Annotated in this window: 98 protein-coding genes, 1 tRNA gene and 1 pseudogene (2 of these 100 cut by a window edge); 44 read left to right on the plus strand and 56 right to left on the minus strand. The window is 71.9% G+C overall.

Going from position 1 to position 113,341, the window contains the following annotated elements:
* On the plus strand, positions 1-1,481 hold the 3' portion of the coding sequence (locus ACIBSW_RS02540; protein WP_354727529.1) for a GGDEF domain-containing protein. It extends 25 nt beyond the left edge of the window; 1,481 of the gene's 1,506 nt are visible here — the last part of the coding sequence; the start codon falls outside the window, past its left edge; its stop codon occupies positions 1,479-1,481.
* A gap of 40 nt (positions 1,482-1,521) precedes the next feature.
* Positions 1,522-2,859: a PQQ-binding-like beta-propeller repeat protein gene (locus ACIBSW_RS02545; RefSeq protein WP_354727527.1), complete on the plus strand. Its 1,338-nt coding sequence runs from the start codon at positions 1,522-1,524 to the stop codon at positions 2,857-2,859.
* Here ACIBSW_RS02545 and prfA read toward each other — a convergent pair.
* Together prfA and rpmE are read right to left on the minus strand one after the other, a co-directional pair.
* Positions 2,843-3,934 (minus strand): peptide chain release factor 1, encoded by a 1,092-nt coding sequence (prfA, locus tag ACIBSW_RS02550; protein ID WP_354727526.1) that lies wholly within the window; start codon positions 3,932-3,934, stop codon positions 2,843-2,845. The two genes, ACIBSW_RS02545 and prfA, sit on opposite strands and share 17 nt — an antisense overlap.
* 79 nt (positions 3,935-4,013) lie before the next feature.
* Positions 4,014-4,238, minus strand: coding sequence for a 50S ribosomal protein L31 (rpmE, locus tag ACIBSW_RS02555; RefSeq protein ID WP_188119615.1), 225 nt, complete (start codon positions 4,236-4,238; stop codon positions 4,014-4,016).
* A gap of 230 nt (positions 4,239-4,468) precedes the next feature.
* On the opposite strand from rpmE, the gene ACIBSW_RS02560 reads away from it, so the two are divergent.
* Genes ACIBSW_RS02560 through ACIBSW_RS02570 form a run of 3 tightly spaced genes read left to right on the plus strand, consistent with a single transcriptional unit; the run spans position 4,469 to position 7,064 of the window.
* Positions 4,469-5,539, plus strand: coding sequence for an RNA ligase (locus tag ACIBSW_RS02560; RefSeq protein ID WP_354727524.1), 1,071 nt, complete (start codon positions 4,469-4,471; stop codon positions 5,537-5,539).
* Positions 5,536-6,432: an AAA family ATPase gene (locus tag ACIBSW_RS02565; RefSeq protein WP_354727522.1), complete on the plus strand. Its 897-nt coding sequence runs from the start codon at positions 5,536-5,538 to the stop codon at positions 6,430-6,432. Before ACIBSW_RS02560 ends, ACIBSW_RS02565 begins: the two co-directional genes overlap by 4 nt.
* Positions 6,432-7,064 (plus strand): RNA ligase family protein, encoded by a 633-nt coding sequence (locus tag ACIBSW_RS02570; RefSeq protein ID WP_354727520.1) that lies wholly within the window; start codon positions 6,432-6,434, stop codon positions 7,062-7,064. The genes ACIBSW_RS02565 and ACIBSW_RS02570 overlap by 1 nt, the downstream gene beginning before the upstream one ends.
* A 7-nt stretch (positions 7,065-7,071) precedes the next feature.
* Here the strand turns inward: ACIBSW_RS02570 and ACIBSW_RS02575 are convergent, their stop codons facing one another.
* The 5 genes from ACIBSW_RS02575 to ACIBSW_RS02595 all read right to left on the minus strand — a co-directional run bounded on the left by ACIBSW_RS02575 (position 7,072) and on the right by ACIBSW_RS02595 (position 16,357).
* Entirely contained in the window at positions 7,072-8,253 is a 1,182-nt protein-coding gene (locus tag ACIBSW_RS02575) for a nitric oxide synthase oxygenase (protein ID WP_354727518.1), read from the minus strand.
* Between the two features lie 131 nt (positions 8,254-8,384).
* Positions 8,385-10,418, minus strand: coding sequence for a transcription termination factor Rho (gene rho / locus ACIBSW_RS02580; RefSeq protein ID WP_354727516.1), 2,034 nt, complete (start codon positions 10,416-10,418; stop codon positions 8,385-8,387).
* Between the two features lie 294 nt (positions 10,419-10,712).
* Positions 10,713-11,648 (minus strand): homoserine kinase, encoded by a 936-nt coding sequence (gene thrB / locus ACIBSW_RS02585; protein ID WP_354727514.1) that lies wholly within the window; start codon positions 11,646-11,648, stop codon positions 10,713-10,715.
* 23 nt (positions 11,649-11,671) lie between these two features.
* Positions 11,672-12,958 (minus strand): MFS transporter, encoded by a 1,287-nt coding sequence (locus tag ACIBSW_RS02590; protein ID WP_354727512.1) that lies wholly within the window; start codon positions 12,956-12,958, stop codon positions 11,672-11,674.
* 66 nt (positions 12,959-13,024) lie between these two features.
* Positions 13,025-16,357 carry an efflux RND transporter permease subunit gene (locus ACIBSW_RS02595; protein WP_354725521.1) on the minus strand — a complete coding sequence of 1,111 codons (3,333 nt, stop codon included), beginning with the start codon at positions 16,355-16,357 and terminating at the stop codon, positions 13,025-13,027.
* A gap of 115 nt (positions 16,358-16,472) precedes the next feature.
* Between ACIBSW_RS02595 and ACIBSW_RS02600 the strand changes: the two genes are divergently transcribed.
* A complete protein-coding gene (locus ACIBSW_RS02600) occupies positions 16,473-16,973 on the plus strand; it encodes a MarR family transcriptional regulator (RefSeq protein ID WP_354725523.1) in 501 nt (166 codons plus the stop codon).
* 13 nt (positions 16,974-16,986) lie between these two features.
* Here ACIBSW_RS02600 and thrC read toward each other — a convergent pair whose 3' ends face one another.
* The 5 genes from thrC to argS all read right to left on the minus strand — a co-directional run bounded on the left by thrC (position 16,987) and on the right by argS (position 22,835).
* Positions 16,987-18,036, minus strand: coding sequence for a threonine synthase (thrC, locus tag ACIBSW_RS02605; RefSeq protein WP_354725525.1), 1,050 nt, complete (start codon positions 18,034-18,036; stop codon positions 16,987-16,989).
* Positions 18,037-18,102: 66 nt separating this feature from the next.
* Positions 18,103-18,471, minus strand: coding sequence for a VOC family protein (locus ACIBSW_RS02610; protein WP_354725527.1), 369 nt, complete (start codon positions 18,469-18,471; stop codon positions 18,103-18,105).
* Positions 18,472-18,475: 4 nt separating this feature from the next.
* Positions 18,476-19,786: a homoserine dehydrogenase gene (locus ACIBSW_RS02615; protein WP_354725529.1), complete on the minus strand. Its 1,311-nt coding sequence runs from the start codon at positions 19,784-19,786 to the stop codon at positions 18,476-18,478.
* A complete protein-coding gene (gene lysA / locus ACIBSW_RS02620) occupies positions 19,783-21,168 on the minus strand; it encodes a diaminopimelate decarboxylase (RefSeq protein WP_354725531.1) in 1,386 nt (461 codons plus the stop codon). Before lysA ends, ACIBSW_RS02615 begins: the two co-directional genes overlap by 4 nt.
* Before the next feature lie 2 nt (positions 21,169-21,170).
* Positions 21,171-22,835 (minus strand): arginine--tRNA ligase, encoded by a 1,665-nt coding sequence (gene argS, locus ACIBSW_RS02625; protein WP_354725533.1) that lies wholly within the window; start codon positions 22,833-22,835, stop codon positions 21,171-21,173.
* Between the two features lie 96 nt (positions 22,836-22,931).
* On the opposite strand from argS, the gene ACIBSW_RS02630 reads away from it, so the two are divergent.
* The 6 genes from ACIBSW_RS02630 (at position 22,932) to ACIBSW_RS02655 (ending at position 27,237) form a co-directional block, all read left to right on the plus strand.
* Entirely contained in the window at positions 22,932-23,717 is a 786-nt protein-coding gene (locus ACIBSW_RS02630; RefSeq protein WP_354725535.1) for a DUF3105 domain-containing protein, read from the plus strand.
* Positions 23,717-24,382, plus strand: coding sequence for a DUF305 domain-containing protein (locus tag ACIBSW_RS02635; protein ID WP_354725537.1), 666 nt, complete (start codon positions 23,717-23,719; stop codon positions 24,380-24,382). The genes ACIBSW_RS02630 and ACIBSW_RS02635 overlap by 1 nt, the downstream gene beginning before the upstream one ends.
* A 63-nt stretch (positions 24,383-24,445) precedes the next feature.
* Positions 24,446-24,517, plus strand: a tRNA-Arg gene (locus ACIBSW_RS02640).
* Positions 24,518-24,837: 320 nt separating this feature from the next.
* A complete protein-coding gene (locus tag ACIBSW_RS02645; protein ID WP_354725539.1) occupies positions 24,838-25,134 on the plus strand; it encodes a helix-turn-helix transcriptional regulator in 297 nt (98 codons plus the stop codon).
* Complete coding sequence (locus ACIBSW_RS02650; protein ID WP_354725541.1) at positions 25,131-26,363, plus strand: type II toxin-antitoxin system HipA family toxin; 1,233 nt, start codon at positions 25,131-25,133, stop codon at positions 26,361-26,363. Before ACIBSW_RS02645 ends, ACIBSW_RS02650 begins: the two co-directional genes overlap by 4 nt.
* A gap of 115 nt (positions 26,364-26,478) precedes the next feature.
* Entirely contained in the window at positions 26,479-27,237 is a 759-nt protein-coding gene (locus ACIBSW_RS02655) for a hypothetical protein (RefSeq protein WP_354725543.1), read from the plus strand.
* Between the two features lie 60 nt (positions 27,238-27,297).
* Here the strand turns inward: ACIBSW_RS02655 and ACIBSW_RS02660 are convergent, their stop codons facing one another.
* The 3 genes from ACIBSW_RS02660 to ACIBSW_RS02670 form a co-directional block, all read right to left on the minus strand.
* On the minus strand, positions 27,298-28,383 hold the full coding sequence (locus tag ACIBSW_RS02660; RefSeq protein ID WP_354725545.1) for a DUF3068 domain-containing protein: 1,086 nt from the start codon (positions 28,381-28,383) through the stop codon (positions 27,298-27,300).
* A gap of 126 nt (positions 28,384-28,509) precedes the next feature.
* Positions 28,510-33,501 (minus strand): alpha-(1->3)-arabinofuranosyltransferase family protein, encoded by a 4,992-nt coding sequence (locus ACIBSW_RS02665; protein ID WP_354725547.1) that lies wholly within the window; start codon positions 33,499-33,501, stop codon positions 28,510-28,512.
* Positions 33,498-35,288, minus strand: coding sequence for a substrate-binding domain-containing protein (locus ACIBSW_RS02670; RefSeq protein ID WP_354725549.1), 1,791 nt, complete (start codon positions 35,286-35,288; stop codon positions 33,498-33,500). The genes ACIBSW_RS02665 and ACIBSW_RS02670 overlap by 4 nt, the downstream gene beginning before the upstream one ends.
* Before the next feature lie 106 nt (positions 35,289-35,394).
* On the opposite strand from ACIBSW_RS02670, the gene ACIBSW_RS02675 reads away from it, so the two are divergent.
* A complete protein-coding gene (locus ACIBSW_RS02675; RefSeq protein WP_354725551.1) occupies positions 35,395-36,573 on the plus strand; it encodes a glycosyltransferase family 4 protein in 1,179 nt (392 codons plus the stop codon).
* Between the two features lie 313 nt (positions 36,574-36,886).
* Here ACIBSW_RS02675 and ACIBSW_RS02680 read toward each other — a convergent pair whose 3' ends face one another.
* Genes ACIBSW_RS02680 through ACIBSW_RS02695 form a run of 4 tightly spaced genes read right to left on the minus strand, consistent with a single transcriptional unit; the run spans position 36,887 to position 41,351 of the window.
* Positions 36,887-37,045 carry a hypothetical protein gene (locus ACIBSW_RS02680; RefSeq protein ID WP_354725553.1) on the minus strand — a complete coding sequence of 53 codons (159 nt, stop codon included), beginning with the start codon at positions 37,043-37,045 and terminating at the stop codon, positions 36,887-36,889.
* Positions 37,021-38,751: a hypothetical protein gene (locus ACIBSW_RS02685; RefSeq protein ID WP_354725555.1), complete on the minus strand. Its 1,731-nt coding sequence runs from the start codon at positions 38,749-38,751 to the stop codon at positions 37,021-37,023. The genes ACIBSW_RS02680 and ACIBSW_RS02685 overlap by 25 nt, the downstream gene beginning before the upstream one ends.
* 3 nt (positions 38,752-38,754) lie before the next feature.
* Positions 38,755-40,596, minus strand: a complete 1,842-nt coding sequence (locus ACIBSW_RS02690; protein ID WP_354725557.1) for a hypothetical protein — start codon at positions 40,594-40,596, stop codon at positions 38,755-38,757.
* Positions 40,593-41,351: an FkbM family methyltransferase gene (locus tag ACIBSW_RS02695; protein ID WP_354725559.1), complete on the minus strand. Its 759-nt coding sequence runs from the start codon at positions 41,349-41,351 to the stop codon at positions 40,593-40,595. Before ACIBSW_RS02695 ends, ACIBSW_RS02690 begins: the two co-directional genes overlap by 4 nt.
* Before the next feature lie 117 nt (positions 41,352-41,468).
* On the opposite strand from ACIBSW_RS02695, the gene ACIBSW_RS02700 reads away from it, so the two are divergent.
* Genes ACIBSW_RS02700 through ACIBSW_RS02720 form a run of 5 tightly spaced genes read left to right on the plus strand, consistent with a single transcriptional unit; the run spans position 41,469 to position 46,380 of the window.
* A complete protein-coding gene (locus ACIBSW_RS02700) occupies positions 41,469-42,659 on the plus strand; it encodes a nucleotide sugar dehydrogenase (RefSeq protein ID WP_354725561.1) in 1,191 nt (396 codons plus the stop codon).
* Entirely contained in the window at positions 42,656-43,441 is a 786-nt protein-coding gene (locus ACIBSW_RS02705) for a glycosyltransferase family 2 protein (RefSeq protein WP_354725563.1), read from the plus strand. Before ACIBSW_RS02700 ends, ACIBSW_RS02705 begins: the two co-directional genes overlap by 4 nt.
* The gene (locus ACIBSW_RS02710) at positions 43,438-44,463 is read left to right on the plus strand and encodes an NAD-dependent epimerase/dehydratase family protein (RefSeq protein WP_354725565.1); all 1,026 of its coding nucleotides are present in this window, start codon (positions 43,438-43,440) and stop codon (positions 44,461-44,463) included. Before ACIBSW_RS02705 ends, ACIBSW_RS02710 begins: the two co-directional genes overlap by 4 nt.
* A 7-nt stretch (positions 44,464-44,470) precedes the next feature.
* On the plus strand, positions 44,471-45,673 hold the full coding sequence (locus ACIBSW_RS02715) for a polysaccharide biosynthesis protein (RefSeq protein ID WP_354725567.1): 1,203 nt from the start codon (positions 44,471-44,473) through the stop codon (positions 45,671-45,673).
* 35 nt (positions 45,674-45,708) lie between these two features.
* Positions 45,709-46,380: an enoyl-CoA hydratase-related protein gene (locus ACIBSW_RS02720; RefSeq protein WP_354725569.1), complete on the plus strand. Its 672-nt coding sequence runs from the start codon at positions 45,709-45,711 to the stop codon at positions 46,378-46,380.
* A 45-nt stretch (positions 46,381-46,425) separates the two neighbouring features.
* Here ACIBSW_RS02720 and ACIBSW_RS02725 read toward each other — a convergent pair whose 3' ends face one another.
* The gene (locus ACIBSW_RS02725; RefSeq protein WP_354725571.1) at positions 46,426-49,791 is read right to left on the minus strand and encodes a CARDB domain-containing protein; all 3,366 of its coding nucleotides are present in this window, start codon (positions 49,789-49,791) and stop codon (positions 46,426-46,428) included.
* A gap of 260 nt (positions 49,792-50,051) precedes the next feature.
* Complete coding sequence (locus ACIBSW_RS02730) at positions 50,052-51,494, minus strand: protein kinase domain-containing protein (RefSeq protein ID WP_354725573.1); 1,443 nt, start codon at positions 51,492-51,494, stop codon at positions 50,052-50,054.
* A gap of 273 nt (positions 51,495-51,767) precedes the next feature.
* Here ACIBSW_RS02730 and ACIBSW_RS02735 point away from each other — a divergent pair, with 273 nt between their 5' ends.
* Entirely contained in the window at positions 51,768-53,849 is a 2,082-nt protein-coding gene (locus tag ACIBSW_RS02735; RefSeq protein ID WP_354725575.1) for a CocE/NonD family hydrolase, read from the plus strand.
* Here ACIBSW_RS02735 and ACIBSW_RS02740 read toward each other — a convergent pair.
* The gene (locus ACIBSW_RS02740) at positions 53,815-54,180 is read right to left on the minus strand and encodes a nuclear transport factor 2 family protein (protein ID WP_354725577.1); all 366 of its coding nucleotides are present in this window, start codon (positions 54,178-54,180) and stop codon (positions 53,815-53,817) included. The genes ACIBSW_RS02735 and ACIBSW_RS02740 overlap by 35 nt on opposite strands.
* A 226-nt stretch (positions 54,181-54,406) precedes the next feature.
* Positions 54,407-55,567 carry a serine hydrolase domain-containing protein gene (locus ACIBSW_RS02745; RefSeq protein ID WP_354725579.1) on the minus strand — a complete coding sequence of 387 codons (1,161 nt, stop codon included), beginning with the start codon at positions 55,565-55,567 and terminating at the stop codon, positions 54,407-54,409.
* A gap of 100 nt (positions 55,568-55,667) precedes the next feature.
* On the opposite strand from ACIBSW_RS02745, the gene ACIBSW_RS02750 reads away from it, so the two are divergent.
* The 3 genes from ACIBSW_RS02750 to ACIBSW_RS02760 all read left to right on the plus strand — a co-directional run bounded on the left by ACIBSW_RS02750 (position 55,668) and on the right by ACIBSW_RS02760 (position 57,535).
* Entirely contained in the window at positions 55,668-56,135 is a 468-nt protein-coding gene (locus ACIBSW_RS02750) for a hypothetical protein (RefSeq protein WP_354725581.1), read from the plus strand.
* 297 nt (positions 56,136-56,432) lie between these two features.
* Positions 56,433-56,591, plus strand: a complete 159-nt coding sequence (locus ACIBSW_RS02755) for a hypothetical protein (protein ID WP_354725582.1) — start codon at positions 56,433-56,435, stop codon at positions 56,589-56,591.
* A 125-nt stretch (positions 56,592-56,716) separates the two neighbouring features.
* A complete protein-coding gene (locus tag ACIBSW_RS02760; RefSeq protein ID WP_354725584.1) occupies positions 56,717-57,535 on the plus strand; it encodes a VOC family protein in 819 nt (272 codons plus the stop codon).
* A 20-nt stretch (positions 57,536-57,555) separates the two neighbouring features.
* Here the strand turns inward: ACIBSW_RS02760 and ACIBSW_RS02765 are convergent, their stop codons facing one another.
* On the minus strand, positions 57,556-57,879 hold the full coding sequence (locus tag ACIBSW_RS02765; RefSeq protein WP_354725586.1) for a helix-turn-helix domain-containing protein: 324 nt from the start codon (positions 57,877-57,879) through the stop codon (positions 57,556-57,558).
* 76 nt (positions 57,880-57,955) lie between these two features.
* Between ACIBSW_RS02765 and ACIBSW_RS02770 the strand changes: the two genes are divergently transcribed.
* Positions 57,956-58,858: an alpha/beta hydrolase gene (locus ACIBSW_RS02770; protein WP_354725588.1), complete on the plus strand. Its 903-nt coding sequence runs from the start codon at positions 57,956-57,958 to the stop codon at positions 58,856-58,858.
* Here the strand turns inward: ACIBSW_RS02770 and ACIBSW_RS02775 are convergent.
* Both ACIBSW_RS02775 and ACIBSW_RS02780 read right to left on the minus strand, forming a co-directional pair.
* Entirely contained in the window at positions 58,773-59,237 is a 465-nt protein-coding gene (locus tag ACIBSW_RS02775; protein ID WP_354725590.1) for a VanZ family protein, read from the minus strand. The genes ACIBSW_RS02770 and ACIBSW_RS02775 overlap by 86 nt on opposite strands.
* Before the next feature lie 205 nt (positions 59,238-59,442).
* A complete protein-coding gene (locus ACIBSW_RS02780; RefSeq protein ID WP_184989705.1) occupies positions 59,443-59,799 on the minus strand; it encodes an STAS domain-containing protein in 357 nt (118 codons plus the stop codon).
* A 269-nt stretch (positions 59,800-60,068) separates the two neighbouring features.
* On the opposite strand from ACIBSW_RS02780, the gene ACIBSW_RS02785 reads away from it, so the two are divergent.
* Positions 60,069-61,070, plus strand: a complete 1,002-nt coding sequence (locus tag ACIBSW_RS02785) for an AraC family transcriptional regulator (protein WP_354725592.1) — start codon at positions 60,069-60,071, stop codon at positions 61,068-61,070.
* Positions 61,071-61,072: 2 nt separating this feature from the next.
* On the opposite strand, the gene ACIBSW_RS02790 is transcribed toward ACIBSW_RS02785, so the two are convergent.
* Positions 61,073-61,411, minus strand: coding sequence for a hypothetical protein (locus ACIBSW_RS02790; protein WP_404799200.1), 339 nt, complete (start codon positions 61,409-61,411; stop codon positions 61,073-61,075).
* A gap of 306 nt (positions 61,412-61,717) precedes the next feature.
* On the opposite strand from ACIBSW_RS02790, the pseudogene ACIBSW_RS02795 reads away from it, so the two are divergent.
* Positions 61,718-61,942: pseudogene (locus ACIBSW_RS02795) on the plus strand (hypothetical protein); the annotation flags it as partial.
* A gap of 10 nt (positions 61,943-61,952) precedes the next feature.
* Here ACIBSW_RS02795 and ACIBSW_RS02800 read toward each other — a convergent pair.
* The 4 genes from ACIBSW_RS02800 to ACIBSW_RS02815 form a co-directional block, all read right to left on the minus strand.
* Positions 61,953-62,705: an anti-sigma factor gene (locus ACIBSW_RS02800; protein ID WP_354722703.1), complete on the minus strand. Its 753-nt coding sequence runs from the start codon at positions 62,703-62,705 to the stop codon at positions 61,953-61,955.
* A complete protein-coding gene (gene sigK / locus ACIBSW_RS02805; RefSeq protein WP_354722702.1) occupies positions 62,702-63,310 on the minus strand; it encodes an ECF RNA polymerase sigma factor SigK in 609 nt (202 codons plus the stop codon). Before sigK ends, ACIBSW_RS02800 begins: the two co-directional genes overlap by 4 nt.
* Before the next feature lie 118 nt (positions 63,311-63,428).
* Positions 63,429-63,932, minus strand: a complete 504-nt coding sequence (locus ACIBSW_RS02810) for a hypothetical protein (protein ID WP_354722701.1) — start codon at positions 63,930-63,932, stop codon at positions 63,429-63,431.
* Positions 63,933-64,011: 79 nt separating this feature from the next.
* The gene (locus tag ACIBSW_RS02815; protein WP_354722700.1) at positions 64,012-64,908 is read right to left on the minus strand and encodes a Gfo/Idh/MocA family oxidoreductase; all 897 of its coding nucleotides are present in this window, start codon (positions 64,906-64,908) and stop codon (positions 64,012-64,014) included.
* Positions 64,909-64,986: 78 nt separating this feature from the next.
* Between ACIBSW_RS02815 and ACIBSW_RS02820 the strand changes: the two genes are divergently transcribed.
* Positions 64,987-65,352, plus strand: coding sequence for a hypothetical protein (locus tag ACIBSW_RS02820; RefSeq protein WP_354722699.1), 366 nt, complete (start codon positions 64,987-64,989; stop codon positions 65,350-65,352).
* The gene (locus tag ACIBSW_RS02825) at positions 65,345-65,773 is read left to right on the plus strand and encodes a hypothetical protein (protein WP_354722698.1); all 429 of its coding nucleotides are present in this window, start codon (positions 65,345-65,347) and stop codon (positions 65,771-65,773) included. Before ACIBSW_RS02820 ends, ACIBSW_RS02825 begins: the two co-directional genes overlap by 8 nt.
* On the opposite strand, the gene ACIBSW_RS02830 is transcribed toward ACIBSW_RS02825, so the two are convergent.
* The 6 genes from ACIBSW_RS02830 to ACIBSW_RS02855 form a co-directional block, all read right to left on the minus strand.
* Entirely contained in the window at positions 65,770-67,230 is a 1,461-nt protein-coding gene (locus ACIBSW_RS02830; protein ID WP_354722697.1) for a glutathionylspermidine synthase family protein, read from the minus strand. The genes ACIBSW_RS02825 and ACIBSW_RS02830 overlap by 4 nt on opposite strands.
* Before the next feature lie 2 nt (positions 67,231-67,232).
* Positions 67,233-67,625, minus strand: coding sequence for a hypothetical protein (locus tag ACIBSW_RS02835; RefSeq protein ID WP_354722696.1), 393 nt, complete (start codon positions 67,623-67,625; stop codon positions 67,233-67,235).
* An 84-nt stretch (positions 67,626-67,709) separates the two neighbouring features.
* Positions 67,710-68,468, minus strand: coding sequence for a 3-oxoacyl-ACP reductase FabG (fabG, locus tag ACIBSW_RS02840; protein ID WP_354722695.1), 759 nt, complete (start codon positions 68,466-68,468; stop codon positions 67,710-67,712).
* Between the two features lie 132 nt (positions 68,469-68,600).
* On the minus strand, positions 68,601-70,247 hold the full coding sequence (locus ACIBSW_RS02845; RefSeq protein ID WP_354722694.1) for an alpha-amylase family protein: 1,647 nt from the start codon (positions 70,245-70,247) through the stop codon (positions 68,601-68,603).
* Positions 70,228-71,091 (minus strand): MFS transporter permease, encoded by an 864-nt coding sequence (locus ACIBSW_RS02850; RefSeq protein WP_404799246.1) that lies wholly within the window; start codon positions 71,089-71,091, stop codon positions 70,228-70,230. The genes ACIBSW_RS02845 and ACIBSW_RS02850 overlap by 20 nt, the downstream gene beginning before the upstream one ends.
* Positions 71,092-71,096: 5 nt before the next feature.
* Positions 71,097-71,534 (minus strand): hypothetical protein, encoded by a 438-nt coding sequence (locus tag ACIBSW_RS02855; protein WP_354722692.1) that lies wholly within the window; start codon positions 71,532-71,534, stop codon positions 71,097-71,099.
* A 103-nt stretch (positions 71,535-71,637) separates the two neighbouring features.
* On the opposite strand from ACIBSW_RS02855, the gene ACIBSW_RS02860 reads away from it, so the two are divergent.
* Complete coding sequence (locus tag ACIBSW_RS02860; protein ID WP_354722691.1) at positions 71,638-72,303, plus strand: DedA family protein; 666 nt, start codon at positions 71,638-71,640, stop codon at positions 72,301-72,303.
* A gap of 27 nt (positions 72,304-72,330) precedes the next feature.
* Here ACIBSW_RS02860 and ACIBSW_RS02865 read toward each other — a convergent pair whose 3' ends face one another.
* The 4 genes from ACIBSW_RS02865 to ACIBSW_RS02880 all read right to left on the minus strand — a co-directional run bounded on the left by ACIBSW_RS02865 (position 72,331) and on the right by ACIBSW_RS02880 (position 76,118).
* Entirely contained in the window at positions 72,331-73,521 is a 1,191-nt protein-coding gene (locus ACIBSW_RS02865) for a glycosyl hydrolase family 18 protein (protein WP_354722690.1), read from the minus strand.
* A 32-nt stretch (positions 73,522-73,553) separates the two neighbouring features.
* A complete protein-coding gene (locus tag ACIBSW_RS02870; RefSeq protein WP_354722689.1) occupies positions 73,554-74,819 on the minus strand; it encodes a glycosyl hydrolase family 18 protein in 1,266 nt (421 codons plus the stop codon).
* Positions 74,820-75,082: 263 nt separating this feature from the next.
* Complete coding sequence (locus tag ACIBSW_RS02875) at positions 75,083-75,757, minus strand: membrane protein insertase YidC (RefSeq protein ID WP_354722688.1); 675 nt, start codon at positions 75,755-75,757, stop codon at positions 75,083-75,085.
* Positions 75,758-75,824: 67 nt separating this feature from the next.
* Positions 75,825-76,118 carry a DUF6412 domain-containing protein gene (locus tag ACIBSW_RS02880; protein WP_354722687.1) on the minus strand — a complete coding sequence of 98 codons (294 nt, stop codon included), beginning with the start codon at positions 76,116-76,118 and terminating at the stop codon, positions 75,825-75,827.
* A gap of 68 nt (positions 76,119-76,186) precedes the next feature.
* Here ACIBSW_RS02880 and ACIBSW_RS02885 point away from each other — a divergent pair, with 68 nt between their 5' ends.
* The 3 genes from ACIBSW_RS02885 to ACIBSW_RS02895 all read left to right on the plus strand — a co-directional run bounded on the left by ACIBSW_RS02885 (position 76,187) and on the right by ACIBSW_RS02895 (position 80,385).
* Positions 76,187-77,353: a glutamate--cysteine ligase gene (locus ACIBSW_RS02885; protein ID WP_404799201.1), complete on the plus strand. Its 1,167-nt coding sequence runs from the start codon at positions 76,187-76,189 to the stop codon at positions 77,351-77,353.
* Positions 77,341-78,729, plus strand: coding sequence for an FAD-dependent oxidoreductase (locus ACIBSW_RS02890; protein WP_354722686.1), 1,389 nt, complete (start codon positions 77,341-77,343; stop codon positions 78,727-78,729). The genes ACIBSW_RS02885 and ACIBSW_RS02890 overlap by 13 nt, the downstream gene beginning before the upstream one ends.
* A 132-nt stretch (positions 78,730-78,861) precedes the next feature.
* On the plus strand, positions 78,862-80,385 hold the full coding sequence (locus ACIBSW_RS02895; protein WP_354722685.1) for a polysaccharide deacetylase family protein: 1,524 nt from the start codon (positions 78,862-78,864) through the stop codon (positions 80,383-80,385).
* On the opposite strand, the gene ACIBSW_RS02900 is transcribed toward ACIBSW_RS02895, so the two are convergent.
* A complete protein-coding gene (locus ACIBSW_RS02900; RefSeq protein WP_354722684.1) occupies positions 80,364-81,182 on the minus strand; it encodes a DNA-formamidopyrimidine glycosylase family protein in 819 nt (272 codons plus the stop codon). The genes ACIBSW_RS02895 and ACIBSW_RS02900 overlap by 22 nt on opposite strands.
* A 96-nt stretch (positions 81,183-81,278) precedes the next feature.
* Between ACIBSW_RS02900 and ACIBSW_RS02905 the strand changes: the two genes are divergently transcribed.
* From ACIBSW_RS02905 to rocD, 4 genes are all read left to right on the plus strand, one after another.
* Positions 81,279-81,887 (plus strand): ATP-dependent Clp protease proteolytic subunit, encoded by a 609-nt coding sequence (locus ACIBSW_RS02905; protein WP_184989658.1) that lies wholly within the window; start codon positions 81,279-81,281, stop codon positions 81,885-81,887.
* 121 nt (positions 81,888-82,008) lie between these two features.
* Entirely contained in the window at positions 82,009-82,626 is a 618-nt protein-coding gene (locus ACIBSW_RS02910) for a hypothetical protein (protein WP_354722683.1), read from the plus strand.
* A 198-nt stretch (positions 82,627-82,824) separates the two neighbouring features.
* Positions 82,825-83,631, plus strand: a complete 807-nt coding sequence (ddaH, locus tag ACIBSW_RS02915; protein WP_354722682.1) for a dimethylargininase — start codon at positions 82,825-82,827, stop codon at positions 83,629-83,631.
* Positions 83,628-84,839 (plus strand): ornithine--oxo-acid transaminase, encoded by a 1,212-nt coding sequence (rocD, locus tag ACIBSW_RS02920; protein ID WP_404799202.1) that lies wholly within the window; start codon positions 83,628-83,630, stop codon positions 84,837-84,839. The genes ddaH and rocD overlap by 4 nt, the downstream gene beginning before the upstream one ends.
* A 35-nt stretch (positions 84,840-84,874) precedes the next feature.
* Here the strand turns inward: rocD and ACIBSW_RS02925 are convergent, their stop codons facing one another.
* Both ACIBSW_RS02925 and ACIBSW_RS02930 read right to left on the minus strand, forming a co-directional pair.
* The gene (locus ACIBSW_RS02925) at positions 84,875-86,020 is read right to left on the minus strand and encodes an FHA domain-containing protein (RefSeq protein WP_354722681.1); all 1,146 of its coding nucleotides are present in this window, start codon (positions 86,018-86,020) and stop codon (positions 84,875-84,877) included.
* A 79-nt stretch (positions 86,021-86,099) separates the two neighbouring features.
* The gene (locus tag ACIBSW_RS02930; RefSeq protein ID WP_184989650.1) at positions 86,100-86,393 is read right to left on the minus strand and encodes a 4a-hydroxytetrahydrobiopterin dehydratase; all 294 of its coding nucleotides are present in this window, start codon (positions 86,391-86,393) and stop codon (positions 86,100-86,102) included.
* Between the two features lie 147 nt (positions 86,394-86,540).
* Between ACIBSW_RS02930 and ACIBSW_RS02935 the strand changes: the two genes are divergently transcribed.
* Positions 86,541-87,347, plus strand: coding sequence for a hypothetical protein (locus ACIBSW_RS02935; protein WP_354722680.1), 807 nt, complete (start codon positions 86,541-86,543; stop codon positions 87,345-87,347).
* A gap of 33 nt (positions 87,348-87,380) precedes the next feature.
* Here ACIBSW_RS02935 and ACIBSW_RS02940 read toward each other — a convergent pair whose 3' ends face one another.
* The 11 genes from ACIBSW_RS02940 to ACIBSW_RS02990 form a co-directional block, all read right to left on the minus strand.
* Entirely contained in the window at positions 87,381-88,439 is a 1,059-nt protein-coding gene (locus ACIBSW_RS02940; protein WP_354722711.1) for a 1-acyl-sn-glycerol-3-phosphate acyltransferase, read from the minus strand.
* The gene (locus tag ACIBSW_RS02945) at positions 88,436-89,281 is read right to left on the minus strand and encodes a patatin-like phospholipase family protein (RefSeq protein ID WP_354722679.1); all 846 of its coding nucleotides are present in this window, start codon (positions 89,279-89,281) and stop codon (positions 88,436-88,438) included. The genes ACIBSW_RS02940 and ACIBSW_RS02945 overlap by 4 nt, the downstream gene beginning before the upstream one ends.
* A 75-nt stretch (positions 89,282-89,356) precedes the next feature.
* Positions 89,357-90,745: a glycosyl hydrolase family 18 protein gene (locus ACIBSW_RS02950; RefSeq protein ID WP_354722678.1), complete on the minus strand. Its 1,389-nt coding sequence runs from the start codon at positions 90,743-90,745 to the stop codon at positions 89,357-89,359.
* 81 nt (positions 90,746-90,826) lie between these two features.
* Complete coding sequence (locus tag ACIBSW_RS02955; RefSeq protein WP_354722677.1) at positions 90,827-92,026, minus strand: ABC transporter ATP-binding protein; 1,200 nt, start codon at positions 92,024-92,026, stop codon at positions 90,827-90,829.
* Between the two features lie 45 nt (positions 92,027-92,071).
* Positions 92,072-92,962: a hypothetical protein gene (locus ACIBSW_RS02960; RefSeq protein ID WP_354722676.1), complete on the minus strand. Its 891-nt coding sequence runs from the start codon at positions 92,960-92,962 to the stop codon at positions 92,072-92,074.
* Between the two features lie 264 nt (positions 92,963-93,226).
* On the minus strand, positions 93,227-96,376 hold the full coding sequence (locus ACIBSW_RS02965; protein WP_354722675.1) for a cyclic nucleotide-binding protein: 3,150 nt from the start codon (positions 96,374-96,376) through the stop codon (positions 93,227-93,229).
* A 213-nt stretch (positions 96,377-96,589) separates the two neighbouring features.
* Positions 96,590-98,170 (minus strand): trypsin-like peptidase domain-containing protein, encoded by a 1,581-nt coding sequence (locus tag ACIBSW_RS02970; RefSeq protein WP_354722674.1) that lies wholly within the window; start codon positions 98,168-98,170, stop codon positions 96,590-96,592.
* A gap of 82 nt (positions 98,171-98,252) precedes the next feature.
* Positions 98,253-99,818 carry a HAMP domain-containing sensor histidine kinase gene (locus ACIBSW_RS02975; protein WP_354722673.1) on the minus strand — a complete coding sequence of 522 codons (1,566 nt, stop codon included), beginning with the start codon at positions 99,816-99,818 and terminating at the stop codon, positions 98,253-98,255.
* 10 nt (positions 99,819-99,828) lie between these two features.
* Complete coding sequence (locus ACIBSW_RS02980) at positions 99,829-100,545, minus strand: response regulator transcription factor (protein WP_354722672.1); 717 nt, start codon at positions 100,543-100,545, stop codon at positions 99,829-99,831.
* Between the two features lie 66 nt (positions 100,546-100,611).
* A complete protein-coding gene (locus ACIBSW_RS02985; protein ID WP_354722671.1) occupies positions 100,612-101,388 on the minus strand; it encodes a lysophospholipid acyltransferase family protein in 777 nt (258 codons plus the stop codon).
* Positions 101,385-102,140, minus strand: coding sequence for a GNAT family N-acetyltransferase (locus tag ACIBSW_RS02990; protein WP_404799247.1), 756 nt, complete (start codon positions 102,138-102,140; stop codon positions 101,385-101,387). Before ACIBSW_RS02990 ends, ACIBSW_RS02985 begins: the two co-directional genes overlap by 4 nt.
* A 117-nt stretch (positions 102,141-102,257) precedes the next feature.
* Here ACIBSW_RS02990 and ACIBSW_RS02995 point away from each other — a divergent pair, with 117 nt between their 5' ends.
* From ACIBSW_RS02995 to ACIBSW_RS03030, 8 genes are all read left to right on the plus strand, one after another.
* Positions 102,258-102,920, plus strand: coding sequence for a hypothetical protein (locus ACIBSW_RS02995; RefSeq protein ID WP_354722669.1), 663 nt, complete (start codon positions 102,258-102,260; stop codon positions 102,918-102,920).
* A 33-nt stretch (positions 102,921-102,953) separates the two neighbouring features.
* Positions 102,954-103,871 carry an ABC transporter ATP-binding protein gene (locus ACIBSW_RS03000; RefSeq protein ID WP_354722668.1) on the plus strand — a complete coding sequence of 306 codons (918 nt, stop codon included), beginning with the start codon at positions 102,954-102,956 and terminating at the stop codon, positions 103,869-103,871.
* Positions 103,868-104,698 (plus strand): ABC transporter permease, encoded by an 831-nt coding sequence (locus tag ACIBSW_RS03005; RefSeq protein ID WP_354722667.1) that lies wholly within the window; start codon positions 103,868-103,870, stop codon positions 104,696-104,698. Before ACIBSW_RS03000 ends, ACIBSW_RS03005 begins: the two co-directional genes overlap by 4 nt.
* 166 nt (positions 104,699-104,864) lie before the next feature.
* A complete protein-coding gene (locus tag ACIBSW_RS03010; RefSeq protein ID WP_354722709.1) occupies positions 104,865-108,578 on the plus strand; it encodes a multifunctional oxoglutarate decarboxylase/oxoglutarate dehydrogenase thiamine pyrophosphate-binding subunit/dihydrolipoyllysine-residue succinyltransferase subunit in 3,714 nt (1,237 codons plus the stop codon).
* 68 nt (positions 108,579-108,646) lie between these two features.
* Positions 108,647-108,826: a DUF6104 family protein gene (locus ACIBSW_RS03015; protein WP_354722666.1), complete on the plus strand. Its 180-nt coding sequence runs from the start codon at positions 108,647-108,649 to the stop codon at positions 108,824-108,826.
* Between the two features lie 3 nt (positions 108,827-108,829).
* A complete protein-coding gene (locus ACIBSW_RS03020) occupies positions 108,830-109,552 on the plus strand; it encodes an AAA family ATPase (protein WP_354722665.1) in 723 nt (240 codons plus the stop codon).
* A gap of 70 nt (positions 109,553-109,622) precedes the next feature.
* Positions 109,623-111,689 (plus strand): phosphate acetyltransferase, encoded by a 2,067-nt coding sequence (pta, locus tag ACIBSW_RS03025; RefSeq protein WP_354722664.1) that lies wholly within the window; start codon positions 109,623-109,625, stop codon positions 111,687-111,689.
* Positions 111,686-112,792, plus strand: coding sequence for an acetate kinase (locus ACIBSW_RS03030; RefSeq protein WP_354722663.1), 1,107 nt, complete (start codon positions 111,686-111,688; stop codon positions 112,790-112,792). Before pta ends, ACIBSW_RS03030 begins: the two co-directional genes overlap by 4 nt.
* 486 nt (positions 112,793-113,278) lie before the next feature.
* Here the strand turns inward: ACIBSW_RS03030 and ACIBSW_RS03035 are convergent, their stop codons facing one another.
* Positions 113,279-113,341 carry the final stretch of a hypothetical protein gene (locus tag ACIBSW_RS03035; RefSeq protein ID WP_354722662.1) on the minus strand. It continues 105 nt past the right edge of the window, so 63 of the gene's 168 nt are visible here — the last part of the coding sequence; its start codon lies beyond the right edge, outside the window; the stop codon is at positions 113,279-113,281.

The raw sequence follows: 113,341 nt of genomic DNA on the forward strand, positions 1-113,341 counted from the left end.
ATTCAGTCGACGAACTGGCCAACGCCGGCGAGCTCCAGCAGGGCGGTCGCTCCGCGGATGCGCTGGCGATCCTCGACAAGGTGCTCGCCACCACCGCCGACCCGCTCACCCGGGCGTACGCGCTGGTCCAGCGCTTCGGCGCGCTCATCAACCTGGGCCGGGTCGCCGAGCTCGCCACCGCGATGCAGGCCGCCGGCAACGCCGTCCGGGACACCTCGGACCCCTACCTGCGCGGCCAGATGCACGCCTTCGCCGCCCTCGGCGCCTATCTGCAGGGCGCGCTCGACCGGGGCGTCACCCACCTCGTGCAGGCCTCGCGGGCGCTGGCGGCGGTGGTCGAGGGCGACACCGAGACCGCGTGGGGCTGGCACGACCTGGCCATGGCGTACAGCTATCTCGGTTTCCACGGCCACGCGCTGACCGCGATCGAACAGGCCCGGCAGGTCGGCGCGGCGGCCGGCATGGCGAGCGAGGTCTTCGCCGCGCCGGGCATCCGGCTGCGCAACGCGGTCTCGCTGGACCACCAGGGCGACACCGACGGCTGCCTGCGGGTGCTCCGCGACATCGACGCGGAGCTGACCCGCTACGTCGCCACCGGCGCCGACCTGCGCCTGCGCCCGAGCAGCCGCCCCGTGTACGGCTACGCGCTCGCCCGCCGCGCGGCGCTCGGCGAGTGCACCGACACCGACGTCGCCGCGCTGCTGACCGGCGGCGGCGACAGCGTCCGCTCCCGCGACCTGCGGCATCTCGGGACGGTGTGCCTGGACATCGCGGCGGACCGGCCCGGCGACGCGCTGCGCAAACTCGACGCCGTGCCCGTCTCCCAGGAGATCCTCGGGCCCTCCGAGCCGGCCCGGCTGCGCAGCATCTGCTACGCCTCGGCCGGCGACCACCAGGCCGCGCACATCGCCGACCGGCACGCGTTCCGCCTCGCCGCCCAGCGCATCGACCGGCTCCGGGACGGCTACCTGGACGGGGTCGCCGCCCGCCTGGACGCCCAGGAGACCCAGCGCGACGTGGGCCGCTACGGCGACGAGACGCTCACCGACCCGCTCACCGGCCTGCCCAACCGCCGCCAGCTCGAGCGTTACGTCGCGGCGATGCTGGCCCGCGGCGAGCGCGCGGCGATCGGCGTCTGCGACCTGGTCGGCTTCACCGCGGTGAACGCGCGGCACGGCCGGCACTGCGGCGACCTGGTGCTGCAGCGCATCGCGGGCGTTCTCAACCGGGTCATGCGCCGCGGCGACTTCGTGGCCCGCTTCGCCGGCGACGAGTTCGTGGTGCTGCTGCCCGGCGCGGGCCCGAACCAGGCGGCCGAGGTCTCCCGGCGGATCAGCGCCGCGGCCGCCGGCGAGAACTGGCAGGTGCTGGTGCCCGGCACCCCGATCGGCCTGGCCGCGGGCTGGTCCGAGGTCGGCGCGAACGGGCGCAGCCTCAGCGCCGCCCTGGCGACCGCGGCCTCGAACCGGACCCCGGCCTAGGTCACAGACCCAGGTAGGCCGGAGGACCTACGCTCGCCCCATGACCGTCATCGAGCTGGGGCTCGTCACCGACGGCGGCGACCAGCCGCCGGTCGACCGTCCGCGGCGGCGGCTGCGCCGGTCGGAGCTCCGGCGGGCGCTGGTCGCCGCCGTCGCGGTCCTCTGCGCGGTCACCGTCACCGGCTCGGCGCGGCCCGTATCGCACAGTCCGGTCCGGCTCTGGAGCACCCCGTACCGCGACGGCGCCGAGACGTTCACGGTGGCCGGCGGCGCCGTGTACGTGCTCAGCCAGTCCGGCGCCACCCGGCTCACCGCGTACGACCTGAGCACCGGGGCGGTGCGCTGGTCGAATTCGAGTCTCGGCGACGCCAAGTGGCTCGGCCCGGTCCAGGCGGGTGTCCTGCTGCTGCCGGCCGCGTACTCGACGGCGCTGCTGGACGACCCGGACGGCACGGAGGTCTCCCGCGAGTTCAGCCGGGAGACGGTCGCCGTCGACACCGCCACCGGGCGGCAGCTGTGGCGCGGGACCGGCGAGCTGGCGGTGGCCGCGGGCGGCCGGGCCCTGCTCACGCAGTGGAGCGACGACGGCGGCCGGGTCGACACGTTGCGGGTGGTCCGGCTCGCGGACGGCGGCATGGTCTGGTCCCGGCCCGCCGAAGGCCTGGAGTCGTGGTCGACCGAGGGCCTGTTCCAGGACAGGGCGGACCGCCTGGTCACCGCGTCGGCGAGCGGCGACGTCGAGGTGCGCGACCTCGCCGACGGCTCGCTGGTGGCCGCGGCGACGCTGCCCTGGTCGGCGCCGGACACCCGGAACACGGCGGTGACGGTCGACGGGCACCGCCTCTACGTGGAGCACTCCGGCGGCCGGACGACCGTCACCGCGTACGACACGGAGACCCTGCGGCGGCTGTGGCACATCGAGCCGGACTCACCCGGCGGCTCGTACAGCTGCGGGCCGGTGTTCTGCGTCAACGGCCCGCAGGGCACGGCCGGCTACGACCGCGACACCGGCGAGCTGCGCTGGCGGATACCCGGCTCCGCGAACGCCTTCCCGTTCACCGGCGGGCAGCTGATGGTCGACGACGACCAGAGCGGCGCACGACACCACCTGGTCGACGCGGCGACCGGCCGGCGGCTCGTCGACCTGGGCACGGCCTCGCCGGTCTGGAACTTCCCCATCGCGGTGTCGCCGTACCTGCTGACCCGCACCCGGGAGCCGCTCGGGCTCATGGCGGTCAGCCGCTTCGACGCGCGCTCCGGCCAGGTGCTGCTCATCGGCGCGATGCCGCCGGTCATCGAGTACGGCTGCCAGAACGAGGGCACCCTGCTGGCCTGCGCGACGCAGGACGGCCGGCTGGCGGTCACGGACGTCGGCTGATCTCCGTCTCGCCGGCCAGCCGGGCGGCCCGGTCGGCCTCCGCGAGCGCGTCCAGCACCGCGTCCAGCTCGCCGCCGAGCGCCAGATCCAGGTTGTACGCGGTGTAGCCGATCCGGTGGTCGCTGATCCGGTTCTGCGGGAAGTTGTAGGTGCGGATCCGCTCCGAGCGGTCCACGGTCCGCACCTGCAGCTTGCGCGCGTCGGAGGCGGCCGCGTCGGCCTGCTCCTGCGCGATGGCGAGCAGCCGGGAGCGCAGGATGCGCATTGCCGACTCGCGGTTCTGCAGCTGGCTCTTCTCGTTCTGGCAGCTCACCACGGTGCCGGTCGGCAGGTGGGTGATGCGCACGGCCGAGTCGGTGGTGTTGACGGACTGGCCGCCGGGCCCCGAGGAGCGGAACACGTCGACCCGGATGTCGCCGGGCTCGATGTGCACGTCGACGTCCTCGGCCTCGGGAAGCACCAGCACGCCCGCGGCGCTCGTGTGGATGCGGCCCTGCGACTCGGTCACCGGCACCCGCTGCACGCGGTGCACGCCGCCCTCCCACTTGAGGCGGGACCAGACGCCGTGGCCGCCTTCGGGCACGCCCTTGGTCTTCACCGCGACCGAGACGTCCTTGATGCCGCCCAGGTCGGAGTCCTGCACGTCGATGACCTCGACGACCCAGCCGTGCTTCTCGGCGTAGCGGGTGTACATCCGCAGCAGGTCGCCCGCGAACAGCGCCGACTCCTGCCCGCCCTCGCCCGCCTTGATCTCGACGATCACGTCCTTGGCGTCGTGCGGGTCGCGCGGGATGAGCATCTCGCCGAGCTTCTCCTCCAGCGGAGCCAGCAGGGCGGCGACCGCCTCGACCTCCCCGGCGAAGGACGGGTCCTCGGCGGCGAGCTCCCGGGCGGCGGCCAGGTCGGCGCGAGCCGCCTCGAGCTCGGCGTTGGCGGCGTAGAGCGGCGCCAGCTCGGCGAAGCGCCGCCCGACCCGGCGCACCAGCGCCTGGTCGGAGTGGATGGAGGGGTCCTCCATCTGCTTCTCGAGCTGCGCGTACTCCGCGAGCAACGTCGACAACCGGTCGGTACTCATGCCGCCTCCTTGGTCACCCGGACTGGACACACGAACGGCGCCCGACCCCGGCATTCCGGGGTGGGCGCCGTCGCGGCAGCTACTTCTTCTTGGCGGCGGTGACCTTCGCGTACTTCGCCTGGAACTTGGCGACCCGGCCCGCGGTGTCCAGCACGCGCTGCTTGCCCGTGTAGAACGGGTGGCAGGCGCTGCAGGTCTCGACGCGGATCTCGGCGCCCTTGGCGGTGCTGCGGGTCGTGAACGTGCTACCGCAGGAGCAGACGACCTCGGTGGTGGTGTACTCCGGGTGGATACCGCTCTTCATGATCTCTCGGTCCCTCTCGATGATGTGGTCGCCGGGTCGCCGTCAGCGCCGAACCACCCCGCCAGGGCGGACGACTCGAGCGTGAACCGGAACCATTACTGGCCGATGGACCAGTCTGCCATGTCACCTGCCCCGATCAGAAATCAGGAGGCGTCAGCCGGTCCGTGGTCGATAACGTGAGCGCCCCCCGCCGCATTCCCGCGGCGGGCACTCACGGAGGGAAAGCCGTCATGGCGCTGCTCGCGGACGTCCTCGACCCGGTCGAACTGGCCACCGCGGTCGAAAACGGGCACGTGCGGGTCCAGCGTCACCCGACGCGGCCGTACGTGATCTACAACTACACCGAGGCCTGCCAGTACGCCGGCGCGTGGACGCCGGTCACCCTGACCTGCCGCGGCCTGATCGTGCACGGCGACACCGTCCTCGCCCGGCCCTTCGAGAAGTTCTTCAACCATGACCAGAGCCATGCGCCCCGGTTCCTGGCGGACACGGCGGTGACCGTCACCGACAAGGCCGACGGCTCGCTCGGGATCATTTACCGCGACGGCGCGGACCTGGCGATCGCCACCCGCGGGTCGTTCGCGTCGGACCAGGCGCGGCACGCGACCGAGGTGCTGCGCAGCCGGTACCCGGGCTTCACGCCGCCGGACGGGCTGACCGTGCTGGTCGAGATCGTCTACCCGGAGAACCGGATCGTGCTCGACTACGCCGGGATGGACGACCTGATCCTGCTCGGCGCCGTCGAGATCGCCACCGGCCGCACGTTCGGGCCGGCGGCGGTGCCGAACTGGCCCGGGCCGGTCGTGGACTCCTTCGCGTACGCGACGCTGGCCGAGGCGCTCGCCGCGCCGCCGCGCGAGGGACGCGAGGGGCTCGTCGTGCACTTCGCCGGCACCGACCAGCGAGTGAAGATCAAGTACGCCGAGTACGTACGGCTGCACCGGCTGGTGACGGGACTCTCCGCCCGTACCGTATGGGAGGTCCTCGTCTCCGGCGGCGACCTGGACGCGCTGACGGAACCCCTGCCGGACGAGCTGCACGCGTGGGTGGCGGGCGTCGCCACCGCGCTGACCGACCAGGTCGAGGCGCTCGCCGCGGCCGTCGAGGCGGAGTTCGCGGCGATCGTGGCGGACCTGGCGCCGGGCTGGCAGCGGCGCGAGTTCGCGGCCCGGGCCGTGCGCAGCGAGCACCGCGGCGCGCTCTTCCTGCGACTCGACGACAAGGACTACCGTCCCGGCCTGTGGCAGCTCGTGCGGCCGGCCGCCGACACCCCGACCGGCACCCAGGTGAGTGAGGAATGACCAGACTGCTGATCACGCGTGGCCTGCCCGCCTCGGGCAAGACCACGTTCGCCCGCAAGCTGCAACCGCAGGTCGTCCGGGTCAACCGCGACGACCTGCGGCGGATGCTGCACGGGCGGCCGCTCTTCACCCAGTGGTCGGAGGGCCAGGTCACGCGCGCGCAGCGGGCCGCCGTCGAGGCGCTGCTGCGCGGGCACACCGACGTGATCGTCGACGACACGAACCTGCGGGCCAAGACCGTGCGCGAATGGGCCGAGCTCGCGGCGCGCTTCCACGCGACGTTCGAGGTGCACGACTTCACGGACGTGCCGCTGGAGGAGTGCCTGCGCCGCGACGCCGGCCGCGCCGAGGAGGAGCAGGTCGGCGAGGAGGCCATCCGCCGGATGCACGAGCGGTACCTGGCGGGCAAGCGGACGCCGCTGCCGATCCCGTACGTGGATCCGGGCGGGCCGGCCGCCGTCTACGACCCGGACCCGGAGCTTCCGCCGGTCGTGCTCGTTGACATCGACGGCACCGTCGCGCTGATGAACGGTCGCAGCCCGTACAACTGGGGCCGGGTCGGTCACGACGCGCCGAACCCGGCGGTCATCGCGGCGGTCCGGGCCATGCACTCGGCCGGCCACGCGATCGTCTTCTGCTCGGGCCGCGACGAGGTCTGCCGGGCCGAAACGCAGGCCTGGCTGGACCTTTACGTCGACGTGCCGTACGAAGGACTCTTCATGCGGCCCGAGGGCGACTCGCGCAAGGATGCGATCGTCAAGCGGGAGATCTTCGACCAGGAGATCCGCGACCGCTGGCGGGTCATCGGCGTCTTCGACGACCGCCAGCAGGTGGTGCGCATGTGGCGCGCCCTGGGACTGACCGTGTTCCAGGTGGCAGAGGGAGACTTCTGATGGACGGGCAGGCCGGAAAGTATCCGCGGACTTTCCACCTGCCCGACTCTCCCGGCGCCTCCGGCGACGACCGCACGCAGCCGGACCTGTCCTGGTTGGACGGTGAGCTGGTGGTCACGGAGAAGCTCGACGGCGGCAACCTGACCTTCACCCGCGACGCGATGTACGCCCGCTCCGTCGACTCGGGCACCCACCCGTGGGACCGGGCGGCCAAGGCCCTATGGGCGATGACGGCGTACCGGATCCCGGACGACTGGCGGGTCTGCGGCGAGTCGATGTGGGCGCGGCGCAGCATCGCGTACACGGATCTGCCGGGTGTCTTCATCGTCTTCGGCATCTGGGACGAGACGAACACGCTGCTCGGCTGGGACGACACGGTCGACTGGGCGCAGCGGCTGGAGCTGCCGGTCGTCCCGGTGCTGTATCGCGGCGGCAGCCTCAGCGAGGCGCGGGCCGCGTGGGCCGCCGTGCGCGACCCCGCGTCGTCGGAGGGCTTCGTGGTCCGCAGCGCGGGCCGCATCCCCGCGGCGGAGTTCTCCCATCGGCTGCTGAAGTGGGTCCGCGCGGACCACGTCCAGACCGACGCCGCCTGGCGCCACCGGGACGACTTCCCGCTCAACGAGTTCGCCTAGCACCGGCTCAGCCTGTATACGGGCAGGTTCGGGTGCCGGACTGCGCCAGGGCCTGCGCCTCCGGGTCCAGATAGAAGTTCGGGCGCTGGTCCAGCTCGTCGTAGTAGCGGTGGAAGACCGGCGTCGCACCGCCCGAGATCGGTGGCACGATCCAGCTCCAGTCGGCCGGCACGCGGCGGCCCGCCTTCTCCTCGTTGCTCAGGTGGGTCAGGAAGCGCTGCGACTCGGTGTGATGATCCGCGATCTTCATGCCGGCCTTCTCGTACGAGTACAGCACCGCGCGGTTCAGCTCGATCAGCGCCTGGTCGCGCCAGAGCGTCGACTCGCGGCTGGTGTCCAGGCCCATGCGCGCGGCGACGATCGGCACCATGTCGTACCGGTCCTGGTCGGCGAGGTTGCGGGCGCCGATCTCCGAGCCCATGTACCAGCCGTTGAACGGCGCCAGCGGGTACTGCACGCCGCCGATGGTCAGGCGCAGGTTCGCGATGGCCGGCACCACGTGCCAGCGCAGGCCCAGCTCCGCGAACCAGCCGAACTCCGGGTGGGTGAGCGGCACCTCGAGGATCGCGCGTTCGGGGAGCTCGTAGAGGCGTACGCCCTCCGCCGGCGTCTCGACGGCGAGCGGCAGCACGTCGAAGGCCTCGCCCTTGCCCTGCCAGCCGAAGCCCTGCATCGCGGCGGTGAACTGCTCGTTGCGCGGGTCGCCGACGAAGCTGCCGTCCTCGGTGCGGTAGCCCGCGTACCGGATCAGCTGCTCGTTCCAGACCCGGGCGTACGGCTGCCCGGGCAGGGCCGGCGCGAAGATGCTGATCACCGGGCGGATCGCGCCGGGGCGGTCGCCGCCGCCGGCGACGCGCAGGTGGTGCACCAGCAGCGAGAAGATGTCGTCGGCGGTCCGCGCCCGGCGCCGGTCGAGCACGACCAGGCTGCGCCAGTAGAGCCGGCCGATGCAGCGGCTCGAGTTGCGCCAGGCCATCTTGGCGCCGTGCGCCAGCTCCTCGGTCGTGTGCGCGTAGCCGCCGGTCGCCGCGATCTGCGCGCGCACGATGGCCAGGCGCGGCTCGACGGGCCCGAGCCGGGGGTTCTCGAGGTAGCACTGGCGCAGGAAATCCTCGGCCTCGCCCGGATCGACTGGTGCGATCGGATCCCATCGCTCGCTCGGATGGTCCCGGTACCCAGGAACGATCATCGGGCGTCCTCCCCACGTTGAGCTGAGGTGCCCAGGGAGGTTCGCACAACGCCATATGGACTTAAACGTACTGAATGTGCGACAGGGGCAGCCGTTGTGCGACGGCTGCCCCTTTCGGTCGTTTTCCGGCGTTATTCGCCCGGCGTCGACTTCGCGATCTGCATCAGGAACTCGATGTTCGTCCGGGACTGCTTGAGCCGGTCGAGCAGCAGGTCCAGCGCGGCCGAGGACTCCAGCGAGCTCAGCACCTTGCGCAGTTTGTGGACGATCGCCAGCTCTTCCTTGCCGAGCAGGATCTCCTCCTTGCGGGTGCCGGACGGGTGGATGTCGATGGCCGGGAAGGTCCGCTTGTCGGCGATCTTCCGGTCCAGCTTGAGCTCGGCGTTACCCGTGCCCTTGAACTCCTCGAAGATGACCGTGTCCATCATCGAGCCGGTCTCCACCAGCGCCGTCGCGAGAATGGTCAGCGAGCCGCCGTTCTCGATGTTGCGCGCCGCGCCGAGGAACCGCTTCGGCGGGTAGAGCGCGGTCGAGTCGATACCACCGGACATGATGCGGCCGGAGGCCGGCGCCGCCAGGTTGTAGGACCGGCCGAGCCGGGTCACCGAGTCGAGCAGCACGACCACGTCGTGGCCCAGCTCGACGAGGCGCTTGGCCCGCTCGATCGCCAGCTCGGCGACGGTGGTGTGGTCCTGCGGCGGCCGGTCGAACGTGGCCGCGATGACCTCGCCCTTGACCGAGCGCTGCATGTCGGTGACCTCTTCGGGCCGCTCGTCGACCAGCACGACCATCAGGTGGCACTCGGGGTTGTTGTGGGTGATCGCGTTCGCGATCGCCTGCAGCACCATCGTCTTGCCGGCCTTCGGCGGCGAGACGATCAGGGCACGCTGGCCCTTGCCGAGCGGCATGACCAGGTCGATGACCCGCGTGGTGAGGATGTGCGCCTCGGTCTCGAGACGCAGCCGCTCCTGCGGGTACAGCGGGGTCAGCTTGTAGAACTCGGGCCGCCGACGGGCCTCCTCGGGCTCCATCCCGTTGATGGTGTCGAGGCGGACCAGCGGGTTGTACTTGTCGCGACGCTGGTCGCCGCCGCCCTCGCGGGCAGCGGCCCGCACGGCGCCGGTGACCGCGTCACCGCGGCGCAGCCCGTGCTTCTTGACCTGCGACATCGAGACGTAGACGTCGTTGGGGCCGGAGAGGTAACCCGTGGTGCGGACGAACGCGTAGTTGTCCAGCACGTCGAGGATGCCGGCCACCGGCACGAGGACCTCGTCCTCGTTGACGTGCGGCTCGCGGCCGCCGTCGCGACCGCTTTCGCGGCCGCCGCCCTCGCGGCCGCCACCCTCGCGGCCGCCGCCCTCGCCGCCGTCCCGGTCGCGGCCACGCCGACGGTCGCGGAACCGGCTGCGCCGGCTACGCCGGCCGCCCTCGCCGCTGTCGCCGTCCTCGTCGTCGCTGTCGTTGCGGGGGCCGTTGTCGGTGCGCGCGACGGCCTCGTTGCGCGGGCCGCGGTCGCCACGGTCGTTGCGCTCGCCGCGGTCGTTGCGCTCGCCGCCCTCGGACCGCTGCTGGTTGCGCTGCCGGTCCCGGTTGCGCGACTCGCCACGCTCGGGCCGGTCACCTCGGTCGGCGCGCTCAGCACGCTCGGCGCGCTCGCCCTCGCCGTCGGCCGGGGCGCTGTCGCGGTCGCGGTTCTGGTCACGGCGCGGGCGCCGGCCGGACTCGACCTCGTTCGCGGGCTGCTCGGTGGTCGCCGGGGCCGCGGACTGCGCGGCGGCGGGCTCGGCTACGACGGCCTGAACCACCGGAGCCTGCACCGCCGGGGCCGGGGCCTCGGCGACCGGAGCGGCCGCGACGGGCTCGGTGCGCACCGGCTCGGCCGCCGGGGCGTCGGAGCCGTTCGTGGTGCGCGGACGCGGGGCGCTCTTGGCGGGCGCCGCCGGAGCCGCGCTGTTCTGGCGCTCCGAGATGGCGGTGATGAGCTCGCCCTTGCGCATCCGCGCGGTGCCGGAGATGCCGAGGGACGCGGCAAGGCTCTGCAACTCGGGCAGCAGCATCGCCGACAGCCCCGTGCCGCCGCGGCGACGCTTGGTGACAGCCGCGGTGGTGGCGCCGTCGTCAGCGACGTCAGAAACACCCGACGTCACGTCGGTGGTGTCGCTCAATGGATTCCTTCCGTCGAAAAAACCAAGTCCACCCGGGTCTGCAGCCTGGTGGCCGGGTGCCCTCGGAACCCGCTTCGCAACTGCGGCGCGGGAGTTTGCAGCACGGCAGCTCGACGGTTTCCCGACCCGTCGGACGTTGACGGGTAGGTCTCGGCGAGTGCAGCGATCTGATGATCCGCTGCTCGGCGTGTGTTTTGAAGAGAAGTGAGACCGGCAGAATGCCATGAGTCTCGGGGGTGCGCGCCGAACCGCAATGATCGCTTGCTTCGCGGCTGTGCTAGGTCTTGAGCGTAGTCAACTCTTACGACCTGCGGCAACAGGGCCCCGCTCGGCGTGTTCCACCATACCCCCCTTGGCAAGAGCACCGGCGCTATCCACGCCCAGCGGCTCCGCGCGCCATTGCTCTCCGGGGCTGAAATCTCCGGGTACCGGGGTCAGCGCGAGCACGGTCGGCCCCGCCCCGCTGACAACTGCCGCAACACCGACAGCACGCAGCCCCGCGACCAGCGCCGCCGTGCCGGGCATCCCCTCGGCCCGGTAGCCCTGGTGCAGCCGGTCCTCGGTGGCGGCGAAGAGCAGCGACGGGTCCCGGGTAAGGGCGTGCACCAGCAGCGCGGCCCGGCCCGTGTTGAACGCGGCGTCCGCGTGGGGCACGGCCGCGGGAAGCGCGGCCCGCGCCGTCGCGGTCAGGCCCCGTTCCTGCGGAACGAAGACCGTCGGCCGTACGCCCGAAGCGACGTCCAGCCGCACCGCCCGCGAACCGGACGCCTCGTCCCAGGCGATGGTGAACCCCCCGAGCAGGCACGGCGCGACGTTGTCGGGGTGCCCCTCGAGCCGCGCGGCGATCCGCAGCGCGGCCGCGTCGTCGATCTGCTCGTGCGCCAGGGCCCGGGCCAGTTGTACACCGCCGACGATGGCCGCCGAGGAGGAGCCGAGGCCCCGGGCCTGCGGTATCCGGTTGACGCACTCGACGGCCACGCCCCGCGGGCGGCCACCCAGCTCGTCGAAGGTGGCCAGCATGGCCCGCACGACCAGGTGGGTCTCGTCGCCGGGCAGGTCGCCGGCGCCCTCGCCGGTCACGGAGACCGTGTACGAATCGCCGGTCACCTGGGCGGTCAGGTCGTCGTGCAGCGCGAGCGCGAGGCCCAGCGTGTCGTAGCCCGGACCGAGATTGGCGCTGGTGGCCGGCGTACGCACCCGCACCGGCTCGGAGACGAAGGTCAGGCCCATCGCCACATGCTAGGCGCTGATCATTACCGCTCCCCCGGCCGCCCGTCCACACCCTCGGCGGCCGGCTCGCCCGCCACGACGGCGGCGGGCGCCTCCGCGGGGTCGGCCAGCGAGAGCCCCCGCGTCGCGATTCGCCAGCCGATGGCGTAGACGAGGGTGATCAGGCCGCAGGCGACGAGGATGACGCGCTCGTCGACGCGGTCGACGAAGAGCGCGGCGCCCAGCTGGCTCACCGAGATGGCGAGCGTCGCCAGCATCATGTCGGTGGCGAAGACCCGGCCGCGCAGCCGGTCCGGCACCTCGCCCTGCAACGCGTAGTTGGAGAGCACCCAGTTGGTACCGCCCGCGAAGTGCGCGACGAAGACCAGCGCCAGCACCAGCGGGAACCAGGGCGCGAACGCCACGCCGAGGTAGCCGAGGCCGTACAGGCCCATCGAGAGCGCCAGCCCCGGCAGCAGCCAGGTCCGGTGGCCGAGCACCGGCCGCATGACCAGCGGGCCGACCAGGGCGCCGGCGCCGCGCACGGCGAAGAGCAGGCCGGCGCCGAGCGCGCCGACGCCGTAGAGGCCGGCCAGCAGCGGGAAGACGGTGAGCACGCCGTTGCCGAGTCCCACCGCGGACTTCACGGTGACCAGCGCGCGGATGCGGGGCCGGGCGCCGATGTAGCGCAGCGCCTCGATCAGCGCGTGCCAGGCGCGCGCCGGTACCGCGTCCGGGTCGCGCGGCGCCTGCAACGGCCGGCGGATCAGCGCGGTGAACACCGCCGCGAAGAGCAGGCTGACGGCGGCGGCCGCGAAGCTGACGTACGGGCCGAAGGCGCTGCTGACGATGCCGCCGAGCGACGCGCCGACGATGGTCATCGTGCCCCACGCGGAGCCGGCCACCGAGTTGGCGGCGGCCAGGTCCGCGGGATCGACCACGTTCGGCAGGGCGGCGGAGGCCGCCGGCGAGTAGAACGCCTTGGCCACCGCGACCGCGCCGATGGCGACCAGGGCGAGCGGCGCGGTCGCCGCCGACCGCACGACGAAGAGCAGCAGGGTGGCGAGCAGCGCGGCGATGTTCGACACGATGAGGATCGCGCGCCGGTCGATCCGGTCGGCGATGGTCCCCGTGTACGGCAGCAGCAGCGCGGTGATCCCGGTGTCGGCGGCCAGCACCAGCGCGCCCCACACGCCACTGCCGGTCAGCTCCGGCAGCAGCACGAGCAGCGGCACCATGACGAACCAGTCGGCACCGAAGACGACCAGCTCGGCCGCGAACAGGCGCCGGAAGTCGCGGTTACGAGTAAGGACCGAGAAGGGAGTCGCCACGTACCGGAATCTACCGGCAGCGGCGGCCGGCCCCGATCGGGCCGGCCGCCGCTCGACTTCTCCCGCTCAGGCGGTCGGCGGGTCCGCCGGCCTGCGGGGCATCCTCAGGACCTCGAACTGGTCCGTGTACCCGCGCAGCGCGGCGCTGGGCTGCGCGGCCGGCTCGCCCGCGGGCGCCTCGGGCGCCTCGTGCGCCCCACCGGCGGACGCCGGAACCGGGTCGTCGGACGGCACGACCGCCCCCGCCGGCTCCTGCGCCGCGTGCCGTGGCGCCTCCTGGGCCGCCTCGGCCGTGCCGCCGGACCGGGCCGCCTTCGCCGCACGCCGCCGCTCGCGCCGGCCCCGCGACCTTTCCTTGGTGTTCTCCACCATCGTGTAGAGCGTCGGCACCAGCACCAGCGTGAGCAGCGTCGAGCTCACCAGGCCGCCGATGACCACAATGGCCAGTGGCTGCGAGATGAAGCCGCCCTCGCCGGTCAGCCCGAGCGCCATCGGCAGCAGCGCGAAGATGGTCGCGATCGCCGTCATGAGGATCGGGCGCAGCCGGTGCCGGCCACCCTCGATCACCGACTCCTGCACGCCAAGGCCCGCGCGGCGGTAGTGGTTGATCAGGTCCATCAGCACGATGGCGTTGGTGACCACGATGCCCACCAGCATCAGCACGCCGACCAGCGCGGGCACGCCGAGCGGGGTGCCGGTCGCGAGCAGCAGCGCGATCGCGCCGGTCGCCGCGAACGGGATGGAGACCAGCAGCAGCAGCGGCTGCAGCAGGCTGCGGAACGTCGCGACCATGATGACGAAGACGATCGCGATCGCCGCGAGCACGGCGAGACCGAGGTCCGCGAACGCGTCCGCCTGGTCCTGGCTGACCCCGCCGATCTCGTACGTGCTGCCGGCCGGCAGGCTCAGAGCGTCGAGCCGCGCGGTCAGATCCTTGGTGGTCTGGCCGACGTTCGAGCCCGTCGCGGTGCCGTTGACCGTCGCGCTGCGGTTGCCGTCGATCCGGGTGACCGCCTCGGGGCCCTCGACCTCGTTGACGTCGGCGACCGAGTCGAGGAGGACGACCTGGCCGGTCGGCGTGGTCAGCGGCAGCTTGCGCAGCGCGTCGATGCCGGCCGGCGGCGCGCCGAGGGCGACGACGACGTTTTGGCTGACGCCGTCGGCGTTGATCTCCCCGACCGGCGCCGGGCGGAACGCCGCCGCGACAGTGCGGCCGATCTCGGCCTCGGTCAGACCTGCAGCCGCCGCGGCGGCGCGGTCGACCTTGACGTCCAGGCGGGGGACGCTGGCCGCGAGCGAGCTGCTCACGTCGGTGACGTCCTTCGTGCCGGCCATCGCGTCCTGCACCAGCTTGGTCGCGGACTCGAGGGACTCCTGGTCGGCGGCCTGCACGACGACGGCCAGCGCGCTGCCGTCGAAGCCGGTGCCGCTCTCGCTGCCGATGGTGACCTCGCCGACGTCGGTCATGCCCTCGAACTGCTTACGCAGCTCGTCGGAGACCACGCTCGCGTCGGCGTCCTCCTTCAGCGCCACGTTGAAGCTGGCGCCGCTGGCGCCGCCGGAGCCGACGAACGGGTTGAACTCGCCGCTGCCGACCGTCACCTGGTAGTGCTCGACGGCGTCGTTGGCGACGATCACGGCCTCGACCTTGCGGGCCGCCGTGTCCGTCGTGGCGAGGTCGGTGCCGACCGGCAGGTCCTGCGTGACGACGATGGTGTCCTGGCCGGACTCGTCGAGGAAGTTGGTCTCCAGCTTGCTGGCCAGGCCCATGGTGCCGATGAGCACGACGATGCCGATCGCGACGGTGACCCACCGGGTGGTCTTGCTGCGGATGACCCAGCGGATGATCGGCAGGTAGCCGCGCTGCAGCGGGCTGCGCAGCTCCTTGGCCTCGGCCGCCTGGCGGACCTCGACGGACTCGGAGCCGCCCGCGGCGGGCCGCAGGAACCAGTACGCGAGCACCGGCACGACGGTCAGCGACACGAAGAGCGAGGCGACCAGCGCGACCGTGACCGTGATGGCGAACGGCGCGAAGAGCTGGCCGACGAAGCCGCCGACGAGGGCGATCGGTGCGAACACGGCGACCGTGGTCAGCGTCGAGGCGGTCACCGCGCCGGCGACCTCCTTGACGCCCGACATGATCGCGTGGACCTTCGCCTCGCCGTACTCGAGATGTCGCTTGATGTTCTCCAGCACGACGATGGAGTCGTCGACCACGCGTCCGACCGCGATGGTCAGCGCGCCGAGGGTGAGCAGGTTCAGCGAGTAGTCGCCGAGGTAGAGCGCGATGAGCGCGATCAGCACGGAGAGCGGGATCGAGACGACGGTCACCAGCGTCGAGCGGATCGACAGCAGGAAGACCAGGATCACGATGACGGCCATGAGCAGGCCGAGCATGCCCTCGGTGGTCAGGCTCTCGATCGACTTCTCGACGAACGGTGCCTGGTCGGTGATGACGGTGAGCGTGGCGCCGGAGGCGGCCTCCAGGTCGGCGAGCTGGTCGCGCACCTCGTGGGAGATGTTGACCGGGTTGCCGTCCGGTGCGGCGGTCACCGCGATGCCGAGGCTGTCGACCCCGTCCGTGCGGGTGTACGACGTGGCGGGCGCGAGCTGCTCGGTGACCGTGGCGACGGCGTCCAGCCGGACCGGGCCCTTGGCACCCTTGAGGTAGAGGCCCTTGATCTCGTCGACGGTCTGGATCGGGCTGCCGACCTGGACGCTCAGCGAGCGGGTGCCGTCGGTGACCGCGCCGGCCGGGATCGAGATGCCGTTGCTCTGCAGCAGGGTGGCGATCGAGCGGGGGTCGACGCCGGCGGCGGCCAGCTTCGCCGGGTCGGGCGCGATCAGGATCTGCTGATCCCGGACGCCGGTCACGGCGACGTCGCGGACGCCCTCGATGGCCTTGAGCTCGGGGACGACGGTCTGCTGCAGCCGGTTCGCCAGCGCGGCCTGGTCGTTACGGCCGTCGGAGGCGGCCAGGACGATGGCCGGGATGTCGTCGGTGCCGCCGGCGAAGATGACCGGCTCGACGTCGTTGGGCAGCGTCGGCTGGATCCGGTTGATCGAGGTGGTCAGCTGGTTGACCGCGTCGTCGAGGTCGGTGCCGAACTCGAAGAGGACCTGGACGGTGGTCGAGCCCTCGCTGGTCGTCGACTGGATGGAGTCCAGGCCGTCGGCGCCCTTGATGGCGTCCTCGATCGGCTTGGTCACCTGCTCTTCCATGATCTCCGGGCTCGCGCCGGGCAGCACCACGCCGATGAACGCGCCCGGGAACTCGAGCGAGGGCAGCAGCTGCTGCTTGAGCGACGGCACCGTGTAGATACCGAAGCCGGTGATCACCACCGCGATGAGGGCGACGAGCCCCCGGTTAGCGAGACTGAGCCTGGTCAGAAACGACATCTGCTCCCCCGTGAAAGTTCGGCCAAGGCATATAGTTTGCCCGACGCGAACGAATCAAACGACGCCGGGGTGCGCTGGTTACGCCCGGTCACGCAAGGAATGCACAGGGGGTGCAGTGACCGAAAATGAACGCCTCATCGCGGACATTATGGGCGCGCAGGAACGGCTGCAGCACCTGTTTGCCCACGACCGGTCGGATCCGCTCTTCTCCTCACAGCTGACGATGCCGCAGCTGAAGATCCTGCTGCTGCTCTACCGGATGGGCGACACGTCCGGGCGCGAGCTGGCCGGCCTGCTCGGCGTCAGCCTGGCGACGATGAGCGGCATGGTCGACCGCCTGGTCGCGCACGACCTGGTCGTCCGGGCCGAGGACGCACACGATCGACGGGTACGCCGGATCAGCCTGAGCGGGCACGGCGCGGAGATGATCGGCAAGATCATCACGGCGGGGCTGGAGAAGCAGGCCCGCCTGCTGCGCCGCCTCACCCCCGAGGAGCTGCGCGCGGTGCACGACGGCCTGCACGCAATGGTCCGGGTCGCGGCCGAGGAGGCGGAGGAGGCCGCGGCAGCGGCAGCGGAGGAGGCCGCGGCGGACGAGGCGGCGGCCCCGGCCTGAACTCGGCCCGGGCTCAGGCCAGGTCTAGGGCGCGGGCCGCGGCGAGCACCTCGTTCTGGATGGTGGTGGGCGACGGCGCGGTGCTGATCGCCCACTCCGGGTCCTTGAGGCCGTGGCCGGTCACCGTGCAGACGACCATGCCGCCGGCCGGGATCCGGCCGGCCTCGGCCTGCTGCAGCAGCCCGGCGACGCTCGCGGCGCTGCCCAGCTCGACGAAGACGCCGACCTCGCGAGCGAGCAGCCGGTACGCCGAGAGGATCTCCCGGTCGGTCACCGCCGAGATCAGGCCGCCCGAGGCGTCCCGGGCGTCGAGCGCCTTGGTCCAGCTGGCCGGGTTGCCGATCCGGATCGCCGTGGCGATGGTCGACGGCTCCGGCACCACCTGACCGTTGACGATCGGCGCGGCGCCGGACGCCTGGAAGCCGTACATCTTGGGGAGGATCTTGCTGTTGCCCGCCGCGTGGTCCTCCTGATAACCCATCCAGTACGCGGCGATGTTGCCCGCGTTGCCCACCGGCAGGCAGTGGATGTCGGGTGCGCGGCCGAGCGACTCGACGATCTCGAACGCGGCCGTCTTCTGGCCGTGCAGGCGGAAGATGTTCACCGAGTTGACCAGCGAGACCGGGAAGTCCTGCGACAGCTTCGAGGCGAGCGCGAGGCAGTCGTCGAAGTTGCCGTCGACCTGCAGCAGCTTGGCGCCGTGCACAAGCGCCTGCGCCAGCTTGCCCAGCGCGATCTTGCCCTTCGGCACGAGCACGGCGCAGGTGAGGCCCGCGCGGGCCGCGTAGGCCGCCGCGGACGCGCTGGTGTTGCCGGTCGAGGCGCAGATGATCGCCTTCGACCCCTCCTCGACGGCCTTGGACACGGCCATCGTCATGCCGCGGTCCTTGAAGGAGCCGGTCGGGTTGGCGCCCTCGACCTTGAGGTAGACGTCAGCGCCCGTCCGCTGCGAGAGCACGGGCGCGGGCACGAGCGGCGTGTTGCCCTCGTGCAGCGTGACCACCGGGGTGGCCTCCGAGACCGGGAGCCGGTCGCGGTACGCCTCGATCAATCCCCGCCACATGGTCTTTCCTTCCGCCGACTCGCTCAAGGATGCCTCAGCCCGCCGAATAGCGAGACCAGGCGCCCATTATGCGGGACCGTGGGACACGGCCTCCACGTTGTTGCCGTCCGGGTCCCGGACGAACGCCCCGTAGTAGTCCGGGTGGTACTCGGGATGGACGGCCGGCGCGTGCAGCACCTCGGCGCCGGCCGACACCGCCGCCGCGAAGAACGCGTCGACCGCCGCCCGGTCGGCCGCCCGGAACGCCAGGTGCGACTCCCGGAAGCCCTGCCCCGAGTCGAAGACGCCGATCCAGAAGTCGGGCCGGTCGACGCCGTAGCCCATCGCCACCTCGAAGTCCATCAGCCGGCGCACGCCGAGCGGGGCCAGGACCACGTCGTAGAACGCGGCGCTGACGGCCAGGTCCGCGCACTGAATGCCCACATGATCGAGCATCGGGTCAGACACCGCCCTCGACCCGCAGAACGCTGGCGATCGACCGGACTATGTCGAGCGAACGCAGGTCCTCCACCGTGGCCGCGAGGTTCGCGTCCGGCGCGCCGTGCGTCACGATCACCAGCGTCGCGTCCTCGTCCCGGCCGGACTGCCGGACCGTCGCGATGGACACCTCGTGCTTGGCGAAGACGCCCGCGACGGTGGCGAGCACGCCCTGGCGGTCGGCCACGTCGAGGCTGATGTGGTAGCGGGTCACCGCCTCGCCGATGGGCCGGATCGGCAGGTGCGCGTACGAGGACTCGCTCGGCGCCCGGGTGCCCGAGAGGCGGTTGCGCGCCGCCGCGACGATGTCGCCGAGCACCGCGCTCGCGGTGGGCGTACCCCCGGCTCCCCGGCCGTAGAACATCAGCTGCCCCGCGGCCTCGGCCTCGACGAAGACCGCGTTGAAGGCGTCACCGACGCTGGCCAGGGGGTGGCTGCGCGGGATCATCGCCGGGTGGACCCGCACGCTGACCGACTCGTTGCCGGTCGAGTCCGGCCCGCGCTGCGCGATGCAGAGCAGCTTGATCGTGCAGCCCATCTCCTTGGCGCTGGCCACATCGGCGGCCGTCACGCCCGTCATGCCCTCGCGGAACACGTCCGCGGCGGTGACCCGGGTGTGGAAGGCGAGCGAGGCGAGGATGGCGGCCTTGGCGGCGGCGTCGAAGCCCTCGACGTCGGCGGTCGGGTCGGCCTCGGCGTAGCCGAGCTCGGTCGCCTCGTCGAGCGCCTCGCCGAAGCCGGCCCCGCTGGCGTCCATCGAGGACAGGATGAAGTTGGTCGTGCCGTTCACGATGCCGGTGACTCGGGTGACCCTGTCCCCGTGCAGGGACTCGCGCAGCGGGCGCAGCAGCGGGATGGCACCCGCGACGGCGGCCTCGAAGTAGAGGTCGGCGTTGCCCTCGGCGGCGGCGTCGTGCAGCGTCGCGCCGTCCTCGGCGAGCAGCGCCTTGTTCGCCGTGACGACGCTCTTGCCGGCGCTGAGTGCCTCGATCAGCCAGCTCCGGGCGGGGTCGATGCCGCCCACGACCTCGATCACCACGTCGACGTCGTCGCGCTTGACCAGGCCGAGCGCGTCGGTGGTGAACAGCGCGGGGTCGATGTCACCGCCGCGCTGGCGGCCCGGCCGGCGCACCGCGATGCCGACCAGCTCCAGCGGGGCGCCGATCCGGGCGGTCAGGTCCTCGGCCTGTTCGTGCAGCAGCCGTACGACCTCGGTGCCGACCGTGCCGCAACCGAGCAGAGCCAGCCGAACCGCGGGCTTGTCAGAACTCATCCCACATCCAATGCGAGCAGATCGTCTTCGGTCTCCCGGCGGACGATCACGCGAGACACACCGTCTCGAACCGCGACCACCGGCGGCCGGGGCACATGGTTGTAGTTGCTGGCCATACTCCGGCAGTACGCACCAGTACCGGGTACGGCGAGAAGATCTCCGGGCTGCACGTCAGCGGGCAGGAATTCATCCTTCACGACAACATCCCCGGATTCACAATGCTTTCCCACGACGCGGGCGAGCATCGGGGGCGCGTCGGAGCTCCGGCCGGCCAGCGTCGCGGAGTACGAGGCGTCATAGAGGGCGGTGCGGATGTTGTCGCTCATCCCACCGTCGACACTCACGTACGTCCGGATGCCGTCGACGTCCTTGACCGTGCCGACCCCGTACAGGGTGAAGACGGCCGGGCCGACGACGGCCCGGCCCGGCTCGATCGAGAGCTTGGGCCGGCGCAGGTTCTCGGCCGCACACTCGGCGTCGACGATCTTGTTGATCCGCTTCGCCAGGTCGGCGGCCGGCGACGGGTCGTCCTGTGTCGTGTACGCGATGCCGAAGCCGCCGCCGAGGTCCAGCTCGGCCAGCTCGATGCCCCGGGCGTCGCGGATCTGCGCCTGCAGCGCGAGCACCCGCCGGGTGGCGACCTCGAAGCCGGAGGTGTCGAAGATCTGCGAACCGATGTGCGAGTGCAGGCCGCACAGGTCGAGCACGTCCTCGTCGATCACCCGGATCGCGGCCTCGAACGCGGCGCCGCCGGCCAGCGAGAAGCCGAACTTCTGGTCCTCGTGCGCGGTCGCGATGAACTCGTGCGTGTGCGCCTCGACGCCGACGGTCACCCGGACCAGCACCTTCGGCCGCAGGCCGCGCTCCCGGGCCAGCGCCGTGAGCCGGTCGATCTCCTGGAACGAGTCCAGGATGATCCGGCCGACGCCGGCGTCCAGCGCCCGGGACAGCTCGGAGGTCGACTTGTTGTTGCCGTGGAAGCCCATCCGCTCGGCCGGGAAGCCCGCGGCCAGCGCCACCGCCAGCTCGCCGCCGGTGCACACGTCGAGGAAGAGCCCCTCCTCGTCGACCACCTTCACCACGGCCTTGCAGAGGAACGACTTGCCCGCGTAATAGACGTCCGCGCCGGCGAACGCGGCCGCGAAATCGCGGCAGCGCGCCCGCAGGTCGTCCTCGTCCAGCAGGTACGCGGGGGTGCCGTGCTCGGCGGCCAGGTCGAGGACGCTCACGCCGCCGATCTCCAGGGCCCCGGAGCCGGCCCGCGTCACGGTCCGCGGCCAGAGCTGCGGCACGAGCGCGTTGACGTCCTCGGGGGTACGCAGCCAGGCCGGCCCCCTGTTACCGAGTTCGCCGTGCAGCGCCCCGGCCTCGTGTGCCCGCATGATTACATCCTCTCGGGCGCGGAGACGCCCAGCAGCGCCAAACCGTTCGCGATCACCGTTCGAGTGGCGTCATTCAGCCACAGGCGGGCCCGCATCAGGTCGGTGATCTCTTCGTCGCCCTTCGGCGTGATCCGGCATTTGTCATAGAACCGGTGGTACTCGCCGGCCACGTCCTCGAGGTAGCGGGCCACCCGGTGCGGCTCGCGCAGCTCGGCGGCGCTGGCGACGACCGCCGGGTACTCGCCCAGCGCCTTGAGGAGGTCGTTCTCCTTCTCGTGCACGAGCAGCTCCGGCCGGAAGTCGGCCGGCTCGCCGCGGGTCAGCCCGACCGCGGCCGCCTGCACGGCCACGTTGGCGGTCCGGGCGGCGACATACTGTACGTAGTACACCGGGTTGTCGCTCTTCGCCCGGGTCCACAGGTCGACGTCGATGTCGATCGGCGAATCCGACGAGTAGCGCGCGAGGGCGTACCGGGTGGCGTCCACGCCCAGCGCGTCCACGAAGTCCTCGAGGGTGATGACCGTGCCGGCCCGCTTGCTCATCCGCAGCGGCTCGCCGTCGCGGACCAGGTTCACCAGCTGGCCGATCAGGATCTCGAGGTTGGTGTCCGGGTCGTCGCCGAAGCACGCGGCCATCGCCTTCATCCGGCCGATGTAGCCGTGATGGTCGGCGCCCAGCATGATCACGACCCGGTCGAAGCCGCGCTTGCGCTTGTCCAGGTAGTAGGCGCAGTCCGCGGCGAAGTACGTCCAGTCGCCGTCCGACTTGCGCAGCACCCGGTCCTTGTCGTCGCCGAAGTCGGTGGTCCTCAGCCAGGTGGCGCCGTCGGCCTCGACGACGTGACCCTGGTCGCGCAGCCGGTCCAGGGCCTCCTGCAGCTCGCCGCGGTCGTGCAGGTCCTTCTCGTTGAAGTACGTGTCGAACCGCACGCCGAACTCGTCCAGCGACGCCTTGATCTCGGCGAACATCAACTCGACGCCCCGTACCCGGAAGACCTCGAGCGCCTCGGCCTCGCCCAGCGCGAGCGTGTCGGGCGCCTGGCCGAGCACCGCCGTCGCGATCTCCGCGATGTAAGCGCCGCCATACCCGTCCTCGGGGGCCGCCTCGCCCTTCGCGGCCGCGTAGAGCGAGCGGGCGAAGCGGTCGATCTGCGAACCGGCGTCATTGAAGTAATACTCGGTGCCGACGTCGGCACCGGCCGCGCGCAGCAGCCGCGACAGCGCGTCGCCGACGGCCGCCCACCGCACACCACCGATGTGCACGGGGCCGGTGGGGTTCGCGGAGACGAACTCGAGGTTGATCCGCTGCCCGGCGAGCCGGTCACCACTGCCGTACTCCCGACCCGCCAGCACCACGTCGCGGGCCAGCACGCCGGCCGCGGCCGCGTCCAGGCGGATGTTGAGGAAGCCCGGGCCCGCGATCTCCACCGACTTGATGCCGGAGTGGCTGCTGAGCTCCTCGGCGAGGGCCGCCGCGAGCTCACGCGGCGGGACGCCGGTCTTCTTGGTGAGCTGCATCGCCATCGTCGAGGCGTAATCGCCGTGCTCGGGGTTTCGGGGTCGCTCCACCGTCGTCGTCGCGGGCAACAGCGAGACGTCGAGGCCGCGGGCAACGAATACGGCACGCGCAGCTGTGAGAACGGTGGAAGCGAGGTCTGCGGGAGTCACTGAGCCATGCTATCCGGGTAGACTTTGCCGCCCGGCGGCATACCGGGGCCTGCTCGCGGGCCCGGCCCGACCTTTCCATCGAATTGACGAGGCACGATGAGCATGAGCACCCCGGGTCCCGAGCGGGTCCCGTCCACCGTGAAGGTCGACAAGACGTCGGGCCAGGGCAAACCCCCCGCGCAGAAGACCAGCGGGGCCAAGCCCGGCAACCGCCCGCAGAACAAGGGCGGCGGCAAGGGCCGCAAGCCGGTCACCCCGGTCAAGGTCGCCGGCAGCCGCAACTGGGGCCCGATCGCGCTGGCCGGCGCTGTCGTCCTGCTCGCGGTCGGCATCATCGGGTACGGCGTGTACGCCTCGGTCAAGGGCCCCGAGTCCTGGCAGGACAAGGCCGCCGCGATCAAGGACGTCGTCGACTACCGCGCGCAGAAGAACCCCGCGATCGACGCGCAGGACCACAAGGACGGCCCGCAGACCTACGTGACGAACCCGCCGGTGGGCGGCGTGCACAACGCCAAGTGGCAGAACTGCATGGGTGACGTCTACACCGAGCCGATCGCCAACGAGCACGCCGTACACAGCCTCGAGCACGGTTCCGTCTGGGTCACCTACAAGCAGGGCCTCGCCGCCGACCAGGTTGCCAAGCTGAAGGAGAAGGTCGAAGGCAAGGACTTCATGCTGATGAGTCCGGTCGCCAACCTCGACAAGAACGTCTCCCTGCAGGCCTGGGGCTACCAGCTCAAGCTCGACGACGCCAACGACGAGCGCATCGACGAGTTCATCAAGGCCCTGCGCCTGAACGCCTCGCTCGAGCCCGGCGCACCCTGCTCGGGCGGCAACACGACGACCGGCCCGCTCCAGGCGGCCGCGCCCGCGGGCAACTGATGACGGTCTCGGCCGAATCAAGCGCCTCCGACGCGGCCGACACCCACGACCACGAAACCGCCCCGGCCGGCCGCAGCCGGTTCGGGGCGGCGTGGCTCGCCGTGGTGCTCGCCCTGGGCCTGGTGGCCGGCCTCGCCGTCGGCTTCCTGATCCCCCGCCTGAGCACACCCGGCGACGACTCGGCCGAGGCGGGCTTCCTGCGCGACATGAGCACCCACCACGCCCAGGCCGTGGAGATGTCGATGATCGCCCACGCCGACTCGGACAACTCCTCGGTCATCACCCTCGCCAGCGACATCGCCATGACCCAGCACGGCCAGATCGGCTACATGCAGTCCTGGCTCCGCGAGTGGGACCTGAGCCCGAGCGGCAGCCAGCCGCCGATGGCCTGGATGAAGGACGCCGAGGGCTCGGTGCGCAACGGCCTGATGCCGGGCATGGCAACCCCGGAACAAATGACCACGCTGCGCGCGGCGACCGGCAACGACCTCAACGTCCAGTACCTGACCCTGATGCGCCAGCACCATCTGGGCGGCATTCACATGGCCCAGGAGATCCTGGAAGTGTCGGACGACGAAGACGTGACCTGGCTGGCCGAAACGATGGTCCGCGGCCAGCAGAACGAGATCCACCTGATCGACTCGATGCTGAAGCAACTGCAGTAGGCGGCGCGCCGCGGAACCGATTGGCAAGGTCTCCGCGGCGCCTGCTAGGCTCTTCCTCGCTGAGCCCCCGTAGCTCAGGGGATAGAGCGTCGCCCTCCGGAGGCGAAAGCGCAGGTTCGAATCCTGCCGGGGGCACGAGTCCATGGCCACCATGTGTTCGCTGAGAAGCGCGAACCTGGTGGCCTCGTCATTTCGCCTGGGGGCCCGAGCCCCCAGACCCCCACGGTGTAGTGGTTGGTCTGCGTGAGTCTTCCGCTGGAAGGGGCTTCGCCCCCCATCACCACTACACGTTGTGCAACACGACTACATGTCCTGCACCACCACTGCGTTTCGTGCACCGCCGCTTCGCGTCGTGTGCCGCCGGTGCGTGTCCGGGGTTGTGCGGTAAGGGTCATGATTCTGAGCGTTAAGTCGTATAGTGGTCAGTGTCTTGCCCCGTATTTGAAGGAGTGGCCATGCCTCGTCCCTCTGTGCGGGTTGGCGCCGCGGCCAGGAGTATCGGGGAGCAGTTCACGGCTTGGCGGAAGTTGCAGGGGCTCACCGCGGTCCAGGTTGCCGAGAGGGCGGGGATATCTCGGAACACGCTGCGCCGGGTCGAGACCGGAGATACCGGTGTCGGCCTGCAGGCATTTCTGAGCGTCGCCCGGGCCTTGGGCGTTCTGGATGCCTTGGTGACAGCCACGGATCCCTATGAGACAGACCTCGGTCGCGCACGGGCCGACGAGACGCTGCCGAAACGGGTGCGTCAGTGAGCCGCCTCCGTACTTATGTCGAACTGGGCGGTCGGACCGTCGCCGCTGGGGACGCCCACTTCAACCTTCGGCGAGGCCGGCTGACGGCGACCTTCTCCTACGATCGCGACTTCATCGCGTTGCCCGGTGCGTATGCCATCGATCCTGCCCTCCGTCTTGCAACGGGTTCCTGGCCATTACCTCACGGATTGCCGGGGGCTTTCAGCGACGCTGCGCCCGACCGGTGGGGACGGAATCTGATCGCCAAACGGTTTCGCGCCTCGGCCGTCGCCGAGGGTCGGGCTGCACCGACCCTGGACGACCGGGACTACCTGCTCGGAGTGAGCGATGAGACCCGGCAGGGCGCACTGCGCTTCAAGACCGATGGCGGTGACGAGTTCCAGCACCCGGCGTCGGAGGTACCGCAGCTCATCGCCCTTCCCGCACTGTTACATGCCGCCAACGCTGTCGCCCGCGACAAGCCGGACAACCTGGACGCGATCAAGACGCTCTTGGATGCGGGGACAGGCTCACTGGGTGGGGCACGGCCCAAGGCATCGGTGCGCGACGACGAACGTCTCATGATCGCAAAATTTCCCCACCACGCCGACGGATGGAGCGTCATCGCGTGGGAGAAGACCGCTCTCGACCTGGCGGAGGTTGCGGGGATCTCCGTTCCGGGAAGGCGGTTGGTCGGCATCGACGGTAGCCCCGTGCTCCTGCTCGACCGGTTCGACCGGGAGGGCACACACCGCGTCGGATACATCAGCGCAATGACGCTGCTGGAGGCGCAGGACGGGCAGTCTCGCGACTACACCGAGATCGCCGAGGTGCTGCCCGAGAACAGCTCCGCGGCCGTCGACGACCTCCGTCAGTTGTGGCGACGTATCGCGTTCTCCATAGCCATCCACAACACCGACGACCATCTTCGCAATCATGGATTCCTGCGTCGCGGTTCCGGCTGGAGGCTGGCCCCCGCCTTCGACGTCAACCCCAACCCGGAGCTCGCGGCGCAGCGTGTGACCAGCGTCGGCGGAGCGATCCGACCGGCCGAAGAGGTCAACACACTTCTCGCGTACGCGGAGAACTTCGGCTTGACGGATAGCCAGGCGCGCGCCGTCCTCCGTGAAGTGGCGGAGGCCGCTGAGAACTGGGAGTCGGTCGCTCGCCGCAACGGGATCGCTCAGGGGGAAATAGCTCGGTTCGGGTCGACCTTGAGCCACACCATCGACGCCGTGCGCCTCAACTGATCCCGCCGGATCGACGGTGTGATCGGGGCCACAGGTGGTGGCCTTGAATTCGGTACCTAGGTACAGGCCTACCGTCGGTGGGGTGGACGGAAGCGCCGATGACCTGGAGGGATCGATGGCGATCATGGTTGAGGCGGGCGTGCGGGCGCGGGTCATCGACGGGGCCGAGCGGCTCGGCATCGGCGGGGCCGAGTTGGCCGGGCTGGTCGCGGTGCTTGACACCGGCGACTGTTCGGCGACACAGGCGCGGATGGCGGACGTTGTGGGTGTTCGGCTGGCCGCGGTGGCCGAGCGCAGCGTCGCGTTGACCGAGCAGGCCGCCGCTGTGCAGTCGGCGCACGCCGGGAACCAGGCGGGGACGCCCGCCGAGGTTGTCGATCTACACGCCGGCGCCGTGGCCGGGCTGGCCGAGGTCGCCCGGTTGCAGGCGGCCGCTGCCCGGCTGGCGGAGCCGTCGACGGCGGGCGCCTGCGGCGGGGGCTGCGCGTGCGTGACGGCGGCGTCGGCGCGGACCGCACCGCGGATTCCGGTGGCGCGTGCCGCGTTGCCGCTGCTCGACGACGCCGCGGGTGCGGGTGCGGACCTGGTGTGCACGTTGGACGGTGGGCTGGACGCGATGCGGGGGCGGATCGGTGAGTGGCAGGCGGTGATCGGGCGGGCCGTCGGGCGGGAGGCCGTCGATGGCGGGGTCACGCTGGTCTACGGGCACGACCCGGCCGTGGCGGTGGAGTTGGCCCGGCTCGCGGCGGCCGAGTTCGCCTGCTGTTCCTTCTTCTCCTTCGTCCTGGCCGTCGAACCTGCGGGCATGCGGTTCACCGTGACCGCGCCGGCCGAGGCCGCCACTCTGGTGACCGCCGTGTTCGGCGAGGTCTGAAACGACGAGGACCTCCCGAGCTCAGATGCTCGGGAGGTCCTCGTTACTCAGGTCTGCGCCTTAGTCGGTCTTGCTGCCGGACTTCTCCGGCTCGGCCGTCGGCAGCGCCTCGGTCGGGGCCTCGTCGGCGTCCGCCGGCGCCACGTGGCGTCCGCCCTTGCGCTGCGCGGGCACCTGGGCCGCGGCGGCGGTCTGCCGCCGGCCCCGGACCACCAGAAGGGTGCCCAGGACCAGGAGGATCAGGCCGAGGACCGTGAGGCCGATCGGCACGGTCACGCCGACCAGGTTCAGCTTGTCGCCGTTGCTCTTGGCGGTGTCGGCCGCCTTGGTGACGGTCTCGTTCGTGTAGCTGAACACCGCGTTGAGCAGGGTCACCGACTTGCCGTCCGGGGTCACCAGCTGCTTCTGCTGGCGCTCCTGCACCGAGATGTACTGACCGGTGGTCGGGTCGACCCACACCGTGCGGGTGTTGCTGTACTTGAGCTCGGCGGTCGTCGAACCCGGCAGCAGCTGGCCCAGCAGCACCGCGAGGCGGTCGGCCGGGAGCTCCAGCGTCTCGTCACGGATCTCCTGGGTGAACTGGTAGGTCTCCAGCCCGCCCATCTGCTCGGTCTTCACGAACTGCATCGGCTGGGCCTTGAGGAGGTCGCGGTCGAACATGTCGTACGACTTCTTCTCGGTGCCGAACGGGAACTTGTAGGTCTGGCCCGCGTACTCGACGCTCTGGCGGTCGTTGCCGGTGTCAAGCCACTGCTTGTCCCAGTCCACCGCCGCGCCGGACTTGCGGTCGACGGCCAGCGAGGTGCTGTAAGCGCTGACGACCTCGTTGGTGTCGGTGCGGACGACCTCCTGGCCGACCACCCACACCAGGGCCGTGCCGTCGAGCTTGCCCTCGAGATCGGCGGTCGCCTTCGAGTCCGGCTGCACCCGGATCGTCGAGCGCAGGGTGCCCGTGTTGATCTTCGCGACACCGTTGGTGATCTGTAGGAACTCGGCGTTGGGTGCCTCGGCCACGGACTGCGTTGGCTGCATGTCGTAAGGCAGCTGGGCCACCTGTGGTGCTACGACGAACGCCAGGCCGCCGGCGAAAACCAACGCCAGGACACCGAAGCCGACAAGCAAGGCGCCGACGACGCGGGACCTCATAGTGCCTCCACGAGAAATAACGAGATAAGGGGTTCGGCAGGCGGCTCGCTTACCGGGTGGCGGAATGTTACTACTGGGTACCACGGGGAAGCGAGACCTTAACGGTTTCTTTCTTTGCCTGAGCCGCTAGTGGCTTTCCGTGCGCCGGAGCACAACGGTGAAGTTCCACGTAAGCGACTCCCGGAGGCCCGGAATCCGGGCGATCCAGCACGCCCACCTGGGGTGGTACCGCGGCAGGACATCGATGACCGTAACATCGCCCGCCTTGCGGGCGGCGCGCGCCCAGCGCATAGCCCGCGCCGCGCTGATTGCAAAGAGCGTTTCCTCGAAACGGTTCTTGGGCTCGCGGCCGTTGCGCCGCACAAAGCGCCGCCGGGCACGGTGGCCGCCGAACAGGTGCCATGGCGACGTCTCGTGACCGCCCCACGGCGAGAGCCAAGGCGTGAACGACACGAAGACGATGCCGCCCGGGCGGGTCACCCGCACCATCTCGTCGAGCATGGCCTCCGGCTCGGAGACGTGCTCCAGCACGTTCGACGAGTAGCAGACGTCGACGGAGCCGGACCGGATCGGCAGGGCGGTGCCGCTGCCGCGCACCATGCCCGCCACGGCGGCGCCGTCGGCGGCGAAGTCGCCGACCGCCGGGTCGAGGCCCAGGTACGCCGCGCCGCGGTTCCGGAACTCGGTCGCGAAGTAGCCCGGCCCGCCGCCCACGTCGAGGACGCTGGCGCCGGACAGCTTGGCGTAGGAGCCCAGCTGGCGCGCCGAGTCGGCGGCGAGCAGCGAGTAGAACCGGTCCGGGTCGGTCTGCTCGACGAGGAACGCCTTGAACAGGCCGACGGAACGGCGCAGGGTCGCCCGGTGGGGTTCGATGACCGGCCCGCCGGTCGGCTTGCCCGGCGACGCGGTCCCCTTGGGGCGGCGCGCCGAGGGCGCGACCGTCGCCGCGACCGCGCACAGGGCGGCCAGCATGGAGGTTTGCACCGCCGCACCGTACGCGAACTCCTGGCCGTGGCCCAGTAGCCGACCGGCTACCGCGATCGCGATGCCCGTACCGGCGCACGTGAACACGATGGCGGGTAGCGCGCTCGGCCACAGCTGCCGGACGATCAGGGCGGCGAGCAGCAGCGATGCACCGGCCGCGCCGCCGAGCAGCACCGCCAGCACCATCAGCGGCACCAGCATCCACCAGCCGCCGCCCGGTGCGTTCACGGCACGGGGCATGGGCAGCACGGGCAGCGGCTGTGCGGCCAGGGCCCGGGCCGCCAGCGGCGACTCCGCGAGGGCCTGGGTGAGCGCCTGCCGGCGCCGCCGCACCCGTACCAGGGCCAGCAGTGCGACCAGGAGCACGCAGGCCGCGCCCGCCGCGAGCCCGGCCCGGTACGGCTCGTCGGGCGTGAACCGCAGCGTCACCGCGCCGCCCGCGCCGGCCGGGAGCACGAACGCCTGCTGCCAGCCGTCCACCCGCACGGCGCGCAGCTTCATACCGTCGAGCGTCGCGGTCCAGCCCGCGTTGTGGTTCTCCGGCACCACGAGCAGTGCCTGCGCACCGGCGGCGACGGTGACCCGCCGCGAGGTGGTGTCCCAGCGGTCGACCGTCACCGCCCGGTCGTGCACGGCCGGCGGCCCGGCACCGGCACCGTCGCGGACCAGCGTCGCCGACTCCACGACGAACGCGGCCGAGGGCACGGTGCGCAGCCGGTGCTCGCCGGCCGCCAGCTGCACGGACTCGCTCGCGAAGTCGTCGCACACCTTCACCGGCAGCGCGTGGCCGGCGCGGACGTCCGCGAGCGTGCCGGAGACCGACGTCGGGTAGTCCACGCCGTCGATCCACACGGTCGGCCCGGTGCCGCAGGGTGCGGCGAGCGGCGTGCTGCCGGTCGCCGGCGTGAGCAGCGCGCCGAGCGCGGGCACCTTGACCTCGGCGACCCCGACCGGCGCCGGCCAGCTGTTGCCGCGGGTGTCGGCGACGACCGGCGTGGACGCGACGATCACGATCTCGATCCGGTCGGTGTTCAACGGCGGGAAGGTCACCCAGCCGTCCGGATCCACCGAGGCCCGGCCCGGACCCTCGGGCGTACGCAGGAGCACCTCGGTAGGCCGGGCGGCCGACGGCGCGGCCGGCACGACGAGCCGGAACCGGTCGATCGTGCGCTTCACGCCCCAGTTCAGGCGCAGTGTCGGGTTGGCATCGGTCGGCTCGGCGAGCCAGGCCGTCGCCGGGTCTCCGTCGACCGCCGCGTGCGCGCCGACCGTCACGTCGCCGGTCAGCACGGTCGACGCGGACGCGGTCACCGGCCGGGCCAGCGGCAGCGTGCCGCCGGGCCGCGGCAAGGCGGTCATCCGCAGGTCGTACGCGGCGTCCACCGGCGTCGCGAAGAACCGGTCGATGCCCAGCGGCTCCTCGCCGGCGCGGGCGAGGAACTGGTCGCAGTGGGTGCCGCCCGGCGCCGGGAAGCAGGCGCCGCGCTGCTGGGGTGCGCGGTCGAACGAGTACACCGGGGTGGTGCCGTCGCCGAAGTCGGCCGGCGCGCGCAGCCCGCGCTGTGCGGTGACGCCGGGTATGCCCAGCTCGCGCAGCGCGATGCCGCCGTAGTAGCCCTGGCGCAGGCCGAGCACCGTGATCCGTACGGTCGAGGTGAGGCCGGGCAGCGTCGCGAGCTTGTGCGGTCCGGCGGTGGCCGGCACCGGGCGGTCCACGACGCCCTGGTCGGTGGTCACCCGCACGACGCCGACGGGCGCGGCGACCCGCAGGTCGTCCGCGAAGTCGACGGTCACCTCGGACACCCGCCGCGGCGTGTCCAGCATGACCTCGAGCCACTGCCCGCCGCCGAACTGGTAGGGGTCGGAGCGCCAGGCGGTCGCCGGGTCGCCGTCCAGCGCCGCGAACGGCAGGGCGGACGGGTCGGTCGCGCCGAGCGAATCGGCGAAGCCGGCGCTGCTGGACGCGTCGACGGACCGGATGCCCTGGTACGCGGCGACGGTCTGGTGACCGGCCGCGGCGAACGGCAGCAGGTCGCTGCGCACCCGGCCCAGCCGGGTCTGCTCGTCCGCGGTGAGGGTCTGGCTGACGTTGTCGCGCATCCGGCCGATGTTCAGCTCGCGGCGGCGCAGCCCGTCGGTGACGATCCGCGGCCCCGCCAACTCGGGCGCGCCGAGCGCGCCGTCGGCGTCGCCGGCCAGCACGACCGGCTGCCGGCCGTCGATCAGCTTCTGCTCGAGCACGCCGAGCAGTCCCTCCGGGCCGCCGCTGACCACCGGCACGTCGGCGAGGTTGCTCGCGGACACCACCGGCACCGGGCGGTCGACCTTGAAGATCTCGATCGACGGTACGGACACCGCCGCGTCGACCGGGCTGGGCGCCGCGCCGCCGGCGCCGACCCGCGGGCCGAACTGGGCGGCCGGCACCAGGCCGGGCGAGCCGGCCACCGCGCGGCGCACCACGGCGATCGGCGGTGCGCCGGACGCCGCCCGGTCCAGGTCGTGCCGGACCAGCAGGTACGTGTAGCCGGCCCGGGCGAGGAAGTCGGCGAGGGCCGGCGATCCGCGGCCCTGCGCGAGCACCTGCTCGACGGCGTCCATCACCCGGATGTTGCCCTCGGAGCCGAGCGGGATCTGGTGCCGGGTCGCCCACGGCGCGCCGGCGAGCGGCTGGATCGGTTCGTCGACCGTACGGCCCCAGGTGTGCTGCGCGAAGCCGGATCCCGGCACGACGAGCGTGCGGGCCTGCGGGTCCTTGGCGAGCCACGCGGTCGCCTGGCTCCAGTGGTTCGGCACCTCCGACCAGCCGGGCCCGGGGCGGAGCATGAACAGCCAGGCGGGCGCCGCCGCGGCGATCAGCAGCGCGGCGACCACCGGCGCGGACGGCAGCCGCAGCCACCGCAGCCGAAGCGGACGGCTCGCGGCGTACACGAGGCCGAGCACGACCGGCAGCCGGAGCACCGGCTCGAACTTGTGCACGTTGCGCAGCGGGGCGAGCGGGCCGTCCAGCAGCTCGCGGACGTACGGCGCGACCGGGCTGTCCAGCGTGCCGACGTAGCCCATGGTGAGCAGGGTGAGCCCGGTCAGCGCGCTGAGCACGAGGAACCGCCGCTCGGGCAGCCCGCGCAGCGCCAGGCCGGTCAGGCCGACGGCGGCGACCAGCGCGGTCGCGATCATCAGCCCGGGGTGGTCGACGAGAATCCAGCCGGACGGCCACCACGCCTCGCCCTGGACGATGTAGCCGCCCCACTGGTTGGTGCCCCGGACGGCCTGGAAGAGCGAGACCACCGCGGTGGTCGTCGTCGAGGACTCGATGTAGTCGAGGAACGGCAGGCTGTACTGGCCGAAGAGCAGCAGCGGAACCATCCACCACACGGCGGCCAGCGAGACGCAGACGAACCACCAGGCGGCGAGCTTCGCGAGGTGCCGGTCCCAGCGCCGGGTGATCAGCCACATCCCGGGCAGCACCAGCGCCATCACGACGGCGGCCGCGTTGATGCCGCCCATGCACACCATTGCCAGGGCGGACAGCGCGGCCGCGCGGCGGGGCGAGCCGATCCGGCGCGCGGCGACCAGCGGCAGCAGGACCCAGGGCAGCGCGACGACCGGCAGCATCTCCGAGGAGAGCGGGCCGATCTCGGTGAGCATCCGCGGCGCGAGCGCGTACGCGAGCGCGCCGATCACCCGCCCCGGCTCGGTGCCGATCCGCAGCGCCCGCGCCAGCAGCAGCACCCCGAAGTACGCGGCGCACAGCAGCAGCGCGCACCAGAGTCGCTGGGTGATCCACGGCGGCACGCCGAGCCGGTCACCGGCGGCGAAGAACGGCCCCATCGGGAACAGGTAGCCGTACGCCTGCTGCTGCAGCTCGCCGGAGGTGGCCTGCGGATTCCACAGGTGCAGGGCGCGGGCCATGAAACCGACGGGGTTCTCGGCGAGGTCGAGCTTGGTGTCGAAGGTGATGCGGCCCGGGCGCTGGAGGAAGGAGAGCGCGACGAGCACCAGCGCGCCGGCGACGGCGCCCAGGTGCCGGCGGCCGGAACGGGCCGGCGGGGCGCCCGTCTTCGCCTTCGCTTTGGCCTTCACCTTCGACTTCGCCTTCGCCTTCGACTTCGCGGGAGCGGACGCGGTGGCGGTCATCGGCGGCACTTCGGCGGCAGGCAGCTGAATTCGGCCAGCGCGGTGAAGAAGATCTGCTTGATCCCGGACGGCTTCGCGGTCAGCGCCACCTGCCCGCCGGTGGCGGTGGCGATCTGCCTGAGCTCGTCGGGGTCGATCTCCGGGCCGATGCCGATGAACAGGATCGGCACGGGCCGCTTCCGGTCGACCAGGCCGCCCAGCTGGCGCATGAGCTCGGCGCGGCTGATCCCGCTGGCGTTGTCGTCCTTGCCGTCGGTGAGGACGAGCACCATGTTGATCCGCCCCGGGGTCCAGTTACGAGTCGCGTCACGGTACGCGGCCAGCGTGGTGTCGTACAGGCCCGAAGTGCCGTTCGGCTTGACCTTCATCCGGCCCAGCTCCGCCACGATCTCGGCGCGCCGCGGCCCGATCGGTCCGACCGGCACGACCTCCTGGTAGTCGCGGTCGCCGTCGAGGTCGTTGGAGAACTCCCAGACGCCGAGCTCGGTCGTGCCGAGCAGTAGCTGCGCACCGCCCTGCGCGGCCTTGATCGTCTCGGACAGCCGGGTCTCCGTGGAACCCGGCACCTTCGCGCCCATCGAGCCGGAGGTGTCGAACACGGCCAGCATCCGAGCGCTGATGTGCACGCCGCCCCACGCGTTGAGCAGCGCGAGGGCGTCCGGCTCCCCCGGCAGCCGCCCGGGCTTCAACGCACCGGTGCGGATCCCCGTGCCGGACGGGATGCCGACCGGCGGCCCGCCCTTCGGGGTGCGCAGCCCGTTGCGGGTGAGCGCGGTGGTGCCCTCGGTGGCGAGGAGCGCGCGCAGCAGCGCGGTGGCACCCTCGCGCCCCGGGCCGGTGGTCAGCGTCGCGTACGGGTAGTCGGGGCCGGGCACCCCCGCGGGCGGGTAGACCGCGACCTGGCGGCGACCGCTGACGCCGCCGAGCAGGACCGCCTGCTCGGTGGTGACCACGGCGGCCTCGTCGGCGCCGGGCCCGGTCGGCGCGGGCGGGTTCTCGCCGGTCATCGAGGCGGTGCGCGGCGCGAGCCGGCGCATGGTCGCCGCCGCGCCGGCCGCGGCGTCGTTCGGCTGGGCCGAGCGGGCAAGCGAACGGATGCCGACCAGCGCGCCGAAGCCGATCGGGCTGGTCGCCGGGTCGGGCAGCACGACGGGCAGCGGCGGCTGGGCGGCGGCCACCAGCCCGGTCCAGCCGAGGCTGCGGTTGCGCCACCCCAGCCGGGTCGCGGACCGGCTGTCGAGCGCGAGCACGACCGGGGTACCCGCAACGGAGACCCCGTCGGCGGGCACCTGGAACGCGCCGGCCGCGCGGGCCCGCCGCAGCCAGAGCGTCGATTCCGGCAGCCAGGCGTCGGGCGGCGCGGAGCCGGCGACGGTCGCGCCCGGCTGCGACGGCGATCCCGCCGCCGAGGGTGCGGCCGAGGGAACCTTCGGGGCGGCGGCCTTAGAGGCGGGTGTCGAGGCGGGCGTCCTGGTGGCGGCCGCGCCGACGCCGCCGGGTGCGGTGCGCGCCAGATCGCGCAGCACGTCCGCCGACTCGCGGGCCTCGACCAGGATGTCGAGACACCGTTCCCGCAGCACGAGCCGACGGGCGATCTCCCGGGCCGGCGGGGCGATGCTCGGCGCCGCGGCGACCCGCAGCGTGGTCCGCTCGACGCACGGCGGCACCTGCCGGGTGCGGTCGAGATAGGTGGCGGTACCCCAGCCACCCAGCACGGCGACCAGTGCGACGCTCAGCAGCGCGACCGGCCAGAATTCCGGCCGCGCCAGCACGCCCCGATCGGCCATGCGTTTCTCCTTTGTTTCACCTTCACCGTTGCGGATCACCGCGAGGTTGCCCTAGTGTGACGCGATCGCGAATCGTACTCGCTAGTAGGGTGGGCCGAGTAGACAAATGATGTATGCCGGCGCTGGACACATCCTTTTCCTGAACTGGCGGGACACGACGCATCCTGAAGGCGGCGGTTCTGAGGTTTATCTCGAGTCGGTTGCCGCCGAACTGATCGGCCGTGGCTGCCGGGTAACCGTGCTGTGCCAGGCACACGGCACCGCACCGGCGGAAGAGACTACCCCGGAAGGGGTACGGATCGTAAGGCGTGGCGGGCGGCATACGGTCTACCTCCTCGCCGCCCTGGTCTACCTGGCCGGCGCTCTCGGATTCGGCCCGCTCTCCCGGCGCCGCCTGGGCCGGCCGGACCTCATCGTTGACGTCGGCAACGGCATGCCGTTCCTGAGCCGCCTGTACGCCCGCAAGCCGGTGATCGCGCTGGTGCACCACGTGCACCGGGAGCAGTGGCCGGTGGTGTTCGGCCCCTGGGTCGCGCGGATCGGCTGGTGGATCGAGTCCCGGGTGGCCGTGCGGGTCTACCGCAACTGCCGGTACGTCACGGTCTCCGAGTCCAGCCGAAGCGAGCTCGCCGAGCTCGGCGTCGACCCGCACCGGATCACCGTGGTGCACAACGGAACGCCCGAGGTCACGGGCGCGCCGGCGCCCCGAACGCCGCACCCGAGCCTGGTCGTGCTCGGCCGGCTGGTGCCGCACAAGCGGGTCGAGCTCGCGCTGCGGGCGACCGCGCTGCTGGCCACCGAGCTGCCGACGCTGGAGCTGGTGGTGGCCGGCCACGGCTGGTGGGACGAGCCCCTGCACCGGCTCACGGCCGACCTCGGCATCGAGGACCGGGTCCGCTTCGCCGGGTTCGTGACCGAGCAGGAGAAGCACGAGCTGCTCGGCAGCTCCTGGCTGATGCTGCTGCCCTCGCTCAAGGAGGGCTGGGGGCTGACCATCGTCGAGGCCGGCGCGCGGGGCACGCCCTCGGTCGCGTTCCGGTCCGCGGGCGGGGTCGTCGACGCCATGGCGCACGGCGAGACCGGGATGCTGGTCGAGGACGAGTTCGAGTTCTTCCAGACCGTGCGCTCGCTGGTGCTGGACGCGCCGCGGCGCGCGGCGATGGGCACGGCCGCCGCGACCCACGCGCGGCAGTTCACCTGGGCGATGAGCGGAGCCGCGTTCCACCGGGTGGTGGCCGCAGAGCTCCCCGCGGTGGCACAGCCGCTGACCGACCAGCGCGTCTAGTAATACGAAAAGCCGAATTCTTCAGGCGATTAGGTCGCCCCATTCCGGCCGCCCGGTAATTGATCATCCTGGGAATGGCGCGGCGTGGCCTCACGCAAATGCGGGCGCCACGAGAAAAGGCTGAATTGGGCCGTGCAGTAAATGGAAAAGGCCGCCGCAGGGCTCAACCGCTGATGATCAGCGGGAGCAGCAGTACGAAAAGCCGAATTCTTCAGGCGAGGGGTCACCCGTGCCGGCCGCGGGGCCGTGCACGCGGTAGTTCACCTGGGGGATGACCGTTGCCGCCCAACCCCCAGGTGAACCGCCGTGCCGATCAGCGCGCGCCGTAGATCGTGGACGTCGGATCGATCTTCGACTGCTCGGCTACGTGGTCGGCGGACGGGCTGACCGCCCCGACCGTCGCGACGACGCCGACGACGCCGAGCACGGCGCCGAGTGCGGTTGCGGCTATGAACGTGGCCAGACTGACCATGGCGGCTTCTCCTCGGATTCGTGAGTGCGCGGACGGTACCACGGCTTTCGCCGATTGCGCAGTAGTAAAAGGGCAACGAAGATCACGATTGTTATCGCGATCAGGTGCGCCGTCAAGGCGGGCACGCGCCGGGCCACCGACGCCGTTTCGGCGGCGTCGGCGGACACCGCCGGGTTCTCCCAGAGCCGCAGATTAGGCCCGTCGTAAGCCAGCCTGAGGCCCGCAAGGACGCCCGCCGGGGGCTCGGCCTGGGTACCGCGGCGTACCAGCACCCAGCGGACGCCGAGGGCCGCGGCCGGGCGGCCGGCGGCGAGGTGCTCCGCGGCCCGCGCGGCGCGCGGGCTCTCCCCGTCGACGGTCACCGCGCCGACCCGCAGGGCGTCGTTCATCAGGACCGGCGCGTCCAGGTAGCGGGGCGCCGGGTCGCGCACCACCACGCCGCGGGTCCACGGGTAGGCCTGGTAGCCCTCGAACGGCCACGACAGCACCTCGCCCGGCGCGGCCGCGACCAGCTTGGCCGCCGCGTCCCAGTCCGCCGGGTAGCGCACCGGCCGCAACGCGCCCGCGCCGCCGAAGGCGAGATCCGGCAGCAGCACGATCGGCAGCAGCACGGCACCGGTCAGCAGCACGCCGCCGACCGCCGGCTCGAACCGGCGGGCCAGCCGCTCGGCGAGCAGCTCGGCGCCGAGCGCGAAACCCAGCGCGACCGTCAGCGCGTACGGGATGAGGAACTTCTGGCCGTCGCGCAGCAGGCCGGCGCCCGGGACGTGGCTCACCAGCCACTCCAGGGCGGGCGCGAGCGGCCCGGTGCCCGCGACGGCCAGCAGGAACCCGCCGCCGGCCAGGACCAGGAGCCGGTCGGCTCCGCCGGGCCAGCGCCGGCGCAGCTCGCGCAGCCCGACGACGGCCACCGCGAGCAGCAGCAGCGTGACCAGAGGTACCAGCGGTGAGGATCGGCTGGCGGGCGCGGTCTGGCCGTTCCAGATGCCGCCGGTGCCGGCGAGCGCCGCCCAGGTGCCGGCCCAGTTCTCCGAGCGGGCGGCGAACTGGGCCACGCCCTCCGGGTCGGAGCCGCCGCCGGCGACGCTGGTCGCGGCGGCCACCACCCACGGCGCGTTGAGCCCCGCCACGAGGGCGAGGGCGGCGGCGGTGGCGCGGGACCGCAGCGGCAGCAGCACCGCGACCGTGACCAGCGCCATCAGGCCGCCGGTCGGGGTGACCGCGGCCAGCGCGGCGGCGAGCGTCAGCCGGGGCAGCGCGCCGGGCCGCCCGGCGCGCACGTCGCGCGCCGCACCGACCAGCCACGGCATGGCGGCGTACGCGAGCAGCAGCGCCCACTGCCCCAGAAGCAGCCGCTCGGCGAGGAACGGCGTCCAGGCGAACGCCACCGCGGCGACCACCCGGGTGGCCGTGCGGCCGGTCGGCACCAGCCGGGCGGCGCCGAGCGCGGCCAGGTAGACGACCGCGACCAGCGCGATCCGCTGGAGCAGCCAGCCCGGCACCGCCAGGTTGGCGAGCGACACCAGGGCGTCCAGCGGCACCGCGCGCGGCAGCGAGTCGGCGGGCGCGATCATCTCCCAGTTCAGCGGCTGCCGCGGCACGAACACCATGTCGTAGCGCAGCACGTACCCGGGCAGGGCCAGCGGCGCCAGCACCACCGCGGTGACGGCGGCGGCGACGGCGTGCGGGACCAGCCGGGCGCGCACCGGCTACCCGGCGGCCTGTGGGACCAGCGCGCCGATCTCGATCTCGTCCGTGCAGAGGTTCGCGGCCGGGTCGCGGACGCTGAGCTTCACCTCGTCGCCCTCGACCAGCATGAGCAGGAACATCGCGTTGAGGCCGCGGTGCACGTCGAACGGCACCGCGGGGTGGTTGCCGACCTGGATCGTCGCGGTGGTGTCGCGGTCGCTGAGGTAGCCGACCCGCACCACCTGCCAGTAGTCGATCACCGCCTTGGTCAGCGGGATCGAGACGGTGCGGGCGCCGGTGACCCGGTGGCCGCAGCCCGCCAGCGAGCCGGGGCGGGCGGTCACGCCGTCGACCCAGGCGGGCCGGATGTGGCCGGCCTCGTCGAACACCGACAGCTTGCGGGCCTCGGTGACGAACACCGGCCCCTCGGCGAGCGGGCCGAAGAACCGCGACTGCATGTTCCACGGGTAGGAGAAACCGGGCACCACGCCCTCCGGCACGGGCTGATCCATGAACACCGTGCCCGGCTCGGCCTTGGCCAGGTCGGCCCGCGCGGTGTTCAGGTAGTCGCGCCCGGCCTTGACCTGCCAGTCGGAGGCGAAGTCCCGGCCGCTGTACAGGCTGCTCGCGATGAGCAGCACCAGGCCGACCGCCATGGCGGTGACCAGCTGCGGGTACCGCCGGGCGGGCGCGGCGGCGACCGCCGGCTCGTCGGCGGCGTCCAGCCGGCGCAGCCCGGCCACGGCCACCCCGACGCAGATCGCCGCGACCACCAGCACGTCGGCCAGGTAGCGCGGCACGAGCCCGGCGACGCCGCTCAGCCCGGAGCCCAGCCGGGTGGCGGCGATCAGGCCGGCGGCCAGGGCCGAGAAGAGCGCCAGCAGGGTCCACGCGCGGACCGCGACCCACCGGCGCACCCAGATCGTCAGCAGCACCAGCACCGCGAGGATCCCCCACGAGACCCACCGCGCCGGCTGGGTCGGCGCGGCGAGCGGCGTGCCGTCGGCGGCGTCCAGCCAGGTCCACGGCCCGCCGACCAGCCCCGGCGCGAGCGTCTCGCCGTAGTACTGGCCGAAGAACGTGCCCACCTCGCCCGCGGACGTCGGCGGTCGCAGCGTCGCGGCGCCCGACGACGACATCAGCACGTAGGCGGCGAGGTAGGCGGTGGTGACCCCGGTCAGCACCACCCAGGACGGCCACCAGCGCCGGACGGTGGTGAACACCGCGCGCACCGGCCCGCCCGGCGCGTACAGGCAGAGCGTCACCAGGAAGACCAGCGGCACGACCAGCAGTGCCTTCTCGAAGAAGAGCAGCCCGAACGCGACCGCCAGGCCGAGCCACACCAGGTGCCGGCGCTCGCCGGTACGCAGGTAGCGGACCTGGGCGCCGACCGCGAGGACCATCGCGAGCTGCATGGGCAGCATGTTGATGCCCACCGCCCACCACGCGGTGACCTCGAGGGTCATCGGGTTGAAGAGGAACAGGCTCAGGGGCACGAGCAGCAGCCAGCCGGCCGGCAGCATCAGCCGCAGCAGCCGGTACAGCGCCACGCTCACCGCGAGCTGCCCGAGCAGCATCAGCACGAGGTACGGCCGGTACTCGTAGCCGGTCAGCCGCTCGGTGACAAAGGTGATCAACCGCCCGGCCGGCATGAGGTGGTTGTTGTAGACCGCGAACAGGTGCCCGAGGGTCAGCCCGGACGCGTCGGACTGGGCGATGATCGGGAAGTCGTCGGTGGTGAGGAAGCCACGGTCGGAGATCCAGCCCCGCCAGAGCACGCTCACCGTGATGAGCACCGCCGCGACCGCGTCGACCGGACCGAGCCGGGCGGCACGCGCGGTGGCCGCGGCGTTCGCGGTCACCGGACCGGTTCCGGCCGGAACAGCACCATGTTGACGTACCGCGGCTTGGGCCGGATCACCCGCCGCGCGAAGCTCTGGTCCACCCGGCCGAGCGCGGCGCGCTGGTGCCCGATCAGATCGAAGCCCTCCAGCGGCAGCCACCGGTCGTCCGGCATGACGTACGGCCGGTAGCCCCACCCGGCGAGCAGGTCGAGCACCGGCTGCACCGGCTGGATCCGCTCCTCCAGCTCGACCATCAGCATCGGGAGGTCCCGGCGGATGGTCTGCTCGGCACCGCGCAGCGCCGGCATCTCGTGCCCCTCGACGTCGAGCTTGACGAACCGCACGTCGCGCAGCTCCAGCTCGTCGACGGTCATCCGGGCGACGGTGACCGACGCCCCGGTGCCGTACTCCAGCGACGAGGTGCCGACCCCGGGTCCACCGGACGGCAGGAAAAGTTCGGCCGTTCCGCTGTGATCCGAAGCGACGGCCTGTATTACCCGAACGTCCGGAAATGCGGCCGCCACACAGCCGGCCAGCTCGGCCGTCGGTTCGAACGAGACCACCTGATCGGCGATCCGGCGTAGTCCGCGGGTCCAGGGCCCGTACCAGGCGCCGACGTCGACCGCGGTGCCGCCGCGTGGGGCGTATGAGGCGAGCCGTGCCAATTCAGGCTCGACGCGCGGGTACGCGGTGCGCACTGCGGCGCCAACGGCGCGCGCCGGCAGCGCCGCGGCGAACCGCGAGCTCAGTTCGTTGAACAGGGTGCCGACCATGATGTCGCAGCTTAGCCCCTGGGCTACTTGTGGGTAGACCCGAGGTTTCCTCGCTAGTAGCCTGCACGAGCCGAAGTCCGGCGGGCTGACTTCGCGGCGGGATTGTGGGGAAAAACGATGACCGAGACGGTCGACGTTTGCGTGGTAGGCGGCTGCGGCCGGGTCGGCCTGCCGCTGGGCATCGCGCTGGCCGCGCGCGGCCAGTCGGTGGTGCTCTACGACATCGACGCGGCCGCGGTCGACCGGGTCAACTCCGGGGTCCTGCCGTTCGCCGAGGAGGGCGCGCAGGAGCCGCTCACCGAAGCGGTGGCGGCCGGCCGGCTGCGGGCCACCACCGACCCGGCGGCCGTCGGGCTCGCCGACGCGCTGATCGTGGTCGTCGGCACCCCCGTCGACTCGCACCTCAACCCCGACCTCGGCGCGGTGCCGCGCGCGATCGAACGCTGCGTGGAGCACCTGCGCGACGGCCAGCTGGTGGTGCTGCGGAGCACGGTCTACCCCGGCGTGACCGCGCTGACCGAGAAGCTGCTCTCCGGCAAGGGCCTCGTGGTCGACGTGGCGTTCTGCCCGGAACGGATCGCCGAGGGCCGGGCGATGACCGAGCTGTTCGCGCTGCCGCAGATCATCGCCGCCCGTACGCCGCAGGCGCTGGACCGCGCGGAGGCGCTGTTCCGCAACCTGACCGGGTCGATCGTGCGGCTGGAGCCGGAAGAGGCCGAGCTCGCGAAGCTGTTCACCAACACCTGGCGCTACCTCAAGTTCGCGGCGGCCAACCAGTTCTGGATGATGGCCAACGACTTCGGGCTCGACTTCGCGCGCATCCAGCAGGCCGTCGTGCACGACTACCCGCGCGCCGCCGACCTGCCGATGCCGGGCTTCGCGGCCGGGCCGTGCCTGCTCAAGGACACCATGCAGCTGGCGGCCTTCAACCGGAACAACTTCGTGCTCGGCCACTCCGCGATGCTGATCAACGAGGGCCTGCCGCTCTACCTGGTCTCGCGGCTGGAGGACCGGTTCGACCTCGCCGAGCTCAGCGTCGGCATCCTCGGCATGGCGTTCAAGGGCGGCAGCGACGACACCCGCGACAGCCTGGCGTACAAGCTGAAGAAGATCCTGACGCTCAAGGCGCGCGAGACGCTCTGCACCGACCCGTACGTCACCGACGACCGGCTGGTGCCGCTCGACGACGTGCTCAAGCGGGCCGACCTGCTGGTGATCGCGGCGCCGCACCCCGACTACGCCGTCCTGGACACCGACAAACCGGTGGTCGACATGTGGGGCCTGACCGGACAGGGCGTGAAGGTATGACGCCGCGCGTCTCCGTGGTCATCCCGGTCTACAACGAGGGCGAGGGCGTGGTCCGGCACCTCGAGCGCATCCTGCGCGAGGTGCTGCTGCCCGCCGAGATCCTGATCGTGCACGACACCCCGGAGGACACCACAGTCCCGTACGCGCAGGAGATCGCGCGCCACGACCCGCGGGTCCGCACCGTGCTCAACACCTACGGCCCCGGGCCGGCCAACGCGGTCCGTTTCGGGATCGACGCGGCGCGGGCGCCGGTCGCGGTCGTGACCATGGCCGACGGCTGCGACGACCCGCGGCAGGTCGACGACCTGGCCCGGCTGGTCGACCGGGGCGTGGTGGTCGCGGCGGCGTCGCGCTACATGCCCGGCGGGCAGCAGGTCGGCGGGCCGCGGTTCAAGCGGATGGCGTCGCGCTGGGCCGGGCGCACCCTGTCGCTGTTCGCCCGGGTCGGCACCCGCGACGCGACGAACAGCTTCAAGGCCTACGACACCGAGTTCGTCCGCGAGGTGGGCATCGAGTCGCGGACCGGCTTCGAGATCGGCATCGAGCTGACCGCGAAGGCGACCCGGCTGGGCCGCCCGGTCGCGGAGATCCCGACGATCTGGCTCGACCGGCAGCTCGGCGAGTCCCACTTCGACGTGGGCCGCTTCCTGCCCAGCTATCTACGCTGGTATTTCTTCGCGTTCGGCCGCCGGCTGACCGTGACCGAGCTCGCCGACCGGTGGGCGGACCGCAAGCCCGACGTGATGTCGGCCGAACGCGCGAAAGAGGACTCACCCGCATGACGAAGGTGCTGGTTACCGGCTCGGCCGGCTTCATCGGCGGGTACCTGGTCGAGGAGCTGCTCGGCCGCGGCTACGACGTGGTCGGCCTCGACGACTACTCGAAGTACGGCCCGGTCGTGCACGGATACGACGACCACCCGCGCTACCGGTTCGTCGAGGGCGACGCCCGCGACGCGGCCCTGGTCGCCGAGCTGCTCGCCGACTGCGACCACTTCATCGCGGGCGCCGCGATGATCGGCGGCATCTCCTACTTCCACGCGTACGCCTACGACCTGCTCGCCACCAACGAGCGCATCATGGCGTCGTCCTGCGACGCGGCGATCGCGGCGCACCGCACCGGCAAGCTGCGCAAGGTCACCTACCTGTCGTCCTCGATGGTGTACGAGTCGACGGACCACTGGCCGAGCAAGGAGGGCGACGAGCAGCACATCGCGCCGCCCCGCTCGTCGTACGGCTTCCAGAAGCTCGCCGTGGAGTACTACGCCCGCGCGGCGTGGGAGCAGCACAAGCTGCCGTACACCATCGTGCGGCCGTTCAACTGCGTCGGCGTCGGCGAGGGCCGGGCACTCGGCGAGGTCGAGGTGCTGTCCGGCAACGTCAAGCTGGCGATGTCGCACGTGGTGCCGGACCTGGTGCAGAAGGTGCTCAAGGGCCAGGACCCACTGCACGTCCTCGGCACCGGCGAGCAGGTGCGCCACTACACCTACGGCGGCGACCTGGCGCGCGGCATCGTCGAGGCGATGGAGCAGGACGCGGCGTACAACGAGGACTTCAACCTGTCGACGGCCGAGTCCACGACGGTGCTCGAGCTCGCCGAGCTGATCTGGCGCAAGGTCAAGGGCCCGGACGTGCCGTTCCGGTACACCAGCGACGACCCGTACGAGTACGACGTGGCGATGCGGGTGCCGGACGTGACCAAGGCCCGCGAGGTGCTCGGCTTCACCGCGGAGACCACGCTGGACACCATGCTCGACGAGGTGATCCCGTGGATCGAGCGGGCCGTCGAGCAGGGCCGGCTGTAAGCCCGCGATGACCGTCACGGCCAGGTCCCGGCGGCGCATCGGCGTCGCCGGCATCGCGGTGGCGGTCGCCGGCGCGGTCACCAACGCGCTCGGCTACCTGGTGCCGGTGCTCGGCGCCCGCCAGCTCAGCGCGGGCGATCTCGGCGCGCTCGCGACCGTGCTCGCGATCTCCGCCATCGCGGGCGTGCCCGGCATGGGCCTGCAGATCGCGGTCGCGGTGCACCGGGCGCGCCACCCCGGCGCGGCCGCCGGCCGGATCGGCTGGCTCACCGCCGCCGCGTCCGCGGGCGCGGTCGTGCTGCTGGCGCCGGTCGCCGGGCCGCTGCTCGACCTGCCGCCGACGGTCACGCTCCTGCTCGCGGCGTACACCGGCGGGGCCGTGGTGGCCGGCCGGTGGCTCGGCGAGCTGCAGGGCGACGAGCGGTTCCTGCGCCTCGCGGTGGGCATGGCGGTGCTGGCCGCCGGGCGCTACGGGGGCATGATCGCCGGGCTGCTGTTCGGCTTCGGGCTGACCGGGTCGCTGCTCGTCGGCACCGCGACGGTGCTGCTCATGCTTCCCGTGCTGGCCGCCCTGGCCCGGGTGCCCGGCGCCCGGCCCGACGACCACGGCATCACCGCGAGGCAGGTGTTCACCGCCTGTTCGGCGACGCTCGCGATGCTGGCCGTCTCGTACGCCGACCTCATTCTCGCCCGCGACCTGCTGCCGGCCGCGGAGTCCGGCGCCTATGCGGTCGGGACCGTGCTGACCAAGGGCGCGCTGTGGGCGCCGCAGGTGGTCACCGTGCTGGCGCTGCCCCGGTTCGCGCAGGGCAGCCGCCGGGCGCTCGCGCTCGCGGTCGGCGTGGTCGCCGGCTGTGGCGCGCTGCTGGTCGCCGCGTCCGCGCTGGCCGGCGGGCTGGCGTTCCGGCTGGCCGGCGGGCCCGGCTACGCCGAGCTGGGCCGCTACGCGCCGGTGTTCGCCGCGACCGGCGCCCTGTACGCGATCCTGTTCGTGCTGGTCAACGCGCAGGTGGCCGCCGGAGCCAGGTGGCCGTCGGCGCCGCTGTGGGTGGCGACCGCCGCGCTGGTCGTGGCCGCCGAGTGGCTGGTGCCGCACACCTTCGTCGCGATCATGTGGTGCGCGGCGGGCACCGCGGCCCTCGCGCTGGCCGCGACGGCGTTCCTGACCTTGCGGCCTAAGTTACCGATGAGTAACGTCGCGGTGGTGTGAGCGTCCGCCACGCCACCGCCGACGAGGGAGCAGACGTGCCAACACTCGACCGCCAGAACGACGTATTCGTCCTCGACATCGGGGACGGCGAGAACCGGTTCCATCCCGACTGGATCGCCTCGGTCAACGCGGCGCTGGACGAGGTGGAGAAGGCGGACGGGGCCCGGGCCCTGGTCACCGCCGCGACCGGGAAGTACTTCTCCAACGGCCTCGACCTGGAATGGCTGTTCGCGAACGGCGACAAGTACCACGAGTACGTGGTCAGCGTCCACGAGCTGTTCGCGCGGGTGCTCTCGCTCCCGCTGATCACCGTGGCCGCCCTGCAGGGGCACACGTTCGCGGCCGGCGCGATGCTCTCGCTGGCGCACGACTTCCGGGTGATGCGCACCGACCGGGGCTACTGGTGCCTGCCCGAGGCGGACATCGAGATCCCGTTCTCCCGGGCGATGTCCGCGCTCATCCAGGCCCGGCTCGCACCGCAGACCGCGCACGAGGCGATGACGACCGCCCGCCGCTACACCGGCCCGGAGGCGCTGGCCGCCGCCATCGTCGACCACGCGGTCGAGCAGGACGCGGTGCGCAGCACCGCCGTGGAGATCGCCGAGGCCAACACCGGCAAGGCCGGCGACACGCTCGCCACGATCAAGACCCGGATGTACGCCCCGGCCCTGGAGCTGCTGCGCGACCGGGAGAACCCGCTGGGCTGAGCGCGCCGAGCCCCCGGCGAGTGCCGGGGGCTCCCGCGCCGGCCGTCAGCCGCCGGTGATCGTGAAGCCCGAGCCGGGCTGGATGACGATGTTGCCGTCGGCCGAGTTCGTGATCGTCACGTTGGTCAGCGTCGCGTTTCCGCGGGCGCCGCTCATCGCGAGGATCCCCGCGCCGTTGTTGGACCGGTCGATCCTGACGTTGGTGATGGCGACGTTCGGCATGTTGCCGCCGCCGTTCTTGAACTGGATGCCGTCGTAGGTCGAGTCGGAGATCTCGGTGTCGCGGATCGTGACCCCGGTGATGTCCTTTGTCGACGGGAACAGGGTGATCGCGCCGAACTCCTGGTCCTCGTTCCAGAACGCCCCGCCGGTCCGGTACAGGCCGTTGTTGGCGATCAGCGTCGTCCCCCCGAACGGGAGCGGGCTGTGGTCGGTCGCCAGCATGATGCCCGGGTAGTTCATCGTGTCGTAGACCAGGTTGTTCTCGATCGAGTTGTTGGAGCCGCCGTAGATGGCGATGCCGTTCGCCCGCCACGGCAGCTGCACCGTGTTGTTGACGAAGTGGTTGTTCGACGCGATGTCGACGGCCTGGTCCTTCACGTACGGGTTGGCCCAGACCGCCAGCGAGTCGTCGCCCGTCGTACGGAACGACGAGTTGAACACCCGCGAGTTGCGCGTTCCGTTGCTGAAGTTGATGCCGTCCGCGTACGTGTTGCGGATCCGCATGCCGGAGAAGTCGAGGCCGTCGCCCGGGTTCCAGTAGGCGGGCGTGTCCGAGTAGTCGCGGCCCACCCAGGCGCCGACGTTCACGTGCTCGATCCAGACGTTGCTGATCTTCGTGTTCTTGCCGAACCGGCCGTTGAGGCCGTGGCCGCGGTTCGCCCGGTTCTGCGTGTTGCCGAAGATCGCCAGGTCGGAGATCTGGGTGTTGTCGTCGATGTCGAAGCCGACGTTGCCCTCGTGCGGATGGTTGATGTTGCCGACCACGTTCTGCGGCTGGGTGTTGGTGTACAGCTGCGAGTGCCACATGCCCGCGCCGCGGATCGTGACGTTGCGCAGGCCCTTCTGGTTGTACTGGCCGCGGGCCGGGTCCGGCGAGAGGATCTTCTGCTCCTGGCGCCACTGGCCGGCCGGGATCCAGACGCAGCCGATCACGCCGTTCTGGTTGTCCGTCACGGCCCGCTGAATCGCCGCCGTGTCGTCGTTGCCGTCGTTCGGCACCGCGCCGTACGTCGTGATCGAGGTGCAGCCGGCCGGCTGGCTCGCGGCCGGCGCCACCTGCTCGAGGTCGATGAAGTCGATGATGTGGAACGACGCGTTGTCCGCGGCGTCGCGCTGCAGCTTGAAGCGGGTGCCGGGCGGATACGACTGGGAAAGCAGCGCGTGCGACTCGTCGAACAGCCGCCGGGCGTCGGCCGAGGGCGAGTTCGACAGCGACTCGGTGTCGTCCGTCGTGCCGTACAGCCAGCTGTTGCGCGAGGAGAGCGTCAGCTTCTGTACGAACTGGTCGTTGATGTAGAGGCTGATGCTCGCGTCCTGGCCGCCGCCGCCCGACGCGTCCGGCACGGAGTTGCGGACCACGATCGAGTTCGCCTGGTTCACCGAGGTGAACTCGACGAACTGCCCGGTGCCGTTGAGTCGGACCGACTTGCGTCCCGACGACTCCGTGGCGAAGTTGGTGTGCCCGAACGTGCGCAGGGCGTCGGTCTCCAGGAGCGTGCCCTGGTAGCGCGCCGCCTCCGCCTCGTACTCGACGTACGGCACCGCCGCGCCCCGGCCGACCACGACCGCGCGGGTCAGCACGTTGTTGCCCTCGTTGGTCTCGGCGACGGCGCCGGTCGCGTCCGCGGTGGCGGTCAGGGTGGCCCCGCCGCTGGTCGCGGTCCAGGTGCCGCCGATGGCGACGTTCGCCGTCGCGCCCGCGGCGATCGCCGGGGTGCTGCCGTTCAGCGTCGTCCCGCCCACCGTCAGCCGGGTCGTCGAGGCGCCCGCGCCGCTGGTGCCGCGGTTGTTGACGGCGACGGTGAAGGAGACCGCCGCGCCGACGGCGGGGTTCGCCGGGTTGGTGGTGATGCCGAGGACCTGCAGGTCCGGGCCGGGCGCCTGGCCGACCACGAGCTGCGTCGGCGCGGTGAACGTGTTGTTGTCGTTGTTCTGCTCCGCGACCGCGTTGGCCGGATCGACCACCGCCGCGACGCTGTAGCTGCCCATCGGCCGCGCACCGACATTCGCCGATACGGTCGTCGACGCGCCGGCCGCGAGTGCGCCGACCGGCGCGCTGCCGGCGACGGTGCCGCCGAGCCGGAAGTCCACCGTGGTCGCGGCCGCGGCCGCCGTGCCCTGGTTCTTCACCGTGGCCGAGAGGGTGACCGCGGTGGCCTCGTTCGGCGCGGCGGGTGTCCAGCTGGCGGCGGTGACGACGAGGTCCGGGTTCGGCGCCCAGCCGCCGAGCACCTGCAGGTCGGCGACCTGGCCGCCGGGCGCGCCGGTGTTGCTGAAGAACTGGAGTTGCAGGTCCGCGACGCGACCGGTCACCGGGATCGTGACCGAGTTCTGGTTGGTCGCCGGGTTGAACGTGTAGTCGGCCCGGGCCTTCAGCGACGTGAATCCGGCCGCTGTCTGCGCGCGGCCGAGGACCTGGACGTTCTGCGTACGCGTACCCCAGATCGGGTCGGGGTTGAGCTTGACGACGACCCCGGTGACGTCGGCGTCGGCGCCGAGCTTCACGGTCAGCGTCGCGGGGAAGCCGTTGGACTCCCAGTAGCTGGTCGGGCTGGCGTCGTTGGCGTTACCCGGCACGAAGCTGAACACCGACGACGACGCCTCGATCGGCTTGCCGCCGGCCAGGTTCGTGCCGGTCGGCGGCTCACCCGGATCGGTCGGTCCGCCGGCCACGCCGTAGATCTCGAACTCCGAGAGCTGCGCGGCGGGCCAGCCCGTGTTGCCGGTGATGTGCACGCGTACATACCGGACGGTCGCCGCGGCGAAGTTGATGGTGACGGTGTTGGCCGAGGCCGGATCGAAGACCCGGCCGGCCGCGGCCGAGAGGACGCCGAATCCGCTGCCGTCGGTGCTGCCCTGCACGCTCAGCGTCTGGGTACGGGCACCCCAGGCCGCCAGCGGCGGCAGCTTGAGCACGACCTGGTCGATGGCGACGGCGCCACCGAGGTCGATCTGCACCCATTGCGGGAACGCGTTCGAGGGACTCTCCCAGTAGGACTGCGGGTTGCCGTCGTTGACGTTGGCCGCGACGTACGGGCCGTTGGCGCCGCTGGCGGAGACCGGCCGGCCGGCGGAGAGGTTGGGGCCGCCGGCCGCGTGGGCGGGCGAGGGCGCAAGCGCCGCGGCGGCGGCGAGGCCGGCCGCGAAAAGGCCGCTGAGCAGCCTTCGGCTGAGTTGCTTGGGTTTCATGGCGTCCTTGTTCTGTGAGAACGACAGAGGGGATTACCGCGGGCCGAGCCGCGCGGCAGAGGTGCGCCGGGTCGAGCGTGGGTGCATTTTGGGGGAAATGCGGATGAGAGGCCCGGGACGGATGGGCCTGCCTGGATCCTTCGTCTCGCTCCGCGAAAATTGCGTGATGACTGTCTACTTCTTGCGGCGCGAGGCATTCAATGTTTCAGATGTGTCACTGTTTCGTCAACGCCGCGTCCTGAGATCGGCCGCCCGGGGCTTCAGATCGGGAGGGTGACCGCCGTCGGCGATCCCGCCACACAGGTCACCGTCATCCTGATCCGGCTCGCGACGTACCTGAAGACGATCGCGGCCGTCAGCGCGGGCCCGGCGGCGACCTGCTCCACCTGGTACGGGTCCTTCGGCGCCCACGAGATCAGCCGCGCCCGGCCGGCGGTGTCACAGCTCGCCTCGATCGTTCCGCCGGGCGACGTGAACGTCCGCACCACCGCGATCGGCGCCGGCGAGGCCGGCCCGGCGGACGGCGCCGGCTCGGCGCTGGGCGACGGCTCCCCGGAGGCCGCGGCCGACACCACCGCCGACACCACGGCGGAGGGCACGACGGACGGATCAAGGTTCCGCTCGGGCGCGACCACCTGCTGGGCCGTGACGGTCGGCCCGGCGGACGGCGCACCGGTCGCCGCCCGCGCGGGAATCGACGGCGGCCCCGCCGGCGGCGCGCCCGCGTCGTCCGGCCCCCCTACCGACGGCAGCACCCCGGCCACGGCGACGGCGACGGCCGCCGCCGCGACCCCGCCGAGCAGCAGCAGCCGCCGCCGCGACCTCACCGGCGGCGGCGCCGGCACGCCCTCGGGGGCCACGACCGTGGCGTCGACCGGCAGTTCCTCAAGCTCGGCGGCCCAGCCCAGGATCGCGGCGGCGTCCGCGGCGGTCGGCCGGCCGGCCGCGTCCTTGCACAGCATCCGGTTGACCAGGCCGGTCACCGCCGCCGGAACGCCCTCCAGCTGCGGCAGCGGCGTCGGCTCGACGTAGACGTGCGCGGTCAGCATCTGCGTCGTCGAGTCGACGCTCCACGGCGACTCGCCCGCGAGCAGCCGGTACATCAGCACGCCCAGCGCGTACACGTCGGAGGCCGGCTCGACGCCTTCGCCGGTCAGCCGCTCGGGCGCCAGATACGCCGGCGTGCCGAGCACCTCGGCGTCCGGATCGACCGGCCCGACGGTCGCGGCGATGCCGAAGTCGACGACCTTGGCACCGTCCTCGGTGACCATGACGTTGGCCGGCTTGATGTCGCGATGCACCAGCCCGTCGGCATGCGCGGCGGCCAGCGCCGCCGCCACCTGGCCGCAGATCTCGAAGACCTGCCGGGGCGCAAGCTCGCCGGACTTCACCCGCTCCTGCAGCGTGCTGCCGTGGATCAACTCCATCACCACGTACGGCACGGAGCGCCCGTTCTCATACGATTCGCCGTAGTCGTACACCTGCGCGATGTTGCGGTGCGACAACGTCGCGGCGGCACGCGCCTCGGTGCGGATCCGGGCGCGCCACTGCGGATCCGCCGCATAACGCCCGGCCAGCACCTTGACCGCCACCGCGCGACCGAGAACCTCGTCGCGGGCACGCCAGACGACCGACATGCCGCCGCTGCCGAGCTCGTCCATGAGCACGTAGCGGCCGCCGAGTGTGCGCTGCCGAACCTCCATCCGATGAAGTCTGCCCGACGAATTCGCGGATTCGCACGGGACGAGGCCGGTGAAAACGCTTCACCTTCGCCAATCTCATGCCAAAAACCAACAAATAGGATAACGGATCCCCCGTACGGGATATGGCGTACCCCTCACGGCCGGCCTCCGGCCGACCCGCACGGCGCTGGCGATCCCCACCCCCGCCCGCCGACACTCACCCGCCGAAGATCGCGCCGGCGGGCCACGGTGGGCGATCATCTGAACCACGCAGTGCACCCCCGAGGAGTTCCCATGAGAGTCGCCGACCGCGTCCTGACCCGCCTCCTGCGCCTGCCGCCGATGCGCAACGGGTACACGGTCGAGCGCGCCCTGCGCATCCCCATGCGCGACGGCGTGGACCTGCACGCAGACCACTACTCGCCGACAACCCGCGAACCGCGCGGAACGGTGCTGGTGCGCACCCCGTACGGGCGGGGCTTCCCGGAGTCGGCCCTGCACGGCCGGATGCTGGCCGCCCGCGGCTACCACGTGTTGATCGGCAGCGTGCGCGGCACATTCGGCTCGGGCGGCTCGTTCGAGCCGATGGCACAGGAGACCGCCGACGGCCGCGACACGATCGCCTGGCTCCGGAACCGGCCCTGGTTCGACGGCCGCCTGGCCACCCTCGGCGGGTCTTACCTCGGCTGGGCCCAGTGGACGCTGCTGCAGGACCCACCGCCGGAGCTGCGGACGGCGCTGGTCTACGTCGGCCCGCACGACTTCCGGGAGGCCGTCTTCGGCACGGGCGCGTTCACGCTCGGCGACTTCCTGAACTGGAGCCACGGGATCACCGCCCAGGAGGCACCCGCCCTGCGGCGACTCACCGGCCGGGCGACGGCCCGCCGCCGGGTGCGACCGGGCCTGCGCGACCTGCCCCTGCCGGACGCGGCGGAACCGGTGCTGCGTGGCCGGGCACCCTGGTACCGCACCTGGCTGTCACACCCGGAGGGCGACGACCCGTTCTGGGGTGCGTACCGGGCCGGGGTCGCGCTGGAACGGGTCCAGGTGCCGGTGCTGCTCGTGAGCGGTTGGCAGGACCTCTTCCTGGACCAGACCCTGATTCAGTACGAGACCCTCCGGTCGCGCGGCGTCGAGGTCTCGCTGACCGTCGGCCCGTGGACCCACGTCGGCACCGCCGTCTCCGGCGCGGGCCTGGTAGAGAACCGGGCCTTGACCTGGCTGGACAGACACCTGGCCACCCCCACCCAGCCAACAAACGAACCCCTGGCCACCACCCCCGCCGTCATCCCCGCAAACGACCACGCCGCCACCGGTACCGCCACGGCCACCGCACAAACGAGCCACAACAACCCAGCCAGCCACACCCGAACGAACCAGGACAGCCGAGCCGGCGCCGACCAAACGAGCGACCGCGAAGCCACCGGCATCGGCATCGGCACTACCCGGACGAGCCGCGACAACCCGGCCACTCCCGCCCGAGCCAACCTGGACAGCCTCGCCAACGTCAGCCACACAAGCGACCACAGCGCCGCCACCGCCACCGCCACGACCAGTACCGACGCCACCACAGCTCGGGCGAGCCACGACAACCCAGCTATACCGACCCAAACCAACCAGGGCGGCCTGGCCGGCGATGGGCGGGCGAGCGATGGCCGGGCCATCGGTGCCGGGCGAGCGGGTGGGGTGGCCGAGCGGGGTGAGCCGCCCGTGCGGGTCTACCGGACCGGCGAGAAGACGTGGCACGAGATGGCGGTCTGGCCACCCGCCACCGCACCGATGCGGTTCGTGCCGGATCCGGTCGGCGGACTCTCCGCCGGTGACCCGGCGGTCGACGGCGAGATCAGCTTCCGGTACGACCCGGCCGATCCCACGCCCTCGGTCGGCGGACGGGTACTCGCCGGCACGGCGGGCGTGCGGGACAACCGCAAGCTAGAGGCCCGGCCTGACGTGCTGGTCTTCACCTCCGCCCCGCTCGCCGCCGATCTCGACGTCGCCGGCTCGCCGGTGCTCGAACTCGCCCTGACCGTCGACAATCCCCACGCCGACGTCTTCGTGCGGCTCTGCGACGTCGACCCACGCGGCCGCTCCGCTAACTTCTCCGACGCGATGCTGCGGCTCGACCCGAGCGCACCCGCCGGCGACGTGCAGCACCTGCGCTTGAACCTCGACGGCTGCTTCCACCGGCTGCTCGCCGGCCACCGGCTGCGACTACAGATCTCCGGCGGCGCGCACCCCCGCTTCTCCCGCAACCTCGGCACCGACGGCACGTTCGCCGACGGCGCGAAGCTCGCCACCTCGCAGCACACCATCCACACCGCATCGACCCGGCTGGAGCTGCCTATTTCTTCGGGTGCTCCATCCACCACTCGGTGAACTGACGCGCCTGCCCGGAATGGTCCAGGCGCAGCACCCACAGGTTGCTGTAGATCCGAGCCGGCTCGCGATACACCGTCCTCGCCTCGATGATCGCGAGATCCTCGGTCACGATCAACGGGTGCCACTCAAACGTCGTGTCACCGGGCGCGTCCTTGTTCTCCAGCCAATTCGCCACGATCTCGTCGCGCCCGAACCATGGCTTGGCAAAAGGCTCGGTGAAGTAGGCGGCATCATCGGCGAACAGACCGCCGACGTCATGCGGGTCGTTCGACTCCCAGGCCACCCGGTAGCTCTCCACCCACGCGGTGACAGCATCAAGGTTGGTCATCGTCGTCTCCCATCCCGCCGGGAACCACGCCTGGAGCCTACCCAGCATCACCCCCTACCGGCGGATGACGATCTCGCCGGAATTCCCGCCGCACCATCTCCGCCACACCGTGGACACAAGTCCCACAATCTCGCCCGGGCCTCTGCCTCACCCCACCCCGCTCACCGCACCCGCTGTGAGTTCCGTTGGCGCCAAAGCTGGGAAGCGGATGGGTCCGCGGTCTCTGTCACGCGTATGCCAGTTCGCGGAACTCCTTCATTGCGCCGCTCCACATGAAGTCGCTGACCTGGGTCAGCGCGATCGCGGTGAGGTCTTCGGTCGGGTCGTTGAACCAGTGGGTGCCGTAGCCGCCGCTCCAGCCGTAGACCCCGGGGGTGGCGCCGGGCGGGTCCGGGGTGACGGTCACTGACATGCCCAGGCCCCAGCCGTAGTTCTCCAGGATCTCCCCGCCGGTGGCCATCTGCTCCGGCGTCAGCCGGTTGGTGGTCATCAGCGCCACGGACTGCTCCGACAGCAACCGGGTGCCGCCGTGCACGCCGCGGCGCAGGAGCATCCGGGCGAAGGCGTGGTATTCGTCGACGGTGGACACCAGGCCGCTCGCCCCGGACGGGAAGGCCGGCGGGCTGCTCCACACCTCGGGCGGGGTGGTCGCCGTCAGGTCCGTCATCTTGGCGGTCTCGGCGTCGGTCGCGTAGTGGGAGGGGAGCTGCGCCGCCCGCTCGGCGGGCAGCCAGAAGCCGGTCTCGGTCATTGCGAGCGGGTCGAAGAGCCGTTCGCGCAGGAGGTCGCCGAGCGGCTGGCCGGCCGCCCGGGCGAGCAGCACGCCCAGGACCAGGCTGCCGGCGTTGTAGAGCCAGTGGGTGCCGGGCTGATACATCAGCGGGAGCGTGGCGAGACGCCGGATCCACTCGTCGGGGTCGTGCGGGGTCCGCGGATCGGGCGCGCCCAGGACCAGCCGGGCCGCCTGCGCCGCCTCGACGATCGGGAAGGGCGGATCGTAGTCCGGTTCGGTGAGCGTGCCGAAGCCCATCCGGAAGGTGAGCAGGTCCTCGATCGTGACCGGGCGCGACGCCGGGACGGTCTCGTCGAGCGGGCCGTCGACGCGGGCGAGCACCCGCTGGCCGGCCAGCTCGGGCAGCAGCCGGTGGATCGGCTCCTCGAGGTCGATGAGGTCGTCCTCGACGAGGATCATCGCGGCGGCCGCGAGCACCGGCTTGGTCAGCGACGCGATCCGGAAGACGGTGTCGCGCCGCATCGGCACGCCGCCGCCGAACTCGGTGGTGCCGATGGCGTCGACGTGGACGTCCTCGCCGCGCGCGACCAGCGTGACGATCCCGGGAAACTCGCCACGCTCGACGCGGGCCGCCATTGCTTCGTGCAACTTCATGTCGGTCACCTTGCCAGGAGCCTCTGACAAAATCAGGGTCCGGCGAGGACGGTCCGCGCGGAGGCCGGGAATTGTCGGACCCCGGGACTAGCGTCGAAGCGTGACCAACCAGTGGCGGCATCTCCCCGCACCCGCACGGCCGATCGCCGCGGCCGTCGACGCCGCGGTGACGGCCGCGCGAGCTCACGACACCGAGACCCTGGCCGCGGCCGTGGACGAGCTCGCCGCGCAGGACCGGGCCCAGGCATCCTTGATCCTCGGCACGACGGTCCGGCTGCTGCTCGAGGTCACGCACCCGGACGGATTGGACGGCGACGACGTCCGCGACGTGCTCGAGCAGTGCGTTCGCGCCTCCGCGCAATGGCACCCGGAGGTCGATCCGCATGTGGTGCTGATCCTGCTGGCGGGGTCGCTGGGCGTGCACGACGACGAGGAGCCACCCCCGAAACCGGACGTGCTTGCCCTGCACTCGGCGCTGCTCATCGCCCACCTGCTCGGGCCACGCCCGCTGCCGGAGTTCGTGACGCTGGCGCTGGGCGAGATCGAGCGCGCCCAGCTCAACGATTAGGCCACCGGGCGCCGCACCCGACACCCTGCTACGACGTCTACCTCGCCGGCTCCTGTCCAAATGGTGGCCGAGAGGCGCCCACGCCGACCCGGTGAACGTTTCTGGCCGCCGCACTAGCGGTGCCGGGTGCGCGTGGTGGTGGCCACGTTGCCGTCCCGGACGTAGGAGCGGAGCTGGAGGTGGAGCTCTGGTCCGCCTGCTCGATCTTGCTGACGACGATCGCTGTCGATTGCAGCCGTCGCGACGGGGTCACCCGACAGAGTGATGCGGACGGGTGGGCGTGGCCGGCTCGGCACGATGGCCGGGACCCTGCCGCTCAGGGCGGTGCTCGTCACGCCGGCCGCCGTCCTACCCGGCTTCGGGAAGAACCTGGCCAGCAGGCGGATGCGGAGCGGATCCCTGCTGGCCGGGGCCGTGACCGGCGCGCCGGCCCGCGGGAGGCGCCGGACCCGGTGATCGACGGTCCGCCCGGCGCGGACGGGGTGTGCGGCAGGGGATGTATCGATGAGCCCCATGGGTCGTTGAGCCTTTCGGTGGCGGTATTTCGCCGGTGCCGCACGTTCGCTCGACAGGAGCACGCCATGGCCAGCAAACGACCGGTTCCCTCCGGCAGAAAGCCGGCGAACGCACCGGGCGGGCAGAACGCCCCCGACAACTCGGCCCGCCCGCCGGCCGCGGTGGGCGCCCCCGGCCCGCGACGGCCGTCGTCGGGTGGGCCGTCGGATCCGCTGCCGTCGTCGGGTGGACCGTCGGATCCGCGGCCGATCGCGGCGCCCCTGATCAAGCGCACGCCTGCGCCCGCGCCGGAGGCACCGGGCAGCTCGGTGAGCAACGAGGCGCACGCCGCGGCCGTCCCGCCGGCCGGCACCCAGCGCAGGCCGCGGACGGACGATGCCGCACAGAGGGGCCTCGGGCTCGGCCCGGGTCTGCGAGGCGCCCGTTCTGCCGCCGCGCGAGCGGCCAGGCTGGGCACCGGGCCGGCCGCGCTCCCTCCCGAGACCGCCGCCAAGGTGCCGCGGCCCAGGTCCCACCGGCCCGGGCTGGAGCTCCAGCCGATGGTGCATGTCGGCGACATGGCCGCGGCCGTCGCGTTCTACGAGAAGCTCGGCGGCGAGGTCAACCACGGCGACCGGAACGGCGAGTGGGTGCTCATGCAGGTGGGCACCGCCCAGATCGGGCTGGTCACCCGCCCGCCGGACGCCGCGCGCGGCGCGAGCACCGTCGAGCTCAACTTCTCCGCGACCATGCCCCTCGACCGGCTCGAGCAGTGGCTGCGGGAGCAGGGCGTCAAGATCGTGGAGGTCGCCCGGGACCTGGATCTCGGCACCCAGTTGCACGTCGAGACCCCGGACGGCATGCCCATCCGGATCCATCAGGTGGAGTCGGATCTGATGATCTGACTACACAGGAACGCGCGTGGTCAGGATCGGGACGCCCAGTCGCAGATCGCGGACAGCGGTTCCTCGAGCGTCTTGCCGAGCGGTGTGAGGGCGTACTCGATGTGCTGCGGCGGGTCGGGCTTCAGCACCCGCCGCTCGACCAGGCCGTCGGACTGCATGCCGCGCAGCGTCTCGGTCAGTACCTTCTGCGTGATGCCCGGCAGTCTTCGCCGCAGGCTCGCCGGCCGCTGCGGCCCCGCCAGCAGCGCATAGATCAGCAGCACCCGCCACTTGGCGGCGAGCCGCTCCAGCGCCTGCCGCGTCGCGCAGGTCTCCTCGAGCACGTCCGGGATCATCAGCGTCATTTCGAACCCCCGAGAGCGGATGGGCACCGCGAAGTGCCTACTGGTCGGCCGCCGCCGCCGAGCCTAGCGTCGATGCGTGGACGACATCCGTACCGAAGAAGTCACCTTCACCAGCGACGGTCTCGAGCTGGCCGGAACCCTGCGGGTCCCGGCCGCGGCGGACGGCGGCGCGGTCGTTCTGACCGGGCCGTTCACCGGGGTGAAGGAGCAGGTCACCGGGCTTTACGCTGAACGGCTGGCCCGCCAGGGCCTGATCACGCTGGCGTTCGACCATCGCGGCTTCGGCCGCAGCGCGGGCCGCCGCGGTCACGAGGACACCCAGGGCAAGCTCGCCGACCTGCGGTCGGCTGTGGAGCTCCTGCGGGCGCGCGGCGAGGTGGACGCGGACCGCGTCGGCGTCGTGGGCATCTGTCTTGGCGGCGGGTACGCGGTGAGCGCGGCCGCCACCGATCCCCGCATCCGGGCGGTGGCCGGAATCGCCGGCGCCTACAACAGCCCGGCCTGGTTCGCCGGGGATCCGTCCGGCTACCGCGCGGCGCTGCGCGGCTTCATCGACGGGTACGACGACTATCTACCCGCGGTCGCGCCGGACCACGGCGAGGCGGCGATGGCCGGGGACGAGCCGTGGTCCTATTACGGCACCGCCCGGTCCGCGGCGGCGAGCTGGGACAACCGGGTGACGCGGGGTTCGCTGCACTCGCTGATGACCTTCGACGCGCTCGGGCGGGCCGCACTGCTCGCCGAGACGCCGCTGCTGATCGTGCACGGCCGCAAGGACGACTACTGCAGTCCCGAGCTTGCCGCGCGGATGCACGCGGAGACACCCGGCGACAAGGAGATCGTCTGGCTGGACGCCGGCGAGCACGTCGATCTGTACGACGTGGAGCCGTACGTCACGCAGGCGGTGACGGCGACTGCCGCGTTCCTGCGACGCACGCTGCGCGGTGAAGCGGCGACGGCACCGCCAGCCGGAGGATGAGCAGGCCGAGCAGCGCGCCACCGGTGTTGGCGATCAGGTCGTTGACGTCGACCGTGCGGCGGCTGCCCAGGGTCATCCCGAGGGCGAACTGGGTCAGTTCGATCGCCAGGCTCGCCGTCGCCGCGCGCACGGCGAGCCGCCGCACCGCGTCGAGGCGGGGTCTGAGCAGCGGCAACAGCACCCCGAACGGGATGAACATGATGACGTTGAGCACGAAGCTCGGGATGTCCACATCGCCGGGCATCAGGTGGACCGTCGTGCGCCACGGCTCGTCGGCCCAGTAGGCGGCGGACCGTACCCGGATGGGGAAGACGGTCACGGCGATGACGCTCGCGGCGTACAGGAATAGGACCGTGATCGTGACCCGCCGCCGCACCATGATTCGTCAAACGTAGGCGACGGCGGCCAAGGTCCGGCCGCCGGATCGCGACGTATCCGTAGGCGCCGACGAAGATCAGGCCACAGTGCTCGCGGACGCCCTGCCGGACCGGCCACGTCCCGCCGATCTCCGCGAGCGCGGCGGGCAGGCACAGGCCGATGGAACGCGGCACGGAGGTGTGCCGCATTCAGCGCAGGGCGACCCGTCAGCTGGGGCGCAGTCCGACGGAGGTCCGCGGGGACGACGGCTCGGCGCAGCCGAGCAGGCCGACCAGGCCGGAGATCCAGAGCTGGCGGTAGACCGTCGGGCTCGGGTGGCTGACCACGAGCTTGACGCCGCTGGCGGCTGCCGCGTGGAAGCAGGCCACCAGGATGCCGATGCCGATACTGTCGATCAACATCACCCGTTGGAGGTCGAGGTCTATCTTGCCCGGCGTGGTGCCGGTCAACACGTCGTTGACGGCGTCGCGCATCACGTGGGCGTTGTCGAGATCAATTTCGCCACTCGGGGCGATCTCGACCGTGCCATCGGCCAACTGGCGAGTGGTGATCGGCAGATACACAGCTGCCCTCTTCCTGGCGTCGTGCGGGCGACGCCACCTCCGCGGGTCACTACGCCGGCAGGCGCAATTCGGCCCCTCACCCAGGCGCCGATCGGACACCGCATCCCCAACAACAGTCCGCTGGTCTGCAAGTTACGCCAGGTAGGCGCGGAACGCCAGAGTAGTTCATATGGCCAGAATGTGCTGGAACGGCCAGCTGATGGCGTGAACGTTGACGACGTACCAGTCAGAACCGAATACTCACCGTATGCGTAGGAGCGCCTCACGAGATGGATAAAGCTAGATCAAGGGCGGTTTCGTCCGGTTCCGCAACCCCGACGACCGCGAGCTTCAGCAGCGTGGACATCGACGACACGCGCTCTTTGCTAAACCGATTCTATTATCCGCTCGCCGTTGGCGCGCCCGAGGGCGCCGAGGGCTTCCGGTTCAACGCCGAAGTGATCAAACTCGGACCGCTCACCGTGGGGCAGCTCGGCTTCGGCGCCCCCGTGACGCTCGTCGCGTCGGAGCTCGACGCCTATCACGTCACCATCCCGATGGCGGGCCGGGTGCACGCCCGGCACGCCGGCCACGAGGTCGTCGCCGGGCCGTCGACCGGGATCGTCTTCGGCCCCGGCAGGCCGGTGTACACCCTGCACGACGCGCACTCCGCCGAGCTGGACATCAAGATCGAACGACCGGCCCTCGAGAACGAGCTCGCGGCGCTGCTCGGCCGCCCGGTGGTCGGCCCGATCGACCTGCCGCCGGCCATCGACATGAGCGGCGGGCCGGCGCAGAGCTGGGGCCGGCTCGTGCGGCTGCTCAGCGGCGAGACCGAGGACCCCGGCAGCCTGATCTGGCAGCCGCTGATCGCCGACCTGCTGCGGCGCAGCGTGCTCAACGGCCTGCTGCTGAGCGTGCGGCACCGCTACAGCGACGAGCTGAGCACGCCCGCGCCCGCCGGACCGCCGCGCGCCGTCCGGCGGGCGATCGACGCGATCCAGCACGAGCCGGAGCGGCCGTTCAGCGTCGGCGACCTGGCCCGGATCTCCGGTATGAGCGTGCGGTCGCTGCAGGAGGGTTTCCGGCGGCACGTCGGCTGCGCGCCGATGGCCTACCTGCAGTCGGTGCGGCTCGGCCGGGCGCACGAGGCACTGCGGCGCGAGGATCCGGCCCGGGTGACCGTCGCCACGGTCGCGCACCGCACCGGCTTCGCCCACCTCGGGCGCTTCGCCGCCGCGTACCGGGCACGCTTCGGCGTCTCCCCCTCCGAGACGTTGCGGCGGTCCTAGCCCTACTCCCCGGGATCGCAGCGGCGCCGAGGGCGCGGCATCTCCTTGATCCGGGGCGCACCGGCCATCTCCTCGAACAGGTCGCCCCGCGGCGGCACCCAGTGGCGCCACGGCCCGAGCCGCGGCGGCACGGCGACGGCGACGCCGTCGCCGCAGCCCTGCAGGGCACGCAGGTACTCCAGGACCCGGGCGGCCGACACGCCGCCCTCGAGCGCCAGCCCGAGCATCGCCTGGGTGTCGTCGTCGAGCACGAACTCCCGCCGACGCAGCAGCTCGGCGAACCCCGCCAGCAGCTGCACGACCTCGTTCGCGTCCCGCTCGGCGTCCGGCAGGCTGCTCACCGCTGCACTTCCCAGCGATCGATCATGTGTCACGTTCCCCTCGCGCCACGTGCCGCGAGTCGCCGCAGGCGGCCCACGTATCGAGTGGTCCCCGCCGGAGCACTCAAACACGCGCCAACGCAGAAATGTATTCGGCTCGTAACTCACAGTCCATCCGATGCACGCGGTCGCTGTCCGAATCACGCTCGCTTGGCATCCGAAGGGTTTGATCGTCCGATTTATGGTGACGCGCGGGCGGTTTGCTGGCCAGCGGGGGAACGACAGGGTAGGACTAGGGAGAAGGTCGATATCAGGGCATCCACTTTTGGAGGAGCCATGACCGAGCACGACCGGCGGCCGCCGGACCAGGACGACCCCGGACTCCTGCGCGCCGGCGCGGCGCCGGTCCTGCGCACCGGGGCGGACCAGCCCTGGGATCCCGAGGACCTGGCGGTGGCCGAGGGCCGGGACCCGACACCGGAGAACATCGAACGGGCCCGCCGGATCCTGGAGCGCGACGGCCCCGCCGCGATCGAGCGCACGGTCCCCTGACGGGCCGGCCTTAGATCAGCGGGACCTCGGCGACGACCTTGGTCGGGGACGGCGAGCCGCCGGCCGGCTCCACGGACACCGCGAAGACGTCGTTGCCCGGCACGCCGTCGAGGACCTGCACGGTCGAGGCCTGCCCGGCGGGCAGCACGCCCGCGTTGGCCGCCGGGCCGGAGCCGCGGATCGTCCACATCTGCAGGGACTGGTCGGCGGACGGCGCGGCGTCGGCGCGCAGCGAGACCACGCTGGCGGCCTCCTGCTCCGAGGACGCGACGGTGACCCGGCCGCCGCCGATCATCGGCGCGGTGCGGACCACCAGGTCGGGGGCGGCCATGATCGCCTCGCTGCGGGCCTCACGCGCCCGGGCCTCGGCGACCACGGCGGTCTGTTCCCGTACCCGCTGCTCCTGCACGGCCCACGCGGCGACGCCCGCACCGGCGGCCAGGATGCCCGCCGCGACCGCGCCTGCCGTGTAACGCCGCCAGCGGGACACCGCAGCGCGCGCGTCCGGCCGCGGCCGCGCCGACTCGAGCGGCGGCAGCTGGCGGGTCCGGCCGACCGCGGCCAGCACCTCGGTGCGCAGCCGGGGCGGCGGGACGGACCAGGTGCTGTCCGCCAGCCGGGAGGCGGTGCCGCGCAGCTCGTCCACCTCGATCCGGCAGGCCTCGCAGTCCGCGACGTGCCGTTCGAAGGAGACCCGCTCGAGGTCGTCCACCGCGTCCAGCGCGTACGCGCCGACCAGGGCGTGAATGTCGGCGGTGGTCACGCGGTCACCTCCACACCCAGGCAGTCGCGCAGGCGGATCAGTCCGTCGCGCATCCGGGTCTTGACCGTGGGCAGGGGGGCTTCGAGCAGGTCGGCCACCTCGCGATAGGAGTGGCCCTGGTAGTAGGCCAGCGTCACGGCCTGGCGTTGCAGCTCGGTCAGGTCGTCCAGGCAGTGCCGGACCTGCTGGCGTTCGAGCCGGCCCGCCACCTCGTCGACGACCTCGTCATACGGGGTGTCCACTGAGGCGACGCCGACCTTCATCAGGCGGTCGGCGGACGCCTGCTCGGCGCGGACCCGGTCGACGGCGCGGCGGTGCGCGATGGTGAAGATCCAGGAGGTGGCCGAGCCCCGGGCGGTGTCGAAGCGGGTCGCCGTGCGCCACACCTCGACCAGTACCTCCTGGGCGACCTCCTCGGCCTGCGCCGGGTCGCGCAGCACCCGGCGGATCAGGCCGTACACCCGCGGGATGACCAGGTCGTACAGGCGACCGAAGGCCGCCTCGTCGCCGCGGGCGACCAGGCGGAGCAGGTCGCCCGCGTCGGCCGCCGGCCCGGGCACGGCCGAGAGATGGTCCGGCCGGCGGGCGGCGCCGCGCTCCGTCATTGGTCAGCCCTCTCCGTCGCTACCGCAGATTCAACCCTCATTCGTCGCTGGTAGCTACCCGGATTGGTCGGACTGATATTTCGTTGTCGCGCTCGGCCCGAGGCCGCGTTCGGGCGGCCTACTTGCTGTCGCGCTTGGCCTGGCGGCGCGCGCCGACGGCCTTGGTGCCGGCGTGGCGCTTGCGGATGGCCGGGGCCGACGCCGGCGGGCGCTGCTTGCGCTGCGGCTTGACCGGGGCCGAGGCCGGACGGCGTACCGCCTTCGGCGGGGCCTCGTTGCGCTGGGCGCGCGCCGTCTCCAGCCGCTCCGCCTTCAGCTCCGCCGCGGTGCGGCGTGCCGCCGCGGCGAGGTGGCGGCTGACCCGGGCCAGCGCGTCCTCGAACACCTCAGCCTTCTGCGCGTTGCGGGTGTTCTTCGGGCGCGCCTTGCCCCGCCCGCCGTACTCGGCCACCTTCGCACCGGCCTCGCGGCGATACGACTTCATGTATTTGTTGCGGGCCCGCCGGATGCGCGCGTGCAACTCCACGAGTCCGTCCTCGTCAAGTTCCGCCAACTGGGCGGACTTGGTCTCGTGGACCAGCAGGTACTCCGCCTCGGTCAACGAATTCAGCAAAGCTTTCATGGCCCGCCCCGATCATCAGAACGACGTTCGTCAGAGCAAACCTAACCAGGAAAACCGGGCCATGAGAGCAGGATTCGCATTAACCGAGCTTGACCGTCCGGCCCGTCTTGATCGACTCCGCCGCGGCGGCCAGGATCTTCACGACCTCGGTGCCGAACGCCAGGTCCAGCGGCGAGGCCGGTCCGCCGCCGGCCGCGCCGATCAGCGCGTCGACGGCCCGGGTGAAGGCCTCGACCGGCAGCCACGGCACCGGCGGCACGTCCGCGACGCCGGACTCGCCGAAGAACGCGGCGTCCTCGCGCTCCAGCGCCGACGGCGCGTCCACCGACAGGGTCAGCGTGCTGATCGCGCCGCTCGCGTGGCCCAGCAGCACGTGGGTCATGTCGCGGGCGCCGGCCAGCGCGGTCACCTCGGCGACCGGGCCGAGCACCGGAAGGATCAGCGCGACCGCGTGCGGGCCGACGTCCCACAGGCCGCCGCTCTCCTTGCGCCACACCGACGCGCCGAACGGGTTGCCCGGCTGGAAGATCGAGCCGAGGTGGTCGATGCGCGCCTCGAGCCAGCCCTCGGTGGCCTGCGCCCGCTCGATGAACTGCTGGATCTCCGGCATGAAGCGGCGGGTGAAGAACACCACCCCGGCCACCTCGTGCTCCGCCGCGGCCGCGACGATCTCGTCGGCGGCCTCGGGCGTGAAAGCCACCGGCTTGTCCAGGAGCAGGTGCTTGCCCGCGCGGGCGGCCCGCAGCGCGATGTCCGCCTGCACGTCGGGCGGCAGGGCCACCGCGACGGCGTCGACGTCGGCGATCAGATCGTCGATCTCGGTGTACGCCTTGGCGCCGTGCTGCTCCGCCAGCGCCGCCGCCTTCGCCGGGTCACGGCCCCACACGCCGACCAGTTCGACGTCCGGGTGGGCCGCCAGCGCCGGGGCGTGCGCCTGGTGCGCCCAGGGTCCCGTACCGAAAAGTCCGAACCGCATCCTCGTGCCGCCTTCCATTCAAGATCACACCCGGCCGAAAGTTAACACGCCGGTAGGGCTCAGTACGCTGTGCCGGTGATGAACGGCCCACTATCGACCGCGACCATCGTCGTGGCCCTGCTGCTGGGTGTCTGGTACCTGATCCGCTGCGCCCGCAACCGCGCGCCCAGCAACGCGGACCTGTGGGCCATGCTAGGCCTGAGTGCGCTGGTAGCGGTGCTTGTCGTGGTCGCGGTCGTCGGGCTCTTCGTCGGCGAGCCGCCCAGCGACTGGACGACGTTCGTCGGCTATCTGATCACCACCGTCGCGTTCGCGCCGGTCGGGTTCTATCTGGCCCGGCTGGAGCCGACCCGGTGGGGTTCCCTGATCCTCGGCGTCGCCTGCCTGGTGCTGCCGGTCCTGGTGCTGCGGCTGCAGCAGATCGCGGAGGCGACCGGTGCCTGAGCCGTCGACCACGCCGGCCCGGCCGCGCGACGCCGCCATCGGCACCGGCGCCGGCCGGGTGCTGCTCTTCGTCTACGGCGTCTTCGCCGTCTCCGCCAGCGCCCGCGCGGGCGTGCAGATCGCCACCAAGTTCTCCGAGGCGCCGCTGGCCTTCCTGCTGTCGGCGTTCGCCGCGCTGGTATACATCGCGGCCACCATCGGGCTCGCGATCGGCGGCACCCGGGGCCGGCGGATCGCGCTGGTCAGCTGCACCATCGAGCTGGTCGGCGTGCTGGTGGTCGGCGCGCTGAGCATCTTCGACGAGGCCGCCTTCCCGGACGCCACCGTCTGGTCGCAGTTCGGCAGCGGCTACGGCTTCGTCCCGCTGGTGCTGCCGGTCATCGGCCTCTGGTGGCTCTGGCGTCACCGCCCGCGCGACTAAGGCGCACCAACGGTGTGCGGCAGGAAGTTGCAGCGGTCCTTGGTCACCAGGCCGTCGGCGCCGAGGCCCTCGCGGATGCCCATGCCGGCCGGCTCACCGTCGATCAGCCAGGCTCCGATCACCGGGTGGACCGTGCCCTCCAGGCCGTCGAACGACGGAAGCTCCAGCAGCTCCTGCACGACGTAACGGCCGTCGGCGCCGTACTCCGACGGGTTGTCGGAGATGGTGACCCCGTCCTTGACCAGCGTCACCGAGCCGCCCTCGCGACCCCAGACCGGCTTTTTCGCGTACGAGGTGAGCCGTGCCGCCGCGGACGACTCCGCGAAGTAGGCCGGCAGCAGGTACTTGCCGCGTTCCGGGTCGTCGCCGAAGAGCTTCCACAGGACCGGCAGGATCGCCTTGTTACCGAGCAGGGCGGCCTTGTAGGGCGGTTCCATCCAGACCGTGCCGCGCTTGGCGGGGTCGGCCATGTTGCGGAAGAAGGCCTTGCCGCCCTCCTCGTTCCAGAACCATTCCCACGGGTAGAGCATGAAGATGACGTCGATCGACTCGGCCTTGTGCTCCTGGCCCGGCGCGGGCACGAAGAGCACCCGGTCGCCGGCCACGTCCCAGCCGATCTGGCTCATCGCGATCAGCTCGACACCGAACCCGGCCTCCTCGGCGGTCGCCATGAGGTAGGCCACGTTCATCCGGTCCTCGCCGGTGGCCTCGCTCGTCTCGTACGCGAAGAAGATTTTGGGTTTCTCCGGCAGCCAGGGGCGGGCCTCGCGCAGCTTGGCGATGTTGCGCCGCCAGGCGCCGGGGTTGGCCGGCTCGCCGTCAGCGGCCTCCCAGCCGACCAACCGGTCGTGTATCGAGTTCCACTGCCGCCACGGGTGCTGGGTCAGGTTGGTCTGGTCGACCCAGTGCCACTGGATGACCGCGGCCTCGACTAGCGACGTCGGTGTCTGCGCGTTGTACTCCAGCAGGCGCGGCGTCGTGCCCGCGCCGTTGTACCAGAGGTCGAAGCGGCCGTAGACGCTCGGCGAGTAGTCCGGCGTCTGCATCGGCAGCCGGCCGTCCGGGTCCTTGTCCTGGTGCGTCCAGGTCTCGGCGTCACCGTCGAACCAGGTGCGGATGATCTGCTCGTGCGCGTACTCGGGGATGCCGATCTTCGTCAGGAAGCAGGACTCCGGGGAGCAGACCGAGGCGAAGTAGCCGTCGCGGCGGCCCTGCGCGGTGTGCCGCGGGCACTGCCGCACCATCCAGTCGCCGGCCTCGATGCACATGCCGTCGAGGACGGTCGTCGCCGTCTCGAGCTCCTCGATCTCGGCCTCGGTGAAGTCGTAGTACGGGCCCTCCTGCCAGTACGACATCATCGTGCCGTCCGGCAGCTCGGTGTCGTTGTAGGTCAGGCCGAGGCTGTAGTTGGTGAGCCGCCAGCCGTCGCGTACCGGGCCGTATGGGATCCGGCGCAAGATCAGCCGCCGGACTTGCCGCTGGATCCGCCGCCGCCCTTGCCGACAACGCTGGTCTTGACCGTGCCGTTGCCGATCCGGCCGGTCGGCGGCAGCCCGTACTTCGAGCGGGCCAGCTTGTCGTTGTAGGCGAACTTGGCGCCGCCGGGCGGGAGCTTGGAGCCGATCGGGTAGCCGGACCGGTAGCCCGCCGAGTGCCAGAGGAAGAAGGCGCCACCGCCGCCGCCGAAGTTGCCGTCGTCGTCGTCACAGTTGTCCTCGTCGACGATGACGCCGTTCTCGTCGGCGCAGTAGAAGCCCTCATCCTGGTATTCGTCGCTGCTGTCGCAGGCGGCCGTGCCGCCTGCGGCCAACAACAGAAACGTGCTGGTCAGAGCCACGCTCCGCGAGCTCATCCGTCGATTCACAGTCCCGCTTCTCCGCCCTTGTCCGTCCGGGGTCGCACCATCATGTGTAGCGCCCCGGATCAAGCCGGGTCGCTAGTCGCGGGGGCCACCCGCCACGTAGATGACCTGCCCGGAGACGAATCCCGCGCCTTCACTGACCAGGAAGGATACGGTGTTCGCCACGTCTTCGGGACGGCCCGCCCGGCCGACCGGAATCTGACCGATCGCAGCCTTCTCGAAGTCGGCGAAATCGACGCCGACCCGCGCGGCCGTCGCGGCGGTCATATCGGTCACGATGAACCCCGGCGCCACCGCGTTCGCGGTGATGCCGAAGCGGCCCAGCTCGATGGCGAGCGTCTTGGTGAAGCCCTGCAGGCCGGCCTTCGCGGCGGCGTAGTTGGCCTGGCCCCGGTTGCCCAGCGCGGAGGTGCTCGACAGGCTCACGATGCGGCCCCAGCCGGCCTCGACCATGTGCTTCTGCACGGCCCGGCTGAACAGGAACGCGCCGCGCAGGTGGACCGCCATGACGGTCTCCCAGTCGTCGTCGGTCATCTTGAACAGCAGGTTGTCCCGCAGCACCCCGGCGTTGTTGACCAGCACCGTCGGCGCGCCCAGCTCGGCGGTGATCCGCTCGACGGCGGCGGTGACCTGCGCGCCGTCGGAGACGTCGGCGCCGACCGCGAGCGCGGTGCCGCCGGCGTCGTGGATCGCGGTCACCGTGTTCGCGCAGGCGCCCTCGTCGAGGTCGACGACCGCGACGGCCAACCCGTCGGCGGCGAGCTTGCGCGCGGTCGCATCGCCGATGCCGCGAGCGGCCCCGGTCACGATCGCTACCCGATTCGGCTGGGTCATCCTCGGCCTCCCGCAAGGGTCGAAATCAAGTCCGGCCGACTCTAACCCAGTAGTTACCCGCGGGTTACCTGGCGGGTTCTTCTCACAACCCATTGCGCCGAAGGTATTTACGCACTAGAGGTGCAAATTCAGTCAGGCGCGCCGGCGCAGCCTGATCCAGCGGTAGCCGTAGCCCGCGACGGCCAGCTTGTCGAGCCGGCCGGGCTCCGGGTACTCCTGGTCGGCGAGCACGTCGTTGGGGTACTCGGCCTCCGGGTGGAGGCTGCCGAGGTCGACGACCCCGTCCTCGGCGGAGAGGTTGTGCAGGAACAGCATCGTGCCGGTGACGTCGTCGGCGCGGTGCACCAGCAGGCCGGTCGGCGCGGGCACGTCGACGTGCGTGCAGCTGCCGCTGCCGATCTCGGGCGCCTCCCGCAGGGTGCGGATCATCCGCTCGAACCAGGACAGCAGCGAAGCCGGGTCGTGCCTCTGCGCGGTCGCGTTGACCGTCTCGTAGCCGTAGTCGCCGCCGGAGATCACCGGCCGGACCAGCTCGCCGGGGTCCGCGGTGGAGAAGCCGCCGTTCGGCAACGGGGACCACTGCATCGGCGTACGGATGGCGTTGCGCCCGTCCTGCGTCAGGTCCTCGCCCATGCCGAGCTCCTCGCCGTACCGCAGCACCGGGGTGCCACGCAGGCTGAACTGGAGCGCGTACGCCAGCTCGATGCGGCGGCGGTCGCCGCCGAGCATCGGTGCCAGCCGGCGGCGGATGCCGCGGCCGTAGAGCTGCATGTTCTCGTCCGGGCCGAACTGCTCGAACACCTCGTTGCGCTGCTCGGCGGTGAGCCGCGACAGGTCGACCTCGTCGTGGTTACGCAGGAACGTCGCCCACTGCCCGCCCGCCGGCAGCTTCGGGGTGTCGTGCAGCGCGTCGATGATCCCCTCGGGGTTGCCGCGGGCGAGGGCGAGCATGAGCCGGCCGTTGAGCATGAAGTCGAAGAGCATGTGAATGCGGTTGGCGGAGCCGCCCGCGTCGCCGAAGAACTCCTTGAGCTGATCCGGCTCGACGTTCGCCTCGGCCAGCAGGACCGCGTCGCCCTGCCGCCACTGCACGTGCTGGCGCAGGTCGCTGAGGAACTCCAGGTCCTTGGGCGAGTCCGGGTTGCCCGGCTCGGTCTGCTCGATGATGAACGGCACGGCGTCCATCCGGAAGCCGGAGACGCCGAGCTGTAGCCAGAACGAACAGATCTTCCGGATCTCCTCGCGGACCTCCGGGTTCTTGATGTTGAGGTCCGGTTGGAAGTCGTAGAAGCGGTGGTAGAACCACTTCTTCGCGGTGCGGTCGTAGCTCCAGGTCTCGGCCTGCTCGCCGGGGAAGACCATGCCCTGGCGCCGGTCCGGCGGCGCGCTGTCGGACCAGACGTACCAGTCCCGGTAGGGCGAGTCCGGCGACGATCGGGCCGACCGGAACCACGGATGCTGGTCGGAGGTGTGGTTGACGACCAGGTCGATGATCACCCGGATGCCCCGGTCCCGGGCGTGGTGCAGCAGCTCGGCGAAGTCGCCGAGGGTGCCGAAGCGCGGGTCGACGTTGTAGAAGTCCTCGACGTCGTATCCGTCGTCGCGGTTCGGCGTCGGGTGGATCGGATTGAGCCAGATGCAGGTGACACCCAGCCGGGCCAGATAGTCGAGACGCCCGATCAGGCCCCTGATGTCGCCGACGCCGTCGCCGTCGGAGTCGGCGAACGTGTCGATGTCGAGGCAATAGATGACGGCCTTCTCATACCACCGGTCGCTCATGCCCCTTTACTTGTCCGCGGTGCCGGGCGAGGAAACCCCGAACCCACACCACGGGACGGAACTTCTCCAGTTCGAGGAAGCTGGTGATCGCCGCCAGGTGCGGGGCGAAGGAGATGGTGATGGTGGCGAACGTGACGAGGTGGAACGAGTAGAGGAACGCGACCGCGTACCCGCGCCAGCGCGGCTTGAGGAAGAAGATCGCCGGGCTGGCCAGCTCGAACGCCATGATCCCGAGCTGCGCGGCGATCAGCAGGCCGGGCACGACGGCGATGAGGTCGGCGAGCTCGGTGCCGCGGCGGATGATCGCCCGGGCGAGCACGGAGCTCGTCACCCAGTCCAGCCCGCCGAACCTCAGCTTGGCCAGGGCGGCGAGGAAGTAGGTGCAGACCACGGCGAGCTGGGTGACCCGCAGCGCCCAGCCGCCGGCCTCCGTACGCGTCGGGTCGCCGTGCCGGGCCCGGCCGACGGTCGGCAGCGCGGCGAGGGCGACCAGCAGCCCGACCCGGTCGTGGTCGACCTTGCCGTAGCTCATCGCGATGACCATCCACTCGAAGTAGAGCGCGAAGACGGTCCAGCCGAGCAGGCGCGGCGCGCGCCCGGTCGCCGCGGCGAGCGCGAGCAGCAGCAGCGCCCAGAAGACGCCGTGCACGAGCAGCGGGGTCGGCGTCGGCAGGTGCAGCAGCCGCCCGACCAGCAGCGGCTCGTAGAGGTCGGTCGGGGTGGTGGCGTGGTGGCGCACCCAGGGCGTGAACACCACCAGGTCGGCGGCGACGAACAGGTAGATCAGGGTGCGGAAGGCGGCGATCCGCCCGAGCGGCACGGGCTCGGTCAGCCAGCCGGCGATCCTCTTCACGGCGCCGTCCAGGTCGCGATGGTCTCGTCCCGGCTGGTGCCGGTCGGCCGCGAGTGCTCGATGCCCTCCCAGCGGATGACGATCCGCACGGTCCGCAGGGGCGCGGCGCCCGGGCTCTTCTCGGCGTAGGCCGCCGCGACCTGGCGCAGCCGGCCGGGGTCGTCGATGTAGGCCTGCTGCTGGCCCTCGATCTCGGCCCGCCGCAGGCCGCTGTTGGCCTCGGTGAGCACGACCGTCCGCCCGGTGGTATCGACGCCCTCGACCCGGGTGTCCGGTGCGTCCGCGTTCGGGTCCGGTGCGGTGGAGTACATCCGGAACGGCCCGAACGGGAAGTCGTCGTCCTGGCCCCAGAAGGTGCCCAGGAGCAGCAGCAGCGCCCCGAGCGCGGTCACCGCCACCCGGACCGTGCGCCCGCGCGTGCTCAACGTTTCCATCGGGCCGGGACACTACCGCCGCCGCGCCATCCCGGACCACCGCGGCGCGGCGGTTCGTACGCTGGATCGTGGGTAACCCCCGAACTACAGCGAAGGAGAGCCGATGAGCGTGCCGTATCCCCTGGCGGCCGAGACCTCGCCCAGCCAGCTGGGCGGCCTGACCGGATGGGTGGCATCGGTCATCGAGTCGCTCGGTGCGGTGGGCGTCGGCCTGCTCGTCGCGCTGGAGAACCTGATCCCGCCGATCCCGAGCGAGGTCGTCCTGTCCATGGCGGGCTACCTCGCCAGCCAGGGCCGGATCAACGTCGTGCTGGTCACCATCGCCGCGACGGCGGGCTCGGTGCTGGGCGCGCTCGCGCTCTACTGGCTGGGGTACGCGATCGGCGAGGAGCGCCTGAAGCGCTGGCTGGATCGCATCCCGCTGGTCGACGCCGACGACCTGAACACCGCCGACCGGTGGTTCGAGCGGCACGAGAAGGGCGCGGTCCTGTTCGGCCGGATGGCGCCGGTGATCCGCAGCCTGGTGTCGATCCCGGCCGGCGCCAACCACATGAACCTGGGCACGTTCACCCTGCTGACCGCGATCGGCAGCGGCATCTGGAACTGCCTGTTCATCGGCGGGGGCTACGCGCTCGGCACCCGTTGGCAGCAGCTCGAGGAGTACAGCCGCTACTTCGACTACGCGATCATCGCCCTGATCGCCCTCATGATCGGCGCGTGGGCGTTCAAGAAGGCGCGCAAACGCCGGCGCGCGACCACGGAGAACTGAATCCGTGGCCGCGCGCCGACGGCTCGGTCAGAAGCCCGCGCTGATCCGGGTGAACTCCCAGTCGGACTGCGCGATGCCGCTGCAGTTGGAGACCACGCCGCCGCCGGGGCAGCCGCGGTCACGGTTGACCGCCCAGAACGAGAACCGGGCGAGGTTCTTGCTCTTCGCGTAGTCGCGGATCTGGGTCCAGGTCGCCGGGGTGGTGACCTCCTGCTGGTCCGACAGGCCGTTCATGCCGGAGATGCCCATGTGCGCGTACGCCTGCGCGTCGCTCCACCCGAAGGTCGACTTGAGCTGGTTCTTCAGGCCCTCGGAGGCGTTGACGGTGCTGGTGTACATGTTGGCGCCGCCGCCGAAGTCGAACGGCATGATGGTGTAGATGTCGATGTTGGCGCCCAGCGCCTTGGTCTGGTTGATCAGGCGGATGCCGTGGCTGTTCGGGCCGCTGGTCGTGGTGCCGAAGGTGAGGATCGTCTTCACGCCCGGGTTGTTCTGCTTGATGATCTTCAGGGCGCCGACGATCCGGTCCGCGACCGTGTAGTTCTCGAACTCGTCGTAGTTCTCGATGTCGATGTCGATCGCCTTGAGGCCGAACGCGTTGATGACCCGCTGGTACGCGCCGGCGAGCGCCTCGGGCGTCGCGCAGTTCGGGCCGAGCTTGTTGCCCTGCCAGCCGCCGATCGACGGGACCACGGTGCCGCCGGCCGCCTTGATCGCGTTGATGGTGCTCTCGTGCACGCCGCCGGTCAGGCCGCCCTCGCCGTCCCAGACCGGGTTGCACCCGTTGGCGAGCACGAACGCGATGGTGAAGGCCTTGATGCCGGTCGCGTTCATGACGGTCGACGGCGCGGGCGGGTTGCCCCAGCCGGGGTAGATGTACGGCGCGGCCGCCATCTTGGTGCCGGTCGGCGGCGTGGTCGGGCCGGTGGTCGGCGGTGTCGTCGGCGGGGTGGTGCCGCCGCAGGTGCCGTTGTCGATCCAGACGTCCCACTGGCCGCTGTGCGTGGCGGGGCTCTCGTTCTGGTTCCACCACTTGGCGGTGTAGTTGTGGCCGTTCTGCGAGGCCTGGTTGTCCTTGACGTAGACGGCCGTGGAGTTCCAGGCCGGTGCGCAGGCCGCGGCCGCGGAGGCGCCGGGCGCGAGGACCACCGTGGCGCCGACGCCGGCGACGGCCAGCGTCATCGCCAGTAGGGCCGGGTACAGCTTTCTCGGTCGCATGGGGATTCTTCCCTTCCAGTGGGGGCTGGTGTTCAGGGCAGGGTGGAGAGGTGGGGCTTGATGGTGTTGGCCCAGCCGTTGCCGGCCGTGACGTCCCAGTTGATGGACCAGGTCATCGCGCCGCGAATGCCGGGGTAGGTGCGCGGCGGGCGGAACGAGCCGCAGTTGGTGCCGCGGGCCAGGCAGTCGAGGGCCTGGTTGACCACGGACGGCGAGACGTAGCCGCCGCCGGCCGCGCTGGTGGTGGCCGGCAGGCCGAGGGCGACCTGGTCGGGCCGCAGCCCGGACTCCAGCTGGATGCAGGCGAGTGCGACCAGGAAGTTGACAGTGCCCTGGCCGTACGCCGCGTTCTGGTCGCAGCCGAGCATCGCGCCGGAGTTGTAGTACTGCGTGTGCACGACCGTGAGGATGTCCTTGATGTCGAGCGCGAGCTTGAAGTACGAGCCGGCCGGGTTCTGCATGTCGATGGTCTGCGGCGCCATCGTGATGATCAGGTTGGCGCCGACCTTGCCGCGCAGGCTGCGCAGCGCCTGGCCCATGTACGTCGGGTTGAGCCCGTTCTCCAGGTCGATGTCGACGCCGTCGAAGCCGTACGTCTGCATCAGCGAGTGGACCGAGTTGGCGAAGTTGGTCGCGGCGGCGGCGTCGTTGACGGCGACCGAGCCCCGCTCGCCGCCGACCGAGATGACGACCTTCTTGCCGCGCGAGTGCAGCGTGGCGACGTCGGCCTTGAACTGCTCGTTGGTGTATCCGCCGACGGAGGCGGAGAGCCCGGGGTCGATGGTGAACGAGACCGCGCCCGGCGTACCGGTGGCGTCCGCGAACGCGACGGCGATCAGGTCGTAGTTGGCGGGGACGGCGGCCAGCTTGATCTCGTTGGCCGGGTTGTCGAAGTTCTGCCAGTACCCGGTGATGAAGTGCGCCGGGAGCGCTCCGCCGGGCGGCGTGGTGGGCGGCGTCGTGGGAGGGGTCGTGGGGGGTGTGGTCGGCGGCGTGGTCGGCGGGGTCGTGGGGGGCGTGGTCGTTGGGGGTGTGGTCGGCGGGGTGGTACCGCCGCAGGCGCCTTTGTCGGCCCAGACGTCCCACTGGCCGCTGGCGCTCGGCACCTCGCCCTGCGTCCACCACTTCGCGGTGTAGTTCTTGCCCTGGTAGGAGGCGGTGTTGTCCTTCACGTAGACCGTCGACGCGCTCCACGCCGGGGCACACGCCACGGCGGCGCTCGCGGACGAGGCTATGTAGACGGCGGAGCCGGCGGCCGCCAGCGCGGCGGATACGGCCAGGGCAAGGGATCGGCGCATGGGGGTGGGCCTTCCACGTCGAACAGTTAGGTTCGTCAATTATTAGGACTGTTAACAATGCAAGTCCAGGCCCCGGCGACCTTAAACTTCCTTAAGGCGTCCGGGCCGAGGGCGCAGGTCGCGCCCTCGGCCCTTACCACTACGTATTGAAGAAAGCCGCTACCTGCGGAATCGGATCCAGTTCACGTTCACGAAGTCGGCCGACTGACCGTCGGCGAAGGTGAGAAAACGGTGTGCCGGCTGGACACGTTGGACGCTGTCGATCAATGACGGCGTAGAACGAGCTGCTCCAGCGCGGTCCAGGCGGTCGAGGTGACCAGGTAGAGGGCGCCCGCGAGCGGCAGCCACAGCACCACCGCGACCGTGAGGAACGGCAGCAGCGACATGACCCGTCCGACCGCACCGGCATCGGCGCCGGCCGTCATCCGCCGCACGCGGCGCGACGACCACCACGCGAGCCCGGCGGCGAGCACCGCCAGGACGGCGAAGACCGGCAGCCCGGCGGCGAGGTGCGCGGTCAGCGGCACCCCGGCCAGGTGCCCGCCGAGCACGCCGACCGGCACGCCCGGCCCGGGCCGCACCAGGTGGAACATCAGCATGAAGAACGGCGCCTGCGCGAGCGCCGGCAGCAGCGCGGCGAACGGGCCGGCACCGTGAGCCCGGCGCAGCGCCAGCGTCGCGGTGGCCAGCGCCACCGGGTCGTCGCGGTGCTTCTTCTGCAGCTCGGCGAGTTGGGGCGCCAGCGCGGCGCCGCGCCGGGCCGAGCGGGCCTGCAGCCAGCTGAGCGGGCTGATCGCCAGCCGTACGGCGACGGTGAACACGACGATCGCGAGCGCCGGGGCGAGCCCGCCGGCGATCGGCATCAGGAGGGTGTGCAGACCCTCGAGGGCGGAGTGCGCGACGCCGACGACGGCGTCCAGCGCGGCGGAAATCGACATGGGCGTACCCCTGCGGTCCGAGCGAAAGGATGGACGCGGAGGCGGTGGGACTCCCGAAGGGGCGCGATCAGCCCGCGGCGAGGCGTGGGAGCGGGACCGCCGGGCACGCACCCGGCGCCCGGGGACGCGGCCGCCCGGCCGCGCCGGGGTCCAGCAGGCGGGGCAGCCGGCTCGCGCGGGTCCGCGCGCCGCGGGCCGGGCCCGCGGCGGCGGGGCGCGGCGCCGGGACCATGCGGACGGCCGCGGCGAGCACCACCAGCATGGCCGCCGCGACCGCGGCGAGGCCGAGCACGAGCGATGCCGCGGTTCCGGGCGCGGGGCTCTGCACGGCGGCGAGCACCCAGAACCCCAGCAGCAGCATGCGCCCGAGGCTACGCCGGGTACACAAACGGCGGTGTTCGCCCGGCGGCGAACGGGTAGAACAAAGACATGGCGACTCCGGAGCGTGCGGCCCCGACGATGACGATCACCGAGGAGATGGCCGGGCGGGCCGAGGCGCGGGGTCTGCTCACGCTCGGCGTCGAGGAGGAGTACCTGCTCGTCGACGCCGTCGAGCCGCGGGCCGTCGAGGCGGTCGAGGACGTCTTCGCCGAGCTTCCCGACGACCTCCGCGGCTCGGTGCAGCACGAGATCATCCGCAGCCAGATCGAGTCGGCCAGCCCGCCGCAGCTCGAGCTGCGCGACCTGCGCGACTCGATGACGTGGCTGCGGGCCGGGCTCGCCGCCAGCGCCGTGCGGGCCGGCGCCCGCCTGGTCGCCGTCGGGGCCGCGCCGGCGTCGGGGCCACGGGCACGGATGGTCGACGAGCCGCGCTACCGCCGGATACACGAGCACTTCGGCGACCTGTCCCCCGGTTCGGGGCTGAACGGCATGCATGTGCACGTCAGCGTCCCCGACCCGGACACCGGCGTGCAGATCCTCAACCATCTGCGGCCGTGGATGCCGATCTTTCAGGCCGCGACCGCCAACTCGCCGCTCTCCGGCGGACACGACACCGGGTACGCGAGCTGGCGTTCGCTGCTGTGGGAGCGCTGGCCGACGGTGGGCCCGACGCCGTACCTGGAGTCGCACGAGCAGTACGAGACGCTGGTCTCCGACCTCGTCGCGAGCGGCGCGATGCTCGACAAGGGGATGCTCTACTGGTACGCCCGACTGTCGGCCAACTACCCGACGGTCGAGATCCGGATGGGCGACGTCTGCCCCACCGTCGACGACGCGATGCTGCTGGCCGCGCTCGCCCGCGGCCTGGTCGCGACGCTCCTGCGCGAGGTCCGCGACGGACGGCCGGCCTCCAACGTGCCGCATCCGCTGCTGATGGCCGCGCACTGGCGGGCCGCGCACGACGGGCTCGAGGGCCTGAACATCGACATGGCCACCCGGCAGACCCGGCCGGCGTGGAAGCTGATGCGCCAGCTCTTCGAGTACGTGAGCCCGGAGCTGGAACGCCACGGCGACCTCGAGACGGCCGCCGAGTTGCTCGGGCGCCTGCGCGACCGGGGAACCGGCGCCGCCCGGCAGCGCGCACTGCTGTCGCGCCAAGGCACGGTCGCGGACGTGGTCGACTGGCTCGCCGCCGCCACCAGGTGCGAGCGGTGAAGCTCGTCGTGATCGGCGGCGACGCGGCCGGGATGTCCGCCGCGTCGCAGGCCCGCAAGCGGATGGGCCCCGGCGAGCTGGAGATCGTCGCGTTCGAGCGGGGCCGCTTCACCTCGTACTCGGCGTGCGGGATCCCGTACTGGATCGGCGGGGTCGTCGAGGGCCTCGACCCGCTGATCGCCCGCACCCCGGAGGCCTTGCGCGAGGCCGGCATCGACGTCCGGACCCGGCACGAGGTGGTCGCGATCGACCTGCGGCGGCGCGAGGTGACCGCGCGGGACCTCGACGGCGGCGGCGAGCTCCGGGAGGGCTTCGACCAGCTGATGTACGCGGCCGGCGCGGTGCCCGTGACGCCCGACTGGGCGCGCGTCGACGCCGGCGGCGTGTTCGGCGTGCAGACCCTCGACGACGGCGCCGCCGTGCAGGACTGGCTCGGCCGTGAGCCGGCGCCGCGCCGGGCGGTGGTCATCGGCGGCGGCTACATCGGCGTGGAGATGGCCGAGGCGATGGTCCGGCGCGGGCTCGAGGTGACCCTGCTGGAGCGCTCGCCGCAGCCGATGTCCACGGTCGACGAGGACATGGGCGAGCGGGTCGGCGAGGCGATCCGCGGCCTGGGCATCGAGGTCCGGACCCGGACCCCGGTGCGCGGCCTGGAGACGGCGAACGGCCGGGTGTCGGCGGTGGTCACCCCGGACGGCACGCTGCCGGCCGACATCGTGGTCCTCGGCCTCGGCGTACGCCCGAACACCGCGCTCGCCGCGGAGTCCGGCATCCCGCTCGGGGTGACCGGCGGGCTGCGCACCGACCTGCGGATGCGGGTCGTCGGGCCGGACGGCCACGTCGACGGGCTCTGGGCGGCCGGCGACTGCGTGCAGACCGTGCACCGGGTCAGCGGGCGGCCGGTGCACATCCCGCTCGGCACCCACGCCAACAAGCAGGGCCGGGTCGCGGGCATCAACATCGGCGGCGGGTACGCCACCTTCCCCGGCGTGATCGGGACCGCGGTGACCAAGGTCTGCGATCTCGAGGTGGCCCGCACCGGGCTCACCGAGTCCGAGGCGGCGCAGGCGGGCTTCGAGTACGTCACCGCCTCGGTGGAGTCGACCAACCGCGCGGGCTACTACCCCGGCGCCGTCCCGATGGTGATCAAGCTGATCGCCGAGCGCCGGACCGGCATCCTGCTCGGCGCGCAGATCGTCGGCCGCGAGGAGGCGGCCAAGCGCGTCGATGCCCTGGCGATCGCGGTCTGGAACCGGATGCCGGTGGAGGAGATGACGGCGCTGGACCTGAGCTACGCGCCGCCGTTCTCGCCCGTCTGGGATCCGGTGCTGATCGCGGCGCGCAAGGCAACCGAGGCGGTGCACGCCGCGGGCTGACGCATATGGTCCGATGTGTCGTCATGAATCCACTCTGTGCGCAACGCCCTGAGCGGCACTGATTACTTCCGGTCACTCGATGATCACGAATGTGGTATCGTCTTCGATCTTGTAACCGGGTAGGCATGACGGATGCCGCCGCACCCACCCTCCCGCTCGGAGCCGAAGTCCGGACCGCGGCACGCGGCCCGGACGGCGTCGCGCGCCCGCAGTGGCGACGCGCTCACCGCGACGACCGGCGGATTCCCGCACGTCCAGGTCCTCGAGGGCGAGACCGCGAGAGGGCGGCACCGACGGCCCGAATCGCTGGCCGACGCCACGGTGCTGCGGCCTCCCGCGTCGATCCGGATCGCCGGCGGGCGGCGGGTCGCCCTGGCGCTCGCCCCGCGCGGCGCCACAGTCGACAGCCCCACCCGGTCGGCGAGCTCGGCGCCGCGGCGCTCGGCCGGCGGCCGGCACGCCAAGGCCGCCGACCCGCTGGCCATCACCGTGCGGCCGCTGCCCGTGGTCCTGGACGCGGCCGGCGCGGTCCGCGACTGGGCCCTTGCGGACACCGGCCGCCGGCCCGTCACCGGCACGCACCGCGCACCCGGCACCCTGCCGATCGAGTCGTGGCTGCTCGTCGGCCGGCGCCGGCAGCAGGCGCTGCTCGCCTCCCTGGTCGCGATCGGACTGATGCTGATCGTCGTGCCGATGCAGCAGGGCGGCGGCGTCGACATCAACCCGGTGAACGCGGCCGGCCAGGCGATCGTCAAGGCGCCCAAGGCGCCGAAGAAGAAGGAGAAGCCGGCCGGTCAGTCCGACCGCGCCGAGCAGGCCGGCGCGCCCGCCGGGCCGTCCTCACCGGCGCCCGCCGGCACCGAGGGCGCCAAGCCCGCACCGGCAAAGTCCGCGGCCGGCGCGACGGCCGGCGCACCGGCGATCCTGGTGCCGAACGGCACCGGCCCGGCCAAGTCGCTGCGCACCACCGGCACGGCCGCCGTCGCGCTCACCTTCGACGACGGCCCCGACCCCGTGCAGACCCCGAAGATCCTCGAGCTGCTCGCGAAATACCAGGTCAAGGCGACCTTCTGCCTGGTCGGCGACCAGGTACGCAAGTACCCGGACCTGGTCCGGCAGATCGCCGTCGCCGGGCACACCCTGTGCAACCACACCTGGAACCACAGCTTCACGATCGGCAAGGACAAGCGGGGCAAGATCCGCGCCGACCTGCGGCGCACCAACGACGCCATCCACGCGGCGGTGCCGGGTGCGGCGATCCCGTTCTTCCGCGCGCCCGGCGGCAACTTCACCGACGCGCTCGTCGAGACGGCGTACCAGGACGGCATGACCTCCCTGTACTGGGAGGTCGACCCCCGCGACTGGGAGCACCTCGAGAAGGACGACGACGCGGCGCACATCGACAAGATCGTCAAGAGCGTGCAGAACGAGGTCCGGCCGGGCTCGATCGTGCTGTCGCACGACTTCAACCAGCCCGACACCATCCGGGCCTACGACGAGCTGCTGCCGTGGCTGGTCGACAGGTTCGAGCTCGGCCTGCCGTCCGAGCCCAAGCCGCCGGCGGAGCAGCCCGCCGCCGAGCCGCCCGCGGCCGAGGCGCCGCCCGCCGAGGCACCGGCCGCGGCGCCCGCCGCTCAGCCGGCCTCGGACGCCTGACAGGCGGGGCACCAGTAGAGGTTGCGCCCGGCGAGCGGGCCCCGGGCGATCGGGGTGCCGCAGACCAGGCACGGCTGCCCGGGACGGCGGTAGACGTAGACCTCGCCGCCGTGCCGGTCGACCCGCGGCGCCCGCCGCATCGCCTCGGGCGTGTGCGCGGTGTGGACGGTGTCGATCCGGCCGGACAGGACGCCCTCCTTCATGAGGGCGCGCAGGTCGTTCCAGAGCTCGTCCCAGCGCCGCGCGCCGATCAGGCGGCCCGGGACGGTCGGCGCGAGGCCGGCCCGGAAGAGCACCTCGTTGGCGTAGATGAGGCCGCACCCGGCGACGATGGCCTGGTCCATCAGCAGGGCGAAGAGCGGCCTGGTCGCGGTGGCGATCCGGGCGTACGCGATCCGGGGGTCGGCGTCGTCGCGCAGCGGGTCCTGGCCCAGCCGCGCGCGCAGCGCGGCGACCAGGCCGGGATCGAGCACCTCACAGGCGGTCGGGCCGCGCAGCTCGAGCCAGTGCCGCTCGTCGGCCATCCGCATCCGCACCTGCCCGACGGGTGCCGGCACGGGCGGCTCGCCGTCGGCGAACTTGCCGTAGAGCCCCAGGTGGACGTGGAGCGTCGCGGCGCCCTCGAAGTGATGGAACAGGTGCTTGCCGTACGCCTCGGTATCGATCAGGGTCCGGCCGTCGAGGCGGGCCGCCCCGGCGGCGAACCGGCCCTGCGGGCTGGCTACCTCGACCGAGCGGCCGGCGAAGAGCGCCCGATGCCGCGCGGCGAGCCGGTGAATGGTGTGTCCCTCTGGCACCCGAGAACCCTAGCCGGGCTTTCGCCCTGAGGAGAATCGCTGGGTTCCCCGGCCACTACCGGGGAAGGTGTAAACGTCGAATGAGAGGGTGGGTCCATGAGTGTTGACGAGATCGCGATGCGGGCGGGTGGCGCATCGTTTGACGACCAGGTCTTCGAGCGGCTGCTCCGGGAGCGCATCATCTTCCTCGGCAGCGAGGTCAACGACGAGGTGACCAACCGCATCTGCGCACAGCTGCTGGTGCTGGCCTCGGCCGACAGCGAGAAGGACATCGCCCTCTACATCAACTCGCCGGGCGGTTCCATCAGCGCGGGCATGGCCGTTTACGACACGATGCAGTACATCAAGAACGACGTGGCCACGATCGCGATGGGCATGGCGGCCTCGATGGGCCAGTTCCTGCTCTGCGCCGGCACCCCCGGCAAGCGCTACGCGCTGCCACACGCACGGGTGATGATGCACCAGCTCTCCGGCGGCATCGGCGGCACCGCCGCGGACATCGCCATCCAGGCCGAGAGCATGCTGCACATCAAGAAGGTCATGAACGAACGGATCGCGTTCCACACGGGGCACACCCCGGAGGAGATCGGCATCGACTCCGACCGCGACCGCTGGTTCACCGCCCAGGAGGCGAAGGACTACGGCATCGTCGACCACGTGATCGCCAAGGCCGCCGACGTGTCGGCGACGTCCGCCCTGGTCTGACGCGTTTTCCGCGACGGGCGCCCGGTCGATCCGGGCGCCCGTCGCGCCGCGTGGTGTCACCTTCGGGCCTTCGGGGTATAGCCGGGACGACATACCCGCCTAGACCTGAGGAGGTGCTGACGTGAAAATCCCGACATTCTCCCGTCAGTCCGACACCACCGATCGTCCGGCCGTGGCCACCGGCTCCACCGGCTCCACCGGCTCCACCGATCCGGTGCGCCCCCGGACCGACCCCCCGACCGTGACACCCCCGCCCACCGAGCCTCCCACGGTCGTCGAGCGCCGCCGGCCGGCCGAGGGCCAGACCCTGGTGGCCAACCGCCCCGCCGACACCGACCTGAACAGCCCCGACCTGAAGCCGCCCACCCGCGAGCCGGCCCGCCCGGACACCGACCGGCCCGTCGTCGCCGGGCCCAAGCCGCGGGCGAGCCTGCTGGCCACCCTCGGGCTCATCGTCAGCGTCGCCGCCGCCCTGCTCGTGCTCTCCGGGCCGCTCCTGGGGTACGGCATCGGCCTGGCCGTCCTCGGCCTGATCCTCTCGCTCGGCGGCATCTCCGCGACCGGCAAGCGGCACATCGCCGGCAAGACCGACGCGCTGATCGGCATGGCGCTCTCGCTCGGCGCGATCGTCGTCGGCGTCTTCGCCCTGACCGGCTCGCTCTCCTGGCTCGGCACCGACATGCAGCCGGTGACCAGCGTCCGGGAATGGCTCGACGCTCAGGTGGTGAACCGCTTCTGACGGGCCTACGACGTTTGCCGGCGACGATGCGTCGCGGGTGAATCCGGAACCGGGGCGGCCAGGCGGCCGCCCCGCCCGGAACCCCCGCCGGCGACACACAACGAATCTTCGCGCGAGGCTCGGATCACGCAACGATCCGCCGCCTCGCGCATGGTTGTTCTAGGGCGTACGCAGGCACTTCACGCATACCGTTTCGGCATGACGCCCATCGCCACCCCGCGCCGCTACCTCATGTGCCGGCCCACGCACTTCGCCGTCACGTACCGGATCAATCCGTGGATGGATCCGACGGCGCCCTACGACAACGCCCTGGCCGTCAGCCAGTGGGAGAACCTGCGCCAGACGTTCCTCGACCTGGGCCACACCGTCGAGTTGATCGATCCGCTGGCCGGCCTGCCCGACATGGTCTTCGCCGCGAACGGCGCCACCGTCGTCGACGGCAAGGTGCTCGCCGTGCAGTTCCGCGACGCCGAGCGGGCCGACGAGGCCCCGGCGTACGCCGCCTGGTTCGCCGGCAACGGCTTCGAGGTGTTCGAGTCCAAGCACACCAACGAGGGCGAGGGCGACATCCTGCTCGCCGGCGACGTGCTGCTGGCCGGCACCGGCTTCCGCACCGCCCACGCCGCGCACGCGCAGACCCAGGAGGTCTTCGGCCGCCCGGTGATCACGCTGCAGCTGGTCGACCCGGCGTACTACCACCTCGACACCGCGCTGTGCGTGCTGGACGAGCGCAACGTCGCCTACCTGCCGTCCGCGTTCTCGCCGGGCTCGCAGGCCGTCCTGCGCCGGCTCTTCCCCGACGCGGTCATCGCCACCCCGGCCGACGCCGAGGTGCTGGGCCTCAACGCCGTCAGCGACGGACGTACCGTGGTACTGCCGGTGCAGGCCACCGCGCTGACCGCCGCCCTGCGCGAGCGCGGTTACCAGACGGTCGGCGTCGACGTGTCCGAGCTGCGCAAGGCCGGCGGCGGACCGAAGTGCTGCACCCTGGAGGTTCGATCGTGACCGACCTTGACCTGCGTACGCCCGCCGCCCTGGCCGACGCCGAGCGCTGGACCGCACACAACTACCACCCGCTGCCGGTCGTCATCGCCGACGCCGAGGGTGCCTCGGTCACCGACGTCGACGGCCGCCGCTACCTCGACTTCCTCGCCGGCTACTCGGCGCTGAACTTCGGCCACCGGCACCCCGACCTGATCAACGCCGCGCACGCGCAGCTGGACCGCCTCACGCTGACCAGCCGGGCGTTCGTGCACGACCAGTTCGCCGACTTCTGCCGCGGGCTGGCCGAGCTCTGCGGCAAGGACCTGGTGCTGCCGATGAACACCGGCGCCGAGGCCGTCGAGACCGGCATCAAGGTCGCCCGCAAGTGGGGCTACCAGGTCAAGGGCGTGCCGGACGGCCAGGCCGAGATCATCGTCGCGGACGGCAACTTCCACGGCCGGACCACGACGATCATCAGCTTCTCCACGGACACCGACGCGCGCGACGACTTCGGGCCGTACACCCCGGGCTTCCGGATCGTCCCGTACGGCGACCTGGCCGCGCTGGCCGGCGCGATCACCCCGAACACGGTGGCCGTGCTGCTCGAGCCGATCCAGGGCGAGGCCGGCGTGCTGGTGCCGCCCGCGGGCTACTTCGCCGGCGTGCGCAAGCTGTGCGACGACTCCAACGTGCTGTTCATCGCCGACGAGATCCAGTCCGGCCTGGGCCGGACCGGCAAGACCTTCGCGATCGAGCACGAGGCGGTCGTGCCGGACATGTACCTGCTGGGCAAGGCGCTCGGCGGCGGCATCGTGCCGGTGTCGGCCGTCGCGGCGAACGCCGACGTGCTCGGCGTGCTCAAGCCCGGCGAGCACGGCTCGACCTTCGGCGGCAACCCGCTGGCCTGCGCGGTCGGCGCCGCGGTGGTCCGGCTGCTGGAGACCGGCGAGTTCCAGGAGCGCTCCGCGCGGCTGGGCGCCCGGCTGCACGAGGGCCTCAACGCCCTGGTCGGCAAGGGCGTGCTCGCCGTGCGCGGGCGGGGCCTCTGGGCCGGCGTCGATATCGACCCGGCGATCATGACCGGCCGGCAGGTCGTCGAGCGGCTCGCCGCGCGCGGGGTGCTGGCGAAGGACACCCACGGCTCGACGATCCGGCTGGCGCCGCCGCTGGTCGTCACCGAGCAGGAGCTGGACCACGCGGTAGCGCAGCTCGCCGCGATCCTGGCGTAAGGCCGGCAGGGGAGGCGGCCCGCCAGCCGCCTCCCCTACCGCTCGAACTTGCGGATGGCCATCGTCGGCGCCTCCGCCATGACCGACGACGGCTGCGTGACGCCGCCCGTAGACCACAGCTTGGCGCGGCCCACGTTGACGCCGCCGTAGAGCTCCACCACGTCGTTCGCCGCCAGGGTGCGGGTCTCGTCGCGGTTCAGGGTGATCCGCTGGTCGTCGTCCAGCGTGCCGCCCGGGCGGATCCCGGTGCCGTTGGTGCTCACGTCCTGTGCCGTCAGCTCGCCGCCCCGCAGCGACAGGCGCACGTGGCCGCGGCTGATCCACTTCCGGGCGTCCTCGGTCAGCCACTGGCCGAGCATGACGCCGCCGCCCTCCGGCGCGCGGCCCACCACGACCGGCTTGTCCTCCGACACCACGAAGCGCTGGCGCACGACGCCGTCGATGCGGACCGACAGCACCTCCACCGCCGGCCGGGGGCCGGAGTCGCGCAGGCGCGCGCCGTGCCGGGGGCAGGTCGGCGCGCCCGAGCGCAGGGACGGCGGCGGCTGGGCGACCGGCGCGGTCACCTTGCGCATGTCGGCGAACGGGCTGTCCGGGTCGCCGCCGGAGTCGAAGGCGTTGCAGTTCGACTCGGGGCAGCTCCAGACCCGGGCGAGCAGCTTCTTGCCCATCGGGGACGGCTCGCCGACGGCCGGGATCTCCCCGCGCCCGACGCGGGCCACCAGCACCGGTCCGGCCGCGCCGGCGACCGCGGCGAGCAGCCGGCCCGGCTCCTCGACCCACGGGCGGCGGTCCCGGAACTGTTCGGCGCGGTTGCGGGTCAGCACGGGCAGGCCGAGCAGCTCGGCCACCTCGAGGACCCGGTCGTCGAGCTGCGGAACCACCTCGACGACGCCGTCGTCGGCCCAGCGCCGGACCACCATGCGCTCGTTCGAGGTGAGGTCGGCGTCGGAGAGCAGGCCGCGCGGTACCACCGCGTACACCGGCACGTTCTCCTCCGAGACGTGCCGGCCCAGCGCGTCGATGACCAGGCCCAGCCGCAGCATGCTGGCCGGGCGACCACCGTCGAGGTCGGCGTAGCGCACGATCTCGGAAAGGTCGACCACGGCGCGGGCCAGGGCCGGGTCGGTGGTGAGCCGGGCCTCGATGGCGTCGAGGACCTTGCTGACCTCGAATCTCACGAAGCCTCCCTGAACGTGCGCATGCGGCTACCTCCGGCCATCATGCCGTCTGGCCCCCGCGCGCGGCGAATCAGGGCGCTTAGGACGCGTCGGCGAGGATGCGGTCGATGCGGTTGGCCAGGGCGATGTCGCGCGTGGTGACGCCCCCGGCCGAATGCGTGACGCAGCGGAAGGTCAGGGTCCGCCAGCGGATGTCGATGTCCGGGTGGTGATCCATCTCTTCCGCAACCTTCGCGACCCGGTCGACCACCGCTATCGCGGCGGGAAAACTACGTAGGCCAACGGTACGCACGATCGCGTCGGTCCCGCCCTCCCAGCCGTCGAGGACGGCAACGGCACTGCGTACGGAGTCGGCGTCGAGCAGGTCAGCCATGACTCAACCTTAGTGCCCGGCCGCCCCCGGACCGTGACGGCCCGGGCGAGGGTGTCGCCGGTGTCCGTTTGCACGGCAGCCGCATCGGGCACTGCACCTGTCGACCGTCGTCACCCCCGGACGACCGGCAGGGCAGGAAGGACCGACATGCGGACGCCACGACTCGCCGGACTCGGCCTCGCAACGATCGCCGCGGCCGCACTCGCGGTGAGCGGCTGCGCGGCAGAGAACGGCGCCGCACCGGGCGGCGGCGCCTCGGCGCCGGCACCCAGCGCCACCGGCAGCACGGGACCGGCCGATCCGGCCGCCGCGGCCGAGCTGGCCTCGGCCGCCGCCGCGCTCGGCACCACCAGCTTCCGGGTCACCATGACCTCCGGGCCAGGCCTCAAGCTGAACAGCCAGATGGACGCACCGAACGGCGTCGGCACCGCCGAGCTCACCGCGGCCGGGCCGAACACCGAGATCAAGATCAAGACCCTGCTCCTGGACCAGGACCTCTACCTACAGGTCGACGGGATCACCAAGCCGGGCACCTGGACGCACGTCGACGTGTCCCGCCTGCCCGAGGGCGCCAACGTCGGCCTGCGACCCGGCCAGATCGACCCGGCCGACACGGCCAAGCTGCTGACCTCCACCACGAACGTCGAGAAGGTCGACTCGCGCAGCTACCGGGGCACCCTCGACCTGTCCAAGGCGGCCGGCGTCGCGGGCGTCGACCAGAAGATGATCGACACCTGGGGCGCGCAGGCGCAGGACGTGCCGTTCACCGCGGGCCTCGACGACCAGGGCCGACTGACGGCGCTGACCCTGCAGCTCCCGGCGGTCAACGGCCGGCCGACCCCGCCGCTCGAGACGCTCTACACCGACTACGGCGTCAAGGTCGAGGCGAAGAAGCCCGCCGCGACTGAGATCACCGAGGCGCCGGACAGCCTCTACACCAGCCTGGGCGGCTGACACCTCCGGTTCCGCGGCGCCGGGTGGTACTCCTCAGGGAGCCACCCGGCGCCGCGCCGTCCAGTCGGTGCCGAGCGGCCGGGGCCGCGGCTTGTTCTCCTCGATCCAGGCGTCGATCCGCGCCCACCAGTCGTAGAGCCAGTGCACGCGCTCCTCCTCGTCGACCGGGATCTCCTCCGGCGGCACGCTCCAGAACCGCATCACCAGCTGCTTGTCCATCGGCAGCTCCCGCCACACGTCGCCGACCGTGATCATGCGGTCCAGCCCGGTGTGCGCGCAGAAGATGACCCCGGCGTCCGGCGCGGCGTCGATCGCCGTGAACAGCCCGGTCGGCTTCGGCGGCAGCACGTTGCGCAGGCCCTCCGCCCGCGCGGCGATGTCCGCCATCCCCCGGTCGCGCAGAAACGCGATCGCCCGAATCCGCCGGCGCGGCGTGAAGTTGCCGCCCTCCGGGAAGATCACGAACGCGTCGTTGTCGTCCAGGCCCGTGGCCAGGTCGCTGATCTCCTGCTCCAGCGAGCGGGTGTGGGTGTGGCCGGGCGAGATGAACCTGTTGGGTAGCCGGTTGAGCAGGATGTCGACCGCCGGATCCCATTGCAGCGCCGCCTTCAGCACGATCCGCGGTTCCCGGTCGAACCAGTTCACCAGCCCGTGGATCAGGATGAACGAGTCGCCGGGCCCGGCATGGCGGCTCACCACGATCTCCGGCCGCCCCGGCATGCCGGTGTCCGGGTCGGTGCCGACGATGTCGACGCTCAGGTGCAGGGACCACTTGGCCAGCCAGAACAGCGCGCCGAGGAACCGGCCGGTGAGCACGTAGTGCGCCCGCTGGAACGCCGCGCTGCGGATCTTCCACCCGAACCCGGACGCGAACCACAGGACGGCGAGGCAGACCAGCGCGGCCGCGTCCCACACCAGGTAGACCAGCGCCAGGAAGACCAGCCGCGGCACCCGCAGGTGCCCCGGCACGAGCGGCGACGCGACCAGCGCCACGAGCAGCCAGACCGGCAGCGTGGTGAGCATCAGCACGGCGAGCACGACGACCAGCGGGGCGATCACCAGTCGTCGGACCCAGACCGGCGGCAGCATCAGGCGCCGTCGGGCCGGGCGGTCACCTCGGCGGCCAGGTAGCGGCGCGACGCGGTATAGGCGCGGCTGATCCGCCGGCCGGCGGCCGCCATGTCCCGGTAGGCCCACGGCGAGTCGTCGCGACTCTCGCCGCCCCCGGTCGGAAGCACATGCACCCGTACATCGTCGGGCAGCGATGCAACATCGCGCGCGAACCGGTGCCGCCGGGCGATCTCGAACGCCACCTGCGCCACCTCCCACGGCCGCCTGGGCACCGCCAGCGGCCGCTCGATCCGCCCGACCTGCAGCACGAAGATCTGCTTGGCACCCACCCGCACAGCCTCGCTGATCGGAATCGAATTGACGATCCCCCCGTCGACGAAGTGCTCGCCGGAGATCTCCATGGGCGGCAGCAGCCCGGGCACGGACGAGGAGGCGAGCACGGCATCGACCAGCGGCCCGCTGTCGAACCAGTGCTCGGCGGCGCGCTCGATGCTGGCGGCGCAGCAGCGGAAGGGCACCTTGAGGTCGGCGAACTCGCGGCCCTCACCCAGCTCCGAGATGAGCAGGCGGCGCAGCGGCAGCGGCGAGTGCAGGTGGGTCCGCGCGGCGAAGCGCCGCAGCTGCCGGGCCAGCGAGTCGCCGTACACCTCCGCCGCCTCGGGCGAGGACCAGAGCCGGACGAGCCGATCGGTGACGGCCTCGGAGGGGTCGGCGGCGACCAGCGCGCCGTTCACGGCGCCGATGGACGTGCCGACCACGACGTCGGGACGGTAGCCGGCCCGGAAGAGGGCGCGCAGCATGCCGACCTGTACGGCGCCGAGCACGCCACCCCCGCCAAGCACGAACGCGACCGGCCCATCCATGCGTTCATCGTGTCACGGCGCGAACGCCGCCCCCACCGGGCCGTGCGGCTCCGGCGGGGACGGCGGGGCGGCAGGTCAGCCGAGGCCGTTGAGGAACGGCTCGTGGTTGATCCGGAACTCCCAGTTGTAGAACCGGTCCCAGTTGATCGACCAGGTCATCAGGCCGCGGAAGTTCGGGTTGGTGCCGCTGCGCACCGTGTAGCCGCCGCAGTTCACGCCCTTGACCAGGCAGTTGACCGCCTGCTGAACGCCGGCGGGCGCCACGTAGCCGTTGCCGGCGCTGACCGAGGACGGCGCGCCGAACGCGATCTGGTCCTCGCGCAGGGCCGGGAACATGTTGGCCGTGTTGCCCGCCACCGGGAAGCCCGCGAGCATCATGTCCGTCATCGCGATGTGGAAGTCGGCGCCGCCCATGCTGTGGTACTGGTTGTCGAGACCCATGATCGATCCCGAGTTGTAGTCCTGCACGTGCAGGACGGTGAGCTCGTTGCGCAGGGCGTAGATGACCGGGAGGTACGAGCCCGCCCGCGGGTCCTGGCCGCCCCACGGCCCCGAGCCGTAGTACTGGTATCCGAGTTGGACGAAGAACGTCTCGGGCGCCATGGTCAGGACGAAGTTCGCGCCGTACCGGGACTTCAGGGACCGCAGGGCCGCGATGAGGTTGACGATCACCGGGGTGGTCGGGTTCTTGAAGTCGGTGTCGCCCGTGTTGAGCGACAGCGAGTGGCCCTCGAAGTCGATGTCGACGCCGTCGAGCCCGAACTTGTCGATGATGGCGCTGACCGACGTGACGAACCGGTCGCGTGCCGCGGTCGTGGTCAGCTGAACCTGGCCGTTGGCGCCGCCGATCGAGAGCAGCACCTTCTTGCCGGCCGCCCGCTTCGCCCTGATCGCGGCGATGAACTCGGCCTCGCTCTCCACGCCCGGGCATTCCGCCGCCGGGCAGAGGGTGAAGCGGATGTCGCCGGAGGTCGCGTTGGTCGGCTCGCCGAAGGCCAGGTTGATGATGTCCCAGTCGGCCGGCACGTCGGCCATCCGCAGGTAGCCCGAGCCGTTGGCGAAGCTGGAGTGCAGGTAGCCGATCAGCGCGTGCTTCGGCAGCCCTGCCACCGGGGGCTGCGACGTGGGCGGGGTGGTCGGCGGGGTGGTCGGCGGCGTCGTCGGCGGGGTGGTCGGCGGCGTCGTGGTGGGCGGCGTGGTCGGCGGGGTGGTGCCGCCGCAGGTGCCGTTGTCGATCCAGACGTCCCACTGGCCGCTGTGCGTGGCGGGGCTCTCGTTCTGGTTCCACCACTTGGCGGTGTAGTTGTGGCCGTTCTGCGAGGCCTGGTTGTCCTTGACGTAGACGGCCGTGGAGTTCCAGGCCGGCACGCAGGCCGCGGCGGCGCTCGCGGACGAGGCTATGTAGACGGTGGAGCCGGCGGCCGCGAGAACGGCGGACGCGGCCAGGATCAGTGAGCGGCGCATGGGGGTGGCCTCCACGTCGGTATATCGACAGTTGGCCAATTATTAGGAGTGTTAACTGATTCTGTCCAGAGGTGACAACAATTAACCGGCGGCGAATCGGATCCGCCGGCCGCCGCGATCGAAGAGCAGCAGATCGTCCAGGCCGACCCCGACGGCCAGCTCCTCGCCCCGCACCACCCGGCCGGGCATCGGGACCCGGACCATCACCTCGCCCATCGGCGGCGGATCCACCACGTCGTACGCCGGGTAGAACCCGTACGGGGTGCGCTCGGCCGGCGCGGCGGCGCGGGCGGGCGGCGGCTGCATCCACGGGCTCGGCACCCCGCCGACGTCGACGTGCGCCAGCAGCTCGTGCCCGAGGTTCTCCACCGCGCACACCGCGCCCCGCAGCGTCATGGCCCGGGTGCCGAGCGAGAGGGCCCGCAGCGCCACGGTCACCCGCTCGGTGTGGTGGCGGGCCAGCACCGCCGTACGCGGATCACCCGCCGGCAGCTCCAGCACCTGCGAGCCGAGGTCCAGCACGGTTCGGCAGTCCTCGGCGTACACGGCCGCCTCCAGCAGGCTGGTGCGCGGGGTGCCGAGGAAGGCCGCCACGAACAGGGTGTCCGGGTCCGCGTACACCTCGGCGGGCGGGCCGACCTGTTGCAGCACCCCGTACCGCAGCACCGCCACGCGGTCGGCCATGCTGATCGCCTCGATCTGGTCGTGCGTCACGTAGACCGTGGTGACACCGAGCCGCCGGGCCAGCGCCACGATCTCGCCGCGCAGCGCCGACCGGGCGCCGGCGTCCACGTTGGACAGCGGCTCGTCGAGTAGGAAGACCGACGGGTTGCGCACCAGGGCGCGCGCCATCGCCACCCGCTGACGCTGGCCGCCCGACAGGTGCTCGGGATAGCGGCTGAGCAGGTCGGCGACGCCGACGTTGCGGGCCGCCTCGGCGACCCGCAGGCCGATGTCCGTCGCCGGCACCGGCACGGTGCGCAGCGGAAAGCCGATGTTCTGTGCGACGGTCAGATGCGGGTACAGGGCGTGGTCCTGAAAGACCATCGCGATGCCGCGGGCGCGGGGGTCGATGTCGCGGACCGGCACGCCGTCGAAGAGCACGGCACCCGACGTCGGCACCTCGATCCCGGCCAGCAGGCGCAGCAGCGTCGACTTGCCGCAGCCCGTCGGGCCGAGCAGCACCAGGAACTCACCGGCCGACACATCGAGATCGACGTGGTCCACCGCGACGACGTCGTCGAAGGTCTTCGTAAGCTCGCGCGCGGCGATCGCCACCATGCCCATCATCGTGGGCTTCGGCGGCCGTCAATACCAGAGCCCGACCTACTGGAAGACCGACCGGTCCAGCCAGCCGTCGCCGTCGTCGTCGTACATCCGCTTCTCGAAGACGCCGTCGTGGTCCTTGTCGTAGTCGGCGTAGTCGACCCGGTTGTCGAGGTCCTTGTCGACGCCGACGAAGTCGGCCTCGCCGTCGCGGTTCAGATCGACCCGGATCTCCGCGCCGCCGCCCTCGTGGCCGCGATAGGTCGCCTTGTCCAGGCGGCCGTCGCCGTCGGCGTCCACCCGGTTGTGGTAGCCCTTCGGCGGCGCGAGGTGCTCGGCCTCGGCCTGGCCCTTGCCGGCGCCGCCCAGCGCCTCGCCGACCTCCTGGAACGCGGGGCCGAAGCCGGTGCGGGGCGCGTCGCCGAGCCGGGAGACGGCCGGCAGCCCGTCCAGGTCGGGGGCGTCCTCGAGGCCGGGCGCCGAGCCGAGGCCGGATCGCGCCGCCATCTCGCCGCCGCCACCCGCGCCCCAGGCGTCCGGCGCCGAGCCGAAGCCCTCGGTCGCCGGGTGCCCGACGACGCCGCGCGCGGCGGCACCGGCGGCGCTGCCGAACTCGGACCACTCCCCCAGGGTCTCCCGGACCGCGCCGGGCCCGGCGGCCGCCGGGGCGGAGCCGATGCCCTCCCGGGCCGCGCCGCCGCCGAACGCGTCGGACGCACCGCCCAGGTCGCCGAACGACGAGAACAGCCCGAACGTGCTCGACTTGTTCACCCGGTCCTCGACCTGGGCCGTTGACGCGCCGGGGTCGGCGGCGACCTGCTGGCGCAGCAGCTCGGCCTCGCCCGCCTCCAGCTGGTAGCCGGCCAGGGCACCGGTCGCGTCGGCGGCGAGGTGCGCCTGGAACGACGGGTCGGTGAGCAGCCGCTCCAGCACCGCGTCGAAATCACTCATGCCGACAACGGTAGGAGCCCGCGTCCAGTGCCCGCCATAGGGCGTTAGTCCAGCTCCGGCATCGCTACCGGCTGTGGCCTGGGCCGACAGGTGCCGCACTGGACCGCGTCCTCGACCACCAGCGCCTCGGCCCGGCCACGCGACGCCGAACGACTCACCTGAAGGAGGTACGGCCCGAAGCGCGCGTGGTCCTCACAGACTCCTCGCCCACAGAACCGGCACGTCCCGCGGGCGGCCTTGGCACAGAACCAGCAGAGCACGTAGTCATCCAATCTGAGGAATCGGTGGTTCGCTCGAGGTGGTGGTGGGCGGCGACGAACTCGGCGTGGTCGACGGCGGCGAGCTCGGCGAGCTCGGCGGCGGCGTCGTCCGCGGCGGCGAGGACGGCGGCGTGGTCCGGGGCGTGGTCGGCGCCGGCGTCGTCGGCCGGGTGGTCGGCGGCGTGGTCGTCGGGTCGTCGTCCGTCGGCGTCGGGTCCACCGGGTCGATCGTCGGCACCGGCACCTCGGTCGCCTCGGTCGGCGGAGCCGAGCTCGGCGTCGGCGACACGTCGTCGGTCGGCAGGTCCGACGGCAGCGGCTCGTCGCTCGGCGAAGGGCTCGGCGAACCGGCCGGCGGCTCGACCTTGACGCCGTCGCCACAGCTCAGGTCGGTGCCGCTGGCCAGGCTCGGCGTGCCGTCGACGTAGACCCGGCCGGTGGCGACGCTCAGGCCGACCGGCTCGACCGCGTACCAGGCGGATCCGTCGTTGGTGACCAGGCCCGACGGGCGGGACACGGCCATCTCCAGCGGTTGGTACGCACCGCTGGTGCTCGCGGTGTCGGCGAGCAGCCGGCCGGTGTCGAGGGTCAGGCTGCCGTGCGGCACCCGCCGTCGTCCCGCGTCGGTGTAGAGCCGGCCGACCCGGGCGCTGGAGCCGGCACAGAACAGCGTGGCCGAGCCGCCCTGGAACGTCAGCCGCCCGGTCGCCTTCGCCGGGACGGTGATGCGGGCGCCCTCGTCGACGTAGCGCCGCTCGCCCTCGCGGATGGTCTCGGTCCGGCCGTCGATGGTCGCGGTGACCGTGCCGCGGTCCGAGGTGAGCAGCGCCCGGTCGGTCGGCATCTCGGCCCACGCCGGACCGGGCACGAAGTTCATGGCCGTGAGCAGCATCGCGAGCAGGAGCAGCAGCAGGACCAGCCACCACATCCGGCGCTCGAAGCGGCGGTCGACCTCGGGGTTCTCGTAGCCGTCCGGCGGACCGGGCGGGGCGGCGAGCGGCGGATAGACGCCGGGCGAGTGCACACCGGACGCGGCCGGCCCGCTCTCCGCCGGCCCGCCGGGCGGACGCCCGGACGAGCCGACCAGCGGCGGCAGGTCGGAGGCGTCGGGGATGACCCACAGCCGTACGGGCGTGCGGGCCTGCGCGACGACGCCCGGGCTGCCGTCGCCGACCGGGCCGACGAGCGTGCCGCGGCGCAGCTCGACCCCGTCGGGCATCGCGATGACGCCGGAGTCGACGACGATGGCGTGCGTCGGCCCGGGCAGCACGACCGGCGCGCCGGGCTCGAGGTCGACCGGGTGCGCGGAGCCGATCAGCGCGAGCCGCTCGTCGCCGGCCAGCCCGGACAGCGCGGGGGTGTCGGTGAAGAGCGCCTCCGCCTCGGCCCGGTCGGCGGGCGGCGGGCCCGGCAGCGGGCCGACCACGGTCGCGACCGTCGCCGTCGGCACGGCGAGCAGGGTGGTGCCGGCCGTGTGCCAGTCCAGCGAGGTCGAGCGGCCGGTGAGCGCGTTGGCCAGCCCGACGACGCCGCCGGCGCCGACGTGGTGGCGGATGACGCCGCCCGGGTCGCCCGGCTTGCGCGCCTGCATGGCGCCGTCCACCACGACGTAGACGGCCTGCTGGGCGGCGCCGGCCAGGATGAGCTGGGTGCCGGACCGCGGTCGCAGCCAGCGCGCCCGGGCGGCGAGCCCGGCCAGCGCGGCGTCGGGCAGGCCGCCGAGGTCGGAGGCGCGCAGCGCGGCCATCCGGCGCGGCGCGTCGGCCTCGCGCCGCTTCTCGGAGGCGCGCATGCGGGCGGCGCGCCACCAGCGCGCGAGTCGCCCGGTGGCGATGTAGATCAAGGGTGCGCAGAGCCCGAGCACGATCAGCACCAGCAGCGCCTGCCCGGCGAGACCGCTGTGCCAGAGCCCGGTGGCGAGCCCGGCCACCCGGTCGGCCCAGATCCGGTACACGAGGTTCGCCGCTATCGCGAGCCAGAGCACCGCCAGCACGCCGTAGAGGGCGACGATGCGGCCCTCCCGGTCGAGCCCGGACCACGACGGCGGGCGTCCCCGCAGCCGGCTGGTCACCCAGGAGAGGCCCCGGCCGCGCAGGTTCGGGATCTCCAGCCAGTCCATCAGCAGGTAGTAGCCGTCCAGCGCCAGCAGCGGGTTCAGGTTGAACAGCGCGTTGACGTACCAGGCGAAGGCCAGCTTGAAGGCGAGCGGGCCGAGCGCCGGCACGGCGAGCCCGATGAGCTGCATCGACCCGGCAAGCACCAGGCCGGTGAACGGCCCGGCGGCGGTGACCAGCATCCGGGCGCGGCGCCCGGCCATCCACACGTCGGTGGTGTCGACGAAGACGGACGGGATTCCGAAGAAGACCAGCACGCCGGCCGCGGGCACCTCCCGCCCGGCATGCTTCGTGGCCAGCGCGTGGCCCAGCTCGTGGCTGGCCAGGGCCAGCAGGTTGAGCAGCAGCAGGACCAGCGCGCCGAGCAGATAGGAGCCGTTGGCCAGGAAGATCGCCTGGCTGCCCCGCCACCAGGTGGCGACGAAGAGGCCGATCCCGGCGACCGCGAGGACGGACATGACGATCGCGGCGGCCTTGGTGAACAGGAACCGGCCGCCGCCGCGGTAGAGCGCGGAGACCACGCCGTCGATGTCGAAGACCAGCATGCGGCGGCCGCGCGCCGCCGCCAGCACGCCGCTGCCCAGGCGCTTGGGCAACGGCCGGCGCTCGAGCTCCTGCAGCGGGCGGAACGCGTCGACCGGCAGCTCGTCGAGCATCCGGTTGCCGGCCAGGTCGGCGACGACGCGCCGGACCTGGTCGGGCGCGAGCCGGCCGGCGAGCCGGGCGAACTCGGCGACCAGCCGGGCGACCGTGTGCGTGCCGTCCATCATCAGCGCGAGCTGCCACTCCTCCGGCGTCAGCCGCAGATAGCAGGCGCGGCCGCCGTCGTCGGGCGAGCGCAGCATCACGTACGTCGAGCCGCGCACGCTCATCAGCTCGACGGCCTCGATGCCACCGCGCAGCACCGGCCGGGCCCGGGCGGGGTTGAGGCGGTCGACTACAGCGCCCCAGAGGCCGGGATCGGCGGGGCCGAGCGGTTCGCCCGGCGCGCGTCCCGCCAGGGCTTCCCAGACGCTCATTCGGGTCTCGACGTAGGTCACCGGGGTCGACCTTCCAATCGCTATGGCGAATGGAGACTAGGCGGTCCGCCCGGGGATGGCGAGCCCCCGATAAGCCTTTCGATATCCGAAATTACACAGAGTGGACAAATAAGGTGCGGTGGGTGGTCACGACCAACCCCCTTGGTCGCGACCACCCACCGCAGTGGGGAGGTGGCGCCGCCCGATGGCCCGGGCGGCACCGGATGCGTTGTGTCAGGCCGATTCGGCCAGTACGGCGTTCACGGTCTGGCGCTGGCCGTTGCGGGTGAAGTCGATCGTCACCTTGTCGCCGACCTTGGCGCTCTGGATGATCCCGACCAGGTCGTCGGAGTCGTTGACGGCCTTGCCGTTCACGGACTGGATCACGTCGCCCTGCTCGAGACCGGCCTTGGCCGCCCCGCTGTCCGGGCTGACCTCCTTGACCAGCGCGCCGCCGCCCTCGGCCTCCGTGACGCTCACGCCGAGCGCCGGGTGGCTGACCTTCTCGCCCTTCATCAGGGATTCTGCGACGGCCCGGGCCTTGTCGCTCGGGATGGCGAAGCCGAGGCCGATGTTGCCCGAGCCCGCGCCGGAGGTGGCGATCGCGGAGTTGATGCCGATGACCTCACCGTTGGTGTTGACCAGCGCGCCGCCGGAGTTGCCCGGGTTGATCGGCGCGTCGGTCTGCAGCAGGCCGGACATCGAGGTCGCGCCGGAGCTCTGCTGCTGCGGCTGGCCGAACGGGTTCTGCGGCGCCTGCTGGCCGTCCTCGCCGCCGGCCCGGATGGTGCGGTCCTTGGCGCTGACGATGCCCTCGGTCACCGAGCCCTCCAGGCCGAGCGGGCTGCCCAGCGCGAGAACGGTGTCGCCGACCTGCATGTTGGCGCTGGAGCCGAATTTCGCCGCCGTGAGGTCCGACACACCCTCGGCCTTGATCACCGCGAGGTCGGTACGCGGGTCGGTGCCGACGATCTTCGCGTCGGCCTTCTTGCCGTCCGCGAAGATCACGGTGACGGTGTCGCCCTGCGCGGTCGCGACCACGTGGTTGTTGGTGACGATGTAGCCGTCCGCGGTGAGCACGACGCCGGAACCCTCGCCGGAGCCGGTGGTGATCGAGACGACGCTGTCCTTGACGGCGGCCACGATCGCGGCCATCGACGAGTGGTCGACCACGCGGGTGACCGCGGAGTTGCTGGTCTGCACCGAGCCCGGGCCGTCGTCGTCGAACGCGAGCGCGGTGGCCGCGCCGACGCCGCCGGCGGCCAGGGCGATCAGGACCGCTGCCGCGCCGGCCAGGACGACCTTGCGGCCCCGGCCGGTCCGCGCGGGCTCGCGCCCCTCGGTGCCGACCGCCTGCGCCCAGGACGGCGCCTCGGACTGCGGCGGCACCTCGCCGCCGGGCGTCCAGGTGCCGGGCAGGCCGGCCGGACCCTGCGACGGGTACTGCGGCTGGCCGGGGTAGGCGCCCGGGTAGGGCTGCTGCGGCGGTGCGGCCTGGTAGGGCTGCCCGCCGTGCGGGAAGTGCGGCGCCGGGTGCTGGCCGGTGTGCTGCCAGGGCGAACCGGGCCAGCCGCCGGGCTGCTGCGGCGCGCCGGACTGCGGCGCCCCGGACTGCGGGATCCCGGACTGCGGAATCCCCGACTGCGGGATGGCGGACTGCGGCGCGGCCGGCTGGATCACCGCCGGCTGCTGTGCCGTGACGTCGGACTGTCCCCGCTCCGGAAGGTTCTCGCGGGAGGCGTCCACTGGCCGGTGCGGCTGCTCCCCCGCGGGAGAGCTCTCGTGCCGCTGCGGGTCGGTCTCGAACTCACTCATAGGAATAACCATGCCTTCGCCCGCTCCGATTGACCTGTGCTGCTCCTGGACGTTCTCTGTGAATGGTGCACACACCCAGAAGTCATGATTCGTCGGGAACCAGCGCCGGCAGCGACACCCGGAACGTCGCGCCCTCGCCGGGCTCGCTGATCACCTCGACCGTGCCGTGGTGCGCCCGCACGATCGCCGCGACGATGGCCAGGCCGAGGCCCGTGCCGCTCGCCGCGCGGTCGGTGCGCCGCGTCCTCGCCTCGTCGGCGCGGTAGAAGCGCTCGAAGACGTGCTCGCGCTGCTCCGGAGCGAGCCCGGGGCCGGTGTCGCTGATCTCGATGACGGCCTGGTTGCCCGTGTCCGGATAGAGCGCGAGCGTCACCGACGCCTCCGGCGGCGTGTGCACCAGCGCGTTGGTCATCAGGTTGCCGATGACCTGCCGCAGGCGCGCGTCGTCCCCGTACGCGACCAGCTTCTCCGGCGACTCCCGCACGTCCAGCTCGATGCTGCGCTCGGGCGCGGTGGCCTGCGCCGCCTGCACGGCGTCCACGGCCAGCACGGTCAGCTCGACGGGCGCCAGGGAGATCGGCCGCTCCCGGTCCAGCCGGGCGAGCAGCAGGAGGTCCTCGACGAGCAGGCCCATCCGGGCGGCCTCGTCCTCGATCCGCCGCACCAGCTTGGCCACGTCCTCCGGATTGCCGACCGCGCCCTGGCGGTACAGCTCGGCGAAGCCGCGGATGGAGGTCAGCGGGGTACGCAGCTCGTGCGAGGCGTCCGCGACGAACTGCCGCATCTTCTCCTCCGAGCGCACGGCGCGGGCCTCCGAGGCCTGCGCGGCCTCGGCGGCGTCCCGGGACTGCGACTCCGCGGCGCGGGCCGCGGTCTCCGACAGCGCCCGGGCGGTGAACGCGGCCTCGATCTGGGCGAGCATCGCGTTCAGGGCCCGGGAGAGCCGGCCCAGCTCGGTCTGCGGCTCCTCGACGTCCGGTTCCGGATCGGGTACGCGCTGGGTGAGGTCGCCGGCGGCGATGGCCGCCGCGGTCCGCTCGATCTGCCCGAGCGGGATGAGGCTCTGCCGCACGATCGCCGCGCCGACCGCCGCGAGCGCGAAGAGCACGCCGGCGCCGACCAGCGTGTCGACCCAGATCAGCCGGCTGATCGCGGAGTCGATGCCGAGCAGGCGCTGCCCGACGTGCAGCACCTCGCCGTCGTCGGTGTAGGTGAGCAGCATCCGCCACGTCGTGCTGCCGTCGGAGGACTTGACCGTGAACGGCTTGTCCAGGTGCTTGTCGACCTCTTTCTGGCCCTTGATCACCGGCGGCAGCTGACTGGCCCGCAGCGTGGGGTCGTACTTGAGGTTCGCCGGATCGCCGACGCCGTCGACCGTGGTCGCGTTGACGTAGTAGTCGGAGGGCAGGATCAGCTTCTGGTCACCGCTGAGGTTCTCCAGCGTGACGGTGAACCGCACCAGCCCGGCGTCCAGCCGCCCGATCATGTAGCTGTGCAGCGCGTACGTGCTGGCGGCGCTGATCAGGGTCAGCGCCGCGAACACCAGCGCCAGGACGGCCGCGACGAGCTTGATGCTCAACGGCACGCGGCGCAGGCTGGCCTGCAGCGGTACGTGCCTGCGGAGCCGGTCGGTGAGGGTCGCGGTCACGAGGCTTTTCTCAGGCCGCCGGCTTGCGCAGCACGTAACCGACGCCGCGGAGCGTGTGGATCAGCCGCGGCTGCACGTTGTCGACCTTGCGCCGCAGGTAGGAGATGTACGACTCCACGATGTTGTCGTCGCCGCGGAAGTCGTACTTCCACACGTGGTCGAGGATCTGCGCCTTGGAGAGCACCCGGTTGGCGTTGAGCATCAGGTAGCGCAGCAGCTTGAACTCGGTCGGGGAGAGCTGCACGCGCTGGCCGGCCCGGTAGACCTCATGGGTCTCCTCGTCCAGCTCGAGGTCGGCGAAGACCAGGCGCGAGGGCTCCTCGTCACCGGCCGTGGTGCGCCGCAACACGGCCCGGATCCGGGCCGTGAGCTCCTCTAGGCTGAACGGCTTGGTCACATAGTCGTCGCCGCCGAGCGTCAGGCCCCGGATCTTGTCGTCGGTGCCGTCGCGGGCGGTCAGGAAGACGACCGGGGTGCGGGTGCCGCCCTCGCGCATGAGCCGGATGACCTCGAAGCCGTCGAGGTCGGGCAGCATGACGTCGAGGACGACCAGGTCGGGAGTCGCGCTCTTGGCCGCGCTGACGGCGGCGCTGCCGCTGGTCGCGGTGCTGACGTCGAACCCGGCGAAGCGCAGGCTTGCGGAGAGCAGCTCGAGAATGTTCGCATCGTCCTCGACGACGAGGAGCTTCGCCTCGCTCTGCTTGCCCTGGGTCTGAGAAGCGGCCATGCAACCATCTTCACCCCATGGGCTGCGCCCACGCTGCGGAGTAGCTGAAAGTTTTCTGTGAGGCGACTAGGCGGCAAGATCAAAGGTGCCGGACCGTAGTCCGCCCGTCGCCTCGGCCGCTCGGGCCAGCGAGCGCCGATCCGCGCCGGGCTCGGGCAGCAGCGCCGGGGCACCGACGAGGGTAACCGTAAGCCCGCGCGAACGCGCCACCCGCAGCACCGAGGACCACAGCGAGTCGTCGCCGACGAAGGCGGCCGCCGGGGACGCGTACCGAATGGAGATCGGCACGACCGGCGCGCCTGCGTCGACCGCCGCCTGGAACACGGCGGGCCGGAAGCGCCCGCGATCGGCGCCGCAGAACGTCGTGCCCTCCGGGAAGGCCGCGACCGTCCGTCCGGCCCGCAGCGCCGCCGCGATCTCGGCGACCGTCGCCGGCAGGCGCTTCGGCCGGGTCCGGTCGACGAAGATCGACCCGCTCGCGACCGCGAGCGCGCCGATGCCGGGCCAGCCGCGCACGTCGTGCTTGGCGACCAGCCGGACCGGCGTCACCGCGTGCAGCGCGAGGATGTCGAGCCAGGAGACGTGGTTGGCCACGAGCAGGCTGCCGGGCCGCGGCGCCGGCCCGCGCCACACCAGCCGCACACCGAGGGCCGCGAGGATGCCGCGGGCCACGGCCCGTGCGGCGCCGCGGTTCGCGAACGGCGCAAGGACGAATGCCCATGCGAGTACGGCGAAGAGCGCCGACATCCGCAACACCGTGGTGGCGGCCCGCACGCCCCGCTCGTCGCCCGGCCGGCACTGCGGACCGCAGGTGGAGGCGGGCTGCCACAGCGCCGGGATCATCGGGTCGCGCCCAGGAAGTGCCGCCGGTAGCGCGGGTCCATCCGGTCCATCGAGAACAACATGTAGAAGTCGGCGCAGTTGAAGTCCGGGTCGTAGGCGGGCTCGCCGCAGACCCAGCCGCCCAGCCGCAGGTAGCCGCGCAGCAGCGGCGGCGGCAGGACCGCCGGGTCGCCGACGAGCCCGGTCCGGGCGAGCCAGGGCTCGCGGGGCCGGACCCGCAGCGCGGGCGGCGCGAGGTGCCGGGACGAGACCCGGGCCCAGACGCCCGCCGCGGTCGACCCGCCGTCCTCGAGGCCGACCGACGCGCAGCCGCCGAGCCAGCGCAGGTTGTTGAGGTGCAGGTAGCGGGCGATGCCGGCCCACATCAGGTTCACCACGGCACCGGTGCGGTGGTCCGGGTGCACGCAGGAGCGACCGGTCTCGACCAGCTGGTCGTGCAGCGGGCGCAGGGCGCTGAGATCGAACTCGCCGTCGCCGTACCGGCGACCGGCCCGCTCGGCGCCCTTCGGGTGCATCATCCGGTACGTGCCGACGACCTGGCCGTTCGAGTCGTCGCGGACGATCAGGTGGTCGCAGTAGTCGTCGAACTCGTCGACGTCGCGGCCGTCGGGGGTGGCGCCACGCAGTGTCGCGCCGAGTTCGCCGGCGAAGACGTCGTGGCGTAGCCGTTGCGCGGCCGCGACCTGATCGGCGCCGTCGGCGATCAGGAGTGAGTAGCCGCTGGTCCCGGTGGAGGCGGCGGCGGTCATCAGTACCGTCATGAGAACTGTGTAGGGCTCGTGTCTGCCGAAGGCGTGTCGGCCCAGGTGGTGGCGGATGACCGCTGAATGAACGGCTCTGTGTCGCACCCGTGTGAGAGCGTCGGTGACATGCAGATCGCGTCCCGCTACAACGGCCCGCCGACGTCGGGCAACGGCGGCTGGTCCGCCGGCGCGTTCGCCGTGGCGTCCGGCGCGGGCGCGGACGGCCGGGCCTTCGAGGTGACGCTGGTGGTCCCGCCGCCGCTGGAGACCCCGCTGACCGTCGCGGACGGCAAGGTGGCCGCGCCCGACGGCAGCCTGGTCGCCGAGGTGGCGCCGGTCGCCGACGCCGGCGCCGGGGTGGCGCCGGCCTCGCTGGAGCAGGCGCGGGCGGCCGCCGCCGGCTACCCGGGCTTCGCCGACCACCCGTTCCCCACCTGTTTCGTCTGCGGTCCCGAGAACCCCGACGGCCTGCGGATCTTCGCCGGCCCCCTACCCGACGGCCGGATGGCCGCGCCCTGGGTGGTCCCGCCCGACGTCCGCGTCGAGACGCTGTGGGCGGCGCTGGACTGCCCCGGCGGCTGGTCGGCGCTGCGGACCGGCCAGGTCTACGTGCTCGGCCGCATCGCGGTGGCCGTCGATGCGCTGCCCGCCGCGGGCAGCACGTGCGTGGTAGTCGGCGCGGCGGTCTCGGTGCAGGGCCGCAAGGCCGTCGTCGATTCCTCGGTCTACGCACCGGGTGGCGAGCGAATCGCCACCGCACGGGCAACCTGGATCGCGCTGAAGCGGTAGGTTGATCCACCAGCCGAGCGGGAGGAGTGAGCGTTGCCGACAGGCTCCGAGGAGATCGTCGTCTCCAACCTCACCAAGCACTACAAGGCGCTACGCGCCGTCGACAATCTGTCCTTCACCGTGCACTCCGGCCGGGTGACGGGCTTCCTCGGCCCCAACGGCGCGGGCAAGACCACGACGCTGCGCATGCTGCTCGGCCTGGTCACGCCGACCTCCGGCACGGCGACCTTCTCCGGCGTGCGCTACGGCGACCTCGACGCGCCGATCCGGCACGTCGGCGCCGTGCTCGAGGCGTCCAGCGCGCACAAGGGCCGCAGCGGCATCAACCACCTGCGGATGATCTGCCTCGCGGCCGGGCTGCCGCGGCAGGCGGCCGACGAGGCGCTCGCCCGGGTCGGGCTGACGCCGGCGGCCAAGCGCAAGTTCAAGGGCTACTCGCTGGGCATGAAGCAGCGGCTCGGCATCGCCGCGGCGCTGCTGGGCAACCCGCGGGTGCTGATCCTCGACGAGCCGGCCAACGGCCTCGACCCCGAGGGCATCCGCTGGCTTCGCGACCTGCTCAAGGCCTTGGCCGCCGAGGGCCGCACGATCCTGGTCTCGAGCCACCTGCTCAGCGAGATGCAGCAGCTCGCCGACGACGTGGTGATCATCGCCGCGGGCCGGCTGATCCGGCAGGGCCCGGTCGGCGAGGTGCTCGGCTCCATGGCGGGCGCCAGCCAGGTCCGGGTGCGCACGCCCCAGCCCGCCGCGCTGGCCGCCGCGCTCGCGGCCGAGCAGGCCGCCGTGACCACGCTGCCCGACGAGGCCCTGCTGGTCACCGGGCTGGACACCGCCCGGGTCGGGCACATCGCGTTCACCGCGGGCGTCGAGCTGCATGAGCTCAGCGGCGAACGCGCCGACCTGGAACAGGTCTTCCTGCAGCTCACGGCCGGAAAGGCGGGCATCCGATGAACCTCGTCAAAGCCGAGCTGTTCAAGATCCGGTCCACCTCCACCTGGTGGATCTTCGGCCTGATCACGCTGGCGCTCTGGGCACTGTCCCTGCTGATCAACTGGGCCGGCAGCAACATCAACCAAGGCGTGGATCCGGCCGAGCAGGGCCTGACCGCCGAGCAGGCCGAGCAGATCCGGGTGGCCAACGAGGCCGTCAACATCGCGGCGAACCTCTACACCAGCGGCCAGTTCTTCGGCGTACTGATGGTGATGCTGCTGGGCGCCATCGTGGTGACCAACGAGTTCTTCCACCTGACGGCCACCACCACCTTCCTGGTGACGCCGCGCCGGGAGCTGGTCGTCCTCGCCAAGCTGGTCGCCTCGGCCCTGTTCGGCGTCGGCTTCTGGCTCATCACCACCGTGCTCAACCTGATCTTCGTGCCGCTCATCCTGAACCAGCTGGACGTCGGCCCGCAGCTGAGCGAGCCGGCGGTGTGGCGGGCTATCGGCCTCAATGCGCTCGCCTACGCCCTTTGGGCGGTTCTGGGCGTCGGCGCCGGGGTGCTGATCCGCAGCCAGATCGGCGCGACCGTCGCGCTGAGCACGATCTACGTGCTCGGCTGGTTCGGCACGACCCTGATCTTCGCGCTGCTCGGGCCCCGGCTCGGCGACTGGTTCGACAAGCTGCAGGTGCTGGTCCCGCCGATCGCGTCACAGCTGATGATCTCCGGAACCGAGCTGCCGGGCAGCCCGCCCCGCTGGCTCGGCGCCGTCGTGCTGATCGGCTACGCGGCGCTCGCGGGCGGTATCGGCACGTGGCTGATGAAGCGGCGCGACATCACCTGATCGTGTTCGGCAGGTCACACGCCTCCTCCCCAGCTCGGCAGTTCGTCACACACTGGACGTCCGGATGGCCCCGCGAAACTCACGGCGTAGCCTTGACGGCGATTCCTTCGTCCCGTGTGACGAACCGTCGCGTGCTGACAACATGGTGAAAGAGGCGAACACGGCAGTGTCGACCCAGCAGACTTCGCATGACAATCCACTCGCGGACTTCGGCCCCAACGAGTGGATCGTCGACGAGATGTACCAGCGCTACCTGGCCGACCCAGCCAGTGTCGATCCCGCCTGGCACGATTTCTTCGCCGACTACAAGCCGGCGATGGCCTCGGGCTCGATCGCCACCCCGGACGAGGCGACCGCCGCCAACGCGAAGGCGAGCGCCGCGAAGGCGGGCACCGACGCGCCCGCCGCCTCGACCATCGCGCCGGAGAAGCCGGCCGTCCCGGCGCCGGCCAAGGCACCGGCCGCGCCGGCCAAGCCGGCGGCCGCGGCGAAGCCGGCCGCCAAGACTCCCGCGCCGGCGGAATCCTCGAAGGTCACCACGCTGCGCGGCGTCGCCGCCCGCATCGTGCAGAACATGGACGCCTCCCTCGAGGTGCCGACCGCGACGTCGGTGCGGGGTGTCCCGGCGAAGCTGCTGGTCGACAACCGCATCGTGATCAACAACCACCTCGCCCGCGGGCGCGGCGGCAAGGTCAGCTTCACCCACCTGATCGGCTGGGCCCTGGTCCGCTCCGTGATGGCCCACCCGGAGATGAACAACTCGTTCGCCGAGGTGGACGGCAAGCCGGCGCTGGTGCAGCCCGAGCACATCAACCTGGGCATCGCCATCGACCTCGCCAAGAAGGACGGCACCCGCACCCTGGTCGTGCCGTCCATCAAGAACTGCGAGCAGATGGACTTCCGCAAGTTCTGGCAGGCGTACGAGGACGTGGTCCGGCGCGCCCGCCGCAACGAGCTGACCATGGACGACTACGCCGGGACGACGATCTCGCTGACCAACCCCGGCGGCATCGGCACCGTGCACTCCATCCCGCGCCTGATGACCGGCCAGAGCGCCATCATCGGCGTCGGCGCGATGGAGTACCCGGCGCCCTACTCCGGAATGTCCGACGAGACCCTCACCGAGCACGGCGTCAGCAAGGTCACCACGCTGACCAGCACCTATGACCACCGCGTCATCCAGGGTGCGCAGTCCGGCGAGTTCCTCAAGGCGATGCACGAGTTCCTGCTCGGCGACCACGCCTTCTACGACGACATCTTCACCTCGCTGCGGATCCCGTACGAGCCGGTGCGCTGGGTGCGCGACGTCGCCCGTACCTCCGAGGGGCAGATCGACAAGGCCGCGCGGGTCGTCGAGCTGATCCACGCGTACCGGGTGCGCGGTCACCTGATGGCCGACACCGACCCGCTCGAGTTCGAGATCCGCCGGCACCCCGACCTGGACGTGCTCCAGCACGGGCTGACCCTGTGGGACCTCGACCGGATGTTCCCGGTCGGCGGCTTCGCCGGCAAGCAGAAGATGAAGCTGCGCGACGTGCTCGGCGTCCTGCGCGACACCTACTGCCGCCGGGTCGGCATCGAGTACATGCACATCCAGGGCCCCGAGGAGCGGCGCTGGATCCAGGACCGGATCGAGATCAAGTACACCAAGCCGGACCCCGAGGAGCAGAAGCACGTCCTCAACCGGCTGAACGCGGCCGAGGCGTTCGAGACGTTCCTGCAGACCAAGTACGTCGGGCAGAAGCGCTTCTCGCTCGAGGGCGGCGAGTCGCTGATCCCGCTGCTCGACGAGGTGCTGCAGGCCTCCGCCGAGGGTGGTCTCGACGAGATGGTCATCGGCATGGCGCACCGCGGCCGGCTCAACGTGCTCGCGAACATCGTCGGCAAGCCGTACGAGAAGATCTTCAACGAGTTCGAGGGTCAGATGGACCCGAAGTCGGCACACGGCTCCGGCGACGTCAAGTACCACCTGGGCCAGACCGGCAAGTACACGACGCCGGACGGCACGCACTCGACGACGGTCAGCGTGGTGGCGAACCCGTCGCACCTCGAGGCCGTCGACCCGGTGCTCGAGGGCATCGTCCGCGCCAAGCAGGACCGCCTCGACCTCGGCCTGCACGGCTACACGGTGCTGCCGGTCCTGATCCACGGCGACGCGGCCTTCGCCGGCCAGGGCGTGGTCGCGGAGACGCTGAACCTCTCCCAGCTGCGCGGTTACCGCACCGGCGGCACGGTGCACGTGGTCGTCAACAACCAGGTCGGCTTCACCACCGCCCCGGAGTACAGCCGCTCGTCGCTCTACTCGACCGACGTGGCCCGGATGATCCAGGCGCCGATCTTCCACGTGAACGGCGACGACCCCGAGGCCGTCGTCCGGGTGGCCCGGCTCGCGTTCGAGTACCGCCAGGCGTTCAACAAGGACGTCGTGATCGACCTGGTCTGCTACCGGCGCCGCGGCCACAACGAGGGCGACGACCCGTCGATGACCAACCCGCGGATGTACAAGATCATCGACACCAAGCGCTCGGTCCGCAAGCTCTACACCGAGGAGCTGATCGGCCGCGGCGACCTCACCGTCGACGACGCGCAGGAGCAGCTGCGCGACTACCAGTCGCAGCTCGAGCAGGTGTTCAAGGCGACCCGGGACGCGGCCGGTTCCCCGCCGCGCACCCGGCCGGCCCGGACCGACGAGCCGGAGCCGCAGGTCGACACCGCGGTCGACGCCGCCGGCGTGCGGGCGGTCGGCCAGGCCCACCTGGACCTGCCGGAGGGCTTCACCCCGCACAAGCGGGTCCAGCAGCTGCTGGACCGGCGCGCCAAGATGTCCGCCGACGGCGGCATCGACTGGGGCATGGGCGAGCTGATCGCGTTCGGCTCGCTGCTGAGCCAGGGCGTCACCGTCCGGCTGGCCGGCCAGGACTCGCGCCGTGGCACGTTCGTGTCGCGGCACGCCTCGCTGGTCGACGCGAACACCGGCAACGACTACCTGCCCCTGTCGACGCTGGCCACCGGCAACGCCCGCTTCTTCGTGCACGACTCGCTGCTCAGCGAGTACGCGGCGATGGGCTTCGAGTACGGCTACTCGGTCGAGAACCCCGAGGCGCTGGTGCTCTGGGAGGCGCAGTTCGGCGACTTCGTCAACGGCGCCCAGTCGATCGTGGACGAGTTCATCTCCTCCGGCGAGGTGAAGTGGGGCCAGCAGTCGTCGCTGGTGCTGCTGCTCCCGCACGGCCAGGAGGGGCAGGGCCCGGACCACTCGTCGGGCCGCCCGGAGCGGTTCCTGCAGCTCTGCGCGCAGGACAACATGCGGGTCGCCAACCCGACCACCCCGGCGAACTACTTCCACCTGCTGCGCCGGCAGGCCCTGTCCGCCAAGCGCAAGCCGCTGATCGTCTTCTCGCCGAAGTCGCTGCTGCGGCACAAGCTCGCGGTGTCTTCGGTCGCCGACTTCACCTCGGGCACGTTCCAGCCGATCATCGCCGACGCCGGCGTCAACGGCACGCCGCTGGAGGCGGGCGCGGTGAAGCGGGTCCTGCTCTGCTCGGGCAAGGTCTACTACGACCTGTTCCAGGCGCGGGCGGAGCGCGGCATCACCGACACGGCGATCATCCGGATGGAGCAGATCTACCCGCTGCCGGTCGAGGAGCTCAAGGCCGTGCTGAACCAGTACCCGAACGCGGAGGACTTCGCGTGGGTGCAGGAGGAGCCGGCCAACCAGGGCGGCTGGTCGTTCGTGGCGCTCAACCTGCTCGAGCACCTCGACGGGGTACGCCTGCGCCGGATCTCGCGCCCGGCGGCGGCCGCCCCGGCCGTGGGTTCGGCGAAGCTGCACGAGGCCGAGCAGTCGGCCCTGATCGAGGCGGCGCTCCCGCGCCCGTGACCGTCTGTTAGAAAAAGGGCGCCCCGCGACATGCCGCGGGGCGCCCTTTCACCTGTTTGGGAGAGACCGTGTACTTCACCGACCGTGGCATCGAGGAACTGGTCGAGCGGCGCGGCGAGGAGACCGTGACGCTGGAGTGGGTGGGCGAACAGCTCCGGAACTTCGTCGACAACCACCCGGAGTTCGAGACCGCGATCGAACGCTTCGCGACGTGGCTGGCCCGCGACGACGAGGACGACGACGAATAGGTCGTGGTGTTGACCGCGGGGCCGATCCGCCGCGTCGAGGCGGACCTCGGCGTGGAGATCGACCGCGCCGCCTGGTGGGCGCGGATCCCGGCGATCGCGGCGGTGCTGGAACGCGGCCTGAACATCCCGCCGGGGGTCACGTTCCTGGTCGGCGAGAACGGCTCGGGGAAGTCGACGCTGGTCGAGGCCCTGGCCGCGGTGCACGGCCTGAACCCGGAGGGCGGCTCGCGCGGCGCCCGGCACAGCACCCGGGTGACGGAGTCGCCGCTGGGCTCCGCCCTGCGGGTGATCCGTACGCCGGGCCGGGCGGCGAACGCGTACTTCCTGCGCGCGGAGACCACCCACGGCCTCTACACCTACCTCGAGGCCCTGCCGGGCCCGAACCCGGACACCGACCTGCACGACCGCAGCCACGGCGAGGGCTTCCTCGAGCTGCTCGACCGCAAGTTCCGGGGGTACGGCTTCTACCTGATGGACGAGCCGGAGGCGCCGCTGTCGTTCACCTCGACGCTGGGCCTGCTCGCCCGCCTGGGCGCGCTGCGGGACCAGGGCGCGCAGGTGGTGGTGGCGACGCACTCGCCGCTGCTGACGGCGCTGCCGGAGGCGACCATCCTGGAGCTGGGCGACCACGGGATCCGCCGGGTGAAATGGGACGAACTGGAGATCGTCGCGCACTGGCGCCGATTCCTGGAACGCCCGGACGGCTATCTGCGCGCCCTGCTCTGACCGCCGGCGGTTATCCACAGGGTCCGGAGACCGCGGCGTGGAATCAGCGGCCGACCGGTACGTTGAGGACGTGGCACGCAGCGTCTACGTCGCCGGGCTCGGGCCCGGCGTCGGCAAGAGCACGGTCGCCCTCGGGCTGGTCGAGCTCCTGTCCCGGCAGGTCGCACGGATCGGCGTGTTCCGGCCGCTGACGCCCGGCGCCGGCCCGGACCCGCTGCTGACCCTGCTCACCACCCGCTACCCCGTCGTCGCGCCCTACGCGGAGTCGTTCGGCGTCACCTTGGCCGAGGCCGCCACGCTGGTCGCCGACGGCCGGCGCGAGGAGCTCATCTCCCGCATCGTCGAGCGCTACCGCGAGGTCGAGCGCCAGTGCGGCTCGGTGGTCGTGATCGGCAGTGACTTCTCCGACGGGCAGGACGACGGGCACGACGAGCTGCCCCGCGAGCTGGCGTTCAACGCACGCCTCGCGACCGAGTTCGGCAGCGTGGTGATTCCCGTCGTCGCGGGCCAGGGGCGGCGCCCGGATCTGAACGCGACGGTCCGCTCGGCGTACCACAGCCTGGTCGACCTGGACGCGACCGTCCTGGCGATGATCGCCAACCGGGTGCCCGCGGGGACCGCGACCCCGGACGGCCTGCCGGTCCCGGTCTGGGCCATCCCCGAGGTTCCCGCGGTCGCCGCGCCGACCGTCGCGGAGGTCGCGGCCGCCCTCGAGGCGACCGTCGTGACCGGCGGCGAGGCCGCCCTCGACCGCGACGTCCTCGACTATGTGGTCGGCGCCGCGCACGTGCCGGCCCTGCTCGACCACCTGACCGACGGCGCGCTGCTGATCACCCCCGGCGACCGGGCCGACCTGCTCGTGGCGGCGAGCGCCGCGCACGCGGCCGGCTACGTGACGCTCGCCGGCCTGGTGCTGACCCTCGGCGAGCTGCCCGACCCCCGCGCCGTCCGGCTGATCGAGCGGCTCAACACCGGCCTGGCGATGCTGGTCGTGCGGTCGGACAGCTACCAGACCATCCGCGCCGCGAACCGGATCGAGGCGAAACTCGGCGTCGGCACGCCGCGCAAGGTGGAGGCGGCGCTCGGCGCGTTCGAGACCCATGTGGACACCGCCGAGCTGACCCGGCTGCTCGACGTCACCCGCTCCGGCCGGGTGACCCCGCTGATGTTCGAGAACGACCTGATCGACCGCGCCCGCGCCAACCGCCGCCACCTGGTGCTGCCCGAGGGCACCGACGAGCGCATCCTGCGCGCCACCGAGACCCTGCTGCGGCGCGGCGTCGCCGACCTCACCCTGCTCGGCGACCCGGCCGAGATCACCCGCCGGGCCCGCGAGGTCGGCGTCGAGATCGGTGCGGCCCGGCTGGTCGACCCGGCCACCTCCCCCTGGCGCGACGACTTCGCCGAGCGCTACGCGGAGCTGCGCAAACACAAGGCGGTCACGCTCGACCTGGCCTACGACGTGGTCCGTGACGTCAACTACTTCGGCACCATGATGGTCGGCGCCGGACTCGCCGACGGCATGGTCTCAGGCGCCGGCCACACGACGGCCGCGACCATCCGCCCGGCGTTCGAGATCATCAAGACGGTGCCCGGCCTGTCGGTCGCGTCCAGCGTCTTCTTCATGCTGCTGGCCGACCGCGTGCTGGTCTACGGCGACTGCGCGGTCAACCCCGACCCGGACGCCGCCCAGCTCGCCGACATCGCGCTGTCGTCCGCGCAGACCGCGGCGGCGTTCGGCATCGAGCCGCGGGTGGCCATGCTCTCCTACTCGACCGGCAGCTCGGGCTCGGGCGCCGACGTCGAGAAGGTGGCCGCCGCGACCGCCCTGATCCGCGAGCAACGCCCAGACCTACCCGTGGAGGGTCCCATCCAGTACGACGCGGCAGTCGATCCTCAGGTGGCGGCGACCAAGCTGCCGGGCAGCGTGGTGGCCGGCAAGGCAACGGTGTTCGTGTTCCCCGATCTCAGCTCGGGCAACAACACCTACAAGGCGGTGCAACGCTCGGCGAACGCCGTCGCGGTCGGCCCGGTCATGCAGGGGCTACGGCGCCCGGTCAACGACCTGTCCCGGGGCGCGACGGTCAAGGACATCGTCAACACGGTGGCGATCACGGCGATCCAGGCGGGCTCATGAAGATCCTGGTACTCAACACCGGCTCCTCGTCGGTGAAATACCGCCTCTTCGACGGCGCCGCGACGCTGGCCAAGGGGCTGGTCGAGCGGATCGGCGAGCCGGGCGGCGACGCCGCCGACCACGAGGCGGCCATGCAACGGGTGATGGCCGACGTCGACCTCGACGGCCTCGACGCCGTCGGGCACCGCGTCGTGCACGGCGGCACCGAGTTCGCCGAGGCGACCGTGATCGACGACGTGCTGGTCGAGACGGTCGAGCGGCTCGTCCCGCTCGCGCCGCTGCACAACCCCGCGGCGCTCACCGGCATCGCGGTGGCCCGCAAGCTGCTACCGGCCGCGCCACAGGTCGCGGTCTTCGACACCGCGTTCCACCAGACGATCCCGCCGGAGGGCTCGACCTACGCGATCGACGCCGCGCTGACCGAGCGGTGGCAGATCCGCCGCTACGGCTTCCACGGCACGTCACACGCCTACGTGGCACGCAAGACCGCCGAGCTGCTCGGCCTGCCCGCGGCGACGGCAAAGGTCATCACGCTGCACCTCGGCAACGGCGCGAGCGCCTGCGCGGTCGACGGCGGCCGCAGCGTCGCGACCTCGATGGGCATGTCCCCGCTCTCCGGCCTCGTGATGGGCACCCGCTGCGGCGACATCGACCCGACGGTGATCTTCCACCTGCACCGGGTCGCCGGCCTGCCGATCGAGGAGATCGAGCGGTCGCTGACCCGGTCCGCGGGCATGCAGGGCCTCACCGGCGACAACGACATGCGCACGGTGGAGCAGCGTTGGCAGGACGGCGACCGCGCGGCAACGCTCGCCATCGACCTCTACTGCCGCCGCATCAAGGAATATGTCGGCATGTACCTGGCGGTCCTGGGCGGCGCCGACGCGATCGTGTTCACGGCCGGCATCGGCGAGAAGTCCCCGGAGGTCCGCGCACACTCCCTGGCGGGCCTGACGCGCTTGGGCATCACCATCGACGAGCACCGCAACACCAGCGGCGCCCAAATCATCTCCCCGGACGGCGCGCCGGTAACGGTGTGCGTGGTCCCGACGGACGAGGAACTCGAGATCGCCGAGCAGGTAGCCACCGTGCTCTCCCGCTAACAAATCCCACCAGCACGCAGCAACCGCCCAATCCCGCGCCCCGGCGCCCCGGCGCCCCCGCGCCACCGCACCTCGGCGCCCCAGCGGCCCGATGCCCCAGCGGCCGGCGCCCTCGCGCAGAGGTGACCCGGAACCGAAACACAGCCGCGCGGCGATCACTCACGCCCTGCCATCCACAAAGCCGACGGGGCGGCGCTGCGGCCGAGGAGCGCGGAAACCCGGAGACACGACGGCCCTGCGCCCACCCGTGCCGGTGCCCACCACAAGGCCAGGCGACACGGAAGCGGCGATCGTCCACGAAGCCGGGGCGGCGCGGAAGCCGAGAACACGGCGGCGCGGTGATCGCCGAGCCCGTGCCAACCCGCAGAGCTGGGACGACGTAGAGGCCAGGGAGCGCGGAAGGAGTGGCGCGGGCGGGCCTGCGGGCCGGAGCCCGCGATCAGCCCAACCCGCGCTCAGCCCGGATCAGTTCGGCAGGAGTGCCGGTCAGCCCAGCGCCAGCCAGGCGATCAGCGCGATCAGGACGATCGCGACGACGCCCACGCCGAT

The organism is Actinoplanes sp. NPDC049668 (assembly GCF_044465445.1).
Lineage (GTDB): Bacteria > Actinomycetota > Actinomycetes > Mycobacteriales > Micromonosporaceae > Actinoplanes.

Excerpts from the sequence above, each read along its gene's own strand:
- ACIBSW_RS02835 (WP_354722696.1), bottom strand. The coding sequence starts at position 67,625 with ATGAGCTCGCGGAGCGTGGCTCTGACCAGCACGTTTCTGTTGTTGGCC.
- ACIBSW_RS02860 (WP_354722691.1), top strand. The coding sequence starts at position 71,638 with ATGAGCGTGCCGTATCCCCTGGCGGCCGAGACCTCGCCCAGCCAGCTG.
- ACIBSW_RS02995 (WP_354722669.1), top strand. The coding sequence starts at position 102,258 with ATGCAGATCGCGTCCCGCTACAACGGCCCGCCGACGTCGGGCAACGGC.
- prfA (WP_354727526.1), bottom strand. The coding sequence starts at position 3,934 with ATGAGTACCGACCGGTTGTCGACGTTGCTCGCGGAGTACGCGCAGCTC.
- ACIBSW_RS02575 (WP_354727518.1), bottom strand. The coding sequence starts at position 8,253 with ATGATCGTTCCTGGGTACCGGGACCATCCGAGCGAGCGATGGGATCCG.
- ACIBSW_RS02970 (WP_354722674.1), bottom strand. The coding sequence starts at position 98,170 with ATGAGTGAGTTCGAGACCGACCCGCAGCGGCACGAGAGCTCTCCCGCG.
- ACIBSW_RS02655 (WP_354725543.1), top strand. The coding sequence starts at position 26,479 with ATGGCGATCATGGTTGAGGCGGGCGTGCGGGCGCGGGTCATCGACGGG.
- lysA (WP_354725531.1), bottom strand. The coding sequence starts at position 21,168 with ATGCGGGCACACGAGGCCGGGGCGCTGCACGGCGAACTCGGTAACAGG.
- ACIBSW_RS03005 (WP_354722667.1), top strand. The coding sequence starts at position 103,868 with ATGAACCTCGTCAAAGCCGAGCTGTTCAAGATCCGGTCCACCTCCACC.
- ACIBSW_RS02845 (WP_354722694.1), bottom strand. The coding sequence starts at position 70,247 with ATGAGCGACCGGTGGTATGAGAAGGCCGTCATCTATTGCCTCGACATC.
- ACIBSW_RS02775 (WP_354725590.1), bottom strand. The coding sequence starts at position 59,237 with ATGGTGCGGCGGCGGGTCACGATCACGGTCCTATTCCTGTACGCCGCG.
- ACIBSW_RS02710 (WP_354725565.1), top strand. The coding sequence starts at position 43,438 with ATGACGAAGGTGCTGGTTACCGGCTCGGCCGGCTTCATCGGCGGGTAC.
- ACIBSW_RS02735 (WP_354725575.1), top strand. The coding sequence starts at position 51,768 with ATGAGAGTCGCCGACCGCGTCCTGACCCGCCTCCTGCGCCTGCCGCCG.
- ACIBSW_RS02765 (WP_354725586.1), bottom strand. The coding sequence starts at position 57,879 with ATGACGCTGATGATCCCGGACGTGCTCGAGGAGACCTGCGCGACGCGG.
- ACIBSW_RS02695 (WP_354725559.1), bottom strand. The coding sequence starts at position 41,351 with ATGGTCGGCACCCTGTTCAACGAACTGAGCTCGCGGTTCGCCGCGGCG.
- ACIBSW_RS02660 (WP_354725545.1), bottom strand. The coding sequence starts at position 28,383 with ATGAGGTCCCGCGTCGTCGGCGCCTTGCTTGTCGGCTTCGGTGTCCTG.
- ACIBSW_RS02885 (WP_404799201.1), top strand. The coding sequence starts at position 76,187 with ATGGCGACTCCGGAGCGTGCGGCCCCGACGATGACGATCACCGAGGAG.
- ACIBSW_RS02855 (WP_354722692.1), bottom strand. The coding sequence starts at position 71,534 with ATGGAAACGTTGAGCACGCGCGGGCGCACGGTCCGGGTGGCGGTGACC.
- ACIBSW_RS02545 (WP_354727527.1), top strand. The coding sequence starts at position 1,522 with ATGACCGTCATCGAGCTGGGGCTCGTCACCGACGGCGGCGACCAGCCG.
- ACIBSW_RS02895 (WP_354722685.1), top strand. The coding sequence starts at position 78,862 with ATGCCGCCGCACCCACCCTCCCGCTCGGAGCCGAAGTCCGGACCGCGG.
- ACIBSW_RS02760 (WP_354725584.1), top strand. The coding sequence starts at position 56,717 with ATGGCCAGCAAACGACCGGTTCCCTCCGGCAGAAAGCCGGCGAACGCA.
- ACIBSW_RS02730 (WP_354725573.1), bottom strand. The coding sequence starts at position 51,494 with ATGGAGGTTCGGCAGCGCACACTCGGCGGCCGCTACGTGCTCATGGAC.
- ACIBSW_RS02705 (WP_354725563.1), top strand. The coding sequence starts at position 42,656 with ATGACGCCGCGCGTCTCCGTGGTCATCCCGGTCTACAACGAGGGCGAG.
- ACIBSW_RS02880 (WP_354722687.1), bottom strand. The coding sequence starts at position 76,118 with ATGCTGCTGCTGGGGTTCTGGGTGCTCGCCGCCGTGCAGAGCCCCGCG.
- ACIBSW_RS02560 (WP_354727524.1), top strand. The coding sequence starts at position 4,469 with ATGGCGCTGCTCGCGGACGTCCTCGACCCGGTCGAACTGGCCACCGCG.
- ACIBSW_RS02955 (WP_354722677.1), bottom strand. The coding sequence starts at position 92,026 with ATGGTGGCGATCGCCGCGCGCGAGCTTACGAAGACCTTCGACGACGTC.
- ACIBSW_RS02630 (WP_354725535.1), top strand. The coding sequence starts at position 22,932 with ATGAGCATGAGCACCCCGGGTCCCGAGCGGGTCCCGTCCACCGTGAAG.
- fabG (WP_354722695.1), bottom strand. The coding sequence starts at position 68,468 with ATGACCCAGCCGAATCGGGTAGCGATCGTGACCGGGGCCGCTCGCGGC.
- ACIBSW_RS02615 (WP_354725529.1), bottom strand. The coding sequence starts at position 19,786 with ATGAGTTCTGACAAGCCCGCGGTTCGGCTGGCTCTGCTCGGTTGCGGC.
- ACIBSW_RS02930 (WP_184989650.1), bottom strand. The coding sequence starts at position 86,393 with ATGGCTGACCTGCTCGACGCCGACTCCGTACGCAGTGCCGTTGCCGTC.
- ACIBSW_RS02740 (WP_354725577.1), bottom strand. The coding sequence starts at position 54,180 with ATGACCAACCTTGATGCTGTCACCGCGTGGGTGGAGAGCTACCGGGTG.
- ACIBSW_RS02570 (WP_354727520.1), top strand. The coding sequence starts at position 6,432 with ATGGACGGGCAGGCCGGAAAGTATCCGCGGACTTTCCACCTGCCCGAC.
- ACIBSW_RS02665 (WP_354725547.1), bottom strand. The coding sequence starts at position 33,501 with ATGACCGCCACCGCGTCCGCTCCCGCGAAGTCGAAGGCGAAGGCGAAG.
- rpmE (WP_188119615.1), bottom strand. The coding sequence starts at position 4,238 with ATGAAGAGCGGTATCCACCCGGAGTACACCACCACCGAGGTCGTCTGC.
- ACIBSW_RS02875 (WP_354722688.1), bottom strand. The coding sequence starts at position 75,757 with ATGTCGATTTCCGCCGCGCTGGACGCCGTCGTCGGCGTCGCGCACTCC.
- ACIBSW_RS02945 (WP_354722679.1), bottom strand. The coding sequence starts at position 89,281 with ATGGATGGGCCGGTCGCGTTCGTGCTTGGCGGGGGTGGCGTGCTCGGC.
- ACIBSW_RS02670 (WP_354725549.1), bottom strand. The coding sequence starts at position 35,288 with ATGGCCGATCGGGGCGTGCTGGCGCGGCCGGAATTCTGGCCGGTCGCG.
- thrC (WP_354725525.1), bottom strand. The coding sequence starts at position 18,036 with ATGTGGCGGGGATTGATCGAGGCGTACCGCGACCGGCTCCCGGTCTCG.
- ACIBSW_RS02675 (WP_354725551.1), top strand. The coding sequence starts at position 35,395 with ATGATGTATGCCGGCGCTGGACACATCCTTTTCCTGAACTGGCGGGAC.
- ACIBSW_RS02745 (WP_354725579.1), bottom strand. The coding sequence starts at position 55,567 with ATGAAGTTGCACGAAGCAATGGCGGCCCGCGTCGAGCGTGGCGAGTTT.
- ACIBSW_RS02610 (WP_354725527.1), bottom strand. The coding sequence starts at position 18,471 with ATGCTCGATCATGTGGGCATTCAGTGCGCGGACCTGGCCGTCAGCGCC.
- ACIBSW_RS02645 (WP_354725539.1), top strand. The coding sequence starts at position 24,838 with ATGCCTCGTCCCTCTGTGCGGGTTGGCGCCGCGGCCAGGAGTATCGGG.
- ACIBSW_RS02960 (WP_354722676.1), bottom strand. The coding sequence starts at position 92,962 with ATGAGTGATTTCGACGCGGTGCTGGAGCGGCTGCTCACCGACCCGTCG.
- ACIBSW_RS02820 (WP_354722699.1), top strand. The coding sequence starts at position 64,987 with ATGAACGGCCCACTATCGACCGCGACCATCGTCGTGGCCCTGCTGCTG.
- ACIBSW_RS02785 (WP_354725592.1), top strand. The coding sequence starts at position 60,069 with ATGGATAAAGCTAGATCAAGGGCGGTTTCGTCCGGTTCCGCAACCCCG.
- ACIBSW_RS02700 (WP_354725561.1), top strand. The coding sequence starts at position 41,469 with ATGACCGAGACGGTCGACGTTTGCGTGGTAGGCGGCTGCGGCCGGGTC.
- ACIBSW_RS02680 (WP_354725553.1), bottom strand. The coding sequence starts at position 37,045 with ATGGTCAGTCTGGCCACGTTCATAGCCGCAACCGCACTCGGCGCCGTG.
- ACIBSW_RS02985 (WP_354722671.1), bottom strand. The coding sequence starts at position 101,388 with ATGATCCCGGCGCTGTGGCAGCCCGCCTCCACCTGCGGTCCGCAGTGC.
- ACIBSW_RS02755 (WP_354725582.1), top strand. The coding sequence starts at position 56,433 with ATGGCCGGGACCCTGCCGCTCAGGGCGGTGCTCGTCACGCCGGCCGCC.
- ACIBSW_RS02565 (WP_354727522.1), top strand. The coding sequence starts at position 5,536 with ATGACCAGACTGCTGATCACGCGTGGCCTGCCCGCCTCGGGCAAGACC.
- ACIBSW_RS03030 (WP_354722663.1), top strand. The coding sequence starts at position 111,686 with ATGAAGATCCTGGTACTCAACACCGGCTCCTCGTCGGTGAAATACCGC.
- ACIBSW_RS02870 (WP_354722689.1), bottom strand. The coding sequence starts at position 74,819 with ATGCGCCGATCCCTTGCCCTGGCCGTATCCGCCGCGCTGGCGGCCGCC.
- ACIBSW_RS02865 (WP_354722690.1), bottom strand. The coding sequence starts at position 73,521 with ATGCGACCGAGAAAGCTGTACCCGGCCCTACTGGCGATGACGCTGGCC.
- sigK (WP_354722702.1), bottom strand. The coding sequence starts at position 63,310 with ATGACGGAGCGCGGCGCCGCCCGCCGGCCGGACCATCTCTCGGCCGTG.
- ACIBSW_RS02950 (WP_354722678.1), bottom strand. The coding sequence starts at position 90,745 with ATGCGCCGCTCACTGATCCTGGCCGCGTCCGCCGTTCTCGCGGCCGCC.
- ddaH (WP_354722682.1), top strand. The coding sequence starts at position 82,825 with ATGACGCCCATCGCCACCCCGCGCCGCTACCTCATGTGCCGGCCCACG.
- ACIBSW_RS02935 (WP_354722680.1), top strand. The coding sequence starts at position 86,541 with ATGCGGACGCCACGACTCGCCGGACTCGGCCTCGCAACGATCGCCGCG.
- ACIBSW_RS02980 (WP_354722672.1), bottom strand. The coding sequence starts at position 100,545 with ATGGCCGCTTCTCAGACCCAGGGCAAGCAGAGCGAGGCGAAGCTCCTC.
- thrB (WP_354727514.1), bottom strand. The coding sequence starts at position 11,648 with ATGGGCCTGACCTTCGTCTCCGAGCCGGTGCGGGTGCGTACGCCGGCC.
- ACIBSW_RS02815 (WP_354722700.1), bottom strand. The coding sequence starts at position 64,908 with ATGCGGTTCGGACTTTTCGGTACGGGACCCTGGGCGCACCAGGCGCAC.
- ACIBSW_RS02715 (WP_354725567.1), top strand. The coding sequence starts at position 44,471 with ATGACCGTCACGGCCAGGTCCCGGCGGCGCATCGGCGTCGCCGGCATC.
- ACIBSW_RS02810 (WP_354722701.1), bottom strand. The coding sequence starts at position 63,932 with ATGAAAGCTTTGCTGAATTCGTTGACCGAGGCGGAGTACCTGCTGGTC.
- ACIBSW_RS02635 (WP_354725537.1), top strand. The coding sequence starts at position 23,717 with ATGACGGTCTCGGCCGAATCAAGCGCCTCCGACGCGGCCGACACCCAC.
- ACIBSW_RS02725 (WP_354725571.1), bottom strand. The coding sequence starts at position 49,791 with ATGAAACCCAAGCAACTCAGCCGAAGGCTGCTCAGCGGCCTTTTCGCG.
- ACIBSW_RS02905 (WP_184989658.1), top strand. The coding sequence starts at position 81,279 with ATGAGTGTTGACGAGATCGCGATGCGGGCGGGTGGCGCATCGTTTGAC.
- ACIBSW_RS02595 (WP_354725521.1), bottom strand. The coding sequence starts at position 16,357 with ATGTCGTTTCTGACCAGGCTCAGTCTCGCTAACCGGGGGCTCGTCGCC.